The 112347-nt window shown below is 59.0% G+C and carries 113 protein-coding genes, 6 tRNA genes and 3 rRNA genes (2 of these 122 running past the window's edge); 89 read left to right on the top strand and 33 right to left on the bottom strand.

The window, feature by feature from the left end:
• The 14 genes from PSH66_RS27130 to PSH66_RS27065 form a co-directional block, all read left to right on the top strand.
• On the top strand, positions 1-1056 hold the 3' portion of the coding sequence (locus tag PSH66_RS27130) for a transporter substrate-binding domain-containing protein (protein ID WP_003176467.1). It extends 945 nt beyond the left edge of the window; the window shows 1056 of its 2001 coding nt (coding positions 946-2001); the start codon falls outside the window, past its left edge; the stop codon is at positions 1054-1056.
• A gap of 12 nt (positions 1057-1068) precedes the next feature.
• The gene (locus PSH66_RS27125; RefSeq protein ID WP_003176466.1) at positions 1069-1698 is read left to right on the top strand and encodes a response regulator transcription factor; all 630 of its coding nucleotides are present in this window, start codon (positions 1069-1071) and stop codon (positions 1696-1698) included.
• A 225-nt stretch (positions 1699-1923) separates the two neighbouring features.
• The gene (locus PSH66_RS27120) at positions 1924-3036 is read left to right on the top strand and encodes an ABC transporter ATP-binding protein (RefSeq protein WP_003176465.1); all 1113 of its coding nucleotides are present in this window, start codon (positions 1924-1926) and stop codon (positions 3034-3036) included.
• Between the two features lie 44 nt (positions 3037-3080).
• Positions 3081-4121 carry an ABC transporter substrate-binding protein gene (locus PSH66_RS27115; RefSeq protein ID WP_305427979.1) on the top strand — a complete coding sequence of 347 codons (1041 nt, stop codon included), beginning with the start codon at positions 3081-3083 and terminating at the stop codon, positions 4119-4121.
• Between the two features lie 162 nt (positions 4122-4283).
• A complete protein-coding gene (locus tag PSH66_RS27110; RefSeq protein ID WP_305427978.1) occupies positions 4284-5531 on the top strand; it encodes an ABC transporter permease in 1248 nt (415 codons plus the stop codon).
• Positions 5532-5543: 12 nt separating this feature from the next.
• A complete protein-coding gene (locus PSH66_RS27105; RefSeq protein WP_003176462.1) occupies positions 5544-6368 on the top strand; it encodes an ABC transporter permease in 825 nt (274 codons plus the stop codon).
• 146 nt (positions 6369-6514) lie between these two features.
• Entirely contained in the window at positions 6515-7663 is a 1149-nt protein-coding gene (locus tag PSH66_RS27100; protein ID WP_003176461.1) for an iron-containing alcohol dehydrogenase, read from the top strand.
• 84 nt (positions 7664-7747) lie between these two features.
• Positions 7748-8422, top strand: a complete 675-nt coding sequence (gene rpe / locus PSH66_RS27095; RefSeq protein WP_003176460.1) for a ribulose-phosphate 3-epimerase — start codon at positions 7748-7750, stop codon at positions 8420-8422.
• Entirely contained in the window at positions 8419-9237 is an 819-nt protein-coding gene (locus PSH66_RS27090) for a phosphoglycolate phosphatase (RefSeq protein ID WP_003176459.1), read from the top strand. The genes rpe and PSH66_RS27090 overlap by 4 nt, the downstream gene beginning before the upstream one ends.
• A gap of 70 nt (positions 9238-9307) precedes the next feature.
• Positions 9308-10789 (top strand): anthranilate synthase component I, encoded by a 1482-nt coding sequence (trpE, locus tag PSH66_RS27085; protein WP_305427977.1) that lies wholly within the window; start codon positions 9308-9310, stop codon positions 10787-10789.
• Between the two features lie 10 nt (positions 10790-10799).
• Complete coding sequence (locus PSH66_RS27080; RefSeq protein WP_003176457.1) at positions 10800-11393, top strand: aminodeoxychorismate/anthranilate synthase component II; 594 nt, start codon at positions 10800-10802, stop codon at positions 11391-11393.
• A gap of 9 nt (positions 11394-11402) precedes the next feature.
• A complete protein-coding gene (gene trpD / locus PSH66_RS27075) occupies positions 11403-12452 on the top strand; it encodes an anthranilate phosphoribosyltransferase (protein ID WP_003176456.1) in 1050 nt (349 codons plus the stop codon).
• A complete protein-coding gene (trpC, locus tag PSH66_RS27070) occupies positions 12449-13285 on the top strand; it encodes an indole-3-glycerol phosphate synthase TrpC (RefSeq protein ID WP_305427976.1) in 837 nt (278 codons plus the stop codon). The genes trpD and trpC overlap by 4 nt, the downstream gene beginning before the upstream one ends.
• A gap of 161 nt (positions 13286-13446) precedes the next feature.
• Complete coding sequence (locus PSH66_RS27065) at positions 13447-14142, top strand: lipoate--protein ligase family protein (RefSeq protein ID WP_305427975.1); 696 nt, start codon at positions 13447-13449, stop codon at positions 14140-14142.
• Here PSH66_RS27065 and crp read toward each other — a convergent pair.
• Positions 14139-14783 (bottom strand): cAMP-activated global transcriptional regulator CRP, encoded by a 645-nt coding sequence (gene crp, locus PSH66_RS27060; RefSeq protein ID WP_042945961.1) that lies wholly within the window; start codon positions 14781-14783, stop codon positions 14139-14141. The genes PSH66_RS27065 and crp overlap by 4 nt on opposite strands.
• Before the next feature lie 247 nt (positions 14784-15030).
• Between crp and PSH66_RS27055 the strand changes: the two genes are divergently transcribed.
• Positions 15031-15453, top strand: a complete 423-nt coding sequence (locus PSH66_RS27055; RefSeq protein ID WP_003176451.1) for an OsmC family protein — start codon at positions 15031-15033, stop codon at positions 15451-15453.
• 58 nt (positions 15454-15511) lie between these two features.
• Here the strand turns inward: PSH66_RS27055 and coq7 are convergent, their stop codons facing one another.
• From coq7 to hemJ, 6 genes are all read right to left on the bottom strand, one after another.
• The gene (gene coq7 / locus PSH66_RS27050) at positions 15512-16159 is read right to left on the bottom strand and encodes a 2-polyprenyl-3-methyl-6-methoxy-1,4-benzoquinone monooxygenase (RefSeq protein WP_141062971.1); all 648 of its coding nucleotides are present in this window, start codon (positions 16157-16159) and stop codon (positions 15512-15514) included.
• Between the two features lie 116 nt (positions 16160-16275).
• The gene (locus tag PSH66_RS27045) at positions 16276-16614 is read right to left on the bottom strand and encodes a histidine triad nucleotide-binding protein (protein ID WP_003176449.1); all 339 of its coding nucleotides are present in this window, start codon (positions 16612-16614) and stop codon (positions 16276-16278) included.
• A 46-nt stretch (positions 16615-16660) separates the two neighbouring features.
• Entirely contained in the window at positions 16661-17449 is a 789-nt protein-coding gene (locus tag PSH66_RS27040; RefSeq protein ID WP_003176448.1) for an SDR family oxidoreductase, read from the bottom strand.
• A 60-nt stretch (positions 17450-17509) separates the two neighbouring features.
• Complete coding sequence (locus tag PSH66_RS27035; protein ID WP_003176447.1) at positions 17510-18475, bottom strand: DUF805 domain-containing protein; 966 nt, start codon at positions 18473-18475, stop codon at positions 17510-17512.
• Between the two features lie 69 nt (positions 18476-18544).
• Complete coding sequence (locus PSH66_RS27030) at positions 18545-19507, bottom strand: nitronate monooxygenase family protein (protein WP_003176446.1); 963 nt, start codon at positions 19505-19507, stop codon at positions 18545-18547.
• A gap of 24 nt (positions 19508-19531) precedes the next feature.
• On the bottom strand, positions 19532-19960 hold the full coding sequence (gene hemJ / locus PSH66_RS27025; RefSeq protein ID WP_003176445.1) for a protoporphyrinogen oxidase HemJ: 429 nt from the start codon (positions 19958-19960) through the stop codon (positions 19532-19534).
• A 135-nt stretch (positions 19961-20095) separates the two neighbouring features.
• On the opposite strand from hemJ, the gene argC reads away from it, so the two are divergent.
• Both argC and erpA read left to right on the top strand, forming a co-directional pair.
• Complete coding sequence (gene argC / locus PSH66_RS27020; protein WP_078826291.1) at positions 20096-21130, top strand: N-acetyl-gamma-glutamyl-phosphate reductase; 1035 nt, start codon at positions 20096-20098, stop codon at positions 21128-21130.
• Positions 21131-21283: 153 nt separating this feature from the next.
• Positions 21284-21634 carry an iron-sulfur cluster insertion protein ErpA gene (erpA, locus tag PSH66_RS27015; RefSeq protein WP_003176443.1) on the top strand — a complete coding sequence of 117 codons (351 nt, stop codon included), beginning with the start codon at positions 21284-21286 and terminating at the stop codon, positions 21632-21634.
• Positions 21635-21709: 75 nt separating this feature from the next.
• Here the strand turns inward: erpA and PSH66_RS27010 are convergent, their stop codons facing one another.
• A complete protein-coding gene (locus PSH66_RS27010; protein WP_141062972.1) occupies positions 21710-22801 on the bottom strand; it encodes an anhydro-N-acetylmuramic acid kinase in 1092 nt (363 codons plus the stop codon).
• A 3-nt stretch (positions 22802-22804) separates the two neighbouring features.
• Complete coding sequence (locus PSH66_RS27005; protein WP_305427974.1) at positions 22805-24223, bottom strand: peptidoglycan DD-metalloendopeptidase family protein; 1419 nt, start codon at positions 24221-24223, stop codon at positions 22805-22807.
• Between the two features lie 208 nt (positions 24224-24431).
• Here PSH66_RS27005 and tyrS point away from each other — a divergent pair, with 208 nt between their 5' ends.
• The 55 genes from tyrS (at position 24432) to bfr (ending at position 66900) form a co-directional block, all read left to right on the top strand.
• Positions 24432-25631 carry a tyrosine--tRNA ligase gene (gene tyrS / locus PSH66_RS27000; protein ID WP_003176440.1) on the top strand — a complete coding sequence of 400 codons (1200 nt, stop codon included), beginning with the start codon at positions 24432-24434 and terminating at the stop codon, positions 25629-25631.
• Positions 25632-26127: 496 nt separating this feature from the next.
• Positions 26128-27664: ribosomal RNA gene (locus tag PSH66_RS26995) — 16S ribosomal RNA — on the top strand.
• Between the two features lie 121 nt (positions 27665-27785).
• A tRNA-Ile gene (locus PSH66_RS26990) sits at positions 27786-27862 on the top strand.
• Between the two features lie 10 nt (positions 27863-27872).
• Positions 27873-27948: transfer RNA gene (locus PSH66_RS26985), tRNA-Ala, on the top strand.
• 236 nt (positions 27949-28184) lie between these two features.
• A 23S ribosomal RNA gene (locus PSH66_RS26980) occupies positions 28185-31076 on the top strand.
• Positions 31077-31233: 157 nt separating this feature from the next.
• Positions 31234-31349: ribosomal RNA gene (rrf, locus tag PSH66_RS26975) — 5S ribosomal RNA — on the top strand.
• The 16S, 23S and 5S rRNA genes sit together here with 2 tRNA genes alongside, the layout of an rRNA operon.
• Before the next feature lie 158 nt (positions 31350-31507).
• Entirely contained in the window at positions 31508-32467 is a 960-nt protein-coding gene (birA, locus tag PSH66_RS26970) for a bifunctional biotin--[acetyl-CoA-carboxylase] ligase/biotin operon repressor BirA (RefSeq protein ID WP_003176439.1), read from the top strand.
• Positions 32457-33206 carry a pantothenate kinase gene (locus PSH66_RS26965; RefSeq protein WP_141063390.1) on the top strand — a complete coding sequence of 250 codons (750 nt, stop codon included), beginning with the start codon at positions 32457-32459 and terminating at the stop codon, positions 33204-33206. Before birA ends, PSH66_RS26965 begins: the two co-directional genes overlap by 11 nt.
• Before the next feature lie 7 nt (positions 33207-33213).
• Positions 33214-33651: a hypothetical protein gene (locus PSH66_RS26960; RefSeq protein WP_305427973.1), complete on the top strand. Its 438-nt coding sequence runs from the start codon at positions 33214-33216 to the stop codon at positions 33649-33651.
• A gap of 142 nt (positions 33652-33793) precedes the next feature.
• A tRNA-Tyr gene (locus tag PSH66_RS26955) sits at positions 33794-33878 on the top strand.
• Positions 33879-33901: 23 nt separating this feature from the next.
• Positions 33902-33975 (top strand) — tRNA-Gly (locus PSH66_RS26950).
• Positions 33976-34001: 26 nt separating this feature from the next.
• Positions 34002-34077: transfer RNA gene (locus PSH66_RS26945), tRNA-Thr, on the top strand.
• A 143-nt stretch (positions 34078-34220) separates the two neighbouring features.
• Positions 34221-34296, top strand: a tRNA-Trp gene (locus PSH66_RS26940).
• A 45-nt stretch (positions 34297-34341) separates the two neighbouring features.
• Entirely contained in the window at positions 34342-34710 is a 369-nt protein-coding gene (secE, locus tag PSH66_RS26935) for a preprotein translocase subunit SecE (RefSeq protein ID WP_016969478.1), read from the top strand.
• A 9-nt stretch (positions 34711-34719) separates the two neighbouring features.
• Entirely contained in the window at positions 34720-35253 is a 534-nt protein-coding gene (nusG, locus tag PSH66_RS26930; protein ID WP_003176436.1) for a transcription termination/antitermination protein NusG, read from the top strand.
• Between the two features lie 116 nt (positions 35254-35369).
• Positions 35370-35801: a 50S ribosomal protein L11 gene (rplK, locus tag PSH66_RS26925; protein WP_003176435.1), complete on the top strand. Its 432-nt coding sequence runs from the start codon at positions 35370-35372 to the stop codon at positions 35799-35801.
• Entirely contained in the window at positions 35801-36496 is a 696-nt protein-coding gene (gene rplA, locus PSH66_RS26920) for a 50S ribosomal protein L1 (protein WP_003176434.1), read from the top strand. Before rplK ends, rplA begins: the two co-directional genes overlap by 1 nt.
• 199 nt (positions 36497-36695) lie before the next feature.
• On the top strand, positions 36696-37196 hold the full coding sequence (gene rplJ / locus PSH66_RS26915) for a 50S ribosomal protein L10 (RefSeq protein WP_003176433.1): 501 nt from the start codon (positions 36696-36698) through the stop codon (positions 37194-37196).
• 78 nt (positions 37197-37274) lie between these two features.
• Positions 37275-37640, top strand: coding sequence for a 50S ribosomal protein L7/L12 (gene rplL / locus PSH66_RS26910; protein ID WP_003176432.1), 366 nt, complete (start codon positions 37275-37277; stop codon positions 37638-37640).
• A 219-nt stretch (positions 37641-37859) separates the two neighbouring features.
• Positions 37860-41933 (top strand): DNA-directed RNA polymerase subunit beta, encoded by a 4074-nt coding sequence (gene rpoB / locus PSH66_RS26905; RefSeq protein WP_003176431.1) that lies wholly within the window; start codon positions 37860-37862, stop codon positions 41931-41933.
• Positions 41934-41997: 64 nt separating this feature from the next.
• Complete coding sequence (gene rpoC / locus PSH66_RS26900) at positions 41998-46197, top strand: DNA-directed RNA polymerase subunit beta' (RefSeq protein WP_003176430.1); 4200 nt, start codon at positions 41998-42000, stop codon at positions 46195-46197.
• A 216-nt stretch (positions 46198-46413) separates the two neighbouring features.
• Entirely contained in the window at positions 46414-46785 is a 372-nt protein-coding gene (gene rpsL, locus PSH66_RS26895; protein WP_002555494.1) for a 30S ribosomal protein S12, read from the top strand.
• A 118-nt stretch (positions 46786-46903) separates the two neighbouring features.
• On the top strand, positions 46904-47374 hold the full coding sequence (rpsG, locus tag PSH66_RS26890; RefSeq protein WP_002555493.1) for a 30S ribosomal protein S7: 471 nt from the start codon (positions 46904-46906) through the stop codon (positions 47372-47374).
• A gap of 30 nt (positions 47375-47404) precedes the next feature.
• Positions 47405-49510 carry an elongation factor G gene (gene fusA / locus PSH66_RS26885; RefSeq protein WP_305427972.1) on the top strand — a complete coding sequence of 702 codons (2106 nt, stop codon included), beginning with the start codon at positions 47405-47407 and terminating at the stop codon, positions 49508-49510.
• A gap of 30 nt (positions 49511-49540) precedes the next feature.
• Complete coding sequence (tuf, locus tag PSH66_RS26880) at positions 49541-50734, top strand: elongation factor Tu (RefSeq protein WP_003176426.1); 1194 nt, start codon at positions 49541-49543, stop codon at positions 50732-50734.
• 157 nt (positions 50735-50891) lie between these two features.
• Positions 50892-51203 carry a 30S ribosomal protein S10 gene (gene rpsJ / locus PSH66_RS26875; RefSeq protein ID WP_003186070.1) on the top strand — a complete coding sequence of 104 codons (312 nt, stop codon included), beginning with the start codon at positions 50892-50894 and terminating at the stop codon, positions 51201-51203.
• A gap of 81 nt (positions 51204-51284) precedes the next feature.
• Complete coding sequence (gene rplC, locus PSH66_RS26870; RefSeq protein WP_003176425.1) at positions 51285-51920, top strand: 50S ribosomal protein L3; 636 nt, start codon at positions 51285-51287, stop codon at positions 51918-51920.
• A gap of 12 nt (positions 51921-51932) precedes the next feature.
• Positions 51933-52535 carry a 50S ribosomal protein L4 gene (gene rplD / locus PSH66_RS26865; RefSeq protein WP_003176424.1) on the top strand — a complete coding sequence of 201 codons (603 nt, stop codon included), beginning with the start codon at positions 51933-51935 and terminating at the stop codon, positions 52533-52535.
• Positions 52532-52831 (top strand): 50S ribosomal protein L23, encoded by a 300-nt coding sequence (gene rplW, locus PSH66_RS26860; protein WP_002555488.1) that lies wholly within the window; start codon positions 52532-52534, stop codon positions 52829-52831. Before rplD ends, rplW begins: the two co-directional genes overlap by 4 nt.
• A gap of 14 nt (positions 52832-52845) precedes the next feature.
• The gene (gene rplB, locus PSH66_RS26855; protein WP_003176423.1) at positions 52846-53670 is read left to right on the top strand and encodes a 50S ribosomal protein L2; all 825 of its coding nucleotides are present in this window, start codon (positions 52846-52848) and stop codon (positions 53668-53670) included.
• 16 nt (positions 53671-53686) lie between these two features.
• Positions 53687-53962: a 30S ribosomal protein S19 gene (gene rpsS / locus PSH66_RS26850; protein WP_002555486.1), complete on the top strand. Its 276-nt coding sequence runs from the start codon at positions 53687-53689 to the stop codon at positions 53960-53962.
• An 11-nt stretch (positions 53963-53973) separates the two neighbouring features.
• Entirely contained in the window at positions 53974-54306 is a 333-nt protein-coding gene (gene rplV / locus PSH66_RS26845) for a 50S ribosomal protein L22 (RefSeq protein WP_003103908.1), read from the top strand.
• A 13-nt stretch (positions 54307-54319) separates the two neighbouring features.
• Positions 54320-55006, top strand: coding sequence for a 30S ribosomal protein S3 (gene rpsC / locus PSH66_RS26840; protein ID WP_003176422.1), 687 nt, complete (start codon positions 54320-54322; stop codon positions 55004-55006).
• A 12-nt stretch (positions 55007-55018) separates the two neighbouring features.
• Positions 55019-55432: a 50S ribosomal protein L16 gene (gene rplP / locus PSH66_RS26835; protein WP_003176421.1), complete on the top strand. Its 414-nt coding sequence runs from the start codon at positions 55019-55021 to the stop codon at positions 55430-55432.
• Complete coding sequence (gene rpmC, locus PSH66_RS26830) at positions 55432-55623, top strand: 50S ribosomal protein L29 (RefSeq protein WP_002555481.1); 192 nt, start codon at positions 55432-55434, stop codon at positions 55621-55623. The genes rplP and rpmC overlap by 1 nt, the downstream gene beginning before the upstream one ends.
• Before the next feature lie 2 nt (positions 55624-55625).
• Positions 55626-55892 carry a 30S ribosomal protein S17 gene (gene rpsQ / locus PSH66_RS26825; protein WP_003176419.1) on the top strand — a complete coding sequence of 89 codons (267 nt, stop codon included), beginning with the start codon at positions 55626-55628 and terminating at the stop codon, positions 55890-55892.
• A gap of 23 nt (positions 55893-55915) precedes the next feature.
• Positions 55916-56284, top strand: coding sequence for a 50S ribosomal protein L14 (gene rplN / locus PSH66_RS26820; protein ID WP_002555479.1), 369 nt, complete (start codon positions 55916-55918; stop codon positions 56282-56284).
• 11 nt (positions 56285-56295) lie between these two features.
• Positions 56296-56610, top strand: a complete 315-nt coding sequence (rplX, locus tag PSH66_RS26815) for a 50S ribosomal protein L24 (RefSeq protein WP_003176416.1) — start codon at positions 56296-56298, stop codon at positions 56608-56610.
• 20 nt (positions 56611-56630) lie between these two features.
• Positions 56631-57170, top strand: coding sequence for a 50S ribosomal protein L5 (gene rplE, locus PSH66_RS26810; protein WP_003176415.1), 540 nt, complete (start codon positions 56631-56633; stop codon positions 57168-57170).
• A gap of 13 nt (positions 57171-57183) precedes the next feature.
• Positions 57184-57489, top strand: a complete 306-nt coding sequence (gene rpsN, locus PSH66_RS26805; RefSeq protein WP_003176414.1) for a 30S ribosomal protein S14 — start codon at positions 57184-57186, stop codon at positions 57487-57489.
• Positions 57490-57697: 208 nt separating this feature from the next.
• Positions 57698-58090 (top strand): 30S ribosomal protein S8, encoded by a 393-nt coding sequence (gene rpsH / locus PSH66_RS26800; protein WP_003176413.1) that lies wholly within the window; start codon positions 57698-57700, stop codon positions 58088-58090.
• A gap of 12 nt (positions 58091-58102) precedes the next feature.
• Positions 58103-58636 carry a 50S ribosomal protein L6 gene (rplF, locus tag PSH66_RS26795; RefSeq protein WP_003176412.1) on the top strand — a complete coding sequence of 178 codons (534 nt, stop codon included), beginning with the start codon at positions 58103-58105 and terminating at the stop codon, positions 58634-58636.
• Between the two features lie 10 nt (positions 58637-58646).
• Positions 58647-58997: a 50S ribosomal protein L18 gene (rplR, locus tag PSH66_RS26790; RefSeq protein WP_003176410.1), complete on the top strand. Its 351-nt coding sequence runs from the start codon at positions 58647-58649 to the stop codon at positions 58995-58997.
• Positions 58998-59000: 3 nt separating this feature from the next.
• Positions 59001-59501 (top strand): 30S ribosomal protein S5, encoded by a 501-nt coding sequence (gene rpsE, locus PSH66_RS26785; protein WP_003176409.1) that lies wholly within the window; start codon positions 59001-59003, stop codon positions 59499-59501.
• Positions 59502-59503: 2 nt separating this feature from the next.
• On the top strand, positions 59504-59680 hold the full coding sequence (gene rpmD, locus PSH66_RS26780; protein ID WP_003176408.1) for a 50S ribosomal protein L30: 177 nt from the start codon (positions 59504-59506) through the stop codon (positions 59678-59680).
• Positions 59681-59683: 3 nt separating this feature from the next.
• Positions 59684-60121 carry a 50S ribosomal protein L15 gene (gene rplO, locus PSH66_RS26775; protein ID WP_003176407.1) on the top strand — a complete coding sequence of 146 codons (438 nt, stop codon included), beginning with the start codon at positions 59684-59686 and terminating at the stop codon, positions 60119-60121.
• Positions 60122-61450, top strand: coding sequence for a preprotein translocase subunit SecY (gene secY / locus PSH66_RS26770; RefSeq protein WP_003176406.1), 1329 nt, complete (start codon positions 60122-60124; stop codon positions 61448-61450).
• 28 nt (positions 61451-61478) lie between these two features.
• Complete coding sequence (rpmJ, locus tag PSH66_RS26765) at positions 61479-61595, top strand: 50S ribosomal protein L36 (RefSeq protein WP_002555468.1); 117 nt, start codon at positions 61479-61481, stop codon at positions 61593-61595.
• Positions 61596-61724: 129 nt separating this feature from the next.
• The gene (rpsM, locus tag PSH66_RS26760) at positions 61725-62081 is read left to right on the top strand and encodes a 30S ribosomal protein S13 (protein WP_003210063.1); all 357 of its coding nucleotides are present in this window, start codon (positions 61725-61727) and stop codon (positions 62079-62081) included.
• 30 nt (positions 62082-62111) lie between these two features.
• Positions 62112-62501, top strand: a complete 390-nt coding sequence (gene rpsK / locus PSH66_RS26755) for a 30S ribosomal protein S11 (RefSeq protein ID WP_002555466.1) — start codon at positions 62112-62114, stop codon at positions 62499-62501.
• Positions 62502-62519: 18 nt separating this feature from the next.
• Positions 62520-63140 carry a 30S ribosomal protein S4 gene (rpsD, locus tag PSH66_RS26750; protein WP_003176404.1) on the top strand — a complete coding sequence of 207 codons (621 nt, stop codon included), beginning with the start codon at positions 62520-62522 and terminating at the stop codon, positions 63138-63140.
• A gap of 22 nt (positions 63141-63162) precedes the next feature.
• A complete protein-coding gene (gene rpoA / locus PSH66_RS26745) occupies positions 63163-64164 on the top strand; it encodes a DNA-directed RNA polymerase subunit alpha (protein WP_003176403.1) in 1002 nt (333 codons plus the stop codon).
• A gap of 41 nt (positions 64165-64205) precedes the next feature.
• On the top strand, positions 64206-64592 hold the full coding sequence (gene rplQ / locus PSH66_RS26740; RefSeq protein ID WP_003176402.1) for a 50S ribosomal protein L17: 387 nt from the start codon (positions 64206-64208) through the stop codon (positions 64590-64592).
• A gap of 239 nt (positions 64593-64831) precedes the next feature.
• On the top strand, positions 64832-66280 hold the full coding sequence (locus PSH66_RS26735) for a catalase (RefSeq protein WP_003176401.1): 1449 nt from the start codon (positions 64832-64834) through the stop codon (positions 66278-66280).
• A 155-nt stretch (positions 66281-66435) separates the two neighbouring features.
• Positions 66436-66900 carry a bacterioferritin gene (gene bfr / locus PSH66_RS26730; protein WP_003176400.1) on the top strand — a complete coding sequence of 155 codons (465 nt, stop codon included), beginning with the start codon at positions 66436-66438 and terminating at the stop codon, positions 66898-66900.
• 64 nt (positions 66901-66964) lie between these two features.
• On the opposite strand, the gene uvrA is transcribed toward bfr, so the two are convergent.
• Entirely contained in the window at positions 66965-69799 is a 2835-nt protein-coding gene (gene uvrA, locus PSH66_RS26725) for an excinuclease ABC subunit UvrA (protein WP_305427971.1), read from the bottom strand.
• A 178-nt stretch (positions 69800-69977) separates the two neighbouring features.
• Between uvrA and PSH66_RS26720 the strand changes: the two genes are divergently transcribed.
• A complete protein-coding gene (locus PSH66_RS26720) occupies positions 69978-71372 on the top strand; it encodes an MFS transporter (protein ID WP_003176398.1) in 1395 nt (464 codons plus the stop codon).
• A 9-nt stretch (positions 71373-71381) separates the two neighbouring features.
• On the top strand, positions 71382-71897 hold the full coding sequence (locus PSH66_RS26715) for a single-stranded DNA-binding protein (protein ID WP_003176397.1): 516 nt from the start codon (positions 71382-71384) through the stop codon (positions 71895-71897).
• A 104-nt stretch (positions 71898-72001) separates the two neighbouring features.
• Here PSH66_RS26715 and PSH66_RS26710 read toward each other — a convergent pair whose 3' ends face one another.
• The 9 genes from PSH66_RS26710 to PSH66_RS26670 all read right to left on the bottom strand — a co-directional run bounded on the left by PSH66_RS26710 (position 72002) and on the right by PSH66_RS26670 (position 82565).
• Positions 72002-72613 (bottom strand): LysE family translocator, encoded by a 612-nt coding sequence (locus PSH66_RS26710; RefSeq protein WP_003176396.1) that lies wholly within the window; start codon positions 72611-72613, stop codon positions 72002-72004.
• Between the two features lie 87 nt (positions 72614-72700).
• Positions 72701-73330, bottom strand: coding sequence for a LysE family translocator (locus tag PSH66_RS26705; RefSeq protein ID WP_003176395.1), 630 nt, complete (start codon positions 73328-73330; stop codon positions 72701-72703).
• A gap of 80 nt (positions 73331-73410) precedes the next feature.
• Positions 73411-74013 carry a formyltransferase family protein gene (locus PSH66_RS26700; protein ID WP_003176394.1) on the bottom strand — a complete coding sequence of 201 codons (603 nt, stop codon included), beginning with the start codon at positions 74011-74013 and terminating at the stop codon, positions 73411-73413.
• 66 nt (positions 74014-74079) lie between these two features.
• The gene (locus PSH66_RS26695; protein WP_305427970.1) at positions 74080-75399 is read right to left on the bottom strand and encodes an aspartate aminotransferase family protein; all 1320 of its coding nucleotides are present in this window, start codon (positions 75397-75399) and stop codon (positions 74080-74082) included.
• A gap of 203 nt (positions 75400-75602) precedes the next feature.
• Positions 75603-77444, bottom strand: coding sequence for a carbamoyltransferase (locus PSH66_RS26690; protein WP_003176391.1), 1842 nt, complete (start codon positions 77442-77444; stop codon positions 75603-75605).
• Positions 77445-77534: 90 nt separating this feature from the next.
• Positions 77535-78158, bottom strand: coding sequence for a LysE family translocator (locus PSH66_RS26685; RefSeq protein ID WP_003176390.1), 624 nt, complete (start codon positions 78156-78158; stop codon positions 77535-77537).
• Positions 78159-78171: 13 nt separating this feature from the next.
• On the bottom strand, positions 78172-79215 hold the full coding sequence (locus tag PSH66_RS26680; protein ID WP_141063394.1) for an inosamine-phosphate amidinotransferase 1: 1044 nt from the start codon (positions 79213-79215) through the stop codon (positions 78172-78174).
• A gap of 17 nt (positions 79216-79232) precedes the next feature.
• The gene (locus tag PSH66_RS26675) at positions 79233-81377 is read right to left on the bottom strand and encodes an iron-containing redox enzyme family protein (RefSeq protein WP_305427969.1); all 2145 of its coding nucleotides are present in this window, start codon (positions 81375-81377) and stop codon (positions 79233-79235) included.
• A 180-nt stretch (positions 81378-81557) separates the two neighbouring features.
• Complete coding sequence (locus tag PSH66_RS26670) at positions 81558-82565, bottom strand: SGNH/GDSL hydrolase family protein (RefSeq protein ID WP_141063396.1); 1008 nt, start codon at positions 82563-82565, stop codon at positions 81558-81560.
• 307 nt (positions 82566-82872) lie between these two features.
• Here PSH66_RS26670 and PSH66_RS26665 point away from each other — a divergent pair, with 307 nt between their 5' ends.
• Positions 82873-84327, top strand: coding sequence for a PLP-dependent aminotransferase family protein (locus PSH66_RS26665; protein WP_305427968.1), 1455 nt, complete (start codon positions 82873-82875; stop codon positions 84325-84327).
• Between the two features lie 43 nt (positions 84328-84370).
• Positions 84371-85132 (top strand): trans-aconitate 2-methyltransferase, encoded by a 762-nt coding sequence (tam, locus tag PSH66_RS26660; RefSeq protein ID WP_141063397.1) that lies wholly within the window; start codon positions 84371-84373, stop codon positions 85130-85132.
• Positions 85133-85144: 12 nt separating this feature from the next.
• On the opposite strand, the gene PSH66_RS26655 is transcribed toward tam, so the two are convergent.
• Entirely contained in the window at positions 85145-85705 is a 561-nt protein-coding gene (locus tag PSH66_RS26655; protein ID WP_141063398.1) for a cysteine hydrolase family protein, read from the bottom strand.
• Positions 85706-85801: 96 nt separating this feature from the next.
• Between PSH66_RS26655 and PSH66_RS26650 the strand changes: the two genes are divergently transcribed.
• The 3 genes from PSH66_RS26650 (at position 85802) to PSH66_RS26640 (ending at position 88787) form a co-directional block, all read left to right on the top strand.
• Positions 85802-86761, top strand: coding sequence for a GlxA family transcriptional regulator (locus PSH66_RS26650; RefSeq protein ID WP_042945351.1), 960 nt, complete (start codon positions 85802-85804; stop codon positions 86759-86761).
• Positions 86762-86932: 171 nt separating this feature from the next.
• Positions 86933-88042 carry a DUF3182 family protein gene (locus tag PSH66_RS26645; protein WP_305427967.1) on the top strand — a complete coding sequence of 370 codons (1110 nt, stop codon included), beginning with the start codon at positions 86933-86935 and terminating at the stop codon, positions 88040-88042.
• Positions 88032-88787 (top strand): S9 family peptidase, encoded by a 756-nt coding sequence (locus PSH66_RS26640; RefSeq protein WP_003176379.1) that lies wholly within the window; start codon positions 88032-88034, stop codon positions 88785-88787. The genes PSH66_RS26645 and PSH66_RS26640 overlap by 11 nt, the downstream gene beginning before the upstream one ends.
• 129 nt (positions 88788-88916) lie before the next feature.
• On the opposite strand, the gene PSH66_RS26635 is transcribed toward PSH66_RS26640, so the two are convergent.
• Genes PSH66_RS26635 through PSH66_RS26620 form a run of 4 tightly spaced genes read right to left on the bottom strand, consistent with a single transcriptional unit; the run spans position 88917 to position 92818 of the window.
• Positions 88917-89870 (bottom strand): lysylphosphatidylglycerol synthase domain-containing protein, encoded by a 954-nt coding sequence (locus PSH66_RS26635; protein WP_141063400.1) that lies wholly within the window; start codon positions 89868-89870, stop codon positions 88917-88919.
• Positions 89860-91122 carry a cardiolipin synthase ClsB gene (clsB, locus tag PSH66_RS26630; protein ID WP_305427966.1) on the bottom strand — a complete coding sequence of 421 codons (1263 nt, stop codon included), beginning with the start codon at positions 91120-91122 and terminating at the stop codon, positions 89860-89862. Before clsB ends, PSH66_RS26635 begins: the two co-directional genes overlap by 11 nt.
• Positions 91119-91895 carry an endonuclease/exonuclease/phosphatase family protein gene (locus tag PSH66_RS26625; protein ID WP_305427965.1) on the bottom strand — a complete coding sequence of 259 codons (777 nt, stop codon included), beginning with the start codon at positions 91893-91895 and terminating at the stop codon, positions 91119-91121. The genes clsB and PSH66_RS26625 overlap by 4 nt, the downstream gene beginning before the upstream one ends.
• Complete coding sequence (locus PSH66_RS26620; RefSeq protein WP_305427964.1) at positions 91892-92818, bottom strand: DUF72 domain-containing protein; 927 nt, start codon at positions 92816-92818, stop codon at positions 91892-91894. Before PSH66_RS26620 ends, PSH66_RS26625 begins: the two co-directional genes overlap by 4 nt.
• Before the next feature lie 148 nt (positions 92819-92966).
• Here PSH66_RS26620 and PSH66_RS26615 point away from each other — a divergent pair, with 148 nt between their 5' ends.
• Entirely contained in the window at positions 92967-95066 is a 2100-nt protein-coding gene (locus PSH66_RS26615) for a mechanosensitive ion channel family protein (RefSeq protein WP_141063402.1), read from the top strand.
• Between the two features lie 27 nt (positions 95067-95093).
• On the opposite strand, the gene PSH66_RS26610 is transcribed toward PSH66_RS26615, so the two are convergent.
• Complete coding sequence (locus tag PSH66_RS26610) at positions 95094-99341, bottom strand: DEAD/DEAH box helicase (RefSeq protein WP_305427963.1); 4248 nt, start codon at positions 99339-99341, stop codon at positions 95094-95096.
• A 167-nt stretch (positions 99342-99508) separates the two neighbouring features.
• Between PSH66_RS26610 and PSH66_RS26605 the strand changes: the two genes are divergently transcribed.
• Entirely contained in the window at positions 99509-100393 is an 885-nt protein-coding gene (locus tag PSH66_RS26605; protein WP_042945347.1) for a sugar nucleotide-binding protein, read from the top strand.
• A 151-nt stretch (positions 100394-100544) separates the two neighbouring features.
• On the opposite strand, the gene PSH66_RS26600 is transcribed toward PSH66_RS26605, so the two are convergent.
• From PSH66_RS26600 to PSH66_RS26580, 5 genes are all read right to left on the bottom strand, one after another.
• Entirely contained in the window at positions 100545-101243 is a 699-nt protein-coding gene (locus tag PSH66_RS26600) for an OmpW family protein (RefSeq protein ID WP_003176371.1), read from the bottom strand.
• A gap of 94 nt (positions 101244-101337) precedes the next feature.
• Positions 101338-101859 carry a DUF3299 domain-containing protein gene (locus PSH66_RS26595; protein ID WP_078826264.1) on the bottom strand — a complete coding sequence of 174 codons (522 nt, stop codon included), beginning with the start codon at positions 101857-101859 and terminating at the stop codon, positions 101338-101340.
• Positions 101860-101870: 11 nt separating this feature from the next.
• Complete coding sequence (locus PSH66_RS26590; protein WP_003176369.1) at positions 101871-103136, bottom strand: ABC transporter permease; 1266 nt, start codon at positions 103134-103136, stop codon at positions 101871-101873.
• A gap of 1 nt (position 103137) precedes the next feature.
• The gene (locus PSH66_RS26585) at positions 103138-103848 is read right to left on the bottom strand and encodes an ABC transporter ATP-binding protein (RefSeq protein WP_003176368.1); all 711 of its coding nucleotides are present in this window, start codon (positions 103846-103848) and stop codon (positions 103138-103140) included.
• A gap of 7 nt (positions 103849-103855) precedes the next feature.
• Entirely contained in the window at positions 103856-104458 is a 603-nt protein-coding gene (locus PSH66_RS26580) for a DUF2796 domain-containing protein (protein ID WP_141063403.1), read from the bottom strand.
• Positions 104459-104590: 132 nt separating this feature from the next.
• Here PSH66_RS26580 and PSH66_RS26575 point away from each other — a divergent pair, with 132 nt between their 5' ends.
• Entirely contained in the window at positions 104591-104938 is a 348-nt protein-coding gene (locus tag PSH66_RS26575; RefSeq protein WP_003176366.1) for a hypothetical protein, read from the top strand.
• On the opposite strand, the gene trxA is transcribed toward PSH66_RS26575, so the two are convergent.
• The 3 genes from trxA to PSH66_RS26560 are packed head-to-tail and all read right to left on the bottom strand — an operon-like array spanning position 104935 to position 106954.
• A complete protein-coding gene (gene trxA / locus PSH66_RS26570; protein ID WP_141063404.1) occupies positions 104935-105807 on the bottom strand; it encodes a thioredoxin in 873 nt (290 codons plus the stop codon). The two genes, PSH66_RS26575 and trxA, sit on opposite strands and share 4 nt — an antisense overlap.
• A 32-nt stretch (positions 105808-105839) precedes the next feature.
• Entirely contained in the window at positions 105840-106502 is a 663-nt protein-coding gene (locus tag PSH66_RS26565) for a methyltransferase (RefSeq protein ID WP_003176363.1), read from the bottom strand.
• A complete protein-coding gene (locus PSH66_RS26560) occupies positions 106499-106954 on the bottom strand; it encodes a YbaY family lipoprotein (RefSeq protein WP_003176361.1) in 456 nt (151 codons plus the stop codon). Before PSH66_RS26560 ends, PSH66_RS26565 begins: the two co-directional genes overlap by 4 nt.
• Before the next feature lie 140 nt (positions 106955-107094).
• Here PSH66_RS26560 and nrdR point away from each other — a divergent pair, with 140 nt between their 5' ends.
• From nrdR to thiL, 7 genes are all read left to right on the top strand, one after another.
• Positions 107095-107565, top strand: a complete 471-nt coding sequence (nrdR, locus tag PSH66_RS26555) for a transcriptional regulator NrdR (RefSeq protein WP_042945960.1) — start codon at positions 107095-107097, stop codon at positions 107563-107565.
• Positions 107562-108698 (top strand): bifunctional diaminohydroxyphosphoribosylaminopyrimidine deaminase/5-amino-6-(5-phosphoribosylamino)uracil reductase RibD, encoded by a 1137-nt coding sequence (gene ribD, locus PSH66_RS26550; protein WP_305427962.1) that lies wholly within the window; start codon positions 107562-107564, stop codon positions 108696-108698. Before nrdR ends, ribD begins: the two co-directional genes overlap by 4 nt.
• 47 nt (positions 108699-108745) lie before the next feature.
• Positions 108746-109408, top strand: a complete 663-nt coding sequence (locus PSH66_RS26545; protein ID WP_003176358.1) for a riboflavin synthase — start codon at positions 108746-108748, stop codon at positions 109406-109408.
• A gap of 15 nt (positions 109409-109423) precedes the next feature.
• Positions 109424-110515: a bifunctional 3,4-dihydroxy-2-butanone-4-phosphate synthase/GTP cyclohydrolase II gene (gene ribBA / locus PSH66_RS26540; protein ID WP_003176357.1), complete on the top strand. Its 1092-nt coding sequence runs from the start codon at positions 109424-109426 to the stop codon at positions 110513-110515.
• Between the two features lie 88 nt (positions 110516-110603).
• The gene (ribE, locus tag PSH66_RS26535; protein WP_003176356.1) at positions 110604-111080 is read left to right on the top strand and encodes a 6,7-dimethyl-8-ribityllumazine synthase; all 477 of its coding nucleotides are present in this window, start codon (positions 110604-110606) and stop codon (positions 111078-111080) included.
• A complete protein-coding gene (nusB, locus tag PSH66_RS26530) occupies positions 111077-111577 on the top strand; it encodes a transcription antitermination factor NusB (protein ID WP_003176355.1) in 501 nt (166 codons plus the stop codon). Before ribE ends, nusB begins: the two co-directional genes overlap by 4 nt.
• Before the next feature lie 18 nt (positions 111578-111595).
• A protein-coding gene (gene thiL / locus PSH66_RS26525) for a thiamine-phosphate kinase (protein ID WP_003176354.1) crosses the window boundary here: on the top strand, positions 111596-112347 show its 5' portion. 214 nt of this gene lie beyond the right edge of the window; only the first 752 of its 966 coding nucleotides appear in the window; the start codon lies at positions 111596-111598; its stop codon lies off the right edge, out of view.

Raw genomic sequence — 112347 nt, 5'->3', positions numbered from 1 at the left:
GCCGCCCGTGCCGCCGGTGCCGAGGCGTTGCGGCTGACGCAGTTCTCCATCGATCAAAGCACCGTCGGCATCCTGTGGGTCAACTGGGACAGCCATGTGCGCTACGCCAACCGTGCCGCTGAGAGCATGCTCGGCTACGGCCACGGCGCGCTGATCGAGCGACCTTTGGTCGACCTCGACCCCACGCTGGATATGGACCGCTGGCTCAACCTGTGGAAGCGCGCACGGGCGAGCGAAGAGGGGCCGCAGAACTTCGCCACCGATTGCCTGCGCGCCGACGGCAGCGTGCTGCCGGCCAACGTGTCGTTGAGCTTCCTGCGGTTTGCCGAGGCCGAATACCTGGTGGTCTACCTCAACGATGTCACTGAACTGCGCCGCACCCTGGCCGCCCTGTTGCAAAGTGAGGCGCAACTGCGCGAGCTTTCCGCGCACCTGGAAACCGTGCGTGAAGAAGAAAAGGCCCGCATCGCCCGCGAAGTGCACGACGAACTCGGGCAAATGCTCACAGTGCTCAAGCTGGAAACGTCCATGTGCGAACTGGCCTATGCGCAGTTGGACCCCGGCCTGCACGAACGCCTGAACAGCATGAAGCGCCTGATCGCTCAACTGTTCCAACTGGTGCGTGACGTGGCCACCGCGCTGCGCCCGCCGATTCTCGACGCCGGCATTGCCTCGGCCATCGAATGGCAAGCCCGGCGCTTTGAAGCGCGCACGCATATTCCTTGCCTGGTGCAGGTGCCGGAGAACCTGCCGGCCCTGAGCGACGCCAAGGCCATCGGCCTGTTTCGTATCCTGCAGGAGGCGCTGACCAATGTGATGCGCCATGCCCAGGCGCATACTGTGGAACTGACATTGGCCCTGGAGGGCAGCGATTTGCGCTTGACCATCAGCGACGACGGCGTGGGTTTCGTCCAGGCTGAAGGTCGCGCGGTGTCGTTTGGCCTGGTCGGTATGCGCGAGCGGGTACTGATCATGGGCGGACAATTGAGCCTGCACAGCGAGTTGGGGGAGGGCACCACCCTGAGTGTCACGGTGCCGCTGGATGCCAAACAATAAGAGGAAAGCCCTGTGATCCGCGTACTGGTAGCCGAAGACCACACCATCGTTCGTGAAGGCATCAAGCAATTGATCGGCCTGGCCAAAGACCTGCTTGTGGTGGGCGAGGCGAGCAATGGCGAACAGTTGCTGGAAACCTTGCGCCACGTGCCGTGCGAGGTGGTGTTGCTGGATATCTCGATGCCTGGCGTCAACGGCCTGGAAGCGATTGCACGAATTCGCGCGCTGAGCCACCCGCCGGCAATCCTGGTGCTGTCGATGCACGATGAAGCGCAGATGGCCGCCCGTGCGTTGAAGGTGGGCGCCGCCGGTTACGCCACCAAGGACAGCGACCCGGCATTGCTGCTCACCGCTATTCGCAAGGTCGCGGCGGGCGGGCGCTATATCGACCCGGACCTGGCTGACCGCATGGTTTTCGAAGTCGGTCTCACCGATGCCCGGCCGCTGCATTCGCTGCTTTCGGAGCGCGAGTTCTCGGTGTTCGAGCGCCTGGCGCAGGGCGCCAACGTCAACGACATCGCCCAGCAACTGGCGCTGAGCAGCAAGACCATCAGCACCCACAAGGCGCGGCTGATGCAAAAGCTCAATATCACCTCGTTGGCTGAGCTGGTGAAGTACGCCATGGAGCACAGGCTTTTATAGCGGCATATCCAAAAACGACACCCCGCAGAACACCGCCGGCCCCATTCTTGGCGCTTGCAGATCGCCCTTGCGGCTGCACTGTCCCGTGCCCGTCATCCGTGTAGGGCAATCCCTACCCCCAGCCTTCCATCCGGCTGATGCAAATCTCTCCTGGCCCCCGATTTCCGGGGGCTCTGGCGTGGACTACGCTTGTGCCACAGCAGTCCAAAACACAAAGGTGCGGGTATGAGCGAGGTGGATTCAAATGATGTGCTGGTCAGCTTTCGTGGCGTGCAGAAGAGCTACGACGGCGAGAACCTGATCGTCAAAGACCTCAACCTGGAGATTCGCAAGGGCGAGTTCCTCACCTTGCTCGGGCCTTCAGGTTCCGGCAAGACCACCAGCCTGATGATGCTCGCCGGCTTTGAAACGCCGACCGCTGGTGAGATCCAGCTGGCGGGGCGCTCGATCAACAACGTGCCGCCGCACAAGCGCGACATCGGCATGGTGTTCCAGAACTACGCGTTGTTCCCGCACATGACCGTTTCCGAGAACCTGGCGTTCCCGCTGTCGGTGCGTGGGTTGAGCAAGACCGATATCAGCGAGCGGGTCAAGCGCGTGCTCAGCATGGTCCAGCTTGACGCCTTCGCCCAGCGCTACCCGGCGCAACTGTCCGGCGGCCAGCAACAGCGTGTGGCCCTGGCCCGTGCGCTGGTGTTCGAACCGCAGCTTGTGCTTATGGATGAACCCCTCGGCGCCCTCGACAAGCAACTGCGCGAGCACATGCAGATGGAGATCAAGCACCTGCACCAGCGCCTCGGCGTGACGGTGGTGTACGTGACCCACGACCAGGGCGAAGCCTTGACCATGTCCGACCGCGTGGCGGTGTTTCACCAGGGCGAGATCCAGCAGATCGCCCCGCCGCGCACCTTGTACGAAGAACCCAGGAACACCTTCGTGGCCAACTTCATCGGCGAGAACAACCGCCTCAACGGCCGCCTGCACAGCCACAGCGGCGAGCGCTGCGTGGTGGAGTTGGCGCGCGGCGAGAAGGTTGAAGCGCTGGCGGTGAATGTCGGCCAGCTCGGCGGCCCGGTGACGCTGTCGGTGCGTCCGGAGCGCGTCAGCCTCAACGGCTCCAGCGAAAGCTGCGTCAACCGCTTCTCCGGGAGGGTGGCGGAATTCATCTACCTGGGCGACCACGTGCGTGTGCGCCTGGAAGTCTGCGGCAAGACCGATTTTTTTGTGAAACAACCGATTGCCGAGCTGGACCCGGCCCTGGCGGTCGGCGACGTGGTACCGATTGGCTGGCAAGTCGAGCACGTTCGCGCGCTCGACCCACTTCTAGAGGCGAATTGATCGCCCCCATGGCTTCACCAACCCTGCACGTGGAGAGAACAACAATGTTGAAATCCCTTAAGTATTCAGCGCTCGCCCTCGGTTTGATGGGTGCGACACAGGCCATGGCCGGCCCGGACCTGACAGTGGTGTCTTTTGGTGGCGCGAACAAGGCGGCCCAGGTCAAGGCGTTCTACGCGCCGTGGGAAAGCGCGGGTAACGGCAAGATCGTCGCCGGCGAGTACAACGGTGAGATGGCCAAGGTCAAAGCCATGGTCGACACCAAGAGCGTGTCCTGGGACCTGGTGGAAGTGGAATCGCCGGAACTGTCCCGTGGTTGCGACGAAGACATGTTCGAACCGCTCGACCCGAAACTGTTCGGCGACAGCGCCAACTACGTGAAGGGCGCGATCCAGCCCTGTGGCGTGGGCTTCTTCGTGTGGTCGACCGTGCTGGCGTACAACGCCGACAAATTGGCTTCCGCACCCACCAGCTGGGCGGATTTCTGGGACACCAAGAAATTCCCGGGCAAGCGCGGCCTGCGTAAAGGCGCCAAGTACACCCTGGAATTCGCTCTGATGGCCGACGGCGTAGCGCCGAAAGACGTCTACAAAGTACTGGCCGGCAAGGATGGCCAGGACCGTGCGTTCAAGAAGCTCGACGAACTCAAGCCGTCGATCCAATGGTGGGAAGCCGGCGCACAACCGCCACAGTACCTGGCCTCGGGCGACGTGGTGATGAGTTCGGCCTACAACGGCCGTATCGCCGCTGTGCAAAAGGAAAGCAACCTGAAAGTGGTGTGGAACGGCGGCATCTACGACTTTGACGCCTGGGCCATCCCTAAAGGCCTGGCCAAGGACCGTGCGGAAGCGGCGAAGAAATTCATCGCCTTCTCGGTCGCGCCGCAGCAGCAGAAGACCTACTCGGAAAACATCGCCTACGGCCCGGCCAACACCCAAGCCGTTGCGTTGCTGGCCAAGGACATCCTCAAGGACATGCCGACCACGCCGGAAAACATCGCCAACCAGGTCCAGATCGATGTGAGCTTCTGGGCGGATAACGGCGAACAGCTCGAGCAGCGCTTCAACTCCTGGGCTGCCAAGTAACCAGCAGCACCGCTGAACCCCTGTGGGAGGGGCGGTGCGACGATTCGACTTGCTCCCGATGGCAGACTGTCAGGCAATACACAGGCTGACGGATCCACCGCTATCGGGAGCAAGCCCCCTCCCACAAGGGTGTGCATTTATCTTCAATATCCGGAGTCAGCCATGGCCATCGCCGTTCCCTCGAACGAGGTCAACAGCCCCACCCTCAAGCAGCGCCTGGCGCGTGCCGAGCGGCTTAACCGCTGGAAGGCCCAGGCCTTGATTGCGCCGCTGGTGCTGTTCTTGCTGCTGGTGTTCCTGGTGCCGATCGTTGCGCTGTTGTTCAAGAGCGTCGGCAACCCGGAAGTGGTGGGCGGCTTGCCGCGTACCGTGGCGGCGGTGACGGCCTGGGACGGGCGTGGCCTGCCGGGCGAGCCGGTGTACCAAGCCCTCAGTGAAGACCTGGGTGAAGCACGTAAAAACCAGACCTTGGGCGATTTGTCCAAGCGCTTGAACATGGAACTGGCCGGCTACCGCAGCCTGCTGACCAAAACCGCGCGGGCGCTGCCGTTTACCGAAGCGCCGGCCTCTTATAAAGAAGCGCTGGAAACCCTCGACGAACGTTGGGGTGACCCGGCGTACTGGCAGGCGATCCGGCGCAATACCAGCAGCCTGACGCCGTACTACCTGCTGGCGGCCGTCGATCACCGCATCGACGACCTCGGCGAAATCGCCCCGGCCACGCCCGACCAGGCGATCTACCTGGACATTTTCGCCCGCACCTTCTGGATGGGCCTGGTCATCACGGTCATTTGCCTGCTGCTGGCCTATCCCCTGGCTTACCTGCTGGCCAACCTGCCGGCGCGTAAAAGCAATTTGCTGATGATTTTGGTGTTGCTGCCGTTCTGGACCTCGATCCTGGTGCGGGTTGCTGCGTGGATCGTGCTGCTGCAATCGGGTGGCCTGATCAACAGCGCGTTGATGGGCATGGGCCTGATCGACAAGCCTCTGGAACTGGTGTTCAACCGCACCGGGGTGTACATCTCGATGGTGCATATCCTGCTGCCGTTCATGATCCTGCCGATCTACAGCGTGATGAAGGGCATCTCACCCACCTACATGCGAGCGGCGATTTCCCTGGGCTGCCACCCGTTCACCAGCTTCTGGCGCGTGTATTTCCCGCAGACGTATGCAGGCGTTGGCGCCGGTTGCCTGTTGGTGTTCATTCTGGCAATCGGCTACTACATCACCCCGGCCTTGCTGGGCAGCCCGAACGACCAGATGGTCAGCTACTTCGTGGCCTTCTATACCAACACCAGCATCAACTGGGGCATGGCGACGGCCTTGGGCGGATTGCTGCTGCTGGCGACCGTGGTGCTGTACCTGATCTACAACCGACTGGTCGGCGCCAGCCGCCTGCGCCTGAGCTGAGGAGACCTTGCGATGCTGAGCCCTTATATGTCCCCCGTGGAACGGGTGTGGTTCTACAGCTTGCGGATTCTCTGCGGCTTGATCCTGCTGTTCCTGATATTGCCCGTGCTGGTGATCATCCCGTTGTCGTTCAACAGCGGCAGTTTCCTGGTGTACCCGCTGCAGGGCTTTTCGTTGCAGTGGTACCACGATTTCTTTGCCTCGGCCGAATGGATGCGTGCGTTGAAAAACAGCATTATCGTCGCCCCGGCGGCGACGGTGCTGGCGATGGTGTTCGGCACCTTGGCGGCGATTGGCCTGACCCGTGGGAATTTCCCCGGCAAGGCGCTGGTGATGGCCCTGGTGATTTCGCCGATGGTGGTGCCGGTGGTAATCATCGGTGTTGCCAGCTACCTGTTCTTTGCGCCGCTGGGCCTGGGTAACAGCTTTTTCTCATTGATCGTAGTGCACGCGGTGTTGGGCGTGCCGTTTGTGATCATCACCGTGTCGGCGACCTTGCAGGGTTTCAACCATAACTTGGTGCGGGCGGCGGCCAGCCTGGGGGCTTCGCCCTTGACTGCGTTTCGTCGGGTGACGCTGCCGTTGATCGCACCGGGGGTGATTTCCGGGGCGCTGTTTGCATTCGCGACCTCGTTCGATGAGGTGGTGGTCACGCTGTTCCTCGCCGGCCCGGAGCAAGCGACCCTGCCACGCCAGATGTTCAGCGGTATCCGCGAGAACCTCAGCCCGACGATCGCGGCGGCGGCGACCTTACTGATCGCGTTCTCGGTGTTGCTGTTGCTGACGCTGGAATGGTTGCGCGGCCGTAGCGAGAAACTGCGCACCGCCCAGGTTTAAAGCCAAGCCGAGATCAACATGTGGGAGGGAGCCCCCTCCCACAGGGGTGTGTTGAACTGCGAAGACCATTCAGCCGCTGAATGGCAGACAACCCCAATGCATCAGCTACTCTTGTGCCAGCCCATCACAGAGAAGAGGCCGCGCACATGAGTACTTCCTCATTCAAGATCGCCCACAAACTGCTGACCGGCGCCGGCGCCATCGAGCAACTGGCCGCCGAGCTGACCCGCCTGGATGTGGACAACCCGCTCATCGTCACGGATGCGGTGCTGGTCAAATCCGGCACCGTCGCCTTGGCCCTCGAACACCTGGGCGAGCGCAGCTACGAAATCTTCGACCGCGTGCTGCCCGACCCGGAAATCGCCATCGTCGAAGACTGCATGCAGGCCTACCGCGACGGCGGGCACGACGGCCTGATCGGCCTGGGCGGCGGCAGTGCCATCGATATCGCTAAAAGCGTGGCGGCCTATGCCGGTTACCACGGTGCTCTGGCGGATTTGTTCGGTATCGATCAGGTGCCGCGCAAGGGACCACCGTTGATCGCGATTCCGACCACGGCCGGCACCGGCTCGGAAGTGACCAATGTGGCGATTCTCTCCGACAAAGTCGCGCAGTTGAAAAAAGGCATCGTCAGCGATTACCTGTTGCCGGACGTGGCGCTGATCAGCCCGCAAATGACCTTGACCTGCCCGCGCAGCGTCACCGCCGCCAGCGGCGTGGACGCGTTGGTGCATGCCGTTGAATCCTACCTGTCGCTGAACGCCTCGCCGATCACCGATGCGTTGGCTATCGGTGCGATCAAGCTGATCGCCAAGGCGCTGCCCAAGGCCTACGCCAACCCCGCCCATTTACAAGCCCGGGACGACATGGCCACCGCCAGCCTGATGGCCGGCATGGCCTTTGGTAACGCCGGGGTGGGCGCGGTGCATGCGTTGGCCTATCCGCTGGGCGGGCGTTTCAATATTGCCCACGGCGTGAGCAATGCGCTGCTGCTGCCCTACGTGATGCACTGGAACAAGCTCGCCTGTGTCGAACGCATGCAGGACATTGCCCAGGCCATGGGCGTGAATACCCTCGGGTTGAGTGTCAACGAGGCTGCCGACCGTGCGGTCGAGGCCATGACGCAACTTTGCGCCGCAGTAGAGATCCCGGCAGGCCTGCGCAGTTTCGGCATTCCCGAGGATGCGATCCCGGCCATGGCCGCCGAAGCCGCGGGGATCGATCGGCTGATGCGCAACAACCCGCGCAAGCTCAGCGTGGCGGATATCGAGAAAATCTACCGGGCCGCTTACTAGCCATTGAGCCAGCTCACGGTGCGCGCAACAAAGCATGAGGTATACAATGCGCGCCATCGTGATTTAGCTCAGAAAAGGTGCGTCATGCAGCCCTTCGTCATTGCCCCATCGATTCTCTCCGCCGATTTCGCCCGCCTGGGTGAGGAAGTGGACAACGTGTTGGCCTCCGGTGCCGATTTCGTGCACTTCGATGTCATGGACAACCACTATGTGCCCAACCTGACCATCGGCCCGATGGTCTGCGCGGCGCTGCGCAAATACGGCATCACCGCGCCGATCGACGCGCACCTGATGGTCAGCCCGGTGGACCGCATCATCGGTGATTTCATCGAGGCCGGCGCGACCTACATCACCTTCCACCCGGAAGCCTCGCTGCACGTCGACCGCACTCTGCAACTGATCCGCGAAGGCGGTTGCAAGGCGGGGCTGGTGTTCAACCCGGCCACCCCGCTGGACGTGCTCAAGTACGTGATGGACAAGGTCGACATGGTGTTGCTGATGAGCGTCAACCCCGGTTTCGGCGGGCAGAAGTTCATTCCCGGCACCCTCGACAAGCTGCGTGAAGCCCGCGCGTTGATCGATGCCTCGGGTCGCGAGATTCGCCTGGAAATCGACGGTGGGGTGAACGTCAACAATATCCGTGAAATCGCTGCCGCCGGCGCTGACACGTTTGTGGCCGGCTCGGCCATCTTCAATGCGCCGAACTACCAGGAAGTCATCGACAAGATGCGTGCCGAACTGGCTTTGGCGCGTCCATGAGCGGCTTTGAGCAGTTGTTCCCCGGCAAACTGCCACGGCTGGTGATGTTCGATCTGGACGGTACCTTGATCGACTCTGTGCCGGACCTGGCGGCGGCGGTGGACCAGATGCTGCTCAAGCTGGGGCGCCCGCCCGCGGGGCTCGAATCGGTACGCGACTGGGTCGGCAACGGCGCGCCGATGCTCGTGCGCCGGGCCCTGGCCAACCACATCGATGCCGACGGTGTCGACGAGGTGGAGGCCGAACATGCCCTGGAGTTGTTCAACGCCGCCTATGAAGGCGACCATGAGCTGACCGTGGTTTACCCCGGCGTACGTGACACCCTCAAGTGGCTGAGCAAGCAGGGCGTGGAAATGGCCCTGATCACCAACAAGCCGGAGCGCTTCGTCGCACCGCTGTTGGACCAGATGAAAATCGGCCGTTATTTCCGTTGGATCATCGGCGGCGATACCTTGCCGCAGAAGAAGCCCGACCCGGCGGCGCTGTTTTTCGTGATGAAAATGGCCAATATCCCGGCGTCCCAGTCGTTGTTCGTCGGCGATTCGCGCAGTGATGTGCTGGCGGCAAAAGCGGCGGGCGTGCAGTGCGTAGCCTTGAGCTACGGCTATAACCATGGCCGGCCGATTGCCGAGGAATCGCCGGCGCTGGTGATTGATGACCTGCGACTGCTAATCCCCGGTTGCTTGGGAGCGGGCGCTGAGATAACGTTGCCCGATACCGATCCGTCCCCTTCTGGAAATTCCATCGTGGTGGTCACTCGCAAACTCTGGATGAAAGTCATCAAGGCCCTGGCCCGCTGGCGTTGGCGCGCCTGACTGATCCTGGCCGCGCCATGCGGCACGTTTGCCTACCTGACTGTTAGACCCTCACACCACGAGGCACCTCATGATCCGCGAAGAATTCCTGCGTTTGGCCGCTGCCGGCTATAACCGTATTCCCCTGGCCTGCGAAACCCTGGCCGACTTCGACACGCCGCTGTCGATCTACCTAAAACTGGCCGACGAGCCCAATTCCTATCTGCTGGAATCGGTGCAGGGCGGCGAGAAGTGGGGCCGTTACTCGATCATCGGTCTGCCATGCCGCACGGTAATGCGGGTGCATGACCATCACGTGAGCATCACCCACGATGGCATCGAGATCGAAAGCCATGATGTAGAAGACCCGCTGGCCTTTGTCGAAACCTTCAAGGCGCGCTACAACGTGCCGACGATCCCTGGCCTGCCGCGTTTCAATGGTGGCCTGGTGGGGTATTTCGGCTACGACTGCGTGCGTTATGTGGAAAAACGCCTGGGAAAATGCCCGAACCCCGACCCACTGGGCGTGCCGGACATTCTGCTGATGGTGTCCGACGCGGTGGTGGTGTTCGACAACCTCGCCGGCAAGATGCACGCCATCGTGCTGGCCGATCCGGCTCAGGCGGATGCGTTCGAGAGCGGTCAGGCCAGCCTCGAAGCCCTGCTGGAAAAACTGCGCCAGCCGATCACCCCGCGTCGCGGCCTGGACCTCAGCCGTCCGCCGGCGGCCGACCCGATCTTTCGTTCGAGCTTTACCCAGGATGACTACGAGCGCGCCGTCGACACCATCAAGGAATATATCCTCGCTGGTGACTGCATGCAGGTGGTGCCGTCCCAGCGCATGTCCATCGACTTCAAGGCGGCGCCCATCGACCTATACCGGGCGCTGCGCTGCTTCAACCCGACGCCGTACATGTACTTCTTCAACTTTGGCGACTTCCACGTGGTGGGCAGTTCGCCGGAAGTGCTGGTGCGCGTCGAAGACAATCTGATCACCGTGCGCCCGATTGCCGGTACACGCCCACGCGGCGCGACCGAAGAAGCGGACATGGCACTGGAAGAAGACCTGCTGAGCGACGACAAGGAAATCGCCGAGCACCTGATGCTGATCGACCTTGGCCGCAACGACACCGGGCGCGTCTCGGAAATCGGCTCGGTGAAACTGACCGAAAAGATGGTCATCGAGCGCTACTCCAACGTGATGCACATCGTGTCCAACGTCACCGGTGAGCTGAAAGCCGGCTTGACCGCGATGGACGCCTTGCGCGCCATTTTGCCGGCCGGCACCTTGTCGGGCGCGCCGAAGATCCGCGCGATGGAAATCATCGACGAACTGGAGCCGGTCAAACGCGGCGTCTACGGCGGCGCCGTGGGGTATTTCGCCTGGAACGGCAACATGGACACCGCCATTGCGATCCGCACGGCAGTGATCAAGGACGGGGAGCTGCATGTGCAGGCCGGTGGCGGGATCGTCGCCGACTCAGTGCCGGCCCTCGAATGGGAAGAAACCCTGAACAAGCGCCGCGCGATGTTCCGCGCCGTAGCGCTGGCTGAACAGACCCCCAATTCCTGAGGTTTCCCCCATGTTGCTGATGATTGATAACTACGACTCCTTTACCTACAACGTCGTGCAGTACCTGGGCGAGCTGGGTGCCGAGGTCAAGGTGGTGCGCAACGACGAACTCAGCGTGGCGCAAATTGCTGCGCTGAACCCCGAACGCATCGTGGTTTCGCCGGGCCCGTGCACGCCGACCGAGGCGGGTATTTCCCTCGAGGCTATCCAGTACTTCGCCGGCAAACTGCCGATCCTGGGCGTGTGCCTGGGCCATCAGTCCATCGGCCAGGCGTTTGGCGGTGACGTGGTGCGCGCGCGCCAGGTGATGCACGGCAAGACCAGCCCGGTGTTCCATAAGAACACGGGCGTGTTTCAAGGCCTTAACTTGCCGGTCACGGTGACCCGCTACCATTCGCTGGTAGTCAAGCGCGAAACCCTGCCTGAATGCCTGGAACTGACAGCCTGGACCCAACTGGAAGACGGCTCCGTCGACGAGATCATGGGCCTGCGTCACAAGACACTTAATATCGAAGGGGTGCAATTTCACCCCGAGTCGATCCTGACCGAGCAGGGCTACGAGCTGTTCGCCAACTTTCTCAAGCAGAGCGGCGGCACGCGCTAAGGACTTTCCATGGATATCAAGACTGCCCTGAGCCGTATCGTCGGCCATCTGGACCTGAGCACCGCTGAAATGAGCGATGTGATGCGCGAGATCATGACCGGTCAATGCACCGACGCGCAGATCGGCGCGTTCATGATGGCCATGCGCATGAAGAGCGAAAGCATCGACGAAATCGTCGGCGCCGTCTCGGTGATGCGTGAGCTGGCGGACAAAGTTGAACTCAAGACCCTCGACGGTGTGGTTGACGTGGTCGGCACCGGCGGTGACGGTGCGAATATCTTCAACGTGTCGACGGCTTCGTCCTTTGTAGTGGCGGCGGCGGGTTGCACCGTGGCCAAGCATGGTAACCGTGCGGTGTCCGGCAAGAGCGGCAGTGCCGACCTGCTGGAAGCGGCCGGCATCTACCTGAACCTGACGCCCGTGCAAGTGGCGCGTTGCATCGATAACGTCGGCATCGGCTTCATGTTTGCCCAGTCCCACCACGGCGCAATGAAGCACGCCGCCGGCCCGCGCAAAGACTTGGGCCTGCGCACCTTGTTCAACATGCTCGGCCCGCTTACGAATCCGGCCGGTGTGAAGCACCAGGTGGTGGGCGTATTCAGCCAGGCGTTGTGCCGGCCATTGGCTGAGGTGCTGCAGCGCATGGGCAGCAAGCATGTGCTGGTGGTGCACTCCAAAGACGGCCTGGACGAATTCAGTCTGGCCGCGCCGACTTTTGTGGCGGAACTGAAGGATGACCAGATCAGCGAATATTGGGTCGAGCCTGAAGACTTGGGCATGAAAAGCCAGAGCCTGCACGGTCTGGCGGTGGAAAGCCCGGCGGCGTCGCTGGAGTTGATTCGCGACGCCTTGGGGCGGCGCAAGACCGAGAACGGTCAAAAGGCTGCAGAGATGATTGTTCTCAATGCTGGCGCGGCACTTTACGCCGCCGACCATGCCTATAGTCTTAAGGAAGGTGTCGCGTTGGCCCACGATGCGCTGCACACCGGTCTGGCTCGCGAAAAGCTCGAAGAGCTGGGAGCATTCACCGCAGTATTCAAGATGGAGAATGAAGGATGAGTGTGCCGACCGTTCTGGAAAAGATCCTGGCCCGCAAGGCCGAAGAAGTCGCCGAGCGCCGTGCCCGCGTGAGCCTGGCCGAGCTTGAAACCTTGGCGAAAAGCGCCGGTGCATCGCGCGGGTTTGCCAATGCCTTGATCGCTCAGGCCAAGCTCAAGCAGCCGGCCGTTATCGCTGAGATCAAGAAGGCTTCGCCGAGCAAAGGCGTGATCCGAGAGCACTTCGTACCGGCTGAAATCGCGGCCAGCTACGAGAAGGGCGGCGCGACTTGCCTGTCCGTTTTGACCGATATCGATTTCTTCCAGGGTTCCGATCTGTTCCTGCAACAGGCTCGCGCGGCGTGCAAATTGCCGGTGATCCGCAAGGACTTCATGGTCGACCCGTATCAGATCGTTGAAGCGCGTGCCCTGGGCGCCGACTGCGTGTTGCTGATCGTCTCCGCACTGGATGACGTGAAGCTGGCCGAGCTGGCGGCCGTGGCCAAAAGCGTCGGCCTCGACGTGTTGGTGGAAGTGCATGACGGTGATGAGCTGGAACGCGCATTGAAAACCCTCGACACGCCGCTGATGGGGGTGAACAACCGTAACCTGCACACCTTTGACGTCAGCCTGGAAACTACCCTCGACCTGTTGCCGCGTATTCCGCGCGACCGTCTGGTGATCACCGAGAGCGGCATCGTCAATCGCGCCGATGTGGAGCTGATGGAAATCAGCGGCGTGTATTCGTTCCTGGTGGGTGAGACGTTCATGCGTGCCGAGAGTCCTGGGGCAGAGCTGCAACGCCTGTTCTTCCCGGAGCGTGGTGTGGCGGTGAGTGGTTCGACCCTGGACTGATCAGAAACACGGTCAAAACTTGAAATGCAGTCAAAATGTGGGAGGGGGCTTGCTCCCGATAACGGTGTTCCAGTGACAGATGTGCTGGCTGAACCACCGCTATCGGGAGCAAGCCCCCTCCCACATTGGGCTTTGTGTTTATTCAGCAAGGTGGGTGTTCGATGATCCAGCCAGTGTCGATGACGGTCGAAGTCGGACTTTCTGCCGAGCAAGCCTTGCTCGCTGCCGTCTGTGCAGGCGAACAGGAATACGGCCTGCTGTTCTGGCAACCCAGCGATCAAGCCTTGGTGATGCCAAGGCGTTTAAGTCGGCTGCCGGCATTCGAAACGGCCAGCCAAGTCTCGGCCGAGGCCGGCTGGCCGGTGTTGCTAAGGGAGACCGGTGGGGAGCCGGTGCCGCAGTCGAGTGCCACGGTCAATATCGCACTGGTCTATGCGCCACCGCGCAGCGAAGGCGACCAGGGCCGCATCGAAACCGGTTACCAGCGGTTGTGCCAGCCGATCTGCGACGTGCTGATCGAATTGGGTGGCGATGCTTCTGTGGGTGAAATCGACGGCGCATTTTGCGACGGTCGCTACAACGTCAATCTCAATGGCCGCAAAATGGTCGGCACGGCCCAGCGCTGGCGGCAAAGCGGTGGCCGTCCAGTGGGGTTGGTGCATGGCGCCTTGTTGCTGGATAACGATCGCGAAGAGCTGATTGCTGCGGTCAATCGCTTCAATGAGGCTTGTGGTCTGGAGCAACGGGTTCGTGCCGACCGCCATATCGCCCTGCACGAAGCTTTCCCCGCGCCGGATGCGATCAGCCGGCTGGATACGTTGTACCGTCAGATGCTGGCCAGCTTCCTGCCGGGTTAACGGGTACCGAACACCACCATTGTCTTGCCTTTGACATGTACCAGGTTGCGTTCTTCCAGGTCCTTGAGCACGCGGCCGACCATTTCCCGTGAACAGCCGACAATACGTCCGATTTCCTGGCGCGTAACCTTGATCTGCATGCCATCGGGGTGGGTCATGGCGTCGGGTTGCTTGCACAGTTCCAGCAGGCAGCGGGCCACGCGACCGGTGACGTCGAAGAATGCCAGGTCGCCTACCTTGCGCGTGGTGTCTCGCAGGCGTTGGGCGATCTGGCCGCTGAGGGCGTAGAGGATGTCAGGGTCTTGTTGGGCCAGTTCGCGGAATTTGGTGTAGCTGATCTCGGCCACTTCGCACTCGACTTTGGCCCGCACCCAGGCGCTGCGTTCCTGCTCTTTGCCCGCTTGTTCAAACAGCCCCAGCTCGCCGAAGAAATCCCCGGTGTTCAGGTAGGCGATGATCATCTCGCGGCCGTCTTCGTCCTCGATCAGGATGGTGACCGAGCCTTTGATAATGAAGAACAACGTTTCGGAGCGCTCGCCGGCGCAGATGATGTTGTGCTTGGCCGGATGGCGCCGACGCTGGCAGTGGGTTAACAGCTTGTCGAGATTTTTGATTTTGGGTATGGGAGTAAGAGCAACCATGGTTGTATCCCGAAAAGGCAGCGCGAAGTGGTTTGAGTTGTTGGATTCAGCGGTATCGGCATTGATACACGCTGTATAAAAGGGTGGCAATACGCCATCGATTTGGCGCCAGCTTAACAGACACATTCTGTCTCGATTAGCCAATTTTCCAGGGAAGTCCTGCTATTGATCACTTTTGTGGGAAACGCTGACGCGGGCAGGCCCTGTGCTAAGCTGGCGACCCTTTTTTAGCAGTGGAGTCTGGGCGATGAAGGCACGCATCCAATGGGCGGGCGAAGCCATGTTCCTCGGTGAATCGGGCAGCGGCCATGTAGTGGTCATGGATGGCCCGCCGGAAGCCGGTGGCCGTAACCTGGGCGTACGTCCGATGGAAATGCTCCTGCTTGGCGTAGGCGGTTGCAGCAATTTCGACGTGGTCAGCATCCTGAAGAAATCCCGTCAGGCCGTAGAAAGTTGCGAAGCGTTTCTGGAGGCCGAGCGCGCCACGGAGGATCCCAAGGTGTTCACCAAGATCCACATGCATTTCGTGGTGAAGGGCCGGGGGCTGAAAGAAGCGCAGGTCAAGCGTGCTATTGAACTGTCGGCCGAGAAGTACTGCTCCGCATCGATCATGCTTGGTGCGGCGGGTGTGGCCATCACCCATGATTACGAGATTATCGAGTTGGGCTGATGACTCATCGGCAAAGAGAAGGGCGCTTTGATAGCGCCCTTTTTTTCATCAGGTTGGGTCAGATGCGGTAGGTGCTTTTGGTCATGACCTTGGCCAGCAGGCTCATGCCAAACCTCACTGGCGCCGGGAAGCGGAAACCGCCGGCATCCAGGGCGCTTTCGGCGTGATGTTCTTCATCGATGCGCATCTGCTCAAGAATCGCCCGGGACTTTTCGTCTTCGGCCGGCAATTGTTCCAGGTGTTCATCCAGGTGTTTGCATACCTGATGTTCGGTTGCGGCGACAAAACCGAGGCTGACCTTGTCGCTGATCAAGCCTGCAACCGCGCCGATGCCGAACGACATTCCGTAAAACAGCGGGTTGAGTACGCTGGGATGGCTGCCCAGTTGGCGGATGCGTTGTTCGCACCACGCCAGGTGATCGATTTCTTCCTCGGCTGCGTGTTCCATGGCCACGCGCACTTGTGGCAGCTTGGCGGTCAGGGCCTGGCCCTGGTACAGCGCCTGGGCGCAGACTTCACCGGTATGGTTGATGCGCATCAGGCCGGCGACATGACGGGTCTCTGTCTCGCTCATCTGCGCGTCTGGCTGCACGATGGCGGGCGACGGACGGTAAGGTTGGCCGCTGAAAGGCAGCAATGTGCGCATGGCCGTGTCGGCTTGCAGCAACAGACGGTCAATTGGCGAGTAGTGACGTTGAGTAGTCATGCTGACCTCCGGAAAGAATCTCGGCGGCCAGTTTACCGCAAGAGAGGGTGAAGCGTTTGCGCTGAGTCAAGGGCACGGAGTCGCAGCACAGTGCTGCGATCCGTTTCAGAGGCCTGTCAGCCCGGCGGCCAGTTCATCTGGCGCTGACCCAGCACATGCATATGGATGTGATAGACGGTCTGGCCGCCCTTTTCATTGCAGTTCATGACGACGCGGAAACCTTCCTCGCAGCCAAGTTCAAGGGCCAGGCGCTGGGCGGTGAACAGGATGTGCCCGGCCAGTGCCTTGTCGTCTTGCGTGAGGTCATTGAGCGTACGGATCGGCTTCTTTGGGATCACCAGAAAATGCACTGGCGCCTGAGGGGCAATATCGTGGAAGGCCAGGACTTGGTCATCCTCATAGATAATCTTCGCAGGTATTTCTCTGTTGATGATCTTTGTGAACAGAGTATCCACAGCTGTTTCTCCATTATGAATGTGCTGGGTGAGTGTACTCAGGCAATCAACGTGGGCAATAGGCCTTGTTGATCGCACCGGCGATCTTGCGGGTCAGCCAGCGTGGGCTCAAGCGCGGGCTGAAGGCCAGCCAGCGGTTGCGTCGTCCGGGAATAATGATGGCTTTGTTCTTTTCCAGCGCCCGCACGGTGTACAGCGCGACTTCTTCCGGGCTCATCAGCTGCTCGCTGCGGTCGAGTTTGGCGGTGTCCATGTGCGCGGTGCCGAAGAACGCGGTGCGCGTAGGGCCAGGGCAAAGCACCGAGACCTTGATGCCACAGGTCCTCAGTTCTTCGCGCAGGCCTTCGGAGAAGTGCAGCACATAGGCCTTGCTGGCGTAGTAGCTGCTCATCCATGGGCCGGGTTGGAAGGCGGCCACCGAGGCGACATTGAGGATTTGCCCGCCGCCATGCAACGCCATGGCATTGCCCAGGGCGTGACACATGCGGGTCAGGGCGAGGATGTTGACTTCGATCAGGTCCTGTTCGGTCATCCAGTCCTGGGCCAGGAAGGGGCCGCTGGTGCCGATACCGGCGCAGTTCACCAGCAGGTCGATCTGCCGTTCGCCTTCTTCAAGCTCCAGCAGGAACCCGGACAAGCGCAGCGGCTCGCCCAGGTCGCAGGCGCGAAACAGCACCTCGACGCCAAATCGTTGAGTCAGTTCGAGTGCAATGCTTTCCAACTGATCACGCTGGCGGGCCACCAGAATCAAGCTGCGGCCGCGACGGGCAAGGGCTTCGGCCAAGGCCAGGCCGATGCCGCTGGAAGCACCGGTGATCAGAGCGTAACGGGTCATGCCTTTCTCCATCGCAACGCCCCCATCAATGATGAAGGCATCACGGATGGGGGCGTTTCTTTACTGTTCTTCCGGGGAGTCTACAGGTTCGGCCGCTTCGTCAGCACTTTGCGCGTCTTCTTGCTCGACGATCACGCTGGTGTCGGCGTCTTCATCGGAGGTGATGGAGCTGCTTTCGTAGCTGCTGTCCATGTTGGCTTCGAGTTGGTCGAAGTAGCCGTTCATGCCCAGCGACACTGCGATGATGAGTATTACCGGAATGAACGCCAGCCACAGGGTGGCCAATACCTTTACCGAAGTGGAGTTGCGCGGTGGCGGCGCGCCGTACTGGTTGGCGCCCGTGTTACCCGGCATCACCAGCAGCAGCAGTGGGAAAATGCTGTTCACCAGCGGCACCAGGTTCAACAGGTACAGCCAGCCGGACCACCCGAGGTCATGCAGGCGTTGTACGCCGATTTGCACGCTCACGACGACTGCCGCGACGAACAACGCGAGACCCAGCAGCACGCCGAGAATGGTGCCTGCCGTCGGCGAAGCGGTGGCCACGGCAAAGCCAACGGTGCTGATGATGCCAGCCGCTACCAGCAGCGCAACGGTCAGTACCAGCGTCCATGCCAGGTACCGCAGGCGACCGATACGCCCGTTGATGGTGAAGACCTTGAGTTCGGCGTACTCCGGCAGGTTCTCACCCACCGCGGCACGCGGCGGTGCGTAGGGTGAGGCGGCCGGGCGTGAGAAATCCGCGGCGCCGGAATCGGTCTCGTGGGTTTCGGCCAGGCTGAATGCCACGGGTTGTTCGGCTTCGATACGCGCATCGACACCGGCGTTTCTCAACGCGGCGAGGTAGGTTTCGGCATCGGGACGGGGCAGGTCGCGTTTCAATGCAACCGGGCGGCCGGTGAAGAGTTTCTCGATTTCTTCAACGGTGCTCTTGAACAGTTCGGCCAGGTTCATCTTGGCCGTGGTGCTCTCGACACCCGGGAGCAAGGCTCCATCAAACACTATCTTGAAACGGTTGTCGCTCATGCGGGCATCCTTGTCATCTAATCAGTGGGGGAGTGCAGGCCCGCTCAATCGGCAGGTCATGCGGTGGGTTCAGCGTGGCCAACGCAACTGTGCCGCTTGCTCGCGCGCCTTGCGGTATTCGGCGTCCAGGCGGGCAACAAGTTCATCGACGCTGGGCAAATCGTTTATCTCACCGACGCCCTGGCCGGCGGACCAAACGGTCTTCCAGGCCTTGGCTTCGTCATTCAACGGCTTGAGCTTGGCGCCGAAATTGACTTCGCCTTTGCCTTGCAGGGCGGCGAGATCGAAACCGGCGTTTTCCAGGCTCTGGCGCATAAAGCTTGCAGGCACGCCGGAGACAGCAGGAGTGTGCACGATGTCTGCGGCACGCGATGTGAGCAGCATCTCTTTATACGCATCTGGGGCGTGGCTTTGCGTCGTGCCGATAAAGCGCGTGCCGAAATAGGCCAGGTCCGCTCCCAGCAGTTGGGCGGCGAGTATCTCATGACCGTGGTTCAAGCAGCCGGCCAGCAGCAGGGTTTTATCGAAAAATTGGCGAATCTCCGCGACCAGCGCAAATGGGCTCCAAGTGCCGGCATGGCCACCGGCGCCCGCCGCCACGGCGATCAGACCGTCCACACCGGCTTGCGCGGCTTTTTCGGCATGCCGCCGCGTGGTGACGTCATGGAACACCAGGCCACCATAGCTGTGTACGGCGTCCACCAACTCCTTCACTGCGCCCAGGCTGGTGATGACGATGGGGACCTTGTGCTCGACGCAGATCGCCAGGTCTGCTTCCAGGCGTGGGTTGCTGTTGTGCACGATGAGGTTGACGGCGTAGGGCGCGGGGTTGTCCAACTGCGCCAGGCCCGCTTCGATTTCCTCCAGCCAGGCCTTGAAACCACTGCTTTCGCGCTGGTTAAGGGCCGGGAAGCTCCCAACCACCCCATTACGACAACAGGCAAGTACCAGTTGCGGGTTGGAAATCAGGAACATCGGCGCTGCTACCACGGGCAGGCGCAGACGTTGTTCAAGCAGAGCGGGCAGCGTCATTGGAAGTCCCCCGGATAATTGAAATTAGAACGGTTTGACCACGACCAAAATTACGATAGCCAGCAATATCAGAACCGGCACTTCATTGAACCAGCGATAAAAGACATGGCTGCGGGTGTTTTCGCCACGGGCAAAACGTTTTACCTGGGCGCCGCACATGTGGTGATAACCGATCAGCAGCACCACCAGTGTCAGCTTGGCGTGAATCCAGCCGCCCGTGCTGAAGACGCCTGGGTTAAGCGCGATCAACCAGATGCCAAACACCAGGCTGGCAAGCATCGCCGGGCCCATGATGCCGCGGTACAACTTGCGCTCCATGACGCTGAAGCGTTCCTTGCTGACGGTGTCTTCGCTTTGGGCGTGGTAGACAAACAGGCGTGGCAGGTAGAACAGCCCGGCAAACCAGCAGACGATGCTGACGATATGGAAGGCTTTGACCCATAGATAGAGCATGTTTAGTTATTCCCAGGTTCACGGTAACTGAAGATAGTAGTGGCTCATGCGTCCGTACGTCACGTTGGCGGTTGTCGCAGAACGATGCGGCCCCTATTATCGACGGCTTTCCAGTGGTTCGTTGAGGGCAGGTTTATGGTCAAGGTCGGTATCGTCGGCGGCACGGGTTACACCGGTGTCGAATTGCTGCGTCTGTTGGCTCAGCATCCGCAAGCTGAGGTGGTGGTCATCACTTCTCGATCCGAGGCCGGCCTGGCCGTGGCCGATATGTACCCGAACCTGCGAGGCCATTACGACGGCCTGGCGTTCAGCGTGCCGGACATCAAGACCCTTGGCGCCTGCGACGTAGTGTTCTTTGCCACGCCCCACGGTGTTGCCCATGCACTGGCCGGTGAGCTGCTGGCAGCCGGCACCAAGGTAATCGACCTGTCGGCGGACTTCCGTCTGCAGGACGCCGATGAATGGGCCAAATGGTACAACCAGCCTCACGGTGCGCCGCAGCTGTTGGAAGAAGCCGTGTATGGCCTGCCGGAGGTCAATCGTGAGCAAATCAAGCAGGCGCGTCTGATCGCTGTGCCGGGTTGCTATCCGACCGCAACCCAGCTGGGTTTCCTGCCGCTGCTCGAAGCGGGCCTGGCCGATACTTCGCGCTTGATCGCAGACTGCAAGTCGGGTGTCAGCGGCGCCGGCCGTGGTGCCGCGGTAGGTTCGCTGTACTCCGAAACGTCGGAAAGCATGAAAGCCTATGCGGTAAAGGGGCATCGCCATCTGCCGGAAATTCGTCAGGGCCTGCGCCGTGCTGCCGGAAAGGACGTTGGGCTGACCTTCGTACCGCACCTGACGCCAATGATTCGCGGTATTCACTCCACGCTCTACGCGACGGTGGTTGATCGCTCGGTTGATCTGCAGGCGTTGTTTGAGAAGCGCTATGCCAATGAACCGTTCGTCGACGTAATGCCGGCCGGCAGCCACCCGGAAACCCGCAGCGTGCGTGGTGCCAACGTCTGCCGGATCGCGGTACATCGTCCGCAGGACGGTGACCTGGTGGTGGTGTTGTCGGTGATCGATAACTTGGTCAAGGGCGCGTCTGGCCAGGCGGTACAGAACATGAACATTCTGTTTGGCCTGGATGAAAAGTTGGGCCTGTCCCACGCGGGCATGCTGCCTTAACGGCGGCCGCACGCCGCAAGTTGGCAATGGCAGGCTTGAAGCTTATGGCTTTAAGCTTGCCGCTGCTCCCTTAATAGTTGACCGCTTTTCTAGGAGAAGCGGATAATACCGGCCATTACGCATATGGCGGCGCTACGCCGGGAGATTATCAGCATGAGCGTTGAATCCTTCACCCCCACGGCTTTGCAATTCACCCACGGTGCTGCGCACAAGGTGAAGAGCCTGGTCGATGAAGAGGGTAATGATCGCTTGAAGCTGCGCGTATTCGTTACGGGCGGCGGTTGTTCAGGGTTTCAGTACGGTTTTACCTTCGATGAAGACGTGGCTGACGATGACACCATCGTTGAACGCGAGGGCGTCAGCCTGGTTGTGGACCCGATGAGCTTCCAATACCTGGCCGGTGCAGAGGTGGATTATCAGGAAGGTCTGGAGGGTTCGCGTTTCGTGATCAAGAACCCTAACGCCACTACCACTTGTGGTTGCGGGTCTTCGTTCTCGATCTGATCGATGGTCTGGTCCATAACCGATAGAAACGCCGCTTGGCTTTGAACAGCCAAGCGGCGTTTTGCTGTCTGGCGCTCAGGCGGGGTAGATCGCGCCCAAGATTCGCAAGCCACGTGCGCCAGTGACGCTGGGACGGTTGGCGGCGATGCCTTCCAGGCAGCAATGGGCCAGCCAGGCGAAGGCCATGGCTTCGACCCAATCCGGGTCTACGCCATACTTGGTGGTGCTGCTGACCTGGGTTGAAGGTAGCAGGGCCGCCAGGCGGTTCATCAAGGTCGTGTTATGGGCGCCGCCGCCACACACCAACAGGGTTTCGGTATGAGGCTGCGCCATTTGCAGGGACTCGACGATGGTCCGTGCGGTGAGTTCGAGCAGCGTCGCCTGAATGTCTTGAGGCTGAAAGGCTGGCAATTGGCCGAGGTGCTGTTGCAGCCATTGCAGGTTGAACACCTCTCGACCGGTGCTTTTGGGGCCTTTGGTCAAGAAAAACGGATCGCCGAGCAATGTATTGAGCAGTTGGGGCTCGACCTTGCCACTGCCTGCCCATTGACCGTCACGGTCGAAGTTCTCTCCACGCTGCAGATGAATCCAGGCGTCCAGCAGGACATTGCCTGGCCCACAGTCGAAACCGGCTACGGGCTTGCCGGTTTCGATCAGGCTGAGGTTGCTGAAACCGCCTACATTCAATACCGCGCGGTTCCCTGTGCGTTCGCCAAACAGTGCTTCATGAAACGCGGGTACCAGCGGCGCGCCTTGGCCGCCGGCGGCCACATCGCGGCTGCGGAAATCGCTGACCACGGTGATACCTGTCAGCTCGGTGAGCAGCGCCGGGTTACCGATCTGTACGGTAAACCCTAGAGAAGGCTCGTGGCGGATGGTCTGCCCATGGCTGCCGATTGCGCGAATGGCCTGGGGGTTGAGGTTTTGCTGGGCGAGCAGGGTGTGAATGCCTTGGGCCGCGAGGCGGACCCAGTGCTGCTGGGCAATTGCTGAGCGGGCTATCTCATCCGGGCCGCTGGCGCACAAGCTCAGCAGCTCGGCGCGCAGAGTATCCGGCATTGGCGTGTAGTGAGTGGCGATCAGGTTGATCGCCGAATCCTGTTCGATCAGGGCGATATCCAGGCCATCGAGGCTGGTTCCGGACATCACGCCTATATAGAGCGGCATGGCTTAACGCTTCGCCGAGGCCAGCAGGGTGGAGCGCTCCTGGTCCATGCGCGCCATCAGTGGTTGGCTTTGCTGCATGAAGCGCGCGCGTTCGGCCTTGGCGATCGGGTCGGCCATCGGCAGTTTTTGGCCCAAAGGGTCGACGTGTACGCCATTGACCTGGAATTCATAGTGCAAGTGTGGACCGGTGGACAGGCCCGTTGTGCCGATATAACCGATCACCTGCCCCTGCTTGACGTTACCGCCGGTCTTCACGCCTTTGGCGAAGCCTTGCATATGGCCGTACAACGTACGATAGGTATTGCCGTGCTGGATGATGACGGTGTTGCCGTAACCGCCGCGACGCCCGGCCAGCAGAACCTTGCCATCTCCGGCTGCCTTGATCGGCGTGCCGCGCGGGGCGGCATAGTCGACGCCTTTGTGCGCGCGGATTTTGTTCAGAATTGGATGCTTGCGACCCATGGAGAAACGCGAGCTAATACGAGCGAAGTCCACTGGCGTGCGGATGAACGCTTTGCGCATGCTATTGCCGTCGGCGGTGTAGTAGCTGCTGTTGCCTTGTTTGTTGGTGTAACGCACAGCGGTATAGGTCTTGCCGCGGTTGGTGAAGCGTGCGGAAAGAATGTTGCCGGTGCCGACCACTTTGCCGTTGGCGACTTTCTGCTCGTAGATCACATCGAATTCATCACCCTGGCGGATGTCCTGGGCGAAGTCGATGTCGTAGCCAAACACACTGGCCATGTCCATGGTCATGTTGTGGGACAAACCGGCGCGGGCGGCCGATTGTGACAGCGAGCTATTGATCACGCCGTGGACGTAGGCAGAGCGCATGACGGGTTTAGTGGTGATGCGGTTGAAGGCAAAGCCTTTGGCGCCCCTGGTCAGGGAGATGCTTTCGAGGTCATTGATGTTGCTGTGCAGGGTATTCAGCTGGCCGTCCGGCGTCAGCTCGAACTCAAGTTTCTGGCCGTGTTTAAGCTGGGTGAATTGCTTGGCTTGCTTGTCGCTGGTCAGCACTTCGTTGACGGTTGCAGCGGGGAGGCCGACCTTCTCGAACAAGGTCGAAAGTGTATCGCCTTTTGCCACGATCACTTCGCGGTGTTGGGCATTCTTGGCGGTGTCTGCTGCGGGTTTCGGTTGGTCCTGCACGGCTTGCTGCGTGTCTTCGGGCGTACTTTCTATCTGCGCGAACGGCGATTCAGCTGGCGCATTTGTGGCTTGTTGAGCGTCGGAAGCGTCTTGATCTTGTGTCAGTTGTTCAACCGGACTTTCCAAGTCAAGGCTGAGGGATGTTCGTTTGGCTTCTACGTCACTGGAAGGGAATACCAGGAGTGCCAGGCTGAGAAGGGCGGCGATACCACTTGCGGCGAGCAGGTGGGTCTTCGGGTAAAGCGGCGGCGCTTTAGACGGTTCGGTGGTCATAGGTAATTTGACTTTGAAGATGAAATGGAAAAGATGAATGACATGATGAAGATGAAATAACTGTATAAAATATAACCAAATCATCTGTGGCGCAAGCTCGCGAACGCTGGGCTTGCTGAACGGTGTCCGTGCGCAGGGCAAAACTTGTAATTAGTCCCTGATCTTGTATGGTTGGTTCCCTTTTGAATCTGAGCCTTGCGGGTCTGTTATGAAGTCGGTTGAAGAGCAGCTAGCGCTGATAAAACGTGGTGCGGAAGAACTGTTGGTCGAGGCCGAGCTGATCGAAAAGCTCAAGCGTGGTCAGCCCCTGCGTATCAAGGCTGGCTTTGATCCGACGGCGCCGGATCTGCACCTGGGTCATACCGTGCTTATTAATAAGCTGCGCCAATTTCAGGAGCTGGGGCATCAGGTCATCTTCCTTATAGGTGATTTCACCGGGATGATCGGTGATCCGAGTGGCAAGAGTGCCACGCGTCCGCCGCTGACCCGTGAGCAGGTGCTCGATAACGCCGAGACCTACAAGACTCAGGTGTTCAAGATTCTTGATCCGGCCAAGACCGAGGTGGCGTTCAACTCTACCTGGATGGATCAGATGGGTCCGGCGGACTTCATTCGCCTGACTTCCCAGTACACCGTTGCGCGCATGCTTGAGCGTGATGACTTCGACAAGCGCTATTCGACCAATCAGCCGATCGCCATTCATGAGTTTTTGTACCCGCTGGTTCAAGGGTATGACTCGGTGGCGTTGCGTGCCGACGTGGAGTTGGGCGGTACCGATCAGAAATTCAACCTGCTGATGGGGCGAGAGCTGCAGCGTGCGTATGGCCAGGAGGCTCAGTGCATTCTGACCATGCCGTTGCTGGAAGGGTTGGATGGCGTCAAGAAGATGTCCAAGTCCCTGGGTAACTATGTGGGGATCCAGGAGGCGCCGGGTGTGATGTACGGCAAATTGGTTTCCATTCCTGATGCGCTGATGTGGCGTTACTTCGAGCTGCTGAGTTTCCGTTCGATGGATGAGATCAATGCGCTGCGTGCTGATGTTGAAGCAGGCGCCAATCCGCGTGATGTGAAAATCAAGCTGGCCGAAGAGATTGTTGCGCGCTTCCATGGTGAAGAAGCGGCGGCGAGCGCACATCGTGCAGCGGGCAATCGCATGAAGGATGGCGAGCTGCCGGATGACCTGCCGGAAATTGAGTTGGCGGCTGCCGAGGCGATGCCTATCGCTGCTGTCCTTAATAAGGCGGGCTTGGTGAAGAACTCGGCAGTGGCGCGTGATCTGCTGGGTTCCGGCGGCGTGCGTATAGATGGTGAGGTGGTGGATCGCACCTTTATATATGAGCTGGGGGCGACCCATGTTTGTCAGGCGGGGAAGAAGGCATTTGCGCGTATTACGCTCAAATCCGAATAAGTCCTGAATTAGGTGTTGACGGCGAATTATATCTGTCTATAATTCGCCCCACTTCCGGCGCAGTCGAAACGGAAAACTCCTTGGTAAACAATGAGTTAAGTAGTTTTCGACAGCAAGTCGCTTCAGTTCATCGAAGTCAAAAGGAAGTTGAAAAAGAGGTGTTGACAGCAGCGTGTAACGCTGTAGAATTCGCCTCCCGCTGACGAGAGATCGGAAGCGCAAGTGGTTGAAGTTGTTGAAGAAATCTTCGAAAGCTTCTGAAAATAACCGCTTGACAGCAAATGAGGCTGCTGTAGAATGCGCGCCTCGGTTGAGACGAAACATCTTAACCAACCGCTCTTTAACAACTGAATCAAGCAATTCGTGTGGGTGCTTGTGGAGTCAGACTGATAGTCAACAAGATTATCAGCATCACAAGTTACTCCGCGAGAAATCAAAGATGTAACCAACGATTGCTGAGCCAAGTTTAGGGTTTCTTAAAAACCCAAAGATGTTTGAACTGAAGAGTTTGATCATGGCTCAGATTGAACGCTGGCGGCAGGCCTAACACATGCAAGTCGAGCGGTAGAGAGAAGCTTGCTTCTCTTGAGAGCGGCGGACGGGTGAGTAAAGCCTAGGAATCTGCCTGGTAGTGGGGGATAACGTTCGGAAACGGACGCTAATACCGCATACGTCCTACGGGAGAAAGCAGGGGACCTTCGGGCCTTGCGCTATCAGATGAGCCTAGGTCGGATTAGCTAGTTGGTGAGGTAATGGCTCACCAAGGCGACGATCCGTAACTGGTCTGAGAGGATGATCAGTCACACTGGAACTGAGACACGGTCCAGACTCCTACGGGAGGCAGCAGTGGGGAATATTGGACAATGGGCGAAAGCCTGATCCAGCCATGCCGCGTGTGTGAAGAAGGTCTTCGGATTGTAAAGCACTTTAAGTTGGGAGGAAGGGTTGTAGATTAATACTCTGCAATTTTGACGTTACCGACAGAATAAGCACCGGCTAACTCTGTGCCAGCAGCCGCGGTAATACAGAGGGTGCAAGCGTTAATCGGAATTACTGGGCGTAAAGCGCGCGTAGGTGGTTTGTTAAGTTGGATGTGAAATCCCCGGGCTCAACCTGGGAACTGCATTCAAAACTGACTGACTAGAGTGTGGTAGAGGGTGGTGGAATTTCCTGTGTAGCGGTGAAATGCGTAGATATAGGAAGGAACACCAGTGGCGAAGGCGACCACCTGGACCAACACTGACACTGAGGTGCGAAAGCGTGGGGAGCAAACAGGATTAGATACCCTGGTAGTCCACGCCGTAAACGATGTCAACTAGCCGTTGGGAGCCTTGAGCTCTTAGTGGCGCAGCTAACGCATTAAGTTGACCGCCTGGGGAGTACGGCCGCAAGGTTAAAACTCAAATGAATTGACGGGGGCCCGCACAAGCGGTGGAGCATGTGGTTTAATTCGAAGCAACGCGAAGAACCTTACCAGGCCTTGACATCCAATGAACTTTCTAGAGATAGATTGGTGCCTTCGGGAACATTGAGACAGGTGCTGCATGGCTGTCGTCAGCTCGTGTCGTGAGATGTTGGGTTAAGTCCCGTAACGAGCGCAACCCTTGTCCTTAGTTACCAGCACGTTATGGTGGGCACTCTAAGGAGACTGCCGGTGACAAACCGGAGGAAGGTGGGGATGACGTCAAGTCATCATGGCCCTTACGGCCTGGGCTACACACGTGCTACAATGGTCGGTACAGAGGGTTGCCAAGCCGCGAGGTGGAGCTAATCCCACAAAACCGATCGTAGTCCGGATCGCAGTCTGCAACTCGACTGCGTGAAGTCGGAATCGCTAGTAATCGCGAATCAGAATGTCGCGGTGAATACGTTCCCGGGCCTTGTACACACCGCCCGTCACACCATGGGAGTGGGTTGCACCAGAAGTAGCTAGTCTAACCTTCGGGAGGACGGTTACCACGGTGTGATTCATGACTGGGGTGAAGTCGTAACAAGGTAGCCGTAGGGGAACCTGCGGCTGGATCACCTCCTTAATCGACGACATCAGCTGCTCCATAAGTTCCCACACGAATTGCTTGATTCATTGAAGAAGACGATAGAACAGCTTTAAGCTCCAAGCTGATAGCTCTTAGCTAATCAGTTGCGCTCGAAATTGGGTCTGTAGCTCAGTTGGTTAGAGCGCACCCCTGATAAGGGTGAGGTCGGCAGTTCGAATCTGCCCAGACCCACCAATTTTGTTATGGGGCCATAGCTCAGCTGGGAGAGCGCCTGCCTTGCACGCAGGAGGTCAACGGTTCGATCCCGTTTGGCTCCACCATTAACTGTTTCTGCTGTTAGAGTTTAGAAATGAATATTCGTTGATGAATATTGATTTCTAGTCTTTGATTAGATCGTTCTTTAAAAATTTGGGTATGTGATAGAAAGATAGACTGACCGTTACTTTCACTGGTAATGGATCAGGCTAAGGTAAAATTTGTGAGTTCTCTTAACGAGAAATTCGAATTTTCGGCGAATGTTGTCTTCACAGTATAACCAGATTGCTTGGGGTTATATGGTCAAGTGAAGAAGCGCATACGGTGGATGCCTTGGCAGTCAGAGGCGATGAAAGACGTGGTAGCCTGCGAAAAGCTTCGGGGAGTCGGCAAACAGACTTTGATCCGGAGATGTCTGAATGGGGGAACCCAGCCATCATAAGATGGTTATCTTGTACTGAATACATAGGTGCAAGAGGCGAACCAGGGGAACTGAAACATCTAAGTACCCTGAGGAAAAGAAATCAACCGAGATTCCCTTAGTAGTGGCGAGCGAACGGGGACTAGCCCTTAAGTGGCTTTGAGATTAGCGGAACGCTCTGGAAAGTGCGGCCATAGTGGGTGATAGCCCTGTACGCGAAAATCTCTTAGTCATGAAATCGAGTAGGACGGAGCACGAGAAACTTTGTCTGAATATGGGGGGACCATCCTCCAAGGCTAAATACTACTGACTGACCGATAGTGAACTAGTACCGTGAGGGAAAGGCGAAAAGAACCCCGGAGAGGGGAGTGAAATAGATCCTGAAACCGTATGCGTACAAGCAGTGGGAGCCCACTTTGTTGGGTGACTGCGTACCTTTTGTATAATGGGTCAGCGACTTATTTTCAGTGGCGAGCTTAACCGAATAGGGGAGGCGTAGCGAAAGCGAGTCTTAATAGGGCGTCTAGTCGCTGGGAATAGACCCGAAACCGGGCGATCTATCCATGGGCAGGTTGAAGGTTGGGTAACACTAACTGGAGGACCGAACCGACTACCGTTGAAAAGTTAGCGGATGACCTGTGGATCGGAGTGAAAGGCTAATCAAGCTCGGAGATAGCTGGTTCTCCTCGAAAGCTATTTAGGTAGCGCCTCATGTATCACTGTAGGGGGTAGAGCACTGTTTCGGCTAGGGGGTCATCCCGACTTACCAAACCGATGCAAACTCCGAATACCTACAAGTGCCGAGCATGGGAGACACACGGCGGGTGCTAACGTCCGTCGTGAAAAGGGAAACAACCCAGACCGTCAGCTAAGGTCCCAAAGTTATGGTTAAGTGGGAAACGATGTGGGAAGGCTTAGACAGCTAGGAGGTTGGCTTAGAAGCAGCCACCCTTTAAAGAAAGCGTAATAGCTCACTAGTCGAGTCGGCCTGCGCGGAAGATGTAACGGGGCTCAAACCATACACCGAAGCTACGGGTATCACGTAAGTGATGCGGTAGAGGAGCGTTCTGTAAGCCTGTGAAGGTGAGTTGAGAAGCTTGCTGGAGGTATCAGAAGTGCGAATGCTGACATGAGTAACGACAATGGGTGTGAAAAACACCCACGCCGAAAGACCAAGGTTTCCTGCGCAACGTTAATCGACGCAGGGTTAGTCGGTCCCTAAGGCGAGGCTGAAAAGCGTAGTCGATGGAAAACAGGTTAATATTCCTGTACTTCTGGTTATTGCGATGGAGGGACGGAGAAGGCTAGGCCAGCTTGGCGTTGGTTGTCCAAGTTTAAGGTGGTAGGCTGAGATCTTAGGTAAATCCGGGATCTTAAGGCCGAGAGCTGATGACGAGTCGTCTTTTAGACGACGAAGTGGTTGATGCCATGCTTCCAAGAAAAGCTTCTAAGCTTCAGGTAACCAGGAACCGTACCCCAAACCGACACAGGTGGTTGGGTAGAGAATACCAAGGCGCTTGAGAGAACTCGGGTGAAGGAACTAGGCAAAATGGCACCGTAACTTCGGGAGAAGGTGCGCCGGTGAGGGTGAAGGACTTGCTCCGTAAGCCCATGCCGGTCGAAGATACCAGGCCGCTGCGACTGTTTATTAAAAACACAGCACTCTGCAAACACGAAAGTGGACGTATAGGGTGTGACGCCTGCCCGGTGCCGGAAGGTTAATTGATGGGGTTAGCTAACGCGAAGCTCTTGATCGAAGCCCCGGTAAACGGCGGCCGTAACTATAACGGTCCTAAGGTAGCGAAATTCCTTGTCGGGTAAGTTCCGACCTGCACGAATGGCGTAACGATGGCGGCGCTGTCTCCACCCGAGACTCAGTGAAATTGAAATCGCTGTGAAGATGCAGTGTATCCGCGGCTAGACGGAAAGACCCCGTGAACCTTTACTATAGCTTTGCACTGGACTTTGAATTTGCTTGTGTAGGATAGGTGGGAGGCTTTGAAGCGTGGACGCCAGTTCGCGTGGAGCCAACCTTGAAATACCACCCTGGCAACTTTGAGGTTCTAACTCAGGTCCGTTATCCGGATCGAGGACAGTGTATGGTGGGTAGTTTGACTGGGGCGGTCTCCTCCTAAAGAGTAACGGAGGAGTACGAAGGTGCGCTCAGACCGGTCGGAAATCGGTCGTAGAGTATAAAGGCAAAAGCGCGCTTGACTGCGAGACAGACACGTCGAGCAGGTACGAAAGTAGGTCTTAGTGATCCGGTGGTTCTGTATGGAAGGGCCATCGCTCAACGGATAAAAGGTACTCCGGGGATAACAGGCTGATACCGCCCAAGAGTTCATATCGACGGCGGTGTTTGGCACCTCGATGTCGGCTCATCACATCCTGGGGCTGAAGCCGGTCCCAAGGGTATGGCTGTTCGCCATTTAAAGTGGTACGCGAGCTGGGTTTAGAACGTCGTGAGACAGTTCGGTCCCTATCTGCCGTGGACGTTTGAGATTTGAGAGGGGCTGCTCCTAGTACGAGAGGACCGGAGTGGACGAACCTCTGGTGTTCCGGTTGTCACGCCAGTGGCATTGCCGGGTAGCTATGTTCGGAATAGATAACCGCTGAAAGCATCTAAGCGGGAAACTAGCCTCAAGATGAGATCTCACTGGGACCTTGAGTCCCCTGAAGGGCCGTCGAAGACTACGACGTTGATAGGTTGGGTGTGTAAGCGCTGTGAGGCGTTGAGCTAACCAATACTAATTGCCCGTGAGGCTTGACCATATAACACCCAAGCAATTTGCTGACCTGAGAAGGCGCCAGATTGCGGTGTGTGAAGACGAGATGAACCGAAAGTTCGACGCTCACAAAACACCGACAGCTGTCACATACCCAATTTGCTGAAACGAGGCCATCAGGTCACGACTCAGTACCCGAATTTCTTGACGACCATAGAGCATTGGAACCACCTGATCCCATCCCGAACTCAGAAGTGAAACGATGCATCGCCGATGGTAGTGTGGGGTTTCCCCATGTGAGAGTAGGTCATCGTCAAGATTAAATTCCGAAACCCCATTTGCGAAAGCAGGTGGGGTTTTGTTTTGGGCGCTCGGAAAGTGTCGAGAGGCTCATCGTTGCCCGGCGACGTGCGGCCTTTCTATGCAATGCCTCTGCGCATGGCTATCATGCGTGCCTCATTGTGAGGCGATACTTGCATGCTAACGCTGTTAGAGCTTTTGAAAGATGGCCGATTCCATTCCGGGGAGGCGCTAGGTGCTGCGCTGGGTGTTAGCCGCAGTGCTGTATGGAAGCAGCTGCAGCTTCTTGAGGCTGAATTGAATCTACCTATTCATAAGGTGCGTGGTAAGGGATATCAGTTAGCGTCGCCGCTGGTATTTCTGAATGCAGAACAAATTGCGCTAATTGCGCCATCTTTAGCGTGGCCTATTCATATCTACGATTCCATTGACTCCACCAATGCAGAGGCGTTGCGCTTGGTAAATGCCACATGCGCTACGCCGTTTCTGGTGTTGGCCGAGCAACAAGTGGCCGGAAGGGGCAGGCGTGGCCGTAAGTGGATAAGCCCATTCGCCCAGAATATCTATTACAGCCTCGTACTGCGTATTCAGGATGGTCTGCGGCAATTGGAGGGGCTAAGTCTTGTTGTTGGCTTGGCCGTCATTCAAGCGCTGCGAGAGTCGGGTGTGCAGGGAGCAGTCCTGAAATGGCCGAACGATGTATTGGTGGGGCAGAAGAAGATTGCCGGGATATTGCTGGAGTTGGTTGGGGATCCGGCTGACATTTGTCACGTTGTCATCGGAATTGGAATCAACGTGAATATGCAGAGGGCTGATGAGGTTGATCAGCAATGGACTTCAATGCAGCTTGAGACGGGGGTGGCGGTTGATCGTAACACCCTGGTAGCCCTGGTGGGTCTGCAGCTCCAACGCTACCTGGATCGACACAAAGCGTCTGGCTTTGCTGCCCTACAAGAAGAGTGGGAGCAGAATCATGGGTGGCAGGGGCGGTCGGTATCGCTCATCGCAGGTGTAAATCGTGTGGATGGTGTGGTGCTTGGTGTTGATCAGCAAGGTGCGTTGCGTCTGGATGTTGACGGTGTTGAGAAAGCATACAGCGGTGGCGAGTTAAGCCTGAGGTTGCGTGATGATTCTTGAGCTCGACTGTGGGAATAGCTTTATCAAGTGGAGAGTACTGGAGGCGGGTAGGGCAAATGCCTACGCGGAAGGTGTTGTCGGTTCGAATATCGCTTTGATTGAGGGCCTTTCGGCGGTGCCGAATTTGTCGCTGACGCGTTGCCGGCTGGTGAGCGTTCGCGCCCTGGAGGAAACAGACAAGCTGGTCGAGACATTGGTCGAGGCTTTTGGTGTCACTGTTTCCTGTGCGACGTCTGCTGTCGAAATGGCGGGGGTGCGCAATGGTTATGAGGATTTCCAGCGGCTTGGCCTTGACCGGTGGTTGGCGATCCTTGGTGGGTACAAGCTGGCATCAGGCGCTTGTCTGGTGTTGGATTTCGGTACGGCTGCGACTGCCGATTTCGTTGCTGCAGATGGCGAGCATTTGGGGGGATTTATTTGTCCTGGCATGCCTCTTATGCGCAACCAGCTGCGAACGCATACTCATAAGATACGTTACGACGATGCTGCGGCTGAGCGGGCTCTGGAATGCCTTTCGCCTGGGCGCACTACTGCCGAGGCGGTGGAGCGAGGATGTATGCTAATGCTGAGAGGATTCGTGCTGACCCAGATCGAGCTTGCCAGGGCCTATTGGGGAGATGATTTCACTGTGTTTCTGACCGGTGGAGATGCGGACTTGGTCTGCAATGCCGTGCCGCAGGCGCGGGTCGTTCCAGATCTGGTATTTGTTGGTCTGGCAATGGCTTGCCCTTTGTCCTGAGGTGTTTATGCGTTGGTTGTTCTTGCTTCTACTTATCCTCAATGTCTTCTACTACATATGGCATCAGCAAGAGGCGCCACTACGCGCCAAGGATGTGACTCCGCTAAGTCTTTATCGAGGCTCGCAGCAGGATATTCGTCTGCTAAGTGAGTCTTCTGAGGCGATGACGCGAAGGGAACGAGCGAAATCGTCCGATACGTGCTTGTACATTGGTGGGTTCTCCGACCCGCGCCAGGCACAATCCGTCGAGCAACGCCTCACCAGTCTGGATATAAAGGCCAGGCTTCAGTTGTTGAATACGGCTGACGCCACGGGCTACTGGCTTCGAGTAGCCCCTGAAAGCAGGCGCTTGGCCGACGATTTGCCCTTTGAAAACCTTGCTAAGGAATTCAATGAGTTAAAACACAAAATAATGCTGTGCGAAGGCATTGCAACTGTCGAATAGTTTGCATAGAATGGCGCCCGCTTCGCAGTGAAGACCTCTAGGGGGATTTGATGTGAAGCGGCGTCAACGCAGCTAACCTCATAATTTAAATGAGAAAATGCTTGACAGAAGGCCGGCGTGATGTAAAATGCCGGCTCGCTTAGGAGGGGTTCCCGAGCGGCCAAAGGGATCAGACTGTAAATCTGACGTCTACGACTTCGAAGGTTCGAATCCTTCCCCCTCCACCATTTTAGCGTGAGCTGCAAGCTCCGCGGGTATAGTTTAGTGGTAGAACCTCAGCCTTCCAAGCTGATGATGCGGGTTCGATTCCCGCTACCCGCTCCAAGTTTGCAGGTTGTGCACGGTGTTTTGCTCTTGTAGCTCAGTTGGTAGAGCACACCCTTGGTAAGGGTGAGGTCAGCGGTTCAAATCCGCTCAAGAGCTCCATATGACAAGGCAGATATGAAAATATCTGCCTTTGTTTTAACAGCTGCCTCGGCTTGATTGCTGTCCGTTATTTCAAGTCTTGTGGGGTTGGTTGTTGTAAAGTCTTTTTCAGGCCTGCATAATGGTCGGCCTGATTTTGTTTTAGGTCAGTAGCTCAATTGGCAGAGCGACGGTCTCCAAAACCGTAGGTTGGGGGTTCGATTCCCTCCTGACCTGCCAGATTCACGTGGTGTATCTGGCTTTCTTTTCACAGGATCTTCATAGATGACTCCTAAGGCTGAAGCTCAAAGCTCTCGTTTCGATCTGGTCAAGTGGCTCGCTGTAGTCGTCTTGGTGGTCGTAGGCGTTGTTGGCAATCAGTACTATTCTGCTTCGCCGATCCTGTACCGCGTCCTCGCTTTGCTTGCTCTTGCTGCTGTAGCTGCCTTTGTAGGCCTGCAGACTGCCAAAGGCAAGTCTTTCGCGGTCCTGGTAAAGGAAGCTCGTACCGAAATCCGTAAAGTCGTTTGGCCGACTCGCCAAGAAACCACTCAGACCACATTGATTGTCGTGGCTGTAGTTCTGGTTATGGCGTTGCTGTTGTGGGGGCTTGATTCCCTGCTCGGCTGGCTTGTTTCCTTGATTGTTGGCTAAGGGTGTCCCGTGGCTAAGCGTTGGTACGTTGTGCATGCTTACTCGGGTTACGAGAAGCATGTTATGCGCTCTTTGCTGGAGCGCGTAAAGCTGGCAGGCATGGAAGATGGCTTCGGCGAAATTCTGGTTCCCACTGAAGAAGTGGTTGAAATGCGGAATGGTCAGAAGCGCAAGAGTGAACGCAAGTTCTTCCCTGGCTATGTGCTGGTACAGATGGACATGAACGAAGGTACTTGGCACTTGGTCAAGGATACTCCTCGTGTCATGGGTTTCATTGGCGGTACCGCTGATAAGCCTGCGCCGATCACCGATAAAGAGGCGGAAGCAATTCTGCGTCGCGTTGCTGACGGTAGCGACAAGCCTAAGCCGAAGACGTTGTTCGAGCCGGGTGAGGTTGTTCGTGTTACAGATGGTCCGTTCGCTGATTTCAATGGCACCGTCGAAGAAGTTAACTACGAAAAGAGCCGGATCCAAGTGGCAGTGCTCATTTTCGGTCGCTCTACCCCGGTAGAGCTGGAGTTCAGCCAGGTCGAGAAGGTCTAGCTGAGCAAGCATCCCAACCCCACAGCCTAGGCTGTGGGGTTTTGTCGTCACTGGGATAAACGCGCAAGTAACCGGGGAGCCTTTCGAGGCGTTTGAACCCGTAATTGGAGTGCCTCATGGCCAAGAAGATTACCGCTTACATCAAGCTGCAAGTGAAGGCCGCTCAGGCCAACCCTAGCCCACCCGTCGGTCCAGCTCTGGGTCAGCACGGCGTGAACATCATGGAATTCTGCAAGGCCTTCAACGCCCGTACTCAGGGTCTTGAGCCAGGTCTGCCGACTCCAGTGATCATCACTGTATACAGCGACCGTAGCTTCACCTTCGAAACCAAGTCGACCCCGGCTTCGGTTCTGTTGAAGAAAGCTGCTGGTCTGACTAGCGGTTCCGCTCGTCCTAACACCGTTAAGGTTGGCACCGTGACCCGTGCTCAGCTGGAAGAAATCGCGAAAACCAAAAACGCGGATCTGACTGCAGCTGATATGGATGCAGCCGTGCGTACCATCGCCGGTTCTGCTCGTAGCATGGGCCTTAACGTGGAGGGTGTGTAATGGCTAAGCTGACCAAGCGCCAAAAGGCTATCGCCGGCAAAATCGAAGCGGGCAAGTCCTACAACTTCGTAGACGCTGCCGCCCTGCTGACCGAGCTGTCGACTGTCAAGTTCAGCGAGTCCGTTGACGTTGCTGTGAACCTGGGTGTTGACCCACGTAAATCCGACCAGGTCGTTCGTAGCGCAACTGTGCTGCCACACGGTACTGGCAAGACTGTACGTGTAGCTGTCTTCACCCAAGGCCCGGCGGCTGAAGCTGCTCTGGCTGCTGGCGCTGATCGCGTTGGCATGGACGACCTGGCTGCCGAAATGAAAGGCGGCGACCTGAACTATGACGTCGTTATTGCTTCCCCGGACGCAATGCGTGTTGTAGGTCAGTTGGGCCAGATCCTGGGTCCACGTGGCCTGATGCCTAACCCTAAAGTCGGCACCGTAACCCCAGACGTAGCTACCGCGGTTAAAAACGCCAAGGCTGGTCAGGTTCGTTATCGCACCGACAAAAACGGCATCATTCACACCTCCGTTGGCAAAGTCGGCTTCGATGCCGTCAAGCTGAAGGAAAACGTTGAAGCCCTGATCGCTGATCTGAAGCGTATCAAGCCAGCTTCTTCGAAAGGTATCTACGTCAAGCGCGTTACCCTGAGCACCACTATGGGCCCAGGTCTGGTCATCGACCAAGGCTCGCTGGACGTATAAGACACGAATTGGTGCAAGCGATTGCGCCAATTGAAAGATTGGGGTCCCTGCCTGGCGGGGGCTATCCAAGACCGTAGGCGACGCAAGTCTTAAACCAACAAGCCTACGCAGATGGTGCTCCCGGTTCCTTACCGAATCAGACACCAAAACGACATCCGGCTCCGGCCAGATGAAACGGTAACAAGCAGGAGTTAAACCCGTGGCAATTAATCTCGAAGACAAGAAGGCCATCGTCGCTGAAGTCAACGAGGCTGCCAAAGCTGCTCTGTCCGCTGTCGTGGCTGATGCCCGTGGTGTGACAGTAGGCGCTATGACCGGACTCCGTAAAGAGGCTCGTGAAGCTGGCGTATACGTACGTGTTGTACGTAACACCCTGCTCAAGCGCGCTGTTGCTGACACTGAATACAGTGTTCTCAACGACGTGTTCACCGGCCCGACTCTGATCGCGTTCTCCAAGGATCATCCAGGCGCTGCTGCCCGTTTGTTCAAGGAATTCGCCAAGAGTCAGGATAAGTTCGAGATCAAGGCAGCTGCGTTCGAGGGCAAGTTCCTCGCAGCTAACCAAATCGACGTACTGGCAACACTGCCGACCCGTAACGAAGCTATTTCGCAGCTGATGAGCGTGATTCAAGGCGCTACCAGCAAGCTGGCTCGTACTCTGGCTGCAGTTCGCGAGCAAAAAGAAGCTGCCGCAGCCTAAGGCTGAGCAAATTCTCTCGCGTATTTTTGTTTATTTCGATGGCCGCGTAGGCCGTCCCCCAATTCAGGAAATACAGCAATGTCTATCTCCCAAGACGATATCCTCAACGCCGTAGCTGAAATGTCGGTTCTGCAGGTTGTTGAGCTGATCAAAGCTTTCGAAGAAAAATTCGGCGTTTCCGCTGCCGCTGCTTCCGCTGGCCCAGCTGTTGCTGCTGTCGCTGCTGAAGAGCAAACCGAATTCAACGTCATGCTGCTGGAAGCTGGCGAGAAGAAAGTAAACGTGATCAAGGCAGTACGTGAACTGACCGGTCTGGGCCTGAAAGAAGCCAAGGCTGTCGTTGACGGCGCTCCTGCCCAGGTTCTGGAAGCAGTGTCGAAAGACGCCGCTGACAAAGCCAAAGCTACTCTGGAAGAAGCAGGCGCTAAAGTCGAGCTGAAGTAAGCATCGACCTTGCGTCTCCAGCCCAAGCGTTAAGCTGAAGGCTGATGGCTGGTGGCTCTTGCCACCGGCCTTTTTCCGTTCTTGGCTGTCGACTCGGTCGCCGCCATTAACGCGCTGTAGCCACCCGACGCGGTGGTGCAAACCATGGGGTTTGCAAGATTTTCTGGCTGCTCCCGTCGGAGGGGCCAAACAAGCAGGTGACCAAGCTGGGGAACGCTGATGGCTTACTCATATACTGAGAAAAAACGTATCCGCAAGGACTTTAGCAAGTTGCCGGACGTCATGGATGTCCCGTACCTTCTGGCTATCCAGCTGGATTCGTATCGTGAATTCTTGCAGGCGGGAGCGACCAAAGATCAGTTCCGCGACGTGGGCCTGCATGCGGCCTTCAAATCCGTTTTCCCGATCATCAGCTACTCCGGCAATGCTGCGCTGGAGTACGTCGGTTATCGCCTGGGCGAACCGGCATTTGATGTCAAAGAATGCGTGTTGCGTGGCGTTACGTACGCCGTACCTTTGCGGGTAAAAGTCCGTCTGATCATTTTCGACAAAGAATCGTCGAACAAAGCGATCAAGGACATCAAAGAGCAAGAAGTCTACATGGGCGAAATCCCATTGATGACTGAGAACGGTACCTTCGTTATCAACGGTACCGAGCGTGTAATCGTTTCCCAGCTGCACCGTTCCCCGGGCGTGTTCTTCGACCACGACCGCGGCAAGACGCACAGCTCCGGTAAACTGCTGTACTCCGCGCGGATCATTCCATACCGCGGTTCGTGGCTGGACTTCGAGTTCGACCCGAAAGACTGCGTGTTCGTGCGTATCGACCGTCGTCGCAAGCTGCCGGCCTCGGTATTGCTGCGCGCGCTTGGCTATACCACTGAGCAAGTGCTGGACGCTTTCTATACCACCAACGTATTCAGCCTGAAGGATGAAACCCTCAAGCTGGAGCTGATCGCTTCGCGTCTGCGTGGTGAAATTGCCGTTCTGGATATCCAGGACGAAAACGGCAAAGTGATTGTTGAGGCTGGTCGCCGTATTACCGCGCGCCACATCAACCAGATCGAGAAAGCCGGTATCAAAGAGCTGGAAGTGCCTCTGGACTACGTTCTGGGCCGCACTACTGCCAAGGTCATCGTTCACCCGGCTACAGGCGAAATCCTGGCCGAGTGCAACACCGAGCTGAACACCGAGATCCTGGCGAAAATCGCCAAGGCCCAGGTTGTTCGCATCGAGACTCTGTATACCAACGACATCGACTGCGGTCCGTTCGTCTCCGACACCCTGAAGATCGACTCCACCAGCAACCAATTGGAAGCGCTGGTCGAGATCTATCGCATGATGCGTCCAGGCGAGCCACCAACCAAAGACGCTGCCGAAACTCTGTTCAACAACCTGTTCTTCAGCCCTGAGCGCTATGACCTGTCTGCGGTCGGCCGGATGAAGTTCAACCGTCGTATCGGTCGTACCGAGATCGAAGGTTCGGGTGTGTTGTGCAAGGAAGACATCGTCGCGGTACTGAAGACTCTGGTCGACATCCGTAACGGTAAAGGCATCGTCGATGACATCGACCACCTGGGTAACCGTCGTGTTCGCTGCGTAGGCGAAATGGCCGAGAACCAGTTCCGCGTTGGCCTGGTGCGCGTTGAGCGTGCGGTCAAAGAGCGTCTGTCGATGGCAGAAAGCGAAGGCCTGATGCCGCAAGACCTGATCAACGCCAAGCCGGTTGCGGCAGCGGTGAAGGAGTTCTTCGGTTCCAGCCAGCTCTCGCAGTTCATGGACCAGAACAACCCGCTCTCCGAGATCACCCACAAGCGCCGTGTTTCTGCACTGGGCCCGGGCGGTCTGACCCGTGAGCGTGCTGGCTTTGAAGTTCGTGACGTACACCCGACGCACTACGGTCGTGTTTGCCCGATCGAAACGCCGGAAGGTCCGAACATCGGTCTGATCAACTCCCTGGCTGCCTATGCGCGCACCAACCAGTACGGCTTCCTTGAGAGCCCGTACCGCGTGGTGAAAGACGCTCTGGTCACCGACGAGATCGTGTTCCTGTCCGCCATCGAAGAAGCTGATCACGTGATCGCCCAGGCTTCGGCCACGATGAACGACAAGAAAGTCCTGATCGACGAGCTGGTAGCTGTTCGTCACTTGAACGAGTTCACCGTCAAGGCGCCGGAAGACGTCACCTTGATGGATGTTTCGCCGAAACAGGTAGTTTCGGTTGCAGCGTCGCTGATCCCGTTCCTGGAACACGATGACGCCAACCGTGCGTTGATGGGTTCCAACATGCAGCGTCAAGCTGTACCCACCCTGCGTGCTGACAAGCCGTTGGTAGGTACCGGCATGGAGCGCAACGTAGCACGTGACTCCGGCGTTTGCGTCGTGGCTCGTCGTGGCGGCGTGATCGACTCCGTTGATGCCAGCCGTATCGTGGTTCGTGTTGCCGATGACGAAGTAGAAACTGGCGAAGCCGGTGTCGACATCTACAACCTGACCAAATACACCCGCTCGAACCAGAACACCTGCATCAACCAGCGTCCGCTGGTGAGCAAGGGTGATCGCGTTCAGCGCAGCGACATCATGGCCGACGGCCCGTCCACCGACATGGGTGAACTGGCTCTGGGTCAGAACATGCGCATCGCGTTCATGGCATGGAACGGCTTCAACTTCGAAGACTCCATCTGCCTGTCCGAGCGTGTGGTTCAAGAAGACCGCTTCACCACGATCCACATCCAGGAACTGACCTGTGTGGCGCGTGACACCAAGCTTGGGCCTGAGGAAATCACTGCAGACATCCCGAACGTGGGTGAAGCTGCACTGAACAAGCTGGACGAAGCCGGTATCGTTTATGTAGGTGCTGAAGTTGGCGCTGGCGACATCCTGGTCGGTAAGGTCACTCCGAAAGGCGAGACCCAACTGACGCCGGAAGAGAAGCTGCTGCGTGCCATCTTCGGTGAAAAAGCCAGCGACGTTAAAGACACCTCCCTACGTGTACCTACCGGTACCAAGGGTACTGTCATCGACGTACAGGTCTTCACCCGCGACGGCGTTGAGCGTGATGCTCGTGCACTGTCCATCGAGAAGACTCAACTCGACGAGATCCGCAAGGACCTGAACGAAGAGTTCCGTATCGTTGAAGGCGCGACCTTCGAACGTCTGCGTTCTGCCCTGGTAGGCCACAAGGCTGAAGGCGGCGCAGGTTTGAAGAAAGGTCAGGACATCACCGACGAAATCCTCGACGGTCTTGAGCACGGGCAGTGGTTCAAACTGCGCATGGCTGAAGATGCTCTTAACGAGCAGCTCGAGAAGGCTCAGGCCTATATTGTTGATCGCCGCCGTCTGCTGGACGACAAGTTCGAAGACAAGAAGCGCAAACTGCAGCAAGGCGATGACCTGGCTCCAGGTGTGCTGAAAATCGTCAAGGTTTACCTGGCAATCCGTCGCCGCATCCAGCCGGGTGACAAGATGGCCGGTCGTCACGGTAACAAGGGTGTGGTCTCCGTGATCATGCCGGTTGAAGACATGCCGCACGATGCCAATGGCACCCCGGTCGACGTCGTCCTCAACCCGTTGGGCGTACCTTCGCGTATGAACGTTGGTCAGATCCTTGAAACCCACCTGGGCCTCGCGGCCAAAGGTCTGGGTGAGAAGATCAACCGTATGATCGAAGAGCAGCGCAAGGTCGCAGACCTGCGTAAATTCCTGCACGAGATCTACAACGAGATCGGCGGTCGCAACGAAGAGCTGGACACCTTCTCCGACCAGGAAATCCTGGATTTGGCGAAGAACCTGCGCGGCGGCGTTCCAATGGCTACCCCGGTATTCGACGGTGCCAAGGAAAGCGAAATCAAGGCCATGCTGAAACTGGCAGACCTGCCGGAAAGCGGCCAGATGCAGCTGTTCGATGGCCGTACTGGCAACAAGTTCGAGCGCCCGGTTACTGTTGGCTACATGTACATGCTGAAGCTGAACCACTTGGTAGACGACAAGATGCACGCTCGTTCTACCGGTTCGTACAGCCTGGTTACCCAGCAGCCGCTGGGTGGTAAGGCTCAGTTCGGTGGTCAGCGTTTCGGGGAGATGGAGGTTTGGGCACTGGAAGCATACGGTGCTGCATACACTCTGCAAGAAATGCTCACAGTGAAGTCGGACGATGTGAACGGTCGTACCAAGATGTACAAAAACATCGTGGACGGCGATCACCGTATGGAGCCGGGCATGCCCGAGTCCTTCAACGTGTTGATCAAAGAAATTCGTTCCCTCGGCATCGATATCGATCTGGAAACCGAATAACACGTGACGCGAATCGAGAGCGGTGCAGTGATGCCCGCTCTCTGCTCCGCCAGGAGGAAAGGCCTTGAAAGACCTACTGAATTTGCTGAAAAACCAGGGTCAAGTCGAAGAGTTCGACGCCATCCGTATTGGATTGGCATCGCCTGAGATGATCCGTTCGTGGTCGTTCGGTGAAGTTAAAAAGCCGGAAACCATCAACTACCGTACGTTCAAACCTGAGCGTGACGGCCTGTTCTGCGCCAAGATCTTTGGCCCGGTAAAGGATTACGAGTGCCTGTGCGGTAAGTACAAGCGCTTGAAGCACCGCGGTGTGATCTGCGAGAAGTGCGGCGTTGAAGTTGCACTGGCCAAGGTTCGTCGTGAGCGCATGGCGCACATCGAACTCGCTTCGCCGGTTGCCCACATCTGGTTCCTGAAATCACTGCCGTCCCGTATCGGCCTGTTGATGGACATGACCCTGCGTGATATCGAACGCGTTCTCTACTTCGAGAGCTATGTCGTTATCGACCCAGGCATGACCACCCTTGAAAAAGGTCAGCTGCTGAACGACGAGCAGTACTTCGAAGCGCTGGAAGAGTTCGGTGACGATTTCGATGCCCGCATGGGTGCCGAAGCGGTCCGCGAGCTGCTGCACGCTATCGACCTGGAACACGAGATTGGTCGTCTGCGTGAAGAAATTCCGCAAACCAACTCCGAAACCAAGATCAAGAAACTGTCCAAGCGTCTGAAGTTGATGGAAGCCTTCCAGGGTTCCGGCAACTTGCCAGAGTGGATGGTGCTGACCGTTCTGCCGGTTCTGCCGCCAGACCTGCGTCCGCTGGTACCGTTGGACGGTGGCCGTTTCGCAACGTCCGACCTCAACGACCTGTACCGTCGCGTGATCAACCGTAACAACCGCTTGAAGCGTCTGCTCGATCTGTCCGCTCCGGACATCATCGTGCGCAACGAAAAGCGTATGTTGCAAGAAGCGGTCGATGCTCTGCTCGACAACGGCCGTCGTGGCCGCGCTATCACCGGTTCGAACAAGCGTCCTCTGAAATCCCTGGCTGACATGATCAAGGGTAAGCAAGGTCGTTTCCGTCAGAACTTGCTCGGTAAGCGGGTTGACTACTCCGGCCGTTCGGTAATTACCGTAGGTCCGACCCTGCGTCTGCACCAGTGCGGTCTGCCGAAGAAAATGGCTCTCGAGCTGTTCAAGCCGTTCATTTTCGGCAAGCTTGAAATGCGTGGTCTCGCTACCACCATCAAGGCTGCCAAGAAGATGGTCGAACGCGAGCTGCCAGAGGTTTGGGACGTTCTCGCTGAAGTGATTCGCGAACACCCGGTCCTCCTCAACCGTGCACCGACCCTTCACCGTCTGGGTATCCAGGCGTTTGAACCGGTACTGATCGAAGGTAAGGCTATCCAGCTGCACCCTCTGGTCTGTGCTGCGTACAACGCCGACTTCGACGGCGACCAAATGGCCGTGCACGTACCGCTGACACTGGAAGCCCAGTTGGAAGCGCGTGCGTTGATGATGTCGACCAACAACATTCTGTCGCCAGCCAACGGTGAGCCAATCATCGTTCCGTCGCAGGACGTTGTATTGGGTCTGTACTACATGACCCGCGAAGCGATCAACGCCAAGGGCGAAGGTCGTGTGTTCGCGGATCTGCAGGAAGTTGACCGTGTGTTCCGTGCCGGCGAAGCCGCACTGCATGCCAAGGTCAAGGTGCGGATCCACGAAACTGTCAACGACCGTGATGGCGGCAGCGTGAGCAACACTCGTATCGTCGACACCACTGTCGGCCGTGCGCTGTTGTACCAGGTTGTGCCAAAAGGTCTGTCGTACGACGTCGTCAACTTGCCAATGAAGAAAAAAGCGATCTCCAAGCTGATCAACCAGTGCTACCGCGTGGTTGGTTTGAAAGAGACCGTAATCTTCGCAGACCAGTTGATGTACACCGGTTTTGCTTATTCGACGATTTCTGGCGTTTCCATTGGTGTTAACGACTTCGTTATCCCGGATGAAAAAGCTCGCATTATCGCGGCTGCTACCGATGAAGTGAAAGAGATCGAAAGCCAGTACGCCTCGGGCCTGGTAACACAGGGCGAGAAATACAACAAAGTGATCGACCTTTGGTCCAAGGCCAACGACGAAGTGTCGAAGGCGATGATGGCTAACCTCTCGAAAGAGAAAGTCATCGACCGTCACGGCGACGAAGTTGATCAGGAATCCTTCAACTCGATGTACATGATGGCCGACTCGGGCGCACGGGGTTCTGCTGCGCAGATCCGTCAGCTCGCCGGTATGCGCGGCCTGATGGCCAAGCCGGACGGTTCCATCATTGAAACGCCGATTACTGCGAACTTCCGTGAAGGTTTGAGCGTACTTCAGTACTTCATCTCCACTCACGGTGCTCGTAAAGGTCTGGCGGATACCGCGTTGAAAACCGCTAACTCCGGTTACCTGACTCGTCGTCTGGTAGACGTTGCGCAAGATCTGGTTGTAACCGAGATCGATTGCGGCACCGAGCATGGCCTGCTGATGACACCGCACATTGAAGGCGGTGACGTTGTAGAGCCGCTGGGTGAGCGCGTATTGGGTCGTGTGATTGCCCGTGACGTGTTCAAGCCAGGTACCGAGGAAGTTATCGTTCCTGCCGGCACCCTGGTGGATGAGAAGTGGGTCGAGTTCATCGAGCTCAACAGCATCGACGAAGTGATCGTTCGCTCGCCGATCAGCTGCGAAACCCGCTACGGCATCTGCGCCAAGTGCTACGGCCGTGACTTGGCTCGTGGTCACCAGGTGAACATCGGTGAGGCAGTCGGCGTTATCGCCGCCCAGTCCATCGGTGAGCCAGGTACCCAGCTGACCATGCGTACGTTCCACATCGGTGGTGCGGCAAGCCGGACCTCCGCAGCTGACAGCGTTCAGGTGAAGAATGGCGGTACAGTCCGTCTGCACAACCTGAAGCACGTTGAGCGCGTGGATGGCCATCTGGTTGCTGTGTCCCGTTCCGGTGAGCTGGCCATCGCTGATGACTACGGTCGTGAGCGTGAGCGTTACAAGCTGCCGTACGGTGCTGTGATTTCGGTTAAAGAAGGTGACAAGGTCGATGCTGGCGCAATCGTGGCCAAGTGGGATCCGCACACTCACCCAATCGTTACCGAAATGAAAGGTACCGTGACCTACGTGGGCATGGAAGAAGGCATCACGATCAAGCGTCAGACTGACGAATTGACCGGTATGACCAACATTGAAGTACTCGACGCCAAAGATCGTCCAGCTGCCGGTAAAGACATCCGTCCTGCCGTGAAGATGGTCGATGACAACGGTAAGGACTTGCTGCTGCCAGGCACTGACGTAATCGCTCAGTACTTCCTGCCAGCCAACGCCCTGGTCGGTGTAGCGGATGGTGCGAAGATCGCGATCGGTGATGTTATCGCGCGTATCCCGCAAGAAACTTCGAAAACCCGCGACATCACCGGTGGTCTGCCGCGTGTTGCCGACTTGTTCGAAGCGCGTCGTCCGAAAGAAGCGTCGATTCTGGCTGAAGTCAGCGGCACCATCGCGTTCGGTAAAGAGACCAAAGGCAAGCGTCGTTTGGTCATTACCCCGAACGACGGTAGCGATCCGTATGAAGAGCTGATTCCGAAGTGGCGTCACCTGAACGTCTTCGAAGGCGAACAGGTAAACCGCGGCGAAGTTATCTCCGACGGTCCGAGCGATCCACACGACATTCTGCGTCTGCTGGGTGTAAGTGCGCTGGCCAAGTACATCGTTAACGAAATCCAGGACGTTTACCGCCTGCAGGGCGTGAAGATCAACGACAAGCACATCGAGACCATCCTGCGTCAGATGCTGCGTAAAGTTGAAATCGCTGAATCTGGCGATTCGAGTTTCATCAAGGGCGACCAGATGGAACTGACTCACGTGCTGGTGGAGAACGAGCGTCTGGCTGGCGACGAGAAATTCGTTTCCAAGTTCACTCGCGTACTGCTGGGTATCACCAAGGCGTCGTTGTCCACTGAGTCGTTTATCTCGGCGGCCTCCTTCCAGGAGACCACTCGCGTACTGACCGAAGCAGCGGTAACCGGCAAGCGCGATTACCTGCGCGGCCTGAAAGAAAACGTGGTTGTGGGTCGTCTGATCCCGGCCGGTACCGGTTTGGCTTACCACAGCGAGCGTAAGCGCCGCCGTGATGCTGACAAGCCGCTGCGCGTGAGCGCCAGTGAAGTGGAAGCTGCACTGACCGAAGCGCTGAACTCAAGCGGTAACTGAGTTCTGCGGTAGATGAGTCCGGGCCCTGGCAGCTCCGTTCGTCGGATCGAGGCATTTTTGCACCGATTCGATGAGCGGAGAGGCCGGGGCCTTGCCTTGACTGGGGGCAAGATCCTCTTTAGACTCTTGTACCCCTAAATTTGGCGGGAATTCGTTCCTGCCATTTTGCTTTTCTTGCAAGACAATAGCGTCGCAAGACAACAGTGGAGCTAGTAGATGGCAACTATCAACCAGCTGGTACGTCAGCCGCGTAAGCGTATCGTCGAGAAATCCGACGTACCTGCGCTGCAGAACTGCCCGCAACGTCGTGGCGTATGCACCCGTGTGTATACCACCACGCCGAAAAAACCTAACTCGGCACTGCGTAAAGTATGCCGTGTGCGCCTGACCAACGGTTTCGAGGTTTCCTCGTACATCGGCGGTGAAGGCCACAACCTGCAAGAGCACAGCGTGGTACTGATCCGCGGCGGTCGTGTAAAAGACTTGCCAGGTGTTCGTTATCACACCGTACGCGGCTCCTTGGATACTTCCGGCGTTAAAGGTCGTAACCAGGGTCGTTCGAAGTACGGTACCAAGAAGCCTAAGTAGTAGCGGCTTTTTGTAAAACTGAATCATCTTATTTTCTGAGTCGATAAGAGTAAGGTCGGAGGCGTCCCGAAAGGGCACTGATTCCGAGCGAACCTGAAGACCGTTTGAGGGCTTATCCATGCCAAGAAGACGCGTAGCAGCCAAGCGCGAAGTGCTTGACGATCCAAAATACGGAAGCCAAATCCTGGCCAAGTTCATGAACCACGTGATGGAAAGCGGCAAGAAAGCCGTTGCCGAGCGTATCGTTTATGGCGCGCTGGAAAAGGTTAAAGAACGCAAGAACAGCGACCCCCTGGAAATCTTCGAGAAAGCTCTCGACGCCATCGCTCCGCTGGTCGAAGTGAAGTCGCGCCGTGTAGGCGGTGCTACTTACCAGGTTCCGGTCGAAGTTCGTCCGTCCCGTCGTAACGCCCTGGCAATGCGCTGGTTGGTAGACTTCGCCCGTAAGCGTGGCGAGAAGTCTATGGCTCTGCGTTTGGCCGGCGAGCTGTTGGACGCTGCTGAAGGTAAAGGTGCTGCTGTTAAGAAGCGTGAAGACGTGCACCGTATGGCTGAAGCTAACAAAGCTTTCTCGCACTACCGCTTCTAAATCCAGCTTCACTAATTTTGCGAGGGCTTTATGGCTCGTACTACTCCGATTAGCCGCTACCGTAACATCGGTATCGTTGCTCACGTGGATGCTGGTAAAACCACCACCACCGAGCGCGTACTGTTTTACACCGGCAAAAGTCACAAAATGGGCGAGGTGCATGACGGCGCCGCGACCACAGACTGGATGGTTCAGGAGCAGGAGCGTGGTATTACCATTACTTCTGCTGCTATTACCGCCTTCTGGAAGGGTTCCGAGAAGCAGTACAAGGACGAGCACCGCTTCAACGTTATCGATACCCCAGGCCACGTAGACTTCACCATTGAAGTTGAGCGTTCCCTGCGCGTACTCGACGGCGCTGTCGTTGTGTTCTGCGGTACCTCGGGTGTTGAGCCTCAGTCGGAAACCGTATGGCGTCAAGCCAACAAATACGGCGTTCCACGTCTTGTTTATGTAAACAAGATGGACCGTGCTGGTGCCAACTTCCTGCGCGTGATCGGTCAGATCAAGCAGCGTCTGGGTCACACTCCGGTGCCAATCCAATTGGCAATCGGTTCCGAAGACAACTTCCAGGGTCAGATCGACCTGATCTCCATGGAAGCTGTTTACTGGAATGATTCCGACAAAGGTATGGTTCCTGTTCGTAAGCCTATCCCTGCAGAGTTGCAGGAGCTGGCTGACGAGTGGCGCAACAACATGGTTGAAGCTGCGGCCGAAGCCAACGAAGAACTGATGAACAAGTACCTCGAAGGTGAAGAGCTCACCAACGTGGAAATCAAGGCCGCTCTGCGTCAGCGTACCATCGCTGGTGAGATCGTCTTGGCTGTTTGCGGTTCCTCGTTCAAGAACAAGGGTGTTCCCCTGGTTCTCGATGCTGTGATCGACTACCTGCCTGCTCCAACCGACATTCCTGCTATCAAGGGTACCAACCCTGATAACGAGGAAGAGGAAATGGAGCGTCATGCAGACGACAGCGAGCCGTTCTCGGCCCTGGCGTTCAAAATCGCTACCGACCCATTCGTGGGTACTTTGACCTTCGTCCGCGTTTACTCGGGCGTGTTGGCCTCCGGCGACGGCGTGATCAACTCGGTTAAAGGCAAGAAAGAGCGCGTGGGTCGTATGGTGCAAATGCACGCAAACGCCCGCGAAGAGATCAAGGAAGTACGCGCTGGTGACATCGCGGCCCTGATCGGCATGAAGGACGTCACCACTGGTGAAACCTTGTGCAACGCTGATAAGCCAATCATCCTGGTTCGCATGGACTTCCCGGAGCCGGTTATTTCGGTTGCCGTAGAGCCTAAGACCAAGGATGACCAGGAAAAAATGGGTATCGCTCTGGGCAAGCTTGCTCAGGAAGATCCATCTTTCCGCGTCAAGACTGATGAAGAGACTGGTCAAACGATCATCTCGGGCATGGGCGAGCTTCACCTGGACATTCTGGTTGACCGGATGCGCCGTGAGTTCAGCGTCGAAGCCAACATCGGTAAGCCTCAGGTTTCCTATCGTGAGCGCATCACGAAGAACTGTGAAATCGAAGGCAAGTTCGTTCGTCAATCCGGCGGTCGTGGTCAGTTCGGTCACTGCTGGATCCGTTTTGCTCCTGCTGACGAAGGTCAAGAAGGTCTGCAATTCGTGAACGAAGTAGTAGGTGGTGTTGTTCCTAAGGAATACATCCCTGCTATCCAGAAGGGTATCGAAGAGCAGATGAAGAACGGTGTTGTTGCCGGCTATCCGCTGATCGGCCTGAAAGCAACCGTTTTTGACGGTTCTTACCACGACGTCGACTCCAACGAGATGGCGTTTAAGGTGGCTGCTTCCATGGCAACCAAGCAACTGGCCCAGAAGGGCGGTGGTGAGTTGCTTGAGCCAATCATGGCGGTAGAAGTTGTTACACCTGAAGACTATATGGGTGATGTCATGGGCGACCTTAACCGTCGTCGCGGCATGATCTTGGGTATGGAAGACACGGTTTCCGGCAAAGTGATTCGCGCCGAGGTTCCGTTGGGTGAGATGTTCGGTTACGCGACCGACGTTCGCTCCATGTCCCAGGGTCGCGCAAGCTACTCTATGGAATTCAAAAAATACAACACAGCTCCGGCGCACATCGCTGAAACTGTATCCAAAAAACAAGGCTGATTCAGTCCTTTAGGCAAGGAGTTAATTGTCGTGGCTAAAGAAAAATTTGATCGTTCCCTACCGCACGTCAACGTTGGCACCATCGGTCACGTTGACCACGGTAAAACCACTCTGACTGCTGCTCTGACTCGCGTTTGCTCCGAAGTATTCGGTTCCGCAATCGTTGATTTCGATAAAATCGACAGCGCACCAGAAGAGAAAGCTCGTGGTATCACCATCAACACTGCGCACGTTGAATACAACTCGCTGATCCGTCACTACGCTCACGTTGACTGCCCAGGTCACGCTGACTATGTGAAGAACATGATCACCGGTGCTGCCCAGATGGACGGCGCGATCCTGGTTTGCTCGGCCGCTGATGGTCCGATGCCACAAACCCGTGAACACATCCTGCTGTCCCGTCAGGTAGGTGTACCGTACATCGTTGTTTACCTGAACAAGGCTGACCTGGTAGACGACGCTGAGCTGCTGGAACTGGTTGAGATGGAAGTGCGCGATCTGCTGAGCACTTACGACTTCCCAGGTGACGACACTCCGATCATCATCGGTTCTGCTCGTATGGCTCTGGAAGGCAAAGACGATAACGAAATGGGCACCACGTCCGTTCGTAAACTGGTTGAGACTCTGGACAGCTACATCCCAGATCCAGTCCGTGTTATCGACAAGCCATTCCTGATGCCAATCGAAGACGTATTCTCGATCTCCGGTCGCGGTACTGTTGTAACTGGTCGTATCGAGCGCGGTATCGTCAAGGTTCAAGATCCACTGGAAATCGTTGGTCTGCGTGACACTACCGTCACCACCTGCACCGGTGTTGAAATGTTCCGTAAGCTGCTCGACGAAGGTCGTGCTGGCGAGAACTGCGGCGTTCTGCTGCGTGGTACCAAGCGTGACGACGTTGAGCGTGGCCAGGTTCTGGTTAAGCCAGGTTCGGTTAAGCCGCACACCAAGTTCGAAGCTGAAGTGTACGTGCTGAGCAAAGAAGAAGGCGGTCGTCACACTCCGTTCTTCAAAGGCTACCGTCCACAGTTCTACTTCCGTACTACCGACGTAACTGGTAACTGCGAACTGCCGGAAGGCGTAGAAATGGTAATGCCAGGCGACAACATCAAAATGGTTGTCACCCTGATCAAAACCATTGCTATGGAAGACGGTCTGCGTTTCGCTATCCGTGAAGGCGGCCGTACCGTTGGTGCTGGTGTTGTAGCTAAAATCATCGAGTAAGCGTCTCTTTTGAGATAGCTTCGATGCTTTGAAAAGCCCCCGCTCAGCGGGGGCTTTTTTATTGGGTTGACACCTATCTGGGGCGTCTATAGAATTGCGCCTCCTTTTAACGGGCGTATTGCGCTCGCTGGGAATAGCAGCCGGAGTCTGAAATCCAATGCAAAATCAGCAAATCCGTATCAGGTTGAAGGCTTTTGACCATCGCCTGATCGACCAATCCACCCAGGAAATCGTGGAAACCGCGAAACGTACTGGTGCACAAGTGCGTGGTCCAATTCCACTGCCTACCCGTAAAGAGCGGTTCACCGTTCTGGTCTCCCCGCACGTCAACAAAGACGCGCGTGACCAGTACGAGATCCGTACTCATAAGCGCGTTCTGGACATCGTCCAGCCAACGGATAAAACCGTTGACGCACTTATGAAGCTCGATCTGGCGGCCGGTGTGGAAGTACAGATCAGCCTCGGCTAAGACTTGGGTCTTAGTCGTGTAACGCTCTGAAATGGGCGGCCATAGCGGGTGAAAGCCCCGTACACTCATGAGGTTTACAACATGACTATTGGTGTAGTCGGTCGTAAATGCGGTATGACCCGTATTTTCACCGAAGAAGGTGTCTCCATTCCGGTCACGGTCATTGAGATCGAGCCGAATCGCGTCACCCAGTTCAAAACTGAAGAAACCGATGGCTATCGTGCAGTGCAAGTCACTGTCGGCGAGCGTCGTGCTTCGCGCGTGACTGCTGCTCAAGCAGGTCACTTCGCTAAAGCAAACGTTGCAGCTGGTCGCACCGTCATGGAGTTCCGTCTTGAAGACGGCGACTACAAGGCTGGCGATCTGATCAACGCTGAAATCTTTGCTGCTGGTCAACTGGTTGATGTAACCGGTCAGTCCAAAGGTAAAGGCTTCCAGGGTACGATCAAGCGTTGGAATTTCCGTGGTCAAGACAACACTCACGGTAACTCCGTTTCCCACCGCGTCCCGGGCTCTATTGGCCAGTGCCAGACTCCTGGTCGTGTATTCAAGGGCAAAAAAATGTCCGGTCATATGGGCGCTGAGCGCGTGACCGTGCAGTCCCTCGAAGTAGTGCGCGTCGACGCTGAACGCAATCTGTTGTTGGTCAAGGGTGCTGTTCCTGGCGCTACTGGCGGCAACCTGGTTGTACGTCCAGCGGCCAAGGCTCGCGGTTAAGGGGAAGCTGACATGCAATTAAATGTAAATGACGCTCAAGCGATCGAAGTTTCCGAACTGACATTTGGCGGCGAATTCAACGAGACGCTGGTTCACCAAGCAGTCGTGGCCTATATGGCTGGCGGCCGTCAAGGTAGCAAGCAGCAAAAGACCCGTTCCGACGTACGTGGTGGCGGTAAGCGCCCTTGGCGTCAGAAAGGTACTGGCCGTGCTCGTGCCGGTACTATCCGTAGCCCAATCTGGCGTGGCGGTGGTACCACTTTCGCAGCTCGTCCACAGGATCACTCTCAGAAGCTCAACAAGAAGATGTACCGCGCAGCTCTGCGCTCCATCCTTGCTGAACTCGTGCGTACTGATCGTCTGGTCGTGGTTCAGGACTTCGCTGTTGAAAGTCCAAAAACCAAAGATCTGCTGGGCAAACTGAACAACATGAGCCTGACCGACGTTTTGATCGTGTCTGAAGCTGTTGATCAGAACCTGTACCTGGCTGCTCGCAACCTGCCACACGTTGATGTACGTGACGTGCAAGGTTCCGATCCAGTTAGTCTGATCGCATACGACAAGGTGTTGATCACCGTGTCGGCCGTGAAGAAATTCGAGGAGCTGCTGGGATGAACCAGGAACGCGTATTTAAAGTTCTGCTTGGCCCGCACGTTTCCGAAAAGGCTACGGTTCTGGCTGACAAGAAAGGCCAGTTCGTTTTCAAGGTTGCAACTGACGCAACCAAGCTGGAAATCAAGAAGGCCGTCGAAAGCCTGTTCAGCGTGAAAGTAGAGCGTGTTACTACCCTGAATGTTCTGGGTAAGAGCAAGCGCACTGCTCGCGGTCTGGGCAAGCGTAATGACTGGAAGAAGGCAGTTATCTCCCTTCAGCCAGGCCAAGATCTCGATTTCAGCAGCAGTGCTGAGTAAGGAAGGGGTGCATCATGGCAATCGTTAAATGCAAACCGACTTCCCCTGGCCGCCGTTTTGTGGTCAAGGTGGTCAACCAGGAGCTGCATAAAGGCGCTCCTCACGCACCGCTGCTCGAGAAGAAATCGAAGACTGGTGGTCGTAACAACAATGGTCGCATTACCACTCGTCACATCGGTGGTGGCCATAAGCAGCATTATCGTCTGGTCGACTTCCGTCGCAACGACAAAGATGGCATTTCTGCCACTGTCGAGCGTATTGAATACGATCCAAACCGTACTGCTCACATCGCTCTGCTGCTGTACGCAGATGGCGAGCGTCGCTACATCATCGCCCCTAAAGGCGTGAGTGCTGGCGACCAGCTGATCGCAGGTGCTTTGGCACCGATCAAGCCGGGCAACGCTCTGCAACTGCGTAACATTCCAGTTGGTAGCACCGTACACGGCATCGAATTGAAGCCAGGTAAAGGCGCACAGATCGCTCGTTCCGCTGGTGCTTCGGCTCAGCTGATCGCTCGTGAAGGTGTCTACGTGACCCTGCGTCTGCGTTCTGGTGAGATGCGTAAAGTGCTGGCTGAGTGCCGCGCGACCCTGGGCGAAGTCTCGAACTCCGAGCACAGCCTGCGTTCGCTGGGTAAAGCTGGTGCCAAACGCTGGCGTGGCGTTCGCCCAACCGTTCGTGGTGTTGCCATGAACCCGGTTGACCACCCACACGGTGGTGGTGAAGGTCGTACCTCTGGTGGTCGTCATCCGGTATCGCCATGGGGCTTCCCGACTAAGGGCGCGAAGACTCGTGGTAATAAGCGTACCGACAAAATGATCGTCCGTCGTCGCAAGTAAATAGAGGGATACGACAGTGCCACGTTCTCTGAAAAAAGGTCCTTTTATTGATCTTCACCTACTGAAGAAGATCGAAGTGGCGGCGGAAAAGAACGATCGCAAACCAGTTAAGACCTGGTCGCGTCGTTCGATGATCCTGCCACAAATGGTCGGTCTGACCATCGCAGTACACAACGGTCGTCAACACGTCCCAGTTCTCGTTAACGAAGACATGGTCGGCCACAAACTGGGCGAGTTTGCCGGTACCCGCACTTATCGTGGGCACGTGGCAGACAAGAAAGCCAAGCGTTAAGGGGTTAGGAAATGGAAGTAGCCGCTAAGTTGTCGGGCGCTCGAATCTCCGCCCAGAAAGCCCGCTTGGTCGCCGACCAGATCCGCGGGAAGAAGGTGGGCGAAGCGCTCAACCTGTTGGCTTTCAGCAGTAAGAAAGCCGCCGAGATCATGAAGAAAGTGCTGGAGTCGGCCGTAGCCAACGCCGAGCATAACGAAGGCGCAGACGTTGATGACCTGAAGGTCAGCACCGTTTTCGTCAACGAAGGGCGTTCGCTGAAGCGCATCATGCCGCGTGCCAAAGGCCGTGCTGATCGCATCGTCAAGCGGTCTTGCCATATCACTGTCAAGGTTGCTGACAAGTAACGGAGTCGAAGAGATGGGTCAGAAAGTACATCCCATTGGCATTCGCCTGGGAATCGTCAAGGAGCACACCTCCGTCTGGTACGCAGACGGTCGGACTTATGCGGACTACTTGTTCGCTGATCTGAAGGTGCGTGAGTATCTCCAAGACAAACTAAAAAGCGCGTCCGTAAGCCGTATCGATATCCATCGTCCGGCGCAAACTGCACGTATCACCATCCACACCGCTCGTCCAGGTATCGTTATCGGGAAGAAAGGTGAAGATGTTGAGAAACTGCGTCAGGACCTGACCAAGCAAATGGGTGTGCCTGTGCACATCAATATCGAAGAGATCCGCAAGCCGGAGCTCGACGGTATGCTGGTTGCGCAGAGCGTAGCTCAGCAGCTGGAGCGTCGCGTAATGTTCCGTCGCGCTATGAAGCGCGCCGTACAGAACGCCATGCGCATTGGTGCCAAAGGCATCAAAATCCAAGTGAGCGGTCGTCTCGGCGGTGCTGAAATCGCACGTACTGAATGGTATCGCGAAGGTCGTGTGCCATTGCACACCCTGCGTGCCGACATCGACTATGCCAACTACGAAGCTCACACCACTTACGGTGTGATCGGTGTAAAGGTTTGGATCTTCAAAGGCGAAGTAATTGGTGGTCGCCAAGAAGAACTGAAACCACAAGCACCAGCGCCTCGTAAAAAAGCTGCTAAGTAAGGGGTACGCCAAATGTTGCAACCTAAGCGTACGAAGTTCCGCAAGCAGATGACAGGCCACAACCGTGGTCTGGCTCAGCGCGGTAGCAAAGTCAGCTTCGGCGAGTTCGCGCTGAAGTCTGTAGCTCGTGGTCGTCTCACCGCTCGTCAGATCGAGTCAGCGCGTCGTGCTCTGACCCGTCACGTAAAACGTGGCGGCAAGATCTGGATCCGTGTATTCCCGGACAAGCCGATCTCCAAAAAACCTCTCGAGGTTCGGATGGGTAAAGGTAAGGGTAACGTGGAATACTGGGTAGCCCAGATTCAGCCAGGCAAAGTCCTGTATGAAATCGAGGGCGTTTCTGAAGAGCTGGCGCGTGAGGCTTTCGCCCTGGCTGCTGCAAAGCTGCCGCTCGCCACCTCCTTTGTTAAACGGACGGTGATGTGATGAAAGCGAATGAACTTCGTGAAAAATCCGCACAGCAGCTGAACGAGCAACTGCTCGGCCTGCTGCGCGACCAGTTCAATCTGCGTATGCAGAAAGCAACTGGCCAGTTGGGGCAGTCTCATCTGCTCTCGCAAGTTAAGCGTGACATCGCTCGCGTGAAGACTGTGCTCAACCAGCAGGCAGGTAAGTGATCATGGCTGAAGCCGAAAAGACTGTCCGTACGCTGACTGGCCGTGTTGTCAGCGACAAGATGGACAAAACCATCACCGTTCTGATCGAGCGTCGCGTTAAGCACCCGATCTACGGTAAATACGTTAAGCGTTCGACTAAGCTGCACGCGCACGACGAAACCAATCAGTGCCACATCGGCGACAAAGTCACTATTCGTGAAACTCGTCCGCTGGCCAAGACCAAGTCTTGGGCACTGGTTGATGTTCTCGAACGCGCTGTGGAAGTCTAAGGACTAGGGGTCGGAGAAATTATATGATTCAGACTCAATCCATGCTCGATGTGGCCGATAACAGCGGCGCTCGCCGCGTTATGTGCATCAAGGTGCTGGGTGGCTCCCATCGTCGTTACGCTGGTATCGGTGACATCATCAAAGTTACCGTCAAGGAAGCAATTCCTCGCGGTAAAGTGAAAAAAGGCCAAGTGATGACTGCTGTTGTAGTCCGCACTCGTCACGGCGTACGCCGTGCAGATGGCTCCATTATCCGCTTTGATGGCAACGCTGCTGTTCTTCTGAACAACAAGCAAGAGCCGATCGGCACCCGTATCTTTGGGCCAGTGACCCGTGAACTTCGTACTGAGAAGTTCATGAAGATCGTCTCGCTCGCCCCAGAAGTGCTGTAAGGAGATCCGACATGCAAAAGATTCGTCGTGACGACGAGATCATCGTGATCGCCGGCAAAGACAAAGGTAAGCGCGGTAAGGTGCTTAAGGTTCTCGCTAATAACCGTCTGGTTATTGGTGGTCTGAACCTGGTTAAGCGTCATACCAAGCCTAACCCGATGTCGGGCGTACAAGGCGGTATCGTCGAAAAAGAAGCTCCGCTGGATGCTTCTAACGTCGCCATTTTCAACGGCGAAACCAACAAGGCTGACCGCGTTGGTTTCAAAGTAGAAGATGGCAAGAAAATTCGTGTCTTCAAGTCGACCCAAAAAGCGGTTGATGCTTGAACACTGCTAGGTAGAAGACCATGGCACGACTAAAAGAGATTTACTGGAAAGAAATCGCACCGAAGCTTAAGGAAGAACTTAAGCTTTCGAACGTGATGGAAGTTCCACGCGTTACCAAAATCACCCTGAACATGGGTCTGGGCGAAGCGGTCGGCGACAAAAAAGTCATCGAGCACGCTGTTGCTGACCTGGAAAAGATCACCGGTCAAAAAGTCGTTGTGACTTACGCTCGGAAATCCATCGCTGGCTTTAAAGTCCGTGAAGGTTGGCCGATCGGCGTCAAAGTGACTCTGCGCCGTGAGCGTATGTACGAATTCCTGGATCGTCTGCTGTCGATCTCCCTGCCTCGGGTCCGCGACTTCCGCGGCCTGAATGCCAAGTCCTTCGATGGTCGTGGTAACTACAGCATGGGCGTGAAAGAGCAGATCATCTTCCCGGAAATCGACTACGACAAGATCGATGCTCTCCGCGGTCTGGACATCACCCTGACCACCACTGCCAAGAACGATGATGAAGGTCGCGCCCTGTTGCGTGCTTTCAAATTCCCGTTCCGCAACTGATTGGAGTAGGACCATGGCCAAGATGAGCATGAAAAACCGCGAGCTGAAACGTCAGCTCACGGTTGCCAAGTACGCCAAGAAGCGTGCAGCACTGAAAGCAATCATCGTTGATCTGAACGCAAGTCCAGAAGCGCGTTGGGAAGCGACAGTTGCTCTGCAGAAGCAGCCACGTGACGCAAGCGCTTCGCGCATGCGTAACCGCTGCCGCCTGACCGGTCGTCCACACGGCGTTTACCGCAAGTTCGGCCTTGGCCGTAACAAATTGCGTGAAGCGGCAATGCGTGGTGACGTACCAGGTCTGGTTAAAGCCAGCTGGTAAGTACTTTCAGCGTCCAGGCGGTCTGAATCGCAAGATACTGACCGCCGGTGACCTTGAATCTGGAACAAGCCCCTTTTGGGGCTTGTTTCATTTCCGGAGTGTGTCTAAAATACGCGGCTCGCCTGAGCCCGTGTTTTTTATGCTCGGAGATTCTCAGCGACATATGTAGCCGCAAGGCTAATTTTTTTGTATTAGGAGCGTCTAGCCCATGAGTATGCAGGACCCGTTAGCGGACATGCTAACTCGTATCCGTAATGCCCAGATGGCTGAAAAGTCCGTCGTAAGCATGCCATCTTCCAAGTTGAAGGTAGCTGTTGCCAAAGTCCTGAAAGACGAAGGCTACATTGCGGGTTATCAGATCAGCAGCGAAATCAAGCCACTGCTGTCCATCGAGCTGAAGTACTTCGAAGGCCGTTCGGTCATCGAGGAAGTGAAGCGCGTTAGCCGTCCAGGCCTGCGTCAGTACAAGTCCGCTGAAGATCTGCCGAAAGTTCGTGGCGGTCTGGGCGTGTCTATCGTCTCCACCAACAAAGGTGTGATGACGGATCGTGCTGCGCGCGCTGCCGGTGTCGGCGGCGAAGTTCTTTGCACTGTGTTCTAAGGGGGGATAAGCATGTCTCGCGTCGCTAAGAACCCCGTTAAGCTGCCAGCCGGTGTCGAAGTCAAATTCGCAGGCCAACAGCTTTCGGTGAAGGGTGCCAAGGGCACTCTTGAACTGAACATCCATTCGTCCGTTGAGATCGTTGAAGAAGCTGGTGAGCTGCGTTTCGCTGCTCGCAATGGCGATCAACAAACTCGCGCAATGGCCGGTACCACGCGTGCGTTGGTAAACAACATGGTCCAAGGCGTAAGCCAAGGCTTCGAGCGTAAGCTCCAGCTGGTCGGTGTTGGTTACAAAGCGCAAGCAAAAGGCACGGTTCTGAACCTTGCCCTTGGCTTCTCGCACCCAGTGGATTACGAACTGCCGGAAGGCATCACCGCTGAGACCCCTAGCCAAACCGATATCCTGATCAAGGGCATCGATAAGCAGCTGGTAGGTCAGGTGGCCGCTGAGATCCGCGACTTCCGTCCACCAGAGCCGTACAAAGGCAAAGGTGTGCGCTACGCGGACGAAGTCGTCCGTCGTAAAGAAGCCAAGAAGAAGTAGGGCATAGCAAATGACCGACAAAAAAGTTACTCGACTGCGTCGCGCTCGCAAAGCACGCCTGAAAATGCACGAACTCGAAGTCGTGCGTCTCTGCGTGTATCGCTCGTCGCAGCACATCTACGCCCAGGTCATCTCGGCCGACGGCAACCAGGTCCTGGCAAGCGCCTCGACTTTGGATAAAGAACTGCGTGATGGTGCCACCGGCAACATCGACGCGGCCACTAAGGTTGGCCAGCTGGTCGCTACGCGTGCTAAGGCCGCTGGCGTCTCGCAAGTGGCTTTCGACCGCTCTGGCTTCAAGTACCACGGCCGCGTTAAAGCGCTGGCTGATGCTGCTCGTGAAGCTGGGCTGGAGTTCTAAGTTATGTCAAATAACGACCAAAAGCGCGACGAAGGCTACATTGAGAAGCTGGTTCAAGTTAACCGCGTAGCCAAAACCGTTAAAGGCGGCCGTATCTTCACTTTCACCGCGTTGACCGTGGTAGGTGATGGTAAAGGGCGTGTTGGCTTCGGCCGTGGCAAGTCACGTGAAGTGCCTGCCGCGATCCAGAAGGCAATGGAAGCTGCTCGTCGCAACATGATCCAAGTTGATCTGAACGGCACCACTCTGCAGTACGCAATGAAGTCCGCTCACGGCGCTTCGAAGGTGTACATGCAGCCTGCTTCTGAAGGTACCGGTATCATCGCTGGCGGCGCTATGCGTGCTGTCCTCGAAGTTGCTGGCGTTCAGAACGTTCTGGCCAAGTGCTACGGCTCGACTAACCCGGTAAACGTGGTTCACGCCACTTTCAAGGGTCTGAAGGCTATGCAATCTCCTGAGTCCATCGCTGCCAAGCGTGGTCTGACTGTCAAGGAGATCTTCTGATCATGGCTACCGTTAAAGTAACGCTGATCAAAAGCATGACCGGCCGCATCCCTAACCACAAATTGTGCGTTAAAGGTTTGGGTCTGCGTCGCATCGGTCACACTGTAGAAGTCCAGGATACTCCCGAGAATCGCGGGATGATCAACAAGGCTTACTACATGCTGCGTGTAGAGGGTTAATCGATGAAACTCAATGATCTGAGTCCAGCGCCGGGTTCCCGTCGCGAAAAGCATCGTCCGGGCCGTGGTATCGGTAGTGGTTTGGGTAAGACCGGTGGCCGTGGCCACAAGGGTCAAACCTCCCGCTCCGGTGGCACCATTGCTCCAGGCTTTGAAGGCGGTCAACAGCCGCTGCATCGTCGCCTGCCTAAGTTCGGTTTCGTATCCCTGAAAGCCATGGACCGCGCAGAAGTGCGTCTGTCCGAGCTGGCTAAAGTGGAAGGCGACATCGTTACTGTGCAGACCCTGAAAGATGCCAACGTGATCAACGTCAACGTACAGCGTGTGAAAATCATGCTGTCCGGTGAAGTGACTCGCGCTGTCACTATCGGCAAGGGAATCGGCGCCACCAAAGGTGCGCGTTCGGCTATCGAAGCAGCTGGCGGCAAGTTCGAGGAATAAATGGCTAAGCAAGGTGCTCTCTCAGCGCTCGGCAAAGGCGGTATGTCTGAACTTTGGGCTCGTCTGCGTTTTCTGTTCCTGGCGATTATCGTCTACCGAATAGGCGCACACATCCCGGTTCCAGGTATCAACCCGGACCGACTCGCAGACCTGTTTCGACAGAATGAGGGGACCATTCTTAGCTTGTTCAACATGTTTTCCGGCGGCGCGCTGGAACGGATGAGTATCTTTGCACTGGGGATCATGCCGTACATCTCGGCATCGATCATCATGCAATTGATGACCGCCGTCAGCCCGCAGCTGGAGCAGTTGAAGAAGGAAGGTGAGGCTGGCCGTCGCAAGATTAGCCAGTACACCCGCTACGGCACTGTCATCCTCGCCCTTGTTCAGGCTATCGGCATGTCCGTTGGTCTGGCCGGGCAGGGTGTTGCGTTCACTGGTGACTTTGGCTTCCATTTCGTCGCGGTATCCACGTTTGTGGCTGGTGCGATGTTCATGATGTGGCTGGGTGAGCAGATTACTGAGCGTGGTGTTGGTAACGGTATCTCGATGTTGATTTTCGCAGGTATCGTCGCCGGTCTTCCGAGAGCAATCGGGCAGTCTTTCGAGTCTGCACGTCAGGGTGATATCAATATCTTCGCCCTGGTTGCCATCGGTTTGCTGGCAGTAGCGATTATCGGTTTTGTGGTGTTCATTGAGCGTGGCCAGCGTCGTATTGCTGTTCACTACGCCAAGCGTCAGCAGGGCCGTAAGGTTTTTGCTGCGCAGACCAGCCACTTGCCGCTGAAAGTGAATATGGCCGGTGTGATTCCGGCAATTTTCGCGAGCAGCATTTTGCTGTTTCCGGCTTCGTTGGGTACCTGGTTTGGTCAGTCTGAAAATATGGGCTGGCTGCAGGACCTCTCTCAGTCGATCGCTCCTGGTCAGCCGTTGAATATTCTGCTGTTTAGTGCAGGGATTATTTTCTTCTGCTTCTTCTATACGGCGTTGATGTTCAATCCGAAAGACGTAGCGGAAAACCTGAAGAAGTCCGGTGCCTTTATTCCGGGTATCCGTCCAGGTGAGCAGTCTGCACGCTACATTGATGGCGTTCTGACCCGTTTGACCCTGTTCGGTGCTCTATATATGACGGCCGTGTGCTTGCTTCCCCAGTTCCTGGTGGTTGCAGCAAACGTTCCGTTCTACCTTGGCGGGACCTCGTTGCTGATCGTGGTCGTGGTTGTGATGGACTTCATGTCCCAAGTACAATCGCACCTCGTTTCGCACCAGTACGAATCCCTGATGAAGAAAGCCAACCTGAAGGGCTACGGCAGCGGCATGTTGCGCTGAGTACCCCATAAGGTTCGAGGAGTTGGTGATGAAAGTTCGTGCATCGGTGAAAAAGCTGTGCCGTAACTGCAAGATTATTCGCCGCGAAGGTGTTGTTCGAGTAATTTGCAGCGCGGAACCGCGTCACAAACAGCGCCAAGGCTGAGTGTGATCCGCTTGAAGCCCGGCAGCTAGTGCGCTGCCGGGTTGATTATTTGTTATTACAGCGATATTATCTCGCGCCCTATTTCTTGGCTTCCGGGGCGTAGGTAGCTGTCAATTGGAGTCCCACTGAATGGCCCGTATTGCAGGCGTTAACATTCCAGATAACAAGCACACTGTTATCTCGCTGACCTACATCTATGGTGTTGGTCGCACTACTGCGCAGAAAATTTGCGCAGATACTGGGGTAAACCCAGCCGCAAAGATTAAAGATCTGAGCGACGAGCAGATTGAGCTGTTGCGTGGCGAAGTGGCGAAGTTCACCACTGAAGGTGACCTGCGTCGCGAAATCAACATGAAAATCAAGCGTTTGATGGACCTCGGTTGCTACCGTGGTCTGCGTCATCGTCGTGGTCTTCCAGTGCGCGGTCAGCGTACCAAGACTAACGCGCGTACCCGTAAAGGTCCGCGTAAGCCGATCCGCAAGTAATCGCCCACGCGAATCGACAGGAAAATTATCATGGCAAAACCTGCTGCTCGTCCTCGTAAAAAAGTTAAAAAGACAGTGGTTGATGGCATCGCCCACATCCATGCGTCTTTTAACAACACAATCGTGACCATCACCGACCGTCAAGGTAACGCGCTTTCTTGGGCTACCTCCGGTGGTTCGGGTTTCCGCGGTTCCCGCAAGTCCACCCCGTTTGCTGCTCAAGTAGCTGCTGAACGTGCTGGTCAAGCTGCGCTGGAATACGGCCTGAAAAACCTCGACGTTAACGTCAAAGGTCCAGGTCCAGGTCGTGAGTCTGCTGTCCGTGCTTTGAACGGCTGTGGCTATAAGATCGCCAGCATCACCGACGTGACGCCAATCCCGCACAACGGGTGCCGTCCGCCGAAGAAGCGCCGCGTGTAATCCAGGAGATTGTAAAGAATGGCTCGTTACATTGGTCCAAAATGCAAACTCGCTCGTCGCGAAGGCACCGATCTCTTTCTGAAGAGCGGCGTGCGCGCGATCGAATCGAAGTGCAACATTGAAGCAGCACCTGGTATCCACGGCCAACGCCGCGGTCGCCAGTCCGATTACGGCACCCAACTGCGTGAAAAGCAGAAGGTCCGTCGTATCTACGGCGTTCTCGAGCGTCAGTTCAGCGGCTACTACAAAGAAGCTGCTGGCAAGAAAGGTGCAACCGGTGAAAACCTGCTGCAACTGCTCGAATGCCGTCTGGACAACGTTGTATACCGTATGGGCTTCGGTTCGACTCGTGCCGAATCCCGTCAGCTGGTATCGCACAAGTCGATCAGCGTTAACGGTCAGACCGTAAACGTTCCGTCCTACCAGGTTCGTGCTGGTGACGTGGTCGCAGTTCGCGAGAAAGCTAAAAACCAACTTCGCATTGTCCAAGCTCTCGATCTGTGTGCCCAACGTGGCCGCGTAGAATGGGTAGAAGTAGACACTGAGAAGAAGTCGGGCGTTTTCAAGAACGTTCCAGCTCGCAGTGATCTGTCCGCCGACATCAACGAAAGCCTGATTGTCGAGCTCTACTCCAAGTAAGGGCTAGAAAATAGGTGCATCCATGCAGATTTCGGTAAATGAGTTCCTGACACCCCGCCACATTGATGTGCAGGTTGTCAGTCCAACCCGCGCCAAGATCACTCTCGAGCCTCTCGAGCGTGGTTTTGGCCACACCCTGGGCAACGCGCTGCGCCGCATCCTGTTGTCCTCAATGCCCGGCTGTGCAGTAGTCGAGGCCGAGATTGACGGTGTGCTCCACGAGTACAGCGCCATCGAAGGTGTACAGGAAGACGTAATTGAAATCCTGTTGAACCTTAAAGGTCTGGCTATCAAGCTGCACGGCCGTGACGAAGTTACGCTGACCTTGTCGAAGAAGGGTTCGGGGGTGGTTACCGCTGCCGATATTCAGCTGGATCATGATGTCGAGATCGTTAACCCCGATCACGTAATCGCTAACCTGGCGTCTAATGGCGCCCTGAACATGAAGCTCACCGTAGCTCGTGGTCGTGGTTATGAACCGGCCGACTCGCGTCAGAGCGATGAAGACGAAAGCCGCAGCATTGGTCGCTTGCAGCTTGACTCTTCGTTCAGCCCGGTTCGCCGTATCGCATACGTGGTGGAAAACGCCCGTGTCGAACAGCGTACTAACCTGGACAAGCTGGTTATTGATCTGGAAACCAACGGTACTCTGGATCCTGAAGAGGCTATCCGCCGCGCTGCAACCATTCTGCAACAGCAGTTGGCTGCGTTCGTCGACCTCAAAGGTGACAGCGAACCAGTGGTAATCGAGCAGGAAGACGAGATCGATCCGATCCTGCTTCGCCCGGTTGACGATCTGGAACTGACTGTACGTTCGGCTAACTGCCTTAAGGCGGAAAACATTTACTACATCGGCGACCTGATTCAGCGTACCGAAGTAGAACTGTTGAAGACTCCGAACCTGGGCAAGAAATCCTTGACTGAAATCAAGGACGTTCTGGCCTCCCGCGGTCTGTCCCTCGGCATGCGCCTCGACAACTGGCCGCCTGCAAGTCTTAAGAAGGACGACAAGGCGACTGCCTGATCGTCGTAATCACCGAACGTGAGTTTGGTAAGGAATGAACCATGCGTCATCGTAAAAGTGGTCGTCACCTGAGCCGTACCAGCTCGCACCGCAAGGCCATGTTCCAAAACATGGCGGTGTCGCTGTTCGAGCACGAGCTGATCAAAACTACACTGCCGAAAGCTAAAGAACTGCGTCGCGTTGCTGAGCCGCTGATCACTTTGGCCAAGACAGACAGCCTGGCTAACCGCCGTCTGGCTTTCGACCGTACTCGTTCGAAAGCTATCGTTGGTAAGCTCTTCAACGACCTGGGCAAGCGTTACGCTACCCGTGAGGGTGGCTACCTGCGCATCCTCAAGTGCGGTTTCCGCGCTGGCGACAACGCGCCTATGGCGTACGTCGAGTTGGTTGATCGTGCTACTGCCGGCGAAGCTGTAAGCGCCGAGTAAGACGACAAGCTGCAACGAAGAACCGGGCCTAGCGCCCGGTTTTTTGTGCGCGTAACAAAAGCGCGATTTGTACAAGCTTCCTCAGATAGACATCAGCACTATAGGAACTGGGATTGTTGGTAGTTATTTTCTATTGAAGCCTGCAATTTAATGAATTTGTAGGCGTCATGTTAATGGTCAATACTCCCCTCCAAGCCGATTAGCCGGCAGATCCAAGCCCGACCTGAGGAAAATTGAGCATGAGCCAAAATAAAATCCTTACTACCGCCAGCGGCGCGCCCGTTGCGGATAACCAGAATTCCCGTTCCGCCGGTCCGCGCGGTCCCTTGTTGCTCGACGATTTTCACCTGATCGAGAAGCTGGCCCACTTCAACCGTGAAAATATCCCGGAGCGTCGGGTACACGCCAAAGGCTCGGGTGCCTACGGTACATTCACCGTCACCCAAGACATTACCCAGTACACCAGCGCCAAGCTGTTTGGCGCCGTTGGCAAACAAACGCCGACCTTCCTGCGGTTCTCCACGGTGGGCGGTGAGCGCGGTTCGGCGGATACCGAGCGCGACCCACGTGGCTTCGCTTTGAAGTTCTACACCGAAGAGGGTAACTGGGACATCGTGGGTAACAACACACCGGTGTTCTTCATCCGCGACCCGTTGAAGTTTCCTGATTTCATCCACACCCAAAAGCGTTTGCCGCAAAGCAATCTGAAAAGCGCGCAGATGATGTGGGACTTCTGGTCGCACTCCCCAGAGGCGCTGCACCAGGTCACCATTCTGTTTTCGGATCGTGGCATTCCAGACGGTTATCGTCACATGCACGGCTTCGGTAGCCACACTTACAGCCTGATCAATGCCAAGGGCGAGCGTCACTGGGTAAAGTGGCACTACAAGACCAAGCAGGGCATCAAGAACCTTGCGCCGGCTGAGGCTGCACGTCTTGCGGGTACCGATCCTGATTACGCCCAGCGCGACCTGTTCGGGGCGATCGAGCGTGGTGATTTCCCAAAATGGCGCGTCTGTATCCAAATCATGACTGAAGCCCAGGCCAATGCTCACTACGAGAACCCCTTTGACGTGACCAAAACCTGGTCGCAGAAGGAATTCCCGTTGATGGAAGTCGGCGAGTTGGAGCTCAACCGCAACCCGCAAAACTACTTCGCTGAAGTGGAACAAGCTGCATTTGGCCCGAGCAATATGGTTCCTGGCGTGGGTCTGTCGCCTGACCGCATGCTGCAAGGTCGCGTCTTCGCCTACGCCGATGCCCACCGCTACCGTGTTGGCACCAACCACCAGCAACTGCCGGTGAATGCCCCGCTTAGCCCAGTGAACAGCTACCAGCGCGACGGTTCCATGGCATTTGGCAGCAACGGTGGTGCAACGCCCAACTACGAGCCAAACAGCTACGCCGATGCACCGAAGCAAGCTCCACAGTACGCCGAGCCTGCCCTGGCCCTGAGCGGCGCCGCTGATCGTTATGATCACCGCGAAGACACTGATTACTACAGCCACGCCGGTGCGCTGTTCCGCCTGATGAACGATGAGCAGAAAGCCCTGCTCACCAATAACATCGCCGGTGCGATGGGTGGGGTTTCCAGCGATGTGGTCCAGCGCCAGTTGGCGCACTTCTACAAGGCCGATCCTGCGTACGGAGAAGCAATCGCAAAGGCACTGGGTGTATCGCTTAACTGACTCTAAACGATAAGCAGAACCGCCCTCATTTGGGCGGTTTTTGCGTTATTTCAGCTACTTTTCTCCGGAAATGTTCACTTTTCTGCCGTTAGTCCCGTGACCTCAGAGTCAGCATGGTTCAAACTACAGACTTTCAAGCAGGGAGATGTAGGGCGATGCAAGGTCACCCCGACGTAATCGATTACCTCAACACGTTGCTGACGGGCGAACTGGCAGCTCGTGACCAATATTTCATCCATTCGCGTATGTACGAAGACTGGGGCTTTACCGAGCTCTACGAGCGTATCAACCACGAAATGGAAGAAGAGGCGCAGCATGCCGATGCTCTGATGCGTCGCATCCTGATGCTCGAAGGCACGCCGCGTATGCGTCCCGACGATCTGGATGTGGGCACCACAGTGCCTGACATGCTCGCTGCTGATCTTCGCCTTGAGTACAAGGTGCGTGCCGCACTCTGCAAGGGCATCGAGCTCTGCGAGCAGCACAATGACTATGTCACCCGGGAAATCCTGCGGGTACAGTTGAATGACACCGAAGAAGATCACACCTACTGGCTGGAAAAGCAGTTGGGCCTGATCAAGCTGATTGGTCTGGAGAACTACCTGCAATCGCAGTTCTGACCACCCGCTACGAAAAAGCCCCTGTCGCCGTGAGGTGACAGGGGCTTTTTCATGGGGCTGGGAATCAGGCCCGATCGCGAGCAAGCAATGGTTTCAAGTAATAACCGGTGTGCGATTGCGGCATCTCGGAGACCTGCTCCGGCGTGCCCACCGCAATGATCTGGCCACCCTTGGAACCACCTTCCGGCCCCAGGTCCACCAGCCAGTCGGCCGTCTTGATCACATCCAGGTTGTGCTCGATGACCACCACTGTGTTGCCGTGGTCGCGCAGTCGATGCAGCACGTCCAGCAATTGCTGGATATCCGCAAAGTGCAGCCCGGTGGTGGGCTCATCGAGGATATACAGAGTCTTGCCGGTATCGCGTTTGGACAGCTCACGGGATAGCTTCACCCGTTGCGCCTCACCACCAGACAACGTGGTCGCCGATTGCCCCAGCTTGATATATGACAGGCCCACGTCCATCAGCGTCTGCAGCTTGCGCGCCAGCGCGGGAACCGCGTCGAAGAACTCGCGAGCTTCTTCGATCGTCATCTCCAGGGTCTCGTGGATGCTCTTGCCCTTGTATTTGATCTCCAGGGTTTCGCGGTTATAGCGCTTGCTCTTGCACACATCGCACGGCACGTAGATGTCCGGCAGGAAGTGCATCTCCACCTTGATCAGGCCATCGCCCTGACACGCTTCGCATCGCCCACCCTTGACGTTGAACGAGAACCGGCCAGGCCCGTACCCACGAGAGCGGGACTCCGGCACACCGGCGAACAGTTCGCGAATCGGTGTGAACAAGCCGGTGTAGGTCGCCGGGTTGGAACGTGGGGTCCGGCCAATCGGGCTCTGGTCGATATCGACCACCTTGTCCAGATGCTCCAGGCCCTTGATGCTATCGTGCGCCGCCGCTTCCAGGGTGGTCGCGCCGTTGAGGGCGGTTGCACTCAATGGAAACAGCGTGTTGTTGATCAGTGTCGATTTACCCGACCCCGACACACCGGTCACGCACGTCAGCAGGCCCAATGGAATCTCCAGGTCAACATTGCGCAGGTTGTTGCCGCGCGCGCCCTTGAGGTGCAACGCCATCTTCTTTTTGCGTGGCGTACGCTTGGCCGGCACTTCAATTTTCACACGGCCGGACAGGTACTTGCCGGTCAACGAATCCGGATGCGCCATCACCTCGGCGGGTGTGCCCTCGGCGACAATGTGTCCACCATGCACGCCAGCGCCCGGGCCGATATCGACCACGTAGTCCGCCAGGCGGATCGCGTCTTCATCGTGCTCGACCACGATCACGGTGTTGCCGATATCCCGCAAATGTTTGAGCGTGCCCAGGAGTCGATCATTGTCGCGCTGGTGCAAGCCGATCGACGGCTCATCGAGGATGTACAGCACGCCGACCAAGCCAGCACCAATCTGGCTGGCCAGGCGAATACGCTGTGCTTCGCCGCCGGACAGGGTATCGGCACTGCGATCCAGCGATAGGTAGTCCAGGCCCACGTTCACCAGGAACTGCAGACGCTCGCGAATTTCCTTGAGGATCTTGTCGGCAATTTCCCCGCGACGTCCGGTCAGCTTGAGAACACCGAAGTATTCGCAGGCATCGCCAATCGGCAGGTTGGTCACTGCCGGCAAGGTTTTCTCACCCACCCACACATGCCGTGCCTCGCGACGCAGGCGAGTACCCCGGCAATCCGGGCAGGGCTGGGTGCTGAGGAATTTCGCCAACTCTTCGCGCACGCTGGCCGATTCCGTTTCGCGGTAACGCCGTTCCAGGTTCGGCACAATGCCTTCGAACGGGTGCGAGCGTTTGACGATATCGCCGCGGTCGTTCAAGTATTTGAAGTCGACGTTCTGCGAGCCGCTGCCGTTGAGAATCACCTTCTGCTGATCCGCCGGCAGTTGGTTGAACGGCACTTCGAGGCTGAATTTATAGTGGGAGGCCAACGATCCCAGCATCTGGAAATAATAAACGTTGCGCCTGTCCCAGCCACGTATCGCGCCCTCCGCCAACGTCAGATCACCGTTAACCAGACGCTTGATGTCGAAGAACTGCTTTACCCCCAGGCCATCGCAGGTCGGGCAGGCACCTGCCGGGTTGTTGAAGGAAAACAGCTTGGGTTCCAGCTCGCTGATGGCATGGCCACAGATCGGGCAGGCAAAGCGCGCGGAGAAGATGATCTCTTCGCCGGGCTCGTCGTCCATCGGTGCTACCAGGGCAATGCCGTCCGCCAGCTTCAACGCGGTCTCGAACGATTCCGCCAGGCGCTGCTGCAGGTCGGCGCGCACTTTGAAGCGGTCGACCACGACATCAATGGAGTGCTTCTTCTGCTTGTCGAGCTTCGGCGCCTCGTCCAGCTCATACAGTTTGCCGTTGATCCGCGCGCGCACAAAACCCTGGGCACGCAGTTCTTCGAAGACCGAAAGGTGTTCGCCCTTGCGCTCGCGGATCACCGGTGCCAGCAGCATCAACTTGGCGCCTTCAGGCTGGGCCAGCACCAGATCGACCATCTGACTGACGGTCTGGGCTTCCAGCGGAATGTCGTGGTCCGGGCAACGCGGGATACCGACCCGCGCATACAGCAGGCGCAGGTAGTCGTAGATTTCGGTAATGGTGCCCACGGTGGACCGCGGGTTATGGGAGGTCGACTTCTGCTCGATGGAAATCGCCGGCGACAGGCCTTCGATGGTGTCGACGTCGGGCTTTTCCATCATCGACAGGAACTGGCGGGCATAGGCCGACAGCGATTCCACATAGCGACGCTGACCTTCGGCATACAGCGTGTCGAACGCCAGGGACGATTTGCCGGAGCCGGACAGGCCGGTGATGACGATCAGTTTGTCCCGCGGCAGGGTCAGGTCGATATTCTTCAGGTTGTGGGTTCTAGCCCCACGAATCAGGATCTTGTCCAAGATGGCCTCGCACGGCGGGCATAAATAATGCGGGAGTATACGACGGAAGACTGGATGAATATACACTGTCAAAGTGCCGGGTGCAGCCTTACATGAAAGCTGCGCGGCAAAGCGCCGCATATACCCTCTCAATCGATGGGACTGGTAGAATCGCCGCCGGTTCACACGAGGTTTTTCCATGCACGATCCCCACAGCGAACGCATGAGTAGCGGCGAGACCCGAGCAGCTAGCGGTCTGGCACTGGTGTTCGCCTTCCGTATGCTGGGCATGTTTATGGTGTTGCCGGTACTGGCGACCTATGGCATGGACCTCGCCGGCGCGACCCCGGCACTGATCGGCCTGGCGATTGGAGCCTATGGCCTGACCCAGGCGATTTTTCAGATTCCGTTCGGAATCATTTCCGACCGCATCGGCCGGCGCCCGGTGATCTACCTGGGGCTGATCGTGTTCGCCCTCGGCAGTGTGCTCGCCGCTCAGGCCGATTCGATCTGGGGCGTGATCGCCGGACGTATCCTGCAGGGTGCCGGGGCGATTTCTGCTGCGGTGATGGCGCTGTTGTCGGACCTGACCCGCGAACAGCACCGCACCAAGGCCATGGCCATGATCGGCATGACCATCGGCCTGTCGTTTGCCGTCGCCATGGTGGTCGGCCCGCTGCTGACGCGCGCGTTCGGCTTGCATGGCTTGTTCCTCGCCACCGGCGGCATGGCGCTGATCGGTATCCTGATCGTGGCCTTCATGGTGCCGCGTTCCACCGGCACCCTGCAGCATCGCGAGTCCGGTGTGGCGCGCAAGGCGCTGTTGCCGACGCTCAAGCACCCCGACCTGCTGCGTCTGGATTTAGGTATCTTCGTATTACACGCGATGCTCATGTGCAGCTTCGTCGCCTTGCCCCTGGCGCTGGTACAAAAAGCCGGTCTGCCCAAGGAACAGCACTGGTGGGTCTACCTTACTGCGCTGTTGATTTCGTTCTTCGCCATGATCCCGTTCATCATCTATGGCGAGAAAAAACGCAAAATGAAACGAGTTTTGCTGGGCGCCGTCGCGACATTGATGCTCACTGAACTATTCTTCTGGCAGTTCGGCGACAGCTTGCGGGCGCTGGTGATCGGCACGGTGGTGTTCTTCACCGCGTTCAACCTGCTGGAGGCTTCGCTGCCTTCGCTGATCAGTAAAGTTTCACCGGCCGGTGGCAAGGGCACGGCGATGGGGGTGTATTCCACCAGCCAGTTCCTGGGCTCCGCACTGGGCGGCATCATGGGTGGCTGGATGTTCCAGCATGGCGGTTTGTCGGTTGTGTTCCTGGGATGCGCAGGTCTGGCTGCCCTCTGGCTCGCCTTTGCTGTTACCATGCGCGAACCTCCCTATGTGACGAGTCTGCGCTTGCCGTTATCGCCCGAAGCGATTCGCGAAGCTGGCTTGGCCGAGCGCCTCAAGGCCGTCGCTGGGGTTACCGATGCCGTGGTTGTTGCTGAAGAAGCCGCCATCTACATCAAATTGGACACCGAATTATTGGATCGCGCGACGCTCGAGCAACTGGTCAACCCAGTGCCGACAGCGCGCCCAGCTTAGGAGAACGTTATGGCCCGTGGGGTTAACAAAGTCATATTGGTCGGTACGTGCGGCCAGGATCCCGAAGTTCGCTACTTGCCCAACGGTAACGCCGTGACCAACCTGAGTCTGGCGACCAGCGAACAGTGGACCGACAAGCAGACCGGCCAGAAGGTCGAGAAGACCGAATGGCACCGTGTGTCGATGTTCGGCAAGGTTGCAGAGATCGCTGGTGAGTACCTGCGCAAAGGTTCGCAGGTCTACATCGAAGGCAAACTGCAAACCCGCGAGTGGGAAAAAGACGGCATCAAGCGTTACACCACCGAGATCGTGGTCGACATGCAAGGCACCATGCAACTGCTGGGCGGCCGTCCACAGGGCGACCAACAGGGGCAGGGTGGCATGTCCAACTCGGCACCGCGTCCACAACAGTCGCGTCCACAGCCAAGCCAGCAGCCACAGCGTGAGTCGCGTCCAGCGCCCCAGCAGGCCGCTGCGCAACCGGCGCCGGATTTCGACAGCTTTGATGACGATATTCCGTTCTAACGCAGCTTTCAGTACCGTAACCCATAAAAAAGCGAAGCCATTAATCTGGCTTCGCTTTTTTTATGGCCACAGATTTTTGTGAAGTAACAACTGCGTGCCTGGGATCAACTCGTATGCTGCAGCAGCGGATACAGCGAAATCACCAGCAACGCCGCCATGCCGAAATTGAACATGCGCAGCCAGCGCGGGTTGCGCAGCACGTTGCGCAGTACACTGCCGAACCCCGCCCATACCCCCACGCTTGGGGCGTTGATCAGAGCGAACACCGTAGCGATGATCACCACGTTCATGGTGTAGCCCTGCAAGGGCGTGTACGTGCTGATCGCACCAATTGCCATGACCCACGCCTTGGGATTGACCCACTGAAACGCCGCTGCGCCCCAGAACCCCAGGGGCTTGCCTTTACCTTCGGTGTCTTCTGATGCCGGGCCGGAACGGGCGATGTTCCATGCCAGGTACAGCAAGTAAGCCGCGCCCGCATAGCGCAGCACGGTGTAGAGCACCGGATAGGCGGTAAAGGCTGCACCCAGCCCAAGCCCCACGGCCAATACCAGCACCAGGAACCCGGAGCTGATACCCAGGATGTGCGGGATGGTGCGCTGGAAGCCAAAGTTGACGCCCGAGGCCAACAGCATGGCGTTATTGGGGCCAGGGGTGACGGAAGTGACAAACGCAAACAAAGCAAACGCCAGCATTAAATCAAACGACAAGGACATGGATATTTCCTGGAAACGGGCCTTCGCGCTTACCTGCCACCCGGACAGCGCGGGATACAGGTGCAGTGTGGCCACTTGTAGTTGGAGTCAGAACAACGAACTGAGAAAACCAATGGCAACCATCGAGTAGAACGCTGCACAAATCAGCCCGAAGGACTTGCGCGTCCGGGTGAAAAACGGTTCTGCCGAATGGGCGGAAAACGCTAAGGCGTAGGTACAGAAAATCAGGAAACCCAATAGCGCACAGGCCGCCACCAGCACGAAACTGGCCCAGGCCGGCGCGTTGACGCTCAGGCCCACGGTGGTCACCGTGAACCAGGTCAAGGCCGCCTTGGGGTTAGTCAGGTGAATGCCCAACCCCTGCAAATAGAAGCCCAGGTTGCGCGTCTGCTTTTCCCGTACTTTGGCTACCGTCGTGGCGTTGTGCGCCAGCGCACTGCGCACCGACTTCCAGGCCAGGAAAAACAGATAGCAGGCGCCGAACACTTTTAACCACAGGATGATCTGGGTGTTGGACATCAACAACGCCGACACGCCTGCGGCGGTCATCGCGCCCCAGCACAACGACCCGGAAATCACCCCGGCCGCCAACGCCAGGCCCGGTGTGCGCCCGTAGTTCAAGGAGGTGTTGGCGATGGCCAGGTTGCCCGGGCCAGGGCTGGCGGTGCCGATCACGTAGACCCCCAGTGCCGCTGCAAAACTCGAAAACTCAAACATAGATGCACTCATACCCGTCGCGCCAGCGCGCAGTGAGCACTTCAAGCCACCCGTGGCTTGAAGTGACGGCCAAGAAAAAGCTATTTGAAGCAACGATGATCCGGCTCCTGGGCGCGGATCTTCTCCATCCAGGGCTTGAGTTCCGATTGCTTGTACAGGCGCTCGCCCCAATTTTCCGGCGAGACCGGCAGTGGCCGTCCCAGCAGGATGTAGTCGGTGAGCAGGTGGATGAACTGCTGCAGGCAATAGGCACCTACGTGCAAGCGCAACGATGAAGCCGTCTCGGCGGGTGCGACGTTGAAACGCGCCACATTGATGATCTGCCCGCTGTCCACCGAAGGGGCCAGGTGATGGCAGGTCGAGCCGTAGGTTTCATCGTTGTAGTAGATCGCGTAATGCTGGCTGCCCAGGCCCCGGTACTTGGGCGGTGCCGGGTGCAGATTGATCGCGCCTTTGCGGGCATTCTTGTAGATGCTCGGCGGAAAAATGAAGTCGCCACGGTAGGAGATGATCCAATCGCCTTCCCAGTTATCCAGATGGTAAGGATAGGGATCGCCCGGGTCCCAGCAAAACACCTCAAGGTTGGAGAATACGGTCTTGGCGAATTCCACGCCGTGATCGCACCAGTCCATGGTGCACACCGACAGCAGGACCTTGTCCTTGCATGGCTCGATTGTCTGCATCTTCACTTCTCCATTTCCAGGTAATGTGGGTGACAACGCCCGCCCCCCGTCAAGACCGCGCTGTCGCTAGTACGCGACAGCCCTGACCACTGCGTTGAAGCGTTCGACCATTTGCCCCAGCTCCCCTTCGCTGGTGATAAACGGCGGTGCAAACAGCACATGATTGCCGTGCGTTCCCTGCACGGTGCCGCTGCCGGGATAGATCAACAGGCCGCGCCGCAACGCCTCTTGCTTGAGCGCCGCGGCATACGCGCCGCCGCCCTTGAACGGCGCCTTGGTGGCGCGGCTCTCGACAAACTCGACGCCCACGAACAGCCCGCGCCCGCGCACATCACCGACGATATCCAGGTCAGCCAGGCTTTCCCTGAGCCAGGCGCGCAATTGCTCACCGCGTTGGCGCACTTGCGCCAGCAGGTCTTCGTCCTCGATGACTTGTTGCACTTCCAAGGCAATGGCACAGGCCAGCGGATGGTTGACGTGGGTCTGGCCGTTGCCCAGCACGCCTGAACCACGGGCCATTACCGAGTGCACCTGGTCGCTGATCAACAGCGCCGAGATCGGCATGTAGCCCGCCGCCAGGCCTTTGCCGACCGCGACCATGTCCGGCACGATGCCGTCGTCGGCGTAGGCGAACAGCTGCCCGGTACGCCCCATGCCGGCCATCACCTCATCGAGGATCAGCAGCACATCGTGACGCTCGCACACGGCCTTGATCTTGCGAAAGTAACCGGGCACCGCAGGCACCGCGCCATTGGTGGAGCCCACCACGGTCTCGGCAAAGAACGCCGCGACGTTTTCACTGCCCAGGCTGCGAATTTTGGCGTCCAGTTCATCGGCCAGGCGCGTGGCGTACTGCTCTTCGCTTTCGTCGGGCCGTTGATCACGGTAGGCGTAGCATGGCGAGACAAACTCGGCCGCCGCGAACAGTTGACCAAACACCGATTGGCGCTGCGGGTTACCGGAGATGCTCAAGGTGCCCAGGGTGCTGCCGTGGTAGCTCTGCCGGCGGGAAATGAACAACGACTTTTCAGGCAAGCCGCGCTCGCATTGGTACTGGTAAGCGATTTTCATCGCCAGCTCCATCACCTCCGAGCCGCCGGATAAAAACTGCGCACGCGCCAGGCCGCCACTGGCTGCCACCAGGCGTTCGGCCAGTTCCTCGGCGGCGGCGGTGGTGAAGCTGCCCGCGTGCGCCCACGCCAGTTTCTTCGCTTCGCGCTCGAATGCCGCTGCGATACGCGGATGGCCATGGCCCAGGCTCGACACCGCGACACCGCCGCAGGTGTCGAGGTAGCGTTTGCCCGTTGCATCCTCAAGCCACACCCCTGCGCCGCCGACCGCCAGGATCGGCGAGGTGTTGAGATTTTTGTAAATCACTTTTGACATGCGCGCGGTTCCTTGGGCGATTGGCCTTACGGGTTACTTACGGAGTGATCCCAAGCCGTCGGCGCCTGGTGAAAGCGCCGCCCGAAACGGGACGAATGAAACACCGAACGCGTCAGCCCGATGGGCAGCAACACAACGATAAACATCAAAAACGCAAGAAATCTCAGCACGGTAAAAGCTCCAAAGAGTGAAGGGGGTGGGGATCAGTCCAGCGGGATCTCGCTGCGCCAGTCAACGGCCTCGACGAAGGCCGGCTGGGCGGGGCGCTCAAGCACGTAGCGGCCCAGAACCAGCACGTCCATTTCCGTGCGCATGAAGCAGGCGTACGCTTCCTGCGGCGTGCACACGATCGGTTCGCCACGCACGTTGAACGAGGTGTTGACCAACACCGAGCAGCCGGTGTGCTCCTTGAAACTGCGCAGCAGGTAGGTGAACGGTGCGTTGTTTTCTTCGGTCACCGTTTGCACCCGCGCCGACAGGTCGACGTGGGTCACCGCCGGCAACTGCGAGCGAATATGGTTGATGCTGCCCAAGCCCCGCTCGGGGCCGCCTTCTTGCAGCGACTGCTGGGATTTGATCGAGTCGGTGACCGGCGCGACCATCAACATGTACGGGCTTTTTTCGCAGATATCGAAATAGTTGCCGGCGTCTTCGGCCAGCACGGCCGGGGCGAAGGGGCGGAACGACTCGCGGTATTTGATCTTCAGGTTCATGGTGCGCTGCATCTCGGGGTTGCGCGCATCGCCGAGAATCGAACGCGCGCCCAAGGCCCGTGGGCCAAACTCCATGCGCCCCTGGAACCAACCCACCACCGCACCGTCGGCCAGGCGACTGGCGACCTGGTCATACAGCCCGGCGTCGTCGTAGCGGGTAAAGGGGTAGTGGTTTTCCAGCAGGAACTGGGCGATTTCTTCGTCGCCAAAACCCGGCCCCAGCAGGCTGCCGCTCATGGCGTCGGACTTGTTGCCATCCAGGTGCGGACGACCGCTGTGCTTGACCGCAAAATCCAGCGCCGCCCCCAGGGCACAACCGGCATCGCCGGCCGCCGGCTGGATCCAGATCGAATCGAAACGCCCCGAGCGGCTGAGCACACCGTTGGCCACGCAGTTCAACGCCACGCCACCGGCCAGGCACAGGTTGCGCTCGCCGGTCTGCTTGACCGCGGCGGTGGCCAGGCCCAGTACCACTTCCTCGGTGACCTTTTGAATCGATGCGGCCAAGTCGCACTCGCGCTGCGAGATCGGGCTTTCGGGTTGACGGATCGGCCCGCCGAACAGCGCCTCAAAGGCCTCGCCCACCATGCGCTCGCCGCGCAGGTACTCGAAGTACTTCATGTTCAGGGTGAACGAGCCGTCCTCGCGGATATTGATCAGTTCGTCGCGAATCTTGTCGGCGTAGATCGGCTGGCCATACGGCGCCAGGCCCATGAGCTTGTACTCGCCGGAGTCGACCTTGAACCCGCAATAGTAGGTCATGGCCGAATACAGCAAGCCTACGGAATGGGGGTAGGAGATCGAGTTTTTCAGTTCAAGTTGCGAACCCTGGCCGTGCCAGATGGTGGTCGAATGCCATTCGCCGATACCGTCGATGCACAACACCGCAGCGTTCTTGAACGGCGAGGGGTAAAACGCCGCCGCCGCGTGAGAACGGTGATGCTGGGAGGCCTGGGTGCGTGGTGCCTTGCCCCGGCCCATGATTTCAAGTTGCTCGTCGACGAACTTGAGCACGTTCCACTTCCAGCGAATCCATTCCGGCATCGCATTGATGAACGTACGTGCGCCGCCGATGCCACCGCTGGCAAACGAGGAAATCACCCGGGAGAATTTTTCCTGGGGGTCTTCGTAGTAGACCACTGCCTGCAGGTCAGCCAGGGTGATGCCCTCGGCGTCCAGGCAGTAGGCAATCGCCTGGGCCGGGAACGCCGGGTCGTGGCGCACGCGGGTGAAGCGCTCTTCCTGGGCGGCAGCGACGGGCACGCCGTCCTTGACCAGGGCCGCCGCACTGTCGTGATAGAAGGCAGAAATCCCTAAAACATAAATAGCCATTTAACTGTGCATCCTCATCGCATTCCGCCAATCCGTGGAGTTGCCTGTGCCAATCGATCTGCTGGCGTCCGGGCAACCTTTCTCTGCGTTTCAAGACCACCATTGCGCGAATGGCAGGCTTCGTAAAACCGGGATCAAGGACACCACGAGCACCAGGCTCATGGTGATATTGAACGCCTTCAAACGTTGCGGCTGGGTCAGGAAGCGCCGCAGGTACTGCCCGAAAAACACCCAGACCATGGAGCACGGTGAACCGAACAAAAAAAACAACAGTGCAATCAGGAACACCTGCACCGTGTACGAACCCAAGGGCGAGGTGTAGGCCAGCACCGCGCCCACCGCCATCACCCAGGCCTTCGGGTTGACCCACTGAAACAACGCCGCAGCGGTGAACCCCAAAGGCTTGCCTGATTTGTCACCCAGATCGGTGGTCGGGGCACTGGCGATCTGGTACGCCAGGAACAACAGGTACAGCGCGCCGATCACCTGCAAGCCATCGTGCAGCCAGGGGTACTGGCGGAACACCGCCCCGGCCCCCAGCCCGACCGCCACCAGCATCAGTGGAAAGCCGATATTGATACCGGCCACATGGCGCAAGGTGCGACCCATGCCGAAATTGGCGCCGGACGACATCAACATCACGTTGTTCGGCCCAGGCGTGACGCAGGTGGCGATCACGAACAACACAATCGAGTAGTAATCCAGTGCCTGCATGCTCACGTCCTGCTCAACGGTAATCTTCCAGCGTGCCGCGTCGACGAATGTCGACGGACACACAGTGAAAACCGCCGCTCAAACTGCGCGCATGGCGCATCTTCAACGGCGCCACATCGACATGGTGTTTTTCCAGGGCGCGAATCAGTGCGACCTGCTGGTCGTTGATCACCGCCAGCGACGGGTTGACCATGATGAAGTTCATGCCCTGCCAGATCGACGCGCGCGGGTACGACCAGCAGTAGCCGGTGTCCACCATGTCGGGGGCCCAGATGATGTCCCAGTTCTTGAACACGTCAGGTACCTGATCCTTGCCGATGCGCTCGGGGTTCAAGACCACCAGCCCCGGGCGCACCAGGGTGATGGTAGTGTCCAGGTGCGTACCGTCGTAGAAGCCGCTGAGGGCGTGCACCCGGTATTGATCGCCGAGCACGCGCTTGAGCCACTCGTAGCCCAGGCGGTTGCCGCTGCGCGACACCAGGTAAAGAATGTCGCGGCCCATGCGCAGCACGTTGGCCGCATCGAAGATCGGCTCATCGTTGGCGATGATCGAGCCTTCACGCGGGTTGACCCGGTAGGTGCTGTCCGGCAGTTCCGGCTTGGGCGCGGAAATCCAGTTGGCGCCGCTGGCGAAGTACGCCTGCAGGTGTTCTCGGTAGGCAAACGGTTCGAAGTAACGGCTGCGTAAAGCCATCGGCGCTTCAATAATGGTCTTTCCAATCGGCAGCAGGACATCCCTGGGGCAGTAGTTGTATTCGCCGTCGGTCTTCCAGTCGGCGGTGCCGAACAGCGCGGCATGGTAGGTCTCCCTGGGCCGGCGCACGGTCACCCCGTGACCGACCAGGAAGGCTGCAAAGGCGTCCAGATCTTCCTGGGCCTCTTCGATCAACTGTTCAGGATAGGGGCCTGACGGAATCTCGTGGGGCGAGTCGTGGTGCTCGCTGTAGTCGAGGGCGAACAGGCCCCTGTCCGGTCGAGGCACGCGCGCGCCATGGGCAACACCCACGATCATTTCCTCGAGGGGGTCCCATTCGTTATGCACTTCTACCAAAGACATAATTGTTCCTCGTGGCGTTAAGGTTCGTGGGTTTCCAGCAGCACTTCCCGGGTGATCGGCAAGTGATGCAGATAGCGGCTTGACGTTGCTGCACGTGCCGGACGCGGAAGGACATTGCCTGCGGACGAAAGACCCAATCGACGCAGCATCGAGGTCCACTTGCCCGGCATCGGCGCCAGGGACTCATAGCCCACCCGCACGCGCTGCCATTGCGCGGCGACCTGCTCGGCGCTGGTCAGCGAGCGCATGTACGCATCAATAGCATCGGCGGCCCAGGCCGAGTGCCCGGTGGACACGTTATCGATGGTGTTGTGCAGATCGACGAACGCCGTGCTGAACCCGTAGTGCCGTAAAAAGCGCCGTGCCGAGCGATAGCTGCCGCCCACGCCGGATAATTCCATCGCCAGGTTCATGCCGAGGATTTCAGGCATGAACGTCACCGGCAACTTGCCCAGGCACAGCCAATACACCGGCAGGCGGAAGGACTCTTCATACAGGCGCGGGTCTTCGGCAAATTCCCGGCTACCGGTAGGCGCCAGTTCGAAATCCATTTCCCGCAGGCCATCGCGGTAGATCTTCGGGTGATTGAGCGCCTCGATGCCGTTGCCCAATTCGTCCCAATAGGTCTGGAACAAGGTGTAGCCCACATGGGACGACGCCAGCCCCACGTCGGTGAAGCCTTGCAGCCACGCGCCGTCGATCAGCGTCAGGGGCGCCAGTTGCAAGGTCGACTCGACGATTTCTTCACGGCTGGGGATTTGCGCCGGGTCGCTGTCATCGAACTGCTGGCCGTTCTGGTCATGCTTGTCCAGCAACCAGCCGCGCAGCACCTGGGTGCCCCATTGCTCGGGCAATTGGCGCTCGGACGTTTTCAGCGATTGGCGCGAGCGCTCCAGCCAACGGCTCACATAGGCATGGGCGAACTTCAGGGTGGTGGGCTGCAGCGCGCGCCCCTGCAAGACAAAATAGGCCTCGCGCAGGCTCTGGGGCCAGTGCCCGGTGTCGGCCGCGCTGGCTGTAGTCGGGCGGGCCGCCATGGCGCAACTGTCGATCGGCTGACGCGGCAGTTGCTCAGTGGTACCCGCCTGGGGCAACCAGTCGATCCACTGGCGGATCACGTTCAAGTCCGCCTCACTGAAGATGCGGAACATGCGCCCGGTCGGCGCGACCAGGCTGGTCACCAGCAGGCTTTTTTTCGCATTACCAGGCACGATCAGGCGGCTGCGCGACAGCACGTCCAGCAAGGGCAACGGGTCGTGCTGCGCGTCTTCAAGCCACAGCGCCAGGCTGCGGCCTTCGATCAGGTAATTCTGGTGATACACCGCGCCAACCCGGGCCAGGCGTTGCATCAAATGCGCCATGGCCTGCTGGGGCGAGGTGGCGGTCAGCGAGGCGTTATACAGCCGCGCATTCCAGCGCCGCAGCGCGCCGAACAACCAGTTGGCGCCGCGCAGCAGACGGGCCTGGCGTTCTTCGCCCTGCTCGATGATCCGCTGCGCGACCCATTGGCTGATATGGCGCAGCGAGGCCGGTTCCAGGCCAGGGAAGGCGGCGCTCAGGTCCAGCCGTCCCAACTCCAGCGCGAGACCTTCAAGCTGTCCCATGGCTGCCCAGCCCGGGCACAGCCCGACGGCGCGCAAGGCCCAATCGACACCACAGAGTTCATCGCCGAAGGCATCGCTGCGCCGGCTCAAGGCCTGTAACAGCGCGGGCAGTTCGAACGCATCGTCATTCAGGTCCGGCAGGGTCGCCAGTTGCGCCGGGGCCAAGGCGTACGTCGTCAACTGCAACTGCCCCAACAGCGCATTGAAATGATGGGCGCGGGAGGCGTTCGGGTAACCGACGCCGACGTCATGGGCGAACAATTGCATCAAGCGCAACTGTGCGGGGTCTTCAAACACCCCTGGCGCGCTCATGCCCTGCAGCCAGCAGCCCAGCACCGAGGCCAGCGGTGCCGAATAGATGGCCAGCGCCTGGGCAAAGGCGCGGGCGTTGTGCTGTTCGACCGCGGCGGCCGCGGCACCGGCATACGCCGACGCCTGCTCCAGCTGCCACGCGTCAATCTGCCGCGACAGCAGCGGTAATTGCGCCGGCTCGCCGTCGTCACCCAGCAGGTTGTCGAGATACTCCGCATCCAGGAAACATTCAGGGTCGAGCGCCAAACGATAGAGTTCGCGCCACCTGTCGTGTGCGGGGACCCGCGTTAAAACCGAGCCATCCATAGCCATTACCTTGCAGTGCCGCGTCAGAACATCGGATAAATGGAGGAATCAGGCTTTTTCTTCTTTTTTCCAAACAGGCGCAGGAAAAACTTTTTGATGGATTTCATGTGCAAATCCTTTTCAGCGAGTGACGTCAAGAATGAGTTTTGAAACCAGGTCGTTGCCGGCATCGGTGAAGTGGATACGGTCGACGAACTGCCAGTCCTGCGGGGCCAATGCCTCGGCCAGCAATGGCGTGATGTCGACAAACCCCACCCCCATCGCCTGTGCCCCTTCGCGCAGGCGCTGGGCATAGGCTTCGCGCACCGAGGTTTGCAGGATGTCGCCATACACCTCGGTGAAGTTGCCGAGCTGGTCGAGTTCGGCAAACAGTTGCTCTTCCTCGGCGCTGCCGGTCTCGCGGACCCAGCCGGCCAAGGGTTGCAGGATGAACGTCAGCTTCGCCCCCATGTCGGCCGCCAGGGCGCGCCAGATATCCAGATGCTGCAAAGTCAGGTTGGCGGCGTAGTCGATCTGTTCCTGCATCGACGGCGGCGCGGGTTGCTCGGGCTCCTGAGGCTTGCCGAACAGATTCGACAGGCTCCAGTGGCTGGCGGCCGGCTGTTGCGGCGTCAGGGCATCGAAAAACTGATGGCAGTTGAAAAACGCCCCGTGTTCGCCCCGATAGGCCTGGGGCTGGCGCGCCAGGCCAAGGTTGTTGAACCCGGAGAACAGCACGATTTCATCCACCCGCGGCAGGTGGTGCCGGTTCAGGGTGAACAGCACCAATTCTTGAGTGGAGTTGAAACTGCGACCGCCGAAATTGATCCAGCGTTGGCCACGGGAGTCGTTGTGCGTCAGGCGCGAGGCCAGCGTCCAGCTGTCGGCGCTGGCGCCAATGCCGAATACAGTGGAGCTGCCCGCCAACAGGCGTACCGGGCCGTTATTCTTGCCGCCATCGATCACTGAATAACTGGTGCCCAATGACTCGGAATAACGGAAACCGGACGAATCTGTATTGACCACGGGAGAACAATGGTCAGTCGGGTGGAAGTACATCAAATAGGGTAACCATCGAACTTCACCGGCATCGGTAAATTTCTGTTCGTACTCGGCCATCTGCGGTGTGAGCGTCATCCTTGCCGTCATTGCGCTGGGTCCCCTTGGTATTCGCTGGGCAGTTTCCAACACCTGGCGTTGATAATTATCAGGCGTCTGTTTTGTAGGGCATTTCTTAAAATTGGTGCGTACTGTGCTGCTTTGTTATTTTGCGGCTACCGTGTCCTAGGCCCTGTGCACTGTTCTGGGGCCTATCATCCCAAGGCGACGGTGTGTATTGCAGATACAGCAGAACTCAATCTTTTAAATACAGATACGCTTTTAAGGCCGAAAATTTTTCAAAAAAATGCCTATCTGTAACTTCTTAAGCCACAGATGAGCAGCTACAGTCAGACTTATGACTCTTTATCTGAACCTCGCCGAATTCATCAGCAGCCGCATCGAGCAAGGCCTGTACGGGCCTGGCGAGCGTTTGCCATCTGTACGCACCCTCAGTCACGAGCACGGCGTCAGCCTGACCACCGTGCAACAGGCCTACCGTGTATTGGAATGTTCGGGGTTGGCGATACCGCGTCCCAAGTCGGGCTATTTCGTGCCGTCGGACCGGCGCGTGGCACCCTTGCCGCAGATGGGCCGGCCGATCCTGCGGCCGGTGGACATCTCTCAGTGGGACATGGTCCAGGAGCTGATGCGCTTCGATCAAAGCGCCGATATCGTCCAACTGGGGTGCGGCATGCCGGATATCAGCGCGCCGACCCTCAAACCGCTGCTGACCGCGATGGCGCGTATCAGCCGGCGCAGTGACAGCACCAGCCTGCAATACAGCCACATCCAGGGCGTATTGGCCTTGCGCGAACAGATCGCCCGGCTGTCCATCGATTCGGGCGTTCGCCTCACCCCGGCCGACCTGATTATCACCAGCGGCTGCCAGGAAGCGCTGTCCACCGCAATCCGCGCGATCTGCTCGCCCGGCGACATCGTGGCGGTCGCCTCGCCGAGCTACCACGGGATGATGCAGATCCTCAAGGCGGCCGATCTCAAGGCGTTGGAAATCCCCAGCGACCCTGTGACCGGCATCAACCTGGAAGCCTTGGAAATGGCCCTGGAGCAGTGGCCGATCAAGGTGATCCAATTGACCGCCAACTGTAACAACCCCATGGGCTACATCATGCCCGACGAGCGCAAGCTCAAGCTGATCCGCATGGCCCAGCGCTTCGACGTGCCGATCATTGAAGACGATATCTACGGTGACCTGTCGCACCGCTATCCACGCCCGCGCTCGCTCAAGTCCTTTGATGAGGACAACCGGGTCGTGTTGTGCAGTTCGCTTTCCAAAACCGTGGCCCCAGGCCTGCGCGTCGGCTGGATCGCTCCCGGGCGCTATCTGCCCCAGGTGCTGCATATGAAATACATCGGCTCCGGCGCCACCGTCACCCAACCGCAACTGGCGGCGGCCGAATTTATCGCCAAGGGCAACTACCTGCTGCACCTGCGCCGCATGCGCAAGCAGTACAAGCGCAACAGCGACCTGATGAGTGAGTGGGTCAACCGCTATTTCCCGGCCGGCACCCGCGTCAGCCAGCCCCAGGGTGGCTTTACCCTGTGGGTCGAATTGCCTGGGGAGTTCGACACCTATGCCCTCAACCGCCTGCTGGAAGCCCAGGATGTGCAGGTGGCCAATGGCAATATTTTCTCGGCGGCGGGAAAATACCGTAATTGCATCCGCTTGAATTTCGCCAACCCGCCCACCCGCAAGGTCGAGATGGCCGTGCAAAAGGTCGGGCAGACCGTTGGCCAGTTGATGCAGATGGAGTCGGACAACACCCTCACCGCGCAACAACGCCAGCCTTAGCGCCCTGCGTTTTAAAGGCGCTGCGTTTTAAAGGAAAGCCGCAATGACCTGGTCCGCCAAGCAGTACACACTATTTGAACAACAACGCACTCGCCCCGTCCGCGACTTGGTAGCGGCCATTCCAAGCACCGAAGTGCAGACCGCTGTTGACCTGGGCTGCGGCCCTGGCAATTCCACCGAAGTTCTGGCCGAACGTTTTCCGCAGGCGCGGATCACGGGGCTGGACAGCTCCGACGACATGCTGATCGACGCCCGCAAGCGTCTGCCGACGCTCAGCTTCGAACTGGCGGATATCGGCGCCTGGGCTCCTGCGCAAAGCTTCGATGTGATCCTGGCCAACGCTTCCCTGCAGTGGCTGGCGGACCACGCCACCCTGTACCCGCACCTGGTCAGGCAATTGAACCCCGGCGGTACGCTGGCGGTGCAAACCCCGGACAACCTCGACGAACCCGCGCACCGGCTGGCGCGTGAGGTTGCGGGGGAGGGGCCGTGGGCGGACAGGATCGGCGCGGTCAAACACAATGCGCGTCACACCGCGAGTGACTACTACGAACTGCTGACTCCGCACTGCAGCAGCGTCGACGTATGGCGCACCACCTACCTGCACCCCTTGGCGGATCACGCGGCAGTGGTGGAGTGGTTCAAGGCCTCGGCGTTGCGGCCTTATCTCGCACCGCTGAGCGATAGTGAAAAAGCCGCGTTCCTGCGGGATTATCAGGCGCGCATTACCCAGGCCTACCCAGCCCTGGCCGATGGCACGGTGTTGCTGCCATTCCCGCGCCTGTTCATCATCGCGACCCGCTAACGCCGGTAGCGGTCATACGGCTGCCTGAGCCTGCACATACTCATCGGCCGACACCACACTCGCGTACCCGAACGCCAGTGACGCCATGTAAGCGGCATGCACCTGTGCCGCCGGAATCACTTGCCCATTGAATTCCAGGTCCCGCGTGGCGCACGCATCATGGATCACCGTGACGCTGTAGCCCAGGTCCGTCGCCGCCCGCACCACGGCATCGATGCACATATGGCTCATGCTGCCGACCACCACCAGTTCGGTGATGCTGCGTTGCTCCAGCAGGGCGCGCAGGTTGGTTTCGCGAAACGCATTCACAAAATGTTTAAGTACCACCGGCTCGTTGCCTTCGTTCAGCACGGTCGGGTGCAAATGGGCGCCCTCGGAGTTTGGTGTGAAGAAGGGTGCGTCCTCGGAGGTAAATTCATGGCGCACATGAATCACCGCGTCCCCGGCTGTGCGGAACGCCTGCAGCACCTGGGCGGCCTTGTCCGCCGCCGCCTGCACGCCGTCAAGCGGCCACTTGCCTGCGGGGAAGTAGTCGTTCTGGATATCGATTAGGATGAGCGCTTGCTTGGCCATGGTGAGTGCCTCGTGATGGGGGGATGGGCCCAGTATCTTAGCTGGCGTCGACGCCGGGCATTGGCTGCACCGACAATAACAGGGGGAAAACTGACAATGGCTGTTGTGGAATTGGGCGTGTTGATCTACCAAGGCGCGCAACTGGCGGCGGTGCACGGCTTGACCGACCTGTTCGGGGTCGCCAACCGCATCGCCGCCGAGCACCAGTCGGCGCAATTGCCGTTGCTGCGCATCAGCCATTGGCAGGTTCAGGACGATGGCCAACCGACCCGCGTATTCGATAGCCACCCAGGTCTCGATCAACCGCTGATGGCCGTGCTGGTGCCGCCGTCGATTGGTGAGTTCAGCGAGCAACAGACGCCCCCGGCATTGCTGGAATGGCTACGCCGGCAGCACGCACAGGGCACGGTACTGGGTGGCGTGTGCATCGGGTCGATCATGCTGGCGCGCAGTGGCCTGCTGGACGGTCGTAGCGCGACGACCCACTGGTCGTCCGCCGAGTCTTTTGCCGCGCGCTTTCCGGCCGTGCGCCTGGAGGCGGACAAGCCTATTGTCGATGACGGTGACTTGATCACCACCGCCGGGCTGATGGCCTGGTCCGAACTGGGCCTGCGCCTGGTGGACCGGTTGATGGGGCCGAGCATTGCGGCGGACACCGCGCGCTTTTTGGTCATCGAACACAGCGACAGCGCCAGCCAGTGCGGCAGTAACTTCGCACCCATCCTCAGCCATGGCGACGCCGCCATCCTCAAGGTTCAGCATGGCTTGCAAGCCAGCGGCGCGGTGGATGTGTCCATCGCCGCCATGGCGCAGCAAGCGGGCCTGGAGGAGCGCACCTTCCTGCGGCGTTTTCGCAGCGCCACCGGCTTGAAACCCACCGAATACTGCCAGCACCTGCGCGTGGGCAAGGCACGGCAGATGCTGGAGTTCACCAACGGCACCATTGACCATATCGCCTGGACCGTCGGCTACCAGGACCCCAGCGCCTTTCGCGCCACGTTCAAGAAAATCACCGGCCTGGCCCCCAGTGATTACCGTCATCGGTTTGGCGTGTGAATCGTGCAGAACGCCGTCTTCCCGTGGCGGCGTCGTGCAGAATAAAACAGGCCAACTGCCATCGGGTTTGTGCCAACCGGCTGATTTCAAACCACTCCTGCGCACAGCGCATTTGGCCTGATCTCTGCAACGCTCCTGCTACACACATGGAAGCATGGCCAAGGGGGACGCATGACCCCGATTCATCCTCAAAAGCTGGTCGTCGCTCACTCCACTCGAGCAGAGGCGCCCCAGCACGAAGTCGACACCAACCGAGCCTTGGCGCGCTGGCTGGCGCAGGTCCTGGGGCTTGAATTCGGCGGTCGCTACGATCCGCAACACCACGCAGGCCGTGAACTCTACGTGCTGCCCACGCAGACCCTGGTGGGTCCGGCCCAGGCGCTTGCACTCAACGTCAGGGGCCCCGAAGACTTGTGGGGCGGTTATGTCGATCACGATTTCATCTGCACCAAAGCCATCAGCCACGGTCTGCTGGGCCCTGAAGCCAGGGCGCCCGAAGGCTGGTCGCCGCTGTTCTGCGAGCGCGTGCGCAACGTGGTGCTCGATGGCCTCAGCGTATTCGCACTGGAAGACGCGCGACCAGCGGCCACACGCCTGCTCTACAGCGGACCCATCCGGCTAAAGCCGGTACACGCCTGCGCCGGGCGAGGCCAGGAAGTTATCCACAGCCTCGACGCGTTCGAAGCGCTATTGGCGCGGCCCGATGCGGCGACGCTGTTCAATGCGGGCGTGGTGCTGGAACAAGACCTGCGCGATGTGGTCACCCATAGTGTGGGCCAGAGTTTTATCGGCGAGCACGTGTTCAGTTATTGCGGCGAGCAATACCTGACAAAGGACGGGCAGGGTGAGGACGTCTACGGCGGGTCCAACCTGCTGGTGGTGCCGGGGTATTACGAGGACTTGCTCACGCTCGACCTGCCTGACGACGTGCGTCTGGCTATCGAGCAAGCCCAGGTCTTCGACGCAGCCGCCGACGAAGCCTACCCTGGCTTCTACGCCTCGCGGCGCAACTACGACATCGCCCACGGCCTGGACAGTGATGGCCAACGCCGCAGCGGCGTGCTCGAACAATCCTGGCGCATGGGCGGGGCCAGCAGCGCGGAAGTCGCAGCGCTGCAGTGCTTCATCAACGATCCGGGGCTCAAGGCGATACGGGTGTCCTCGGTAGAAACCTACCAGGAGCAAGCGCTGCCGGCCGATGCCATCGAGGTGTACCGCGGCCCTGCGGACCACAGCGACTTTCTTCTCAAGTATGTAACGGTTAACCCTTATGACGGCTAGAAGCGAAAGCATTGCGATCGATATCGACGACGAACAGATGAGCGGGACGTTCCTGAGTCCCAAATCCAAAGTGCCGGGCGTGTTATTCGTGCACGGCTGGGGCGGCAGCCAGGAACGTGACCTGGAGCGGGCCAAGGGCATCGCAGGCCTCGGCTGTGTGTGCCTGACCTTCGACCTGCGCGGGCATGCCGGCACCGGTATTCCCTTGTCACGCGTTACCCGCGAAGACAACCTGCGCGACCTGATGGCGGCTTACGACCGGCTGCTGTCCCATCCCGCCATCGATACCTCGGCGGTCGCGGTGGTGGGCACCAGCTATGGCGGTTACCTGGCGGCGATCCTCACGTCATTGCGCCCGGTGCGTTGGCTGGCGCTGCGGGTACCGGCGCTGTATCGCGACCAGGAGTGGACCAAGCCCAAGCGTGACCTGGACAAGATGGACCTGATGGATTACCGCAGCACGCTGGTACAGGCCGACACCAATCGGGCGCTGCACGCGTGTTCGGCGTTTACCGGAGACGTGCTGATCGTCGAATCTGAAACCGACGATCATGTGCCCCACGCCACCATCATGAGCTACCGCGCGGCCTGTCAGCAGACCCATTCCCTGACCCACCGCATCATCGACGGCGCCGACCATTCCCTTAGCGATCCAGTCTCCCAGCAGGCCTACACCTCGATCCTGGTGGACTGGATTACCGAGATGGTGGTGGGGGAGCGGTTGAGCATCATCCAGTCCCGATAAATCACCCGCGCCCGTGGCGGTCTGACAGCTGAGAGGCATTTACCCGATGCCCCGCGCTCAAATGTGGGAAGGGGCGGTGCGACGATTCGACTTGCCCCCGATGGCGATGTATCAATCACAACAGTCCTGTCAGGCCGTCTTCTTCACCCGCAACGCCTTGGCCTTGGCCTCCACGCCCAGATACATCACCAACGTAATCAGCAGCGGACAAATAAAGTAAATCGCCCGATACGCGATCAACCCCGCCAGCAAACTGCCGCGCGACGCCTCGTGTTGCAACAGCCCGATAAACACCGCTTCCAGCACCCCAAGCCCGGCCGGTATGTGTGTCACCACACCGGCGATAGCGCTGATCAGCAACACGCCCAGCACCAGCGGATAATCCAGCTTGGCCGGCAGCAAGGTAAAAATTACCGCCGCCATCAGCGACCAGTTCAACGCGCCCAGGACCAACTGCAAGCACGCCATGCGCAACGACGGCAGGTTGATTTCAATGCCCCGAATCGACCAGGCGCGTTTCTTCGAAAACCGGCACGCCGCCAGGTAACCCAGGCTCACCAGCACCAACAACACGCCGACGCCTTGCAGCGCGCCGCTGCTGAGTTTCCAGCCCGGCGGCATGCTCACCAACCCGCTGCTGAACACCGCGCCGGCCAACGCCATGTAGCCGAACCAGTTGGTGGCCAGGCTCAGGCCGAGGATTTTCGCGATATTGCTCGTGCTCACCCCCAGTCGTGAATACAGCCGGTAGCGCATGGCGATCCCGCCCACCCAGGCACTGAGGTTGAGGTTGAACGCGTAGCTGATGATCCCCACCGGCAGGATCTGCTTCCAGCGCAGGTCTTGGCGAATGTAGGTGCGGCCGATCAGGTCGAAGCAGGCGTAAACGATGAAGCTGCACAGGGTCAACGCGCTGGCGATCAGCAGCGTGCGCAGCTTGAAGTCGCCCAGGGTCTGGAACACCTCGCTCCAGTCGATACGGCGCGCGAGCATCGTGAAGAGTACGATCAGCAACAGGAAGAAGGCGATGGTCAGCGGTTTCTTCCAGCGCTTGAAACGCGAACCGCCGGTTTCAGACGTCATGGGCGTGGCTCTCAAAAGGTTTCAATCGCGGTTTGTGCGCCGGCAGCCAACCGGTCAGCGCAGGAAAGTGGCGCATCACATGAAACACCAGGAAACCCACGGTCAGCCGCCATAACCACAGGCGCGGCTTGCGGTTTTCCGGCATGGTCTGGCAGTGATTTTTGGCGAGGGCTTGCAACCGCTCGTACAGGCACTGATTGAAACCACGGTCGCGGATCAGCACATTGGCTTCCAGGTTCAGCGCCAGGCTCAACGGGTCCAGGTTGCTCGAACCCACGGTGGCCCAGTCGTCATCCACCAACGCCACTTTGCCGTGCAGCGGGCGCTGGCAATATTCGTGGATCACCACGCCATCCTTGAGCAAATAGTCGTAGAGCATGCGCGCCGCGAGCTTGGCCAGCAGCACGTCGGGTTGGCCTTGCATGATCAACTGCACGTTCACGCCGCGCCGCGCCGCATTGCGAATCTCGCGCAGCAGGCGGTAACCGGGGAAGAAGTAGGCGTTGGCGATTACCGCGCGTTCTTGCGCTTTGCTCAACGCATGGATATAGGCCTCTTCGATGTCGTTGCGGTGTTGCAGGTTGTCGCGGTAAATCAGGCGTACCAGACCGTCGCCCTTGTCGGTCGGCCATGGCGAAGGTCGTTGCTGACGTCGCCGCCAGCCGCGTCGCGCACGCACCTGGCGACCGCTTTGGGCGAGGGCAAAATGATGCAGGTCGGCCACTGCCGGGCCGGTCACCTGCACGGCGTAATCCTGTTTGGCTTCGGGGCCGAAATCTCCCAGGTGATCGGCCGAAAAATTGATCCCGCCGATAAACCCCACCGTGCCATCCACCACCACGATCTTGCGGTGCAGGCGACGAAACCAGTTGGTGCGAATGCCCAGGGTCTTGGCGGCAGGGTCGAACAGTTGCACCATCACGCCGGCATCGGCCAACGCCTTTAAAAATGGCGCACTCAGTTCGCCGCAGCCAAAACCGTCAAGGCTCGCCACCACCTTGACGCCACGCTGCGCGGCCTCGATCAGAATGCCTTGCAGTTCATGGCCCACCTTGTCTTCGAAGAGAATGAAGGTCTCCAGCAGGATCTCGCGCTGGGCCTTGCGCATGGCATCGAACACCCGAGGGAAATACGCCTCGCCATTCTCCAGCAACTCGACCTGGTTGCCGGTTTGCCAACCGTAGTCCAGATCGCGGGCCTTGCTGTCATCCGGCGGCTGGTCGGTGGAAATGTGCTCGACGGCGACGTTCATAGTTCAACCTCCACCGACAGTGGCACATGGTCGGACAGGTGTGACCACGGGCGTGTATTCAGTACCCGTGGGTGATGCACCTTCAGGTTGCGCACATAAATGCGGTCCAGCGCCAGCAACGGCAGGCGTGCCGGGAAGGTGCGCGCGAGTTTGCCGTGGGCGTGCACGAACACTTCCGTAAGGCCGCTCTGGCTAAGGTCGGCGCGCTGGCACCAGTCATTGAAATCGCCGGCCACCACCAGCGGGGCGTCGGCGGGGATCTCCCTGATGCGCTGTTCCAGCAGGCGCAGTTGCTGCTGGCGGTGCACCTCGCGCAGGCCCAGGTGCATACAGATTGCATGCACCTCCTGCCCGGTGCCCGGCAGGCGCAACACGCAGTGCAACAGGCCACGGTTCTCGTGGCCGCTCTGGGAGATGTCGAGGTTGTCGTAGCTCACGATCTGGAATTTCGACAACAGCGCATTGCCATGGTCGCCGTGGGGATAGACCGCATTGCGCCCGTACGCGAACTGCGGCCAGATGCTGTCGGCGAGGAACTCGTACTGCGGCATGTTCGGCCAATCGCTGTAGCGCTGCGGATGGCGTTCGTGGGTGCCGTGGATTTCCTGCAGGAACACGATATCGGCGCCCACGCTGCGCACCGCTTCACGCAGTTCGGGCAGGATGAAGCGTCGATTGAGGGCGGTGAAGCCCTTGTGGATATTCACCGTCAATACCGTGAAGCGCGTGATGGCGGCGGTCGGTGCGACGGGGATCAGTTCCGGCTGCGTCATGGCAATACCCCCGGCTCAGGCAATTTTCCAGGCGCCGTGGCGAGGTGTTTATCCAGCTCGAAACGTTGTAGCAAGTGGCGGGCATCGAAGGGCGCCCGCACCTTGATGTCGTTGTCGAAAAAGCAGAACACATCGCGTTGCTTGCGTGCGCGGGGCTTGCGCTGCGGGTCGGCCAGGTGGGCGTCCGCGGGCTGTTTGCCGTGGCGCCAGCAGTCGATGCGATCTCCCCAGCGCTGGAGTGCTGCGTCGGTGTAGCCGCTGGCGTACAACTGTTTGTCACCGTGCAGGCGCAGGTAAACGAAGTCGGCGGTGACATCTTCGAGATAGGGCCACTTGCCGGCGGTGTCCGCGACCACCAGGGCGACGCCGTACTTATCGAGCAACTGCACAAATTCCGGCACGGCAAAACTCGTGTGGCGGATCTCAACCGCATGGCGCAACGCGCGCTTGCCGTGGGCCTGCAGGCTTGCCTTGCCGTTCAGGCGCGGCTCGTGCTGGCGGGCGAGGGCGGCGGCCTGTTGCGTGTCGGTGGGCAATTGCCTGAGGAAAGCCTCGAACAGCGGCGGGTCGAACTTGAAGCTGGGCGGGAACTGCCAGAGGATCGGCCCGAGCTTGTCTTTCAACGCCAATACGCCTGAGGCGAAGAAATTCGCCAACGGCGCATGCACGTCGTTCAGCCGCAGGATATGCGTGATGTAGCGCGGCGCCTTGACGCTGAACATGAACCCTTCAGGCGTGTCGGCATACCACTCGGCGTAGCGCTTGGGCGTTTGCAGCGCATAGAACGAGCCATTGATTTCGATGCTGTTGACGGCCCGTGACGCAAACTGCAACTCGCGTTTCTGGGTCAGCCCTTCGGGGTAGAAGTCCCCGCGCCAGGGCGTGTAGCGCCAGCCGGAAATGCCGATGTGAATCGCCGCCATGGTTGCTCCCGTGGGAAGAGGGTCGTTGTGGGATGACTGCGAGATTTGTGTGAAAGTTTCGCTGTTCCTACAGGCGGCATATTCTCGGGAACGATCATGGCGCAAACTCGTCAGTTCCTTACAGACCCTTCTGAAGGAGCTCGGTGTTTTGTTGAATCTCAAGACTGCATTACTGCTTGGCGCGCTGTTGTTCTGCGGCAGCGGCGCATTGCAGGCCGCGGCAACCGCGCCTGAGCCCGAAGCACCGGCCAAGCCGGAATTGTTGGTGGAAGGCGGCTTGCTCGGGGCCATCAGCTCCAGCATCGACGACGTGCAGCAGAAGCTGGATCTGAACCAGAACGTCATCGATGAATGGCGTCTGCGCGCCGACCGGGCCGCGAATGAAGTCGGACGCCTGGTGGACCAGACCGCTGCGCGCTCACCGTGGAGCGTGGCCGGTGACTTCCTGTTGCTGTCCGGGGTGTGGGTCGGCGCCTTCACGCTGTTGACGCTGCTGGGGCGATTTATCGTGCATCGGCTGGGCCAGCGCAGCTTTTTCGAGCGGCGCGAGCGCCTGCTGGCGGTGCTGGGCTATGGCTTGCCCTATACGATCCCGGCCGTGATCTGCCTGCCGCTGACCCTCTACGTCAGCCATTTTCTAGACACCTCCATCGGCCGTGCGCTGGCGCTGTGTTTTGCCTACGCCACCAGCAGCGGTATTTTCTCCACCTCCATGCTGTTGTGCGTGATTGTCATGTTCAACGTCGGTCACAAGCGCACTGCGGTGCGGAGTATTCGCGACTACTGCCCCAAGCCGCTGTTCCTCATCGGCTTTCTCGCCGCCCTCAGTGATGCGCTGACCAGCCCGCAGATTGCCCGTCAGTTGGGCGGCAATATCACCAGCAGCATCGCGGTGTTTACCGCGCTGTTCGCAACGGTGATTTTCGGCGTGCTCGTGGTGCGCCTGCGTCGACCTGTGGCGCATTTGATCCGCAACCGGCCATTGGCCCAACGCCTCAAACATCCGGCGTTGCAGCAATCGCTGCGGATCTTCTCCGGGCTCTGGTATTGGCCGATCCTGTTGATGGTGCTGGTCTCGGCGATCAACCTGATCGGCGCCGGCGACGATAATCAGAAGGCCTTGCGCTGTGCGCTGTTCACCACGATTTTGCTGATCGGCACGGTGTTTCTCAGCACGGTGCTGCAACACCTGTTCAAGTCCCGCAGCCAGGTGGCGATCCAGCGCAGCAGCGCCTACAAGGAGCGCTTTCTGAGCCTGCTGCACGCGGTATTGCGCATCGTCATGGCCGTGGCCTTTATCGAAATCCTTGGGCGTATCTGGGGCGTGTCGTTGTTTGAGTTCGCTGAACGCAACGCCATAGGCCGCGCCATCAGCAACTCCCTGAGCAGTATCGGCCTGATCCTGCTGATGACCTGGCTGTTCTGGGTGGTGCTCGACACGGCGATCCAGGAAGCACTGAAACCGCCGGTGAATAAACGCTCCAGCCGCCAGCCGAGCACGCGGGTCAAAACCATCCTGCCGCTGCTGCGCAACGCGGTGAAGATCATCCTGGTGGTGATCTGTGCGATCACCACCATGGCCAACCTGGGCATCAACGTTGCGCCCCTGCTGGCAGGTGCCGGGGTGGTCGGGCTGGCCATTGGTTTTGGTTCCCAGCAACTGGTGCAGGATGTGATCACCGGGTTGTTCATCATCATCGAAGACACCCTGTCGATCGGCGACTGGGTGGTGCTCGACTCCGGCCACGCCGGCACCGTCGAGGGCTTGACCATTCGTACCCTGCGCCTGCGCGACGGCAAGGGCTTTGTGCACTCGGTGCCGTTCGGACAGATCAAGGCCGTTACCAACCAGTCGCGCCAGTTTGCCTATGCGTTCTTCTCGGTGCAGTTCACCTACGACACCGACGTGGACAAGGCCGTGGAGCTGATCCGCGAGGCGGGGCAGGCGATTCGCGACGATGTGTTCCTCAAGTACAACCTGCAAGGGCCGCTGGAGGTGTTTGGCGTCGACAAGATGGACCTCAATGGCGTGGTGCTCACGGCGCAGTTCCGCACCGTGTCGGGTGGGCAATATGCCGTGAGTCGCGCGTTTAACCAGCGGCTGAAAAAGCTTGTGGATAACTGCGATGAGGTGCATTTCGCGCAAACTTATCCACAGCAGGTGGTGTTACCCAAGCGGATGGCGCAGGTGAATGAGGAGATGCCCGCCTCGGTGGCGCTGACCGAGCAGCCCAGGCTTCAAGAATGAGGTTGGTTGTTCTGGCCTCATCGCAGCTCACCGCCTGAGCAACTTCTCCTGAATAGCCTGCTGTTCCATTTCCAGCAAAATCTGCTGCTTACCCCCAACCATCACGGCGGCCGGCAACCCATCCCGGTACACAACCCGATTGCCACTCACCGCCGGCACTTTGGTTCCCGGTAAAAGCGTTCCGACCAGATTCAGCGGATCGGCCCCACACACCGCAATCAAACTACCGTCATGGGGCCGGCGCCGCACTTCGCGCAGTAACGGGATCGCTTCCGGCAACGCAAACTGTTCCCCCGCCAGGCCGCTGACAAATCGCCCGCCGCGAATCTGCCCCCGCGCTTCCAGCCGGTGAAACGTGCGCAGCAATTCGCGCCAGCTCGGCAGCCAATCCGCCTCGCGCTCCAGCAGGCGCCAGAACACCACGCCATAGCGGCGCAGCAGGGTCATTGCGATATGTTCCAGCGTCTCGGTCGAATGCGGGCCGGCAGCCGCGGGCGCGCGTCGTACCAAGGCCCAGCGTCCGGCATCGTCCATACCGCCGATAAACGCCCCACGCCCACGCCGACTGCTGCGCGCCTGGCGTTTGCTGGCGGGCGTGGTCAGGGCGCGCAGCCCGGCGAAGCTGTCGGCATTCACCAGGCCGGCGCCCACCAACTCTTGCAAGGCGCTCTCCAGTTCGCTGCGCAGCAAGTGGGCCTCGTGCACCAGCTCATCGAAAAACAGCGCGCCATGTTCGCGCAGGGCCAGATGGACTTTTTGGGCCTTGGGCGACAGGGTGGTGCTGTCGGTGAGTTCGGTCAGCCCGCTCCACAACGAAACCTGGCTGCGCGGCAGCAACACCACCGGCGTGCTGCGCAGGGCCATGGCGCTGCTCTTGTGGCTCAGGCGCGTCCACACCAGCTTGCCGCTGCGGCACAGGTCGTCCAGCCAGGTGGGTGAATAATCCTTGAGCCGTGCGCTGAGCAAGTCGCTGTCCCAGGCCGAGGTGGCGGCGGCATAGCCTTCGAGCTGAGCGACGATCTGCGGCAATACGGCGCTGCCCTGGCCACGGGTGCCATCGGACAGGTGCTGCCAATCGAACAGAAAACGCATGAAATCCTGCAGCGCCACCGGCTCGATTTCCCGTCGCAGGCGCTTGACCGTGTAGCGATGAATGCGCGCCAGCAAATGCCGTTCGCACCATTGCTCCTCGGTGGCGCCGGGGCTGAAGCGGCCGCGCAACACGTAGCCTTCCTGTTCCAGCCGGGCCAGTGCCTGAGTGATATCGGCCACCGGCAGACCCAGGGGCGCGGCGATCTCGATCAGGCTCAGCGGGCCAAAACCGCCCAGGCGTGCGCGCACCACTTCCAGCAGCGCTTGATCATAGGTCCAGGGCTCGTCGAAACCGGGCAGCAGTGGTAAGTCATTCGGGTAAATCGCCTGGACACAACTCAAGCGCTCGGCCGCCACCCACAGGCCGTTGGGCAACGAATGAGCGCGACCACTCTTGGCCAGGGCGCGCAGCCATTGCGCCCACTGCGGCGTGACTTCAGCGGCGGCAATGCACGCCAGGCTCATCAACGCCTCGTGCATTTCATCCACGCCATGGGGCGCCGGCCATGCCTCTTCGCGCACGCCGGCGATGGCGTCGGCATCCAGTGCGCCCAGGTCATCGGTGCTCTGCGGGTCGCTCCAGCGCCGGTTGAGCACGGCCTGGGTGCGGCGTTCTTCCAGCGGTGCGTCGTCGAGAAAGGTATAGGGCCGCGCGCTGAGAATTTCTGCGGCCATGGGCGAGGGCGCCGGCAGGTCGCGGCTGACCAGGCGCACCTCGCCACGCTCCATGCGCCGCAGCAGGGCCAGCCAGGCATCGCTGTCCATGGCGTCGTGCAGGCAGTCGTCGAGGGTCTGTTCCACCAATGGGTGTTCCGGCACTTCGCGTTCGCCGGCGAGGTTTTCCAGGCAGGCGATCTGGTCGGGGAACACGCTGGCGATCAGGTCTTCGCTTTTCATGCGCTGGATCTGCGGCGCCACCTTGCGCCCGCCGGTGTAGCGCGGCAATGCCAGGGCCACGCCGGCGTTCCAGCGCCAGCGCACGCCGAACAGCGGCGCGTCCAGCACGGCCTGGATCAGCAAGTGCTCGGCGCTGTTGCTGTTGAGATAGCGCCACACGTCATCCAGCGCGAAGCTGTGGCTGGTGGACAACGACAGCACGATCGCATTTTCGCTGGCCGCCGCCTGCAATTCGAAATTGAAGGTGCGGCAAAAGCGCTTGCGCAGGGCCAGGCCCCAGGCGCGGTTGAGGCGGCTGCCGAAGGGCGTGTGGATGATTAATTGTGTGCCGCCGGATTCATCGAAAAACCGCTCCATGATCAACGTGTCCTGGGACGGCAAGGCGCTGAGAGCCAGGCGTGTGCGGGCCAGGTAATCGAGGATCTGCTCGGTGCTGGCGCGGTTCAAGCCGAGGGTGTCGGTGAGCCAGCCTTGCGCGGGTTGCAAGTCGCCCGGCGTGATGCCGAGCAAGGCATCCATCTGGCCCTGCAAGCGCGCCACGGCCATCGACAATTGGTGACTGCGCCCGGGTGCTTCGCCCAGCCAGAACGGAATGCTCGGCGGCTGGCCCTGGGCGTCTTCGACCCGTACCTTGCCGGTGTCTACCCGCAAGATCCGGTAGGACGTATTACCGAGCTGGAAGATATCCCCGGCGATACTTTCCACCGCAAAGTCTTCGTTGACGCTGCCGATATTCAGGCCCTGGGGTTCGAGCAACACGCTGTAGTCGGCATTGTCCGGGATGGTGCCGCCGCTGGTTACGGCCGTGAGCCTCGCGCCACGCCGGCCGCGCAATGTGCGGCTGAGGGCGTCGCGGTGCAGGTAGGCGCTGCGGATGCCCTGGCGACCGTTGTAGCCTTCGCTGAGCATCTGCAACAGCGCCTGGTAATGGCGTTCATCCAGTACGGCATAGGGCGAGGCACGACGGATCAGCGCGAGCAGGGCCTGCTCCGACCATTCCTGTGCGCTGACTTCGGCGATGATCTGTTGGGCCAGTACATCCAGCGGCGCGACGGGGATGCGCAAGGTGTCCAGTTCACCCCGGCGCACGCAATCGAGCAGGGCGGCGCATTCGATCAGGTCGTCGCGGGTGGTGGCGAACAGGCGTCCCTTGGGCGTGCCGCCGACCTGATGCCCGGAGCGGCCGACCCTTTGCAGGAACCCGTTGATGGAACCGGGAGAGCCGATCTGGCACACCAGGTCGACATCGCCGATATCAATCCCCAGCTCAAGCGACGCGGTGGCGATCAGCACTTGCAGCTCACCGGCCTTGAGGCGCTGTTCGGCGTCCAGGCGCAGTTCCTTGGCCAGGCTGCCGTGGTGGGCGGCCACTGCGGTTTTGCCCAGGCGCTCGCTCAAATGCCGCGCCAGGCGCTCGGCCAGGCGCCGGGTGTTGACGAAAATCAGCGTGGTGCGGTGCTCGCGGGCCAGTGTGGCGAGGCGGTCGTAGACCAATTCCCAGACATCGTTGGCCATCACCGCCGAGAGCGGCACGGGCGGCACTTCGATCGCCAGGTCGCGCGGGCGGGCGTGGCCGATGTCGACGATGGCGCAGGTGCGGTCGGTGCCGACTAAAAACCGTGAGACCGCGTCGATGGGTTTTTGCGTGGCCGACAGCCCGATGCGGGTCAGCGGCGCGGCGCATAACCCTTGCAGGCGCTCCAGGCTCAGGGCCAGGTGGCTGCCGCGCTTGCTGGCGGCGATGGCGTGGATCTCATCGACGATCACCGTGCGCGTGCTGGCAAGCATCTGTCGACCGGAGTCGGAACCGAGCAGCACGTAGAGCGATTCGGGCGTGGTCACCAGAATGTGCGGCGCACGCTTGCGCATCTGCGCACGGTCTTTTTGCGGGGTGTCGCCGGTACGCACGGCGGTGCGGATCGCCACCGGGGGCAGGCCCTGGGCATGTAACTGTTCGGTAATGCCGGCCAGCGGGTTCTGCAGGTTGATCTGAATGTCGTTGGACAGCGCCTTGAGCGGCGACACGTACACCACCAGGGTTTCGTCCGGCAGTTGCCCGCCGTTGGCCAAGCCTTGGTGAACCAGGTCATCCAGCACCGCGAGGAAGGCTGTCAGCGTCTTGCCCGACCCGGTCGGCGCGGCGATCAGGGTCGAGCGGCGCTGGCGGATCAACGGCCACGCCTGCGCCTGGGCGTGGGTCACCGAAGGGAAGGTGCTGCGAAACCAGGCGCTGACGGCGGGGTGAAAGTCGTCCAACACCGTATCGGTCGATTCAGGAAGGCTCATGCAGTGATTGATGCCACCGGTTCCGACAAGTTGCAACCCCGCACTTTATCCGTGACGGTTGCGCTACAAACCCGCAAAATGCAACGATTCTGGCAACTACCTGCGGCAAGGCTCACACGCCTGTCGATAATAACCATCGTTCCAAACAGACCGGGCCTGCTCAATCTATGCGAATGCGCCTTATGTTACTGGGCGGCGGGAATGCCCTCGGGCAGGCGCTGATTCGCCTCGGTGCGGAGGAAGACATCGGTTTCCTCGCCCCCAAACCGCCCCAAGACGGCTGGGATGCCGCGAGCCTCACCCAATTGCTCGACGACACCCGTCCCGATGCCTTGATCAACCTCGCCTACTATTTCGACTGGTTCCAGGCCGAAGCGGTCAGCGAAACCCGTCTGGCCGCCCAGGAGTTCGCCATCGAACGCCTGGCTGAACTGTGTCAGCACCACACCATCACCTTGGTGCAACCGTCCAGTTACCGCGTGTTCGATGGCTCCCGCGCCACCGCCTACAGCGAAAAGGACGAGCCGGTGCCCCTGGGCCTGCGCGGCCAGGCGTTGTGGCGTATTGAACAGAGCGTGCGCGCCACCTGCCCGCAGCATGTGCTGCTGCGCTTTGGCTGGCTGCTGGATGACAGTGTCGACGGCACCTTGGGGCGCTTCCTGGCCCGGGCCGAACAACCGGATGAGTTGCTGATGGCGGACGATCGTCGCGGCAACCCGACGCCGGTGGATGATGCCGCGCGCGTGATCATCTCGGTGCTCAAGCAACTCGATTGCGCCGCGCCGCTGTGGGGCACTTACCACTATGCCGGGCATGAGGCGACCACGCCGCTGGCGCTGGGCCAGGCGATCCTCACCGAAGCGCGCAACTTCCACGCGCTGGCTATCGAAGCTCCCACTGCCCAGGCCCATGCGGCCCGCCCGGATGCGGCGGACGAACCGCAACATGCGGTGCTGGCCTGCAAAAAAATCCTGCATACCTTCGGCATCAAGCCACGGGCATGGCGGGCGGGGCTGCCGGCGTTGCTGGACCGGTTCTACCGCCACAGCTGAATCCAACGCAAAACCAAATGTGGGGGGGCTTGCTCCCGATAGCAGAGTTGACAGTCAACAGATTCATTGACTGATCCACTGCTATCGGGAGCAAGTCGAATCGTCGCACCGCCCCTCCCACATGGGTTATGAAGTGTTGGTTAAAACAGGCTTAGAACTTGTAGCCGATACCCACCATGTAGACCATTGGGTCCACGTCTACATTCACCTTGGCACGGGTACCCGGCGCCACGGCGTTGTTTTCCACGGTGGCCTTGGTGCTGATGTCGATGTAACGCGCCTGGGCGTTGATCATCCACTTGTCGTTGATCATGTAGTCAGCACCGATCTGCGCGGCCCAACCCCAGGAATTCTCGGCCTTGAAGTTACTGAAACCGGCTTCGGAGGCGCGGCTGCCGACGTGTTCGTCGTAGATCCAGGTGTAGTTGATACCGGCGCCTACATACGGTTGGAACGCGGACTTGTTGTCCAGTGGGTAGTACACGACGCTCAGGGTCGGCGGCAGGTGTTTCAGGGTGCCGAGCTTACCGTTGGCGGCGCCGAGGGCGGTGCCCTTGATCTTCACGTCATGCTCGAACGGCGTGGCCGCCAGCAGTTCGATACCGACGTGGTTGGTAAGCATGTAGGCGAAGTTGAGGCCCAGTTGAGTGTCGCTGCTCATGGTTGCCTTGCCGCCCAGGTTGGCGCCGGCCAGTGGACCTTGGTCAACTTTGACGGTGCTGCTGTCGGCCTTCGGGTTCACGGTGATTGCACCGGCGCGAACCAGAATATCGCCGGCTTCGTGAGCGTGGGCAACAGGGGCGACGAGGGCGAGCGCGAAGAGGGACGCGCCGAGCAGAGACTTATTCATGGGAGCTCCAAAGGACGTTTAAAAGTTGTGCGTCCAATGGTAAAGATCGTTCCGTTCGGTCTGTTGACTCAGCTCAATGAAAGGGCGATCAGCGTTATTCCGGCAGTTCGTAGATATAAATCTTCTCGGCATCCATCTGGTAGCCGGCATCGGCCAGCTCGCTGGTGGACGGTTTGACCTGCATCGCGCCTTCAATCCAATACGGCTGATAGAGCTCGTCGAGCTTCACGCCGACTTCACTTTTTACATGCACGATCTGATTCGACGGCGGCGGCGGCACATGGATGCACGCGCCGAAATACGGCACCAGCAAAAACTCGGTGGTGCGACCTTCTTCGCTGACCTCCAGCGGCACGATATAGCCCGGCAAACGGATGTGCTGGCCATCGAGGCTCTGCACCACCGGCGCGTTGGGCAAATCCTGCTTGGCGGCCGGCGCTGCTTCGACGGACAAGGCATCGGCCATGTTCGACAAATTGTGCAGCGGTTTCATGTTGGGCACTTCCGGCGGCGCGTCCGGCGGGATCATCTCCTGCCAGGACAAATCCTTGGGTTGTTCTTCCGCCCATGCAGGAACGACCACCAGCAATAACAGTGCAAACAGGGCACGACGCATCGAAACCTTCCTCATAAACGGATGGACAGGCCATCGGCCAAAGACTGTCGGTAGGCGCGCCAGGCGGGCACGCTGCCCATCAACAGCGCAGCGCCCAGGATACCGGCGAGCAAGGTCCATTCATATTCGCTCGGCCACGCCATCGGCAGGTCCAGGCCATAGTTGGCCTGCAAATACCCGCGTGAGGCGGCGATGCATACGTACAGCAAGCCGACACCTGCGATCACGCCGGACAAGGCCAGGGCGAACGCTTCGAAGATCAGCAATGTAGCGATGTGCCAAGGCCGCGCGCCCACCGAGCGTAAAATCGCCATCTCGCGGCGGCGCTCGTTGAGGCTGGTGAGGATCGCCGTGAGCATGCCGATCAAGCCGGTCAACACCACGAACAGCGAGATGACGAACAGCGCTTTTTCGGCGGTGCCCATCATGCTCCACAGCTCTTGCAGCGCTACGCCCGGAAGGATCGCCAGCATCGGCTCGCCGCGAAACTCATTGATCTCACGCTGCAGGGCGAAGGTGGAAATCTTGTTGTTCAGGCCCAGCATGAACGCGGTGATGGCCTGCGGGGTCAGGTCCATGTTGCGCGCCTGATCGGCGCTGATGCGCCCTTTGCCCTGGGCCGGCACGCCGTTGTGCCAGTCGATGTGGATTGCTTCCATGCCGCCGAGGCTGATGTGCAACGTGCGGTCCACCGGCGTGCCGGTGCGCTTGAGAATGCCGACCACGGTGAAGGGTTTGTCGTCGTGCTTGACCAGGCTGACCACCGCCACGCCATGGGCCAGCACCAGTTTATCGCCGAGCTTGTAGTGCAATGCGTCGGCGACTTCGGCGCCGAGCACCACTTCGAACGGGTCGGTGGCGAAGGCGCGGCCGCTGGCAAGTTCGAGGTTTTGCCTGCGCCCGTACTGGTAGTGTTCGAAATAGGATTGGTTGGTGCCCATCACGCGGTAGCCGCGATGAGAGTCACCGAGGGAAATCGGGATCGCCCATTTCACCTGGGGGTTGGCGGCGAAGTGCTCGAAGCTGTCCCAGCGAATATTGTTGGTGGCGTTGCCGATGCGAAACACCGAATACAGCAGCAGGTTCACCGAACCGGAACGGGCGCCGACGATCAGGTCGGTGCCGCTGATGGTGCTGGCGAAACTGTTGCGTGCCTCCACGCGTACGCGCTCCACCGCCAGCAACAGGCACACCGACAGGGCGATGGCGAAGGCGGTGAGGATCGCAGTAAAGCGACGGTTAGCCAGGCTGGCCATGGCTAGACGAAACAAATACATCTCAAACCTCTGCGGGCGTGGCGGCGCGATTGAGTTCGGCCAGCGACAGGTTGCGGTCGAACAGCGGCGCCAGGCTCTGGTCATGGCTGACAAACAACAGGCTGGCGCCTGCGTCGCGGCATTCGGCGAACAGCAGTTGCAGGAAAGCTTCGCGGGCGTCGTAGTCCAAGGCCGAGGTGGGTTCGTCGGCAATCACCAGTTCCGGTTGGCCGATCAGTGCGCGGGCGGCGGCCACCCGTTGCTGCTGGCCGATGGACAGCGAATCGGCGCGGCGCTCCAGCAGGTCTTTATCTTTCAACCCCAGGTGCGCGAGCAATGCGGCGGCGGCTTGGTCGACGCTGCCGTGACGCTGTTTGGCCCGTTGTGCGCGCAGCTTGGAAAAGTGGCAAGGCAACTCGACGTTCTCGCGCACCGACAGAAACGGCAGCAGGTTGAACTGCTGGAAGATGTAGCCGGTGTGGTCGACGCGAAAGCGGTCGCGGGCCCCGGCGGACAACTCGGTCAACTCCTGGCCGAGCAGGCGAATGCTGCCCTGGCTGGGCTTCTGCACGCCGCCGAGCAAGCCCAGCAGCGTGGTTTTGCCGCTACCGCTGGGGCCTTTGAGAAACAGGGTTTCCCCGCGTTCCAGGCGGAACGCGGGGATGTCCAGCAACGTTGGGTGACCGGGCCAGTTGAAGCCCAGGTCAGACAGTTCGATTAAGGCTTGAGTCATGGGTATCTCAGAACTTCAGGGTGGCTGCCTGGGCCGTCGCATCAACACCCTGCTGGCCGCTTGGGCCGATCAGTTGTACCTGAATTTTCTGAGTGGCGGGGAAGGTCTTGAATACCTGGCTCAGGTCCAGGTTGCTCAACGCGGTTGGCGTGGCGCAGGTGAACTGATAGTGGGCGTGGATTTCGCTGTGGTCGTGATGGTGTTCGTGGGCGCCGTCTTTGGCGTCGTGGTCGTCATCATCATCGTCATGCTCCGCTTCGGGTTTGTCGCCGAACAATGGGCTGTTCAGCTCCTGGGAGCTGACCACGCAACCGGCGGCCTTGGGCAGGTTGAACAGGGCCAGAGGGTTTTCGAGCTGTTTGTGTACAGCGGCGATCTTGGCTTTGTCCGCCGCGCTGGTGGCGAGGTGTTCGAAACCCACCAGGTTCATCGCCGGGCTGTCCAGTTCAAGCTCCAGGGCTTGGCCGTCGAGCACGGCGTTGAGGCGGCCGACGCCATGTTCGTGAGCGCCGAGGCTGCCATGCTCATGATCGTGGTCATGTTCGTCCGCCGCATGGGCAATGGCCAGGGGCAGCAGGGCAAACGGCAAAGCAAGCAACAGACGGCGCATGAGTAAGCTCCAGGAGATGAAAGTTTTGTTATGTGATCTTATAACAATAAGGCCGAGAGTTTGACCGTCCGCTTGGCGTTGCGCAAGCCGCATGGGAGCATGCCCGTCAGAAAAAACTGCAGGAGAAGGACGATGTTGCGAATTCGTGGAACCGTCGGCGACCTGCCGGTGGACTTGACGCTGGAGCTGGATGACGGCGATTGGGCACGGTTGGGCGCGCAATTGCAGGCCGCCCCCGTGGCCGCGCCAAGCGCACCGTCAGCGGCAGCGGTCAAACCGCGTGAGGACCTGTGGCAGAACGCCCAGGACCTGTTGCGCAAGGCCGGGCAACTCAGCGGCCTGGAGCTGCTCGATCAACTGGAAGGATTGGCCGGCGACGCGGCGGCGGCCAAGCGCCTGTTGGTGCGCTTGCGCCACAGCGCCCAGGTCAAAGTGGTCAGCGGCGCAGACACGCCGCTGTACAGCTGGATCGGCGATTAGTACAGCGCGGCAAACAACTTGCGGCGGTACACGCTGACCAGCGGGTGGTCATTGCCCAGCAGTTCGAATACCTGCAGCAACGTCTTGTGCGGCAGGCCTTCGCTGTAGCCGCGGTTGCGGATAAACAATTTGAGCAAACCTTCCAGCGCTGCGTCGTATTGCTGGCGCGCCAGTTGCTGGATGCTCAGTTGATAGGCGGCTTCATCGTCCTGCGGGTTTTGCGCCAGGCGGCTTTTCAAGTCGGCGGCGTCGGGCAAATCGGCAGCCTGGCGCAGGAAGGTGATCTGCGCCTTGGCCCCGGCGAGGGCGGCTTTGTGCGCATCGCTTTTGACGGCGTCGAGCACGGTCTGGGCCTCACCCAACTCGCCGCGTTCGGCCAGGCAGCGCGCATACAGGATCAGCGCGGCGGCATTGGTATTGTCCTCGCCCAACAGCGCGACCAGCACGGCCTCGGCCTCGCTGATGCGGCCGTCAGCGAACAGCGCCTGGGCCTGCTCCAGCGGATCAGCCGCTTTCGGCGCCGGCATCTGCACATGCGGCGCGAGCAACGCACGTATCGCCGACTCCGGCTGCGCGCCGGCAAAACCGTCCACTGGCTGTCCATCTTTGAACAGCACCACGGTCGGCAGGCTTTGAATGCCAAACCGCGCGACGATGTCCTGCTCGGCCTCGCAGTCGACCTTGGCCAGCAGCAACTCGCCCTGATAACTCTCGGCAATCTGCGCCAGCATCGGCATCAGCGCCTTGCACGGCGCGCACCATTCGGCCCAGAAATCCACCAGGACGGGTTTTTCGAAGGAGTTCTGGATCACGGCCTGGTCGAAGTTGGCGGTGGTGACGTCGAAGATGTACGGCGTGGGCTCACTCATGGGGCGTCTCGAATAAAGCGGGAATGGGGCAACTATAAGGGCTGGCGCCGCGAATGGTACAGGCTCACCTTGCGAAACTCCCAAGGCTCGGCCAGGTCGGGCAACGTCAATGCGTCCAGTATCTCCAGGCGCTGATAGGCCGGGTGCTGAAAGTCCCGCACGCGTGAATCCGCAACCAGCGCTTCACGGCCACGGGTAAGGAACTGATCCAGCAACGGCAGGTTGGCGCGGTCATAGAGCACGTCGGCCACCAGGATCAGGTCGAAGCGGTCGGTTTCGGCGAAAAAGTCCGCCGAGTAGGTTAATGCCACGTTATTGAGCGCGGCATTGGCGCGGCAAGCGGCTAAGGCCAGCGGGTCGAGGTCACACGCCACTACTTCCAATGCGCCCGCCTTGACGGCCGCAATCGCGGCCACGCCGGAACCGGCACCAAAATCCAGCACGCGCTTGCCGGCGACCCACTCAGGGTTGGCCGCCAGGTATCGCGCCAGTGCCAGGCCGCTGGCCCAGCAAAAACTCCAGTAGGGCGGTTCATGCAGGATGCGCCGGGTTTCTTCGGAGCTGAAGGCCCGGTCCATGTTGTCCGCATCCAGCAGCCACAACGACAGCTCGGTGCCCGGCAGCGGGCAGGGCACCAGGTGGGCGTCGCCGATCAGCTCGCTCAGGGCGCGCTGCAAGTCCAACGGTGGGGTCATGGTGCCTTGACGAGTTCCAGCGGGCCGGTGGTCTGGGTGATCGCCTGGGTGATGCGCACGGCCGGCAGGTGCAGGATCAACTGTCCGGACTGGCTGGCGCGGCCGCGCAGTTCGACTCGCGCACCGGCCGGAAAGGCCTCGGGGTTGAAGCGCAGGCGGAACGCCAGGGGCTTGCCGTTACCGGTCAACACGCTGCTGGCGAGCAGTTGCTGCGGGCGCGAACGATCGTCGATCACCAGCAGGGCCATCTCGACTTCGGCGCCTGCGGGCACGTTGGTCAGGCTGCCGTTGATTTCACGCTGGTAAGCCGGCAGTGGGCCGAGGTCTTCAATACCGGGGACTTTTTTCTCTTGCGCCGGCACCGGTTGCGGTACGGACGGCTTGGGGGCTTCGCTGCTGCAGGCGACCAGAAAACTGACCAGGGTGAGCAAAACAAGTGGTCGTAACTGCATGTACGGCTCCAGAAAGGACAAAAATCCGTGTCTTTAAATGTAAGAAACATATTCGTCAGCCTATATACCGTAAAGGCTATGGCTTGTCTTGCCACGGGGATGCGCTACCATGGCCCTCCCTTTTTTTGTTGCCTGCCACCATGCACTGTCCCTTCTGCGGTGCCAACGACACCAAGGTCATTGACTCGCGTCTGGTCGCCGAGGGCGACCAAGTGCGTCGCCGGCGCGAATGCCTGGCCTCTGGCTGCGGTGAACGTTTCACCACCTTCGAAACCGCCGAACTGGTATTGCCACGTCTGATCAAATCCGACGGCAGCCGCCAGCCTTTCGACGAAGAAAAACTGCGCGCCGGTATGCAGCGTGCCCTGGAAAAACGCCCGGTGAGTGTCGAGCGCCTGGAAGCGGCGCTGGTGCATATCAAGCACAAGCTGCGTGCGACCGGCGAGCGCGAGGTCAAGAGCCTGGTGGTGGGAGAATTGGTGATGGGCGAGCTGCAAAAGCTCGACGAAGTCGCCTATATCCGTTTCGCCTCGGTGTATCGACGCTTCCAGGACCTCAACGAGTTCCGCGAAGAGATCGACCGCCTGGCCCGTGAGCCCTCCAAACAATGAACCCTCCCTCTGCTGAACAGGCCGTCCTCGACGCCCATTACATGGCCCGCGCGCTGGAGTTGGCGCGCAATGGCCTGTACACCACCCACCCCAACCCTCGGGTGGGCTGCGTGATTGTGCGCGATGGGCAGATTGTCGGCGAAGGTTGGCATGAGCGTACCGGCCAACCCCATGCCGAAGTACATGCCCTGCGCGCCGCCGGCGACAAGGCGCGCGGCGCCACGGCGTACGTCACCCTTGAGCCTTGTAGCCATTACGGTCACACGCCGCCGTGCGCCGATGCGCTGGTGAGCGCGGGGCTGGCACGGGTGGTCGCGGCGATGCAGGACCCTAACCCGGAAGTGGCGGGGCGCGGTATGCAGCGCTTGGCCCAGGCGGGGATCGAGGTGCGTAGCGGCGTATTGGAAGGTGAGGCGCGGGCCCTTAATAGAGGCTTTCTCAAGCGCATGGAACACGGCCTGCCGTTCGTGCGGGTCAAAATGGCGATGAGCCTGGACGGTCGCACCGCCATGGCCAGCGGCGAAAGCCAATGGATTACCGGCCCCGCCGCCCGCGCCGCCGTGCAGCGCCTGCGCGCCGAGGCCAGCGTGGTGCTGACCGGCGCCGATACCGTCCTGGCTGACGGCGCTCGTTTGACCGTGCGCGCCGCCGAGCTGGGCCTGGATGCCGAAACCACAGCCCTGGCCACGTCGCGTCCGCCGTTGCGCGTATTGATCGACGGCCGCCTGCGTGTGCCGCTCAATGCCCCGTTCTTCAAGGCCGGACCGGCATTGGTCATCACCTGTGTCACTGCGCAGAACCAGCTCCCTCGCGGTCCCGAGTGCCTGGTGGTGCCCGGCGTGGAAGGCCAGGTCGACCTGCGCTCAGCCCTGGTCGCTCTCGCGGCGCGCGGCGTCAACGAGGTGTTGGTGGAAGCGGGCCCAAGCCTGGCGGGCGCATTTGCCCAGCAGGGCCTGGTGGACGAATACGTGATATTCGTCGCCGGCAAGTTCCTCGGCTGCGCTGCGCGGCCGTTGCTCGACTGGCCGCTTGAGAAACTGGCCGATGCCCCCCAACTCAAGATCACTGAGATGCGCGCTGTAGGCGACGACTGGCGAGTCACTGCCATCCCTATGCCAGCAGCGAGCGTATAATTCTGACCGGGCGCTCAAGTGCCCGCACCCGTTTCCAGGAGAAGGCCATGTTCACCGGCATTATCGAATCCATCGGCAGCATCCGCGCCATGACCCCCAAAGGTGGCGACGTGCGCCTGCTGGTTGACACCGGCAAGCTCGACCTGGGCGACGTCAAGCTGGGCGACAGCATCGCCGTCAGCGGCGTGTGCCTGACCGTCGTCGAGCTGCCGGGCAATGGCTTTGCCGCCGATGTCAGCCGGGAAACCCTGGACTGCACCGCGATGAGCGACCTCAAGGCCGGCAGCCCGGTCAACCTGGAAAAAGCCCTGACGCCGACCACCCGCCTGGGCGGTCACCTGGTCAGCGGCCACGTCGACGGTGTCGGCGAAGTGGTCGCGCGCAGCGAAAATGCGCGAGCCGTGGAATTTCGCATCCGCGCCCCCAAAGCGCTGGCCAAATACATCGCCCACAAAGGCTCGATCACTGTCGATGGCACCAGCCTGACCGTGAACGCCGTGAACGGCGCCGAATTCGAACTGACCATCATTCCCCACACCCTCAGCGAAACCATCATGGCCTCGTACCAGCCGGGTCGCCGGGTGAACCTGGAAGTCGACTTGCTTGCCCGTTACCTGGAGCGCCTGCTGTTGGGCGATAAGGCCGCAGAGCCTGCATCAGGCAACATCACTGAAAGTTTTCTGGCCGCCAACGGCTATCTCAAATCCTGACCAAGGGGGTGCCGCGTGGCGCTCAATAGCATCGAAGAACTGGTTGAAGACATCCGCCAAGGCAAGATGGTCATCCTGATGGATGATGAAGATCGCGAAAACGAAGGCGACATCATCATGGCCGCCGAGGCCTGCAAGCCCGAGCACATCAACTTCATGGCCAAACATGCCCGTGGGCTGATCTGCATGCCCATGAGTCGCGAGCGCTGCGAGCTGCTCAAGCTGCCGCTGATGGCACCGCGCAATGGTTCCGGGTTTGGTACCAAGTTCACCGTGTCGATCGAAGCGACCACCGGCGTCACCACCGGCATTTCCGCCGCTGACCGCGCCCGCACCGTGCAAGCCGCTGCCGCGAAAGATGCCAAGGCCGAAGACATCGTCAGCCCCGGCCATATTTTCCCGCTGATGGCCCAGCCGGGTGGCACCCTGGCCCGTGCCGGCCATACCGAAGCCGCCTGCGACCTGGCGCGCATGGCCGGTTTCGAGCCCAGTGGCGTGATCTGCGAAGTGATGAACGACGACGGCACCATGGCTCGCCGTGCCGAACTCGAAGCCTTTGCCGCCGAACACAACATCAAGGTCGGCACCATCGCCGACCTGATTCACTACCGCATGATCCACGAACGTACCGTTCAGCGGATTGCCGAGCAGCCGCTGGACAGCGAACTGGGCCAATTCAATTTGGTGACCTACCGTGATTCAGTGGAAGGCGACGTGCACATGGCCCTGACCCTGGGCACCATTTGCGCCGACGAGCCGACCCTGGTGCGCGTGCACAACATGGACCCGCTGCGCGACCTGCTGATGGTCAAGCAACCGGGCCGCTGGAGCCTGCGCGCCGCCATGGCTGCGGTGTCCGAGGCCGGCAGCGGCGTGGTACTGCTGCTGGGTAACCCGGTGGACGGCGACGTGTTGCTGGCGCATATCCGCGAAACCGCCGAGCAGACCCAGGTGAAAACGCCGACCACCTACAGCATCGTCGGTGCCGGTTCGCAGATCCTGCGTGACCTCGGTGTGCGCAAAATGCGCCTGATGAGCGCGCCGATGAAATTTAATGCGATATCCGGATTCGATCTGGAAGTTGTAGAATACGTGCCCTCCGAATAAAGGCTGGCGTTTGTTGCCCCTTGTTCGCGGTTAAATCATCACTGAGGGACGCACTTTTCGCGTCCCGGCTCTTTAAGAGATTTGTCGAATGACCCTGAAGACCATCGAAGGTACCTTCATCGCCCCCAAAGGCCGCTATGCCCTGGTGGTTGGCCGCTTCAACAGCTTCGTGGTTGAAAGCCTGGTAAGCGGTGCCGTGGACGCCCTGGTTCGCCACGGTGTGAGCGAGAGCGACATCACGATCATCCGTGCCCCCGGCGCCTTCGAAATTCCACTGGTTGCGCAAAAAGTTGCTCAACAGGGCGAATACGCGGCGATCATCGCCCTGGGCGCGGTCATTCGTGGCGGGACTCCGCACTTCGAATACGTGGCTGGCGAATGCACCAAGGGCCTGGCCCAGGTGTCCATGGAATTCGGCGTGCCTGTCGCGTTCGGCGTACTGACCGTTGATTCCATCGAGCAGGCCATCGAGCGTTCCGGCACCAAGGCTGGTAACAAAGGCGCTGAAGCCGCGCTGTCCGCCCTGGAAATGGTCAGCCTGCTGTCGCAGTTGGAGGCCAAGTGATTTCCGACGAGAGCGATCGTTTCAACCCACGCGACGAGCGTCCAGCGGACGCCGGCAAGCCCTCGAAAAGCGAAAAGCGTCGTGCGGCTCGTCAGCTCGCGACCCAGGCGCTTTACCAGCGTCACATGGCCGGCACGTCGCTGAACGAAATCGAAGCGCAATTTCGCGTCGATAACGACTTCACCTTTGCCGACCAGAGCTACTTTCACGACATCCTGCACGGTGTCCCGGCCAACCTGACCGAGATCGACGCCGCGCTGACGCCGTGCCTGGACCTGACCCTCGAAGAGCTGGATCCGGTTGAACTGGCCGTACTGCGCCTGTCCACCTGGGAGCTGCTCAAGCGCGTCGACGTGCCGTATCGCGTAGTGATCAACGAAGGCATCGAACTGGCGAAAGTCTACGGTTCGACCGACGGTCACAAGTTCGTCAACGGCGTGCTCGACAAGCTGGCTCCGCGCCTGCGTGAAGCCGAAGTGAAGGCGTACAAGCGCTAACCTGCGCTTGAGTGCTCAATGGGCGAGTTTGAGCTGATCCACAAATACTTCGCCGCCGCGCCGTGCGCGCAGGGCGGCGAGGGCATTGCCCTGGGGATCGGCGACGACTGCGCCTTGCTGGCGCTCCCGCCTGGGGAGCAGCTGGCGATCTCCACCGATACGCTGGTGGCCGGCGTGCACTTTGCCGACCCCTGCGATCCGTTCCTGCTCGGCCAGCGCTCGTTGGCCGTGGCGGTGAGCGACCTGGCCGCCATGGGCGCCAACCCTCTCGCATTTACCCTTGCCCTTACCACGCCGACGGTCGATGCCGACTGGCTGCAACGCTATGCCCAGGGATTGAATGCCATGGCGCAACGCTGCGGCGTGGGCCTGGTGGGCGGCGACACGACGCGCGGGCCGCTCAGCCTGACCCTCAGCGTGTTCGGCCGGGTTCCGGCCGGGCAGGCGTTGACGCGCAGCGGTGCGCAACCGGGCGACCTGCTGTGTGTCGGCGGCGAGTTGGGCAACGCTGCGGGCGCCTTACCGTTGGTGCTGGGCCAACGCAGCGCCGAGGCGGCCATCGCTGATCCGCTGTTGGCGCATTACTGGTCGCCGCAACCGCAGTTGGCCTTGGGCCTGGCCCTTCGGGGCAAGGCTACGGCCGCGATGGACATCTCCGACGGGCTGTTGGCCGATTGCGGGCATATCGCCAAGGCGTCGGGCGTCAGCCTGTTGGTTGAGCGTCACCGCCTGCCCTTGTCCAAGGCCTTGCTCGCGTTTGTGGGGGACGA

Origin of the sequence: Pseudomonas sp. FP597 (genome assembly GCF_030687435.1) — a bacterium.
Taxonomy (GTDB): domain Bacteria; phylum Pseudomonadota; class Gammaproteobacteria; order Pseudomonadales; family Pseudomonadaceae; genus Aquipseudomonas; species Aquipseudomonas lactucae.
This window is presented reverse-complemented; position numbering and strand designations above follow the sequence as displayed.

What these genes read in the sequence shown, in the direction of transcription:
- PSH66_RS27120 (WP_003176465.1), top strand. Translation starts at nt 1,924, where the DNA reads ATGAGCGAGGTGGATTCAAATGATGTGCTGGTCAGCTTTCGTGGCGTG.
- PSH66_RS27115 (WP_305427979.1), top strand. Translation starts at nt 3,081, where the DNA reads ATGTTGAAATCCCTTAAGTATTCAGCGCTCGCCCTCGGTTTGATGGGT.
- PSH66_RS27110 (WP_305427978.1), top strand. Translation starts at nt 4,284, where the DNA reads ATGGCCATCGCCGTTCCCTCGAACGAGGTCAACAGCCCCACCCTCAAG.
- PSH66_RS27105 (WP_003176462.1), top strand. Translation starts at nt 5,544, where the DNA reads ATGCTGAGCCCTTATATGTCCCCCGTGGAACGGGTGTGGTTCTACAGC.
- PSH66_RS27100 (WP_003176461.1), top strand. Translation starts at nt 6,515, where the DNA reads ATGAGTACTTCCTCATTCAAGATCGCCCACAAACTGCTGACCGGCGCC.
- rpe (WP_003176460.1), top strand. Translation starts at nt 7,748, where the DNA reads ATGCAGCCCTTCGTCATTGCCCCATCGATTCTCTCCGCCGATTTCGCC.
- PSH66_RS27090 (WP_003176459.1), top strand. Translation starts at nt 8,419, where the DNA reads ATGAGCGGCTTTGAGCAGTTGTTCCCCGGCAAACTGCCACGGCTGGTG.
- trpE (WP_305427977.1), top strand. Translation starts at nt 9,308, where the DNA reads ATGATCCGCGAAGAATTCCTGCGTTTGGCCGCTGCCGGCTATAACCGT.
- PSH66_RS27080 (WP_003176457.1), top strand. Translation starts at nt 10,800, where the DNA reads ATGTTGCTGATGATTGATAACTACGACTCCTTTACCTACAACGTCGTG.
- trpD (WP_003176456.1), top strand. Translation starts at nt 11,403, where the DNA reads ATGGATATCAAGACTGCCCTGAGCCGTATCGTCGGCCATCTGGACCTG.
- trpC (WP_305427976.1), top strand. Translation starts at nt 12,449, where the DNA reads ATGAGTGTGCCGACCGTTCTGGAAAAGATCCTGGCCCGCAAGGCCGAA.
- PSH66_RS27065 (WP_305427975.1), top strand. Translation starts at nt 13,447, where the DNA reads ATGATCCAGCCAGTGTCGATGACGGTCGAAGTCGGACTTTCTGCCGAG.
- crp (WP_042945961.1), bottom strand. Translation starts at nt 14,783, where the DNA reads ATGGTTGCTCTTACTCCCATACCCAAAATCAAAAATCTCGACAAGCTG.
- PSH66_RS27055 (WP_003176451.1), top strand. Translation starts at nt 15,031, where the DNA reads ATGAAGGCACGCATCCAATGGGCGGGCGAAGCCATGTTCCTCGGTGAA.
- coq7 (WP_141062971.1), bottom strand. Translation starts at nt 16,159, where the DNA reads ATGACTACTCAACGTCACTACTCGCCAATTGACCGTCTGTTGCTGCAA.
- PSH66_RS27040 (WP_003176448.1), bottom strand. Translation starts at nt 17,449, where the DNA reads ATGACCCGTTACGCTCTGATCACCGGTGCTTCCAGCGGCATCGGCCTG.
- PSH66_RS27035 (WP_003176447.1), bottom strand. Translation starts at nt 18,475, where the DNA reads ATGAGCGACAACCGTTTCAAGATAGTGTTTGATGGAGCCTTGCTCCCG.
- PSH66_RS27030 (WP_003176446.1), bottom strand. Translation starts at nt 19,507, where the DNA reads ATGACGCTGCCCGCTCTGCTTGAACAACGTCTGCGCCTGCCCGTGGTA.
- hemJ (WP_003176445.1), bottom strand. Translation starts at nt 19,960, where the DNA reads ATGCTCTATCTATGGGTCAAAGCCTTCCATATCGTCAGCATCGTCTGC.
- argC (WP_078826291.1), top strand. Translation starts at nt 20,096, where the DNA reads ATGGTCAAGGTCGGTATCGTCGGCGGCACGGGTTACACCGGTGTCGAA.
- erpA (WP_003176443.1), top strand. Translation starts at nt 21,284, where the DNA reads ATGAGCGTTGAATCCTTCACCCCCACGGCTTTGCAATTCACCCACGGT.
- PSH66_RS27010 (WP_141062972.1), bottom strand. Translation starts at nt 22,801, where the DNA reads ATGCCGCTCTATATAGGCGTGATGTCCGGAACCAGCCTCGATGGCCTG.
- PSH66_RS27005 (WP_305427974.1), bottom strand. Translation starts at nt 24,223, where the DNA reads ATGACCACCGAACCGTCTAAAGCGCCGCCGCTTTACCCGAAGACCCAC.
- tyrS (WP_003176440.1), top strand. Translation starts at nt 24,432, where the DNA reads ATGAAGTCGGTTGAAGAGCAGCTAGCGCTGATAAAACGTGGTGCGGAA.
- birA (WP_003176439.1), top strand. Translation starts at nt 31,508, where the DNA reads ATGCTAACGCTGTTAGAGCTTTTGAAAGATGGCCGATTCCATTCCGGG.
- PSH66_RS26965 (WP_141063390.1), top strand. Translation starts at nt 32,457, where the DNA reads ATGATTCTTGAGCTCGACTGTGGGAATAGCTTTATCAAGTGGAGAGTA.
- PSH66_RS26960 (WP_305427973.1), top strand. Translation starts at nt 33,214, where the DNA reads ATGCGTTGGTTGTTCTTGCTTCTACTTATCCTCAATGTCTTCTACTAC.
- secE (WP_016969478.1), top strand. Translation starts at nt 34,342, where the DNA reads ATGACTCCTAAGGCTGAAGCTCAAAGCTCTCGTTTCGATCTGGTCAAG.
- rplK (WP_003176435.1), top strand. Translation starts at nt 35,370, where the DNA reads ATGGCCAAGAAGATTACCGCTTACATCAAGCTGCAAGTGAAGGCCGCT.
- rplA (WP_003176434.1), top strand. Translation starts at nt 35,801, where the DNA reads ATGGCTAAGCTGACCAAGCGCCAAAAGGCTATCGCCGGCAAAATCGAA.
- rplL (WP_003176432.1), top strand. Translation starts at nt 37,275, where the DNA reads ATGTCTATCTCCCAAGACGATATCCTCAACGCCGTAGCTGAAATGTCG.
- rpoB (WP_003176431.1), top strand. Translation starts at nt 37,860, where the DNA reads ATGGCTTACTCATATACTGAGAAAAAACGTATCCGCAAGGACTTTAGC.
- rpsL (WP_002555494.1), top strand. Translation starts at nt 46,414, where the DNA reads ATGGCAACTATCAACCAGCTGGTACGTCAGCCGCGTAAGCGTATCGTC.
- rpsG (WP_002555493.1), top strand. Translation starts at nt 46,904, where the DNA reads ATGCCAAGAAGACGCGTAGCAGCCAAGCGCGAAGTGCTTGACGATCCA.
- fusA (WP_305427972.1), top strand. Translation starts at nt 47,405, where the DNA reads ATGGCTCGTACTACTCCGATTAGCCGCTACCGTAACATCGGTATCGTT.
- rpsJ (WP_003186070.1), top strand. Translation starts at nt 50,892, where the DNA reads ATGCAAAATCAGCAAATCCGTATCAGGTTGAAGGCTTTTGACCATCGC.
- rplC (WP_003176425.1), top strand. Translation starts at nt 51,285, where the DNA reads ATGACTATTGGTGTAGTCGGTCGTAAATGCGGTATGACCCGTATTTTC.
- rplD (WP_003176424.1), top strand. Translation starts at nt 51,933, where the DNA reads ATGCAATTAAATGTAAATGACGCTCAAGCGATCGAAGTTTCCGAACTG.
- rplW (WP_002555488.1), top strand. Translation starts at nt 52,532, where the DNA reads ATGAACCAGGAACGCGTATTTAAAGTTCTGCTTGGCCCGCACGTTTCC.
- rplB (WP_003176423.1), top strand. Translation starts at nt 52,846, where the DNA reads ATGGCAATCGTTAAATGCAAACCGACTTCCCCTGGCCGCCGTTTTGTG.
- rplV (WP_003103908.1), top strand. Translation starts at nt 53,974, where the DNA reads ATGGAAGTAGCCGCTAAGTTGTCGGGCGCTCGAATCTCCGCCCAGAAA.
- rpsC (WP_003176422.1), top strand. Translation starts at nt 54,320, where the DNA reads ATGGGTCAGAAAGTACATCCCATTGGCATTCGCCTGGGAATCGTCAAG.
- rplP (WP_003176421.1), top strand. Translation starts at nt 55,019, where the DNA reads ATGTTGCAACCTAAGCGTACGAAGTTCCGCAAGCAGATGACAGGCCAC.
- rpmC (WP_002555481.1), top strand. Translation starts at nt 55,432, where the DNA reads ATGAAAGCGAATGAACTTCGTGAAAAATCCGCACAGCAGCTGAACGAG.
- rpsQ (WP_003176419.1), top strand. Translation starts at nt 55,626, where the DNA reads ATGGCTGAAGCCGAAAAGACTGTCCGTACGCTGACTGGCCGTGTTGTC.
- rplN (WP_002555479.1), top strand. Translation starts at nt 55,916, where the DNA reads ATGATTCAGACTCAATCCATGCTCGATGTGGCCGATAACAGCGGCGCT.
- rplX (WP_003176416.1), top strand. Translation starts at nt 56,296, where the DNA reads ATGCAAAAGATTCGTCGTGACGACGAGATCATCGTGATCGCCGGCAAA.
- rplE (WP_003176415.1), top strand. Translation starts at nt 56,631, where the DNA reads ATGGCACGACTAAAAGAGATTTACTGGAAAGAAATCGCACCGAAGCTT.
- rpsN (WP_003176414.1), top strand. Translation starts at nt 57,184, where the DNA reads ATGGCCAAGATGAGCATGAAAAACCGCGAGCTGAAACGTCAGCTCACG.
- rpsH (WP_003176413.1), top strand. Translation starts at nt 57,698, where the DNA reads ATGAGTATGCAGGACCCGTTAGCGGACATGCTAACTCGTATCCGTAAT.
- rplF (WP_003176412.1), top strand. Translation starts at nt 58,103, where the DNA reads ATGTCTCGCGTCGCTAAGAACCCCGTTAAGCTGCCAGCCGGTGTCGAA.
- rplR (WP_003176410.1), top strand. Translation starts at nt 58,647, where the DNA reads ATGACCGACAAAAAAGTTACTCGACTGCGTCGCGCTCGCAAAGCACGC.
- rpsE (WP_003176409.1), top strand. Translation starts at nt 59,001, where the DNA reads ATGTCAAATAACGACCAAAAGCGCGACGAAGGCTACATTGAGAAGCTG.
- rpmD (WP_003176408.1), top strand. Translation starts at nt 59,504, where the DNA reads ATGGCTACCGTTAAAGTAACGCTGATCAAAAGCATGACCGGCCGCATC.
- rplO (WP_003176407.1), top strand. Translation starts at nt 59,684, where the DNA reads ATGAAACTCAATGATCTGAGTCCAGCGCCGGGTTCCCGTCGCGAAAAG.
- secY (WP_003176406.1), top strand. Translation starts at nt 60,122, where the DNA reads ATGGCTAAGCAAGGTGCTCTCTCAGCGCTCGGCAAAGGCGGTATGTCT.
- rpmJ (WP_002555468.1), top strand. Translation starts at nt 61,479, where the DNA reads ATGAAAGTTCGTGCATCGGTGAAAAAGCTGTGCCGTAACTGCAAGATT.
- rpsM (WP_003210063.1), top strand. Translation starts at nt 61,725, where the DNA reads ATGGCCCGTATTGCAGGCGTTAACATTCCAGATAACAAGCACACTGTT.
- rpsK (WP_002555466.1), top strand. Translation starts at nt 62,112, where the DNA reads ATGGCAAAACCTGCTGCTCGTCCTCGTAAAAAAGTTAAAAAGACAGTG.
- rpsD (WP_003176404.1), top strand. Translation starts at nt 62,520, where the DNA reads ATGGCTCGTTACATTGGTCCAAAATGCAAACTCGCTCGTCGCGAAGGC.
- rpoA (WP_003176403.1), top strand. Translation starts at nt 63,163, where the DNA reads ATGCAGATTTCGGTAAATGAGTTCCTGACACCCCGCCACATTGATGTG.
- rplQ (WP_003176402.1), top strand. Translation starts at nt 64,206, where the DNA reads ATGCGTCATCGTAAAAGTGGTCGTCACCTGAGCCGTACCAGCTCGCAC.
- PSH66_RS26735 (WP_003176401.1), top strand. Translation starts at nt 64,832, where the DNA reads ATGAGCCAAAATAAAATCCTTACTACCGCCAGCGGCGCGCCCGTTGCG.
- bfr (WP_003176400.1), top strand. Translation starts at nt 66,436, where the DNA reads ATGCAAGGTCACCCCGACGTAATCGATTACCTCAACACGTTGCTGACG.
- PSH66_RS26720 (WP_003176398.1), top strand. Translation starts at nt 69,978, where the DNA reads ATGCACGATCCCCACAGCGAACGCATGAGTAGCGGCGAGACCCGAGCA.
- PSH66_RS26715 (WP_003176397.1), top strand. Translation starts at nt 71,382, where the DNA reads ATGGCCCGTGGGGTTAACAAAGTCATATTGGTCGGTACGTGCGGCCAG.
- PSH66_RS26710 (WP_003176396.1), bottom strand. Translation starts at nt 72,613, where the DNA reads ATGTCCTTGTCGTTTGATTTAATGCTGGCGTTTGCTTTGTTTGCGTTT.
- PSH66_RS26705 (WP_003176395.1), bottom strand. Translation starts at nt 73,330, where the DNA reads ATGTTTGAGTTTTCGAGTTTTGCAGCGGCACTGGGGGTCTACGTGATC.
- PSH66_RS26700 (WP_003176394.1), bottom strand. Translation starts at nt 74,013, where the DNA reads ATGCAGACAATCGAGCCATGCAAGGACAAGGTCCTGCTGTCGGTGTGC.
- PSH66_RS26695 (WP_305427970.1), bottom strand. Translation starts at nt 75,399, where the DNA reads ATGTCAAAAGTGATTTACAAAAATCTCAACACCTCGCCGATCCTGGCG.
- PSH66_RS26690 (WP_003176391.1), bottom strand. Translation starts at nt 77,444, where the DNA reads ATGGCTATTTATGTTTTAGGGATTTCTGCCTTCTATCACGACAGTGCG.
- PSH66_RS26685 (WP_003176390.1), bottom strand. Translation starts at nt 78,158, where the DNA reads ATGCAGGCACTGGATTACTACTCGATTGTGTTGTTCGTGATCGCCACC.
- PSH66_RS26680 (WP_141063394.1), bottom strand. Translation starts at nt 79,215, where the DNA reads ATGTCTTTGGTAGAAGTGCATAACGAATGGGACCCCCTCGAGGAAATG.
- PSH66_RS26670 (WP_141063396.1), bottom strand. Translation starts at nt 82,565, where the DNA reads ATGACGGCAAGGATGACGCTCACACCGCAGATGGCCGAGTACGAACAG.
- PSH66_RS26665 (WP_305427968.1), top strand. Translation starts at nt 82,873, where the DNA reads ATGACTCTTTATCTGAACCTCGCCGAATTCATCAGCAGCCGCATCGAG.
- tam (WP_141063397.1), top strand. Translation starts at nt 84,371, where the DNA reads ATGACCTGGTCCGCCAAGCAGTACACACTATTTGAACAACAACGCACT.
- PSH66_RS26655 (WP_141063398.1), bottom strand. Translation starts at nt 85,705, where the DNA reads ATGGCCAAGCAAGCGCTCATCCTAATCGATATCCAGAACGACTACTTC.
- PSH66_RS26650 (WP_042945351.1), top strand. Translation starts at nt 85,802, where the DNA reads ATGGCTGTTGTGGAATTGGGCGTGTTGATCTACCAAGGCGCGCAACTG.
- PSH66_RS26645 (WP_305427967.1), top strand. Translation starts at nt 86,933, where the DNA reads ATGACCCCGATTCATCCTCAAAAGCTGGTCGTCGCTCACTCCACTCGA.
- PSH66_RS26640 (WP_003176379.1), top strand. Translation starts at nt 88,032, where the DNA reads ATGACGGCTAGAAGCGAAAGCATTGCGATCGATATCGACGACGAACAG.
- PSH66_RS26635 (WP_141063400.1), bottom strand. Translation starts at nt 89,870, where the DNA reads ATGACGTCTGAAACCGGCGGTTCGCGTTTCAAGCGCTGGAAGAAACCG.
- clsB (WP_305427966.1), bottom strand. Translation starts at nt 91,122, where the DNA reads ATGAACGTCGCCGTCGAGCACATTTCCACCGACCAGCCGCCGGATGAC.
- PSH66_RS26625 (WP_305427965.1), bottom strand. Translation starts at nt 91,895, where the DNA reads ATGACGCAGCCGGAACTGATCCCCGTCGCACCGACCGCCGCCATCACG.
- PSH66_RS26620 (WP_305427964.1), bottom strand. Translation starts at nt 92,818, where the DNA reads ATGGCGGCGATTCACATCGGCATTTCCGGCTGGCGCTACACGCCCTGG.
- PSH66_RS26610 (WP_305427963.1), bottom strand. Translation starts at nt 99,341, where the DNA reads ATGAGCCTTCCTGAATCGACCGATACGGTGTTGGACGACTTTCACCCC.
- PSH66_RS26605 (WP_042945347.1), top strand. Translation starts at nt 99,509, where the DNA reads ATGCGAATGCGCCTTATGTTACTGGGCGGCGGGAATGCCCTCGGGCAG.
- PSH66_RS26600 (WP_003176371.1), bottom strand. Translation starts at nt 101,243, where the DNA reads ATGAATAAGTCTCTGCTCGGCGCGTCCCTCTTCGCGCTCGCCCTCGTC.
- PSH66_RS26595 (WP_078826264.1), bottom strand. Translation starts at nt 101,859, where the DNA reads ATGCGTCGTGCCCTGTTTGCACTGTTATTGCTGGTGGTCGTTCCTGCA.
- PSH66_RS26590 (WP_003176369.1), bottom strand. Translation starts at nt 103,136, where the DNA reads ATGTATTTGTTTCGTCTAGCCATGGCCAGCCTGGCTAACCGTCGCTTT.
- PSH66_RS26585 (WP_003176368.1), bottom strand. Translation starts at nt 103,848, where the DNA reads ATGACTCAAGCCTTAATCGAACTGTCTGACCTGGGCTTCAACTGGCCC.
- PSH66_RS26580 (WP_141063403.1), bottom strand. Translation starts at nt 104,458, where the DNA reads ATGCGCCGTCTGTTGCTTGCTTTGCCGTTTGCCCTGCTGCCCCTGGCC.
- PSH66_RS26575 (WP_003176366.1), top strand. Translation starts at nt 104,591, where the DNA reads ATGTTGCGAATTCGTGGAACCGTCGGCGACCTGCCGGTGGACTTGACG.
- trxA (WP_141063404.1), bottom strand. Translation starts at nt 105,807, where the DNA reads ATGAGTGAGCCCACGCCGTACATCTTCGACGTCACCACCGCCAACTTC.
- PSH66_RS26565 (WP_003176363.1), bottom strand. Translation starts at nt 106,502, where the DNA reads ATGACCCCACCGTTGGACTTGCAGCGCGCCCTGAGCGAGCTGATCGGC.
- PSH66_RS26560 (WP_003176361.1), bottom strand. Translation starts at nt 106,954, where the DNA reads ATGCAGTTACGACCACTTGTTTTGCTCACCCTGGTCAGTTTTCTGGTC.
- nrdR (WP_042945960.1), top strand. Translation starts at nt 107,095, where the DNA reads ATGCACTGTCCCTTCTGCGGTGCCAACGACACCAAGGTCATTGACTCG.
- ribD (WP_305427962.1), top strand. Translation starts at nt 107,562, where the DNA reads ATGAACCCTCCCTCTGCTGAACAGGCCGTCCTCGACGCCCATTACATG.
- PSH66_RS26545 (WP_003176358.1), top strand. Translation starts at nt 108,746, where the DNA reads ATGTTCACCGGCATTATCGAATCCATCGGCAGCATCCGCGCCATGACC.
- ribE (WP_003176356.1), top strand. Translation starts at nt 110,604, where the DNA reads ATGACCCTGAAGACCATCGAAGGTACCTTCATCGCCCCCAAAGGCCGC.